Origin of the sequence: Streptococcus sp. TATVAM-FAB8 (assembly GCF_046592795.1) — a bacterium.
In the GTDB taxonomy this organism is placed as follows: domain Bacteria; phylum Bacillota; class Bacilli; order Lactobacillales; family Streptococcaceae; genus Streptococcus; species Streptococcus ruminicola.
Genome location: NZ_JAWVPQ010000001.1, coordinates 171911 through 287253, shown reverse-complemented (window position 1 = coordinate 287253; position 115343 = coordinate 171911). Strand labels below are relative to the sequence as shown.

The window sequence follows — 115343 nt, the reverse complement described above, 5'->3', positions numbered from 1 at the left end:
CCTATAACGCTTATGTGGGGTATATGAGGTCTGATAAATGAAAACTGCTTTGCTAGTCGTTGATATTCAAAATGATTTGATAGAAGCTAGACCGTATGCAGTTGATAACTGCTTGTCTGTCTGGCAAAAAGCAATCGCCACTTGTCGTGAGAAAAACATTGAGGTGATTTACGTCCGTCACAATGACGACGAACTACTAACAGGAAGTCATGGCTGGGAAATCTACGACGGTGTTGCTTCGAAAGCGGGAGAAAAAATCTTTGATAAGCAATATAATAGTGCTTTTAAAGAAACCTCACTACAAGAATATCTGGCTAGCCAAGCGTTTAGTCATTTAGTGATTATCGGAATGGCAACTGATTACTGTATTGATACGACTGTTAAGGTGGCATTTGAACTAGGGTATCAAGTGACTATTCCAAAGAATGGAACGACTACTTTTGATAGTGATTTCCTGACAGCAAAGCAACTACAAAAACATTACGAAGCTATTTGGCATAATCGATTTGCCAAGGTAAAGACGATAGAAGAAATATTGAAAGAGGATTTATATTGACTAAAGAAGAACTTTTAGCTGTTGTTGTGAAAGCAGCTGATGAGAAACGTGCAGAAGATATGGTCGTTTTGGACCTTTACGGATTGACTAGTGTGACTGACTATTTTGTGGTCGTTAGCGCTATGAACACTCGTCAATTGGACGCTATTGCAGAAAACATCCGTGAAAAGGTTAAAGAAGCAGGTGGCGACGCTAGCCATGCTGAAGGTGATAGCCGTACTGGTTGGGTACTACTTGACCTTAACGACGTTGTTGTTCATATCTTCTCAGAAGACGAACGCGAACACTACAACATCGAAAAATTGTGGCACGAAGCACCTATGGTCGATGTGTCAGAATATCTTGCTTAAGGATAATCTTACCTTGCCTTGCCATTTGGCAAGGTTTTTGAAACTTGAAGAGAAACGAAAATGAACAAAAACTACGAAAAATTTGCAGCGGTTTATGATGCCATCATGGACGACAGCCTTTATGATAAATGGACAGACTTTTCGCTCCGCCATTTTCCAAAAGATAAGAAAAAACTCTTGGAATTAGCTTGTGGAACTGGGATTCAGTCAGTACGCTTTTCTAAAGCTGGCTTTGACGTGACAGGGCTTGATTTGAGCGAGGATATGCTTGAAATCGCAAGAAAACGTGCAACAGCTGCTGGTGAAGCTATCGAATTCAAACAAGGTAACATGCTTGATTTGTCGCAAGCTGGCAAATACGACTTGGTGACATGTTACTCAGATTCTATCTGTTATATGGCTGATGAAGTTGAAGTCGGTGATGTCTTCAAACAAGTCTACGACAGCTTAAATGACGGCGGTGTCTTCATCTTTGATGTGCACTCAACTTACAAAACTGATACTGTCTTTCCTGGTTATTCTTACCACGAAAATGCGGAAGAGTTTGCCATGGTCTGGGACACGTACGCTGATGACGCACCGCACTCAGTTGTCCACGAATTGACATTCTTCTTGCAAGACGAAGACGGACGCTTTACACGCTACGACGAAGTCCACGAAGAACGCACTTACGAAGTCTTGACTTACGATATCCTCTTGGAACAAGCAGGCTTCAAATCATTCAAACTCTACGCTGATTTCGAAGACAAAAAACCACGCAAAAAATCAGAACGCTGGTTCTTTGTGTGCCAGAAGTAGGGGAGAGTTTTCTCTAAGGAGCACAACATGACTATCACTGGTATCGTTGCTGAGTTTAATCCTTTTCATAATGGGCATGAGTATTTGTTGTCACAGGCTGAAGGGGTAAAGGTTGTTGCCATGTCTGGGAATTTTGTGCAGCGTGGTGAGCCTGCGATTGTGGATAAGTGGACGCGCGCGGAAATGGCTCTGAAATGCGGTGCAGATTTGGTGGTTGAATTGCCATTTTTGGTGGCTGTTCAGTCAGCAGACTACTTTGCTCAAGGTGCGGTGGACATTTTAGAGCGCCTTGGTGTGGATAACTTGGCATTTGGAACGGAAGAAAATCTGGATTATCAACACTTTTCACAGATTTATGCGGATAATCAACAGAAAATGGAGGATTACTTGCAAAATTTGCCAGATAATTTGTCTTATCCACAGAAAACGCAGAAAATGTGGGAGACATTTGCTGGTGTCAACTTCACAGGCAACACGCCAAATCATATTTTGGGGCTTTCTTATGCTAAAGCTTGCGCAGGAAAATCAATCAAGCTTAGCCCAATCATGCGTCAGGGAGCAGGTTATCACTCGCTTGATACTGATGTGGCTTTTGCCTCTGCGACAAATCTGCGTATCCACAGGCAAGACAAAGATTTTGTGGACAAATTCATGCCGCAAGCTGACCTTTTCCTAGGCGCTCCTCAGGTGACTTGGGATGATTACTTCCAATTTCTTAAGTATCAAATCGTGACAAACCCTGATTTGACAAGGATTTTCCAGGTTAATGAAGAGTTAGCTAGCCGTATCCGCTCAGCTATTAGGAGCGTAGCGACTGTGGACGAATTGGTGGATAAAGTCGCCACGAAACGTTACACGAAGGCTCGAATCCGTCGCATTTTGGCTTACATCTTGGTCGGAGCTGTGGAAAAGCCATTGCCAGAAGCGGTACATGTGCTTGGATTTACCGAAAAAGGGCAAAAACACCTTAAAACGGTGAAAAAGTCTGTGGATATCGTCGCTCGCATCGGTGCAAAACCGTGGGATGCGGTGACGCAACAAGCTGACCAAGTCTATCAACTTGGAAATTCACAGATTCAAGAACAAACTTGGGGAAAAGTTCCAGTGAGAATTGATAAGTAAACGTTTACAAACAAAAAACTTCATTTTTTCTCTTGACCCTAACGTAACGTTATAGTCTATACTTATCATCGAGAGGAGTTAGTACATGAAAACAGTAAAAGAGATGAGTCAGATATCAGGCATTAGCGTGCGTACCTTGCATTATTATGACCAGATTGGTCTTTTAAAACCATCCTTTATCGGAGAAAATGGCTACCGCTTTTATGATAAGCAAGCCTTTGAACGCTTGCAAGAAATCCTTTTGTTTCGTGAGCTAGAATTTCCTCTTAAAAAAATAAAGGAAATCCTGTCGGACCCAAGCTATAACAAAGAAGAAGCTTTATCTGAGCAGATAAAATGGCTCGAGTTGAAAAAAGAGCATTTGGAAAAGGTTATTTCTCATGCTAAGTCCTTACAGGAAAATGGAGAAAACATGATGACATTCACAGCTTATGACAAGTCGGATTTGGAAGCTTTCCAAAAAGAAGCTAAAGAACATTGGGGAACAACGGAAGCTTATCAAGCATTTGAAAAAAATCCACAGACTAATTTTTCGGTCATTACGGAAGAAATGGCAGCGATAATGAGAGACTTTGCAAAGCTAAAAGAGCATTCTCTTTCTGATAGCAAGGTTCAAAAACAAGTTGAAACTTTACAAAGCTATATTAGTGAGCATTTTTACCCATGTGATATGGAGATTTTATCAGGTCTGGGGCAAATGTATATTGAGGATAATCGTTTCACAACTTTTATCGACAAAGCGGCAGGTCAAGGAACAGCTAGTTTTGTTAGCTCTGCTATTGCAGAATATGTCAAAAATAGATAATTTTAAAACCAAACTTTGAGAAAATCAGCCGATTAGAATCACAAAATAAGCGCTTACAAAAATGGACTAAAAACTGGGCTTTTGTTGAGCTCAGTTTTCGCTTTTAATTTTTAGGAACATTTTACACAGCCTTGTCAAAGTGCTATAATAAAAAGGATTACGAATTTAGCTTTGCTAATTCAGTAGTTCAATGATTTGGCTATTTTATTGGTCAAATCACTTAATCATGCTAAAATAAATAATAATCTTTACAAAGGAGACTACCCATGGGACGTAAGTGGGCCAATATTGTTGCCAAAAAAACTGCCAAAGATGGTGCTAACTCAAAAGTTTACGCTAAATTTGGTGTTGAAATCTATGTAGCTGCTAAAAAAGGTGAACCAGATCCAGAATCAAACTCAGCTCTTAAATTTGTACTTGAACGTGCAAAACAAGCACAAGTTCCAAAACACGTTATCGACCGCGCAATCGATAAAGCAAAAGGTAATACAGACGAAACTTTCGTTGAAGGTCGTTACGAAGGATTTGGACCAAACGGTTCAATGATCATCGTTGATACTTTGACAAGTAACGTTAACCGTACTGCTGCTAACTTGCGTACTGCATTTGGTAAAAACGGTGGTAACATGGGAGCATCTGGTTCTGTATCTTACATGTTCGATAAAAAAGGTGTTATTGTCTTTGACGGTGACGATGCAGATAGCATTTTTGAACAATTGCTAGAAGCTGACGTTGATGTTGAAGACGTTGAAGCAGAAGACGGTGTTGTTACTGTCTACACAGCTCCAACTGACCTTCACAAAGGTATCGAAGCTTTGCGTGCTAACGGCATCGAAGAATTCAAAGTTACTGAACTTGAAATGATTCCTCAATCAGAAGTAACTCTTGAAGGTGAAGACCTTGAAACATTTGAAAAACTTGTTGACGCTCTTGAAGATGATGAAGACGTTCAAAAAGTTTACCACAACGTATCTGATTTCTAATCTGATAGTATAAAAAAGAGGACATCCAGTCGAAAGACTGGGTGTCTTTTTTGGTTATAGCTAGAGCCTATCTCCCTGATAAAAAATAACTATTGGTAATCTTTGGGGATTTGGTTTACAATATTTCTAACTTAGAAAGTGGCTTCTTATAATTGATAGAAAGTGGGGTGCTTGTATGGAGAAAGTTATTGTTGGCATTTCGGGAAATATCAAAGAACTTCCAGCACGGTCTGGTTTGCCATATGATATGGTGTCAAGACGTTTATCTGACGGGGTCAAGGAAGCTGGGGGGCTTCCGATTGTCATTCCTGTTGCTAGTCCAGACTTGGCTAAAGATTACATCGACATGATTGATAAACTAATCCTATCAGGTGGTCAAAACGTAACTCCTGAGTTTTATGGTGAAAGAAAATCAATTGACAGTGATGATTATAGCTTGGAACGTGATGAATTTGAGCTGGCTTTGATTAGAGAAGCTTTGAAGCAAAAGAAACCGATTTTTGCAGTTTGCCGCGGTATGCAATTGCTTAATGTTGCTTTGGGTGGAACCTTGAACCAAAAGGTTGAACACCACTGGCAAAAAGAGTTTTCAGGGACATCACAAGAAGTGGAGATTCTACCAAATAGCCGTGTTAGTAAGTTAGTTGCTAATGGTGCTTGGGTTAATTCTTTTCACCAACAAAGTGTGAAAGAGTTGGCGCCGAGCTTGGTGGCGACAGCACGTGACCCACGTGACGGCACGATTGAAGCTTATGAAAGTAAGGATGGAGCCCCCATTTTAGGCTTCCAATGGCATCCAGAATTACTGTTAGAAAAAGCAGAAAGCCGGAAGATTTTTGACTATTTAGTACGGCAACTGTAGTTTTAGTGGAGTTTGAGGTATGAAAATGAAAAAAAGTTTATTAGGATTAACTATTTTATTAAGTGCAGGACTGACAGTTCATGTTGAGGCAGCTGATCAGAAAGCTGTCGTTGCCACAGCAGGGGATATCAAACCTTTTTCTTATCAAAATACTAAAGGTCAACTGACTGGCTATGATATTCAAGTGATTAAATCAGCTAGTAAATACATTGACGGTTATGAGTTTACTTTTAAAAAGACAGCTTGGGATTCTATTTTTGTTGGGTTAGATAGCGATATTTATCAAGTGGCTGCTAATAATCTATCTTACACGAAAGAACGTGCAAGCAAATATCTTTATTCTGTGCCAATTGCCAAAAATCCGCTGGTGCTAGTCACTAAGGATGGTTCTGACATTAAGTCACTTGATGATATTGCTGGTAAGGTCACCCAAGATGATACGGGAACATCAACAGCAAAATTTGTCGATGATTGGAATAAGAAGCACAGTGACTCGCCATCAACAATTGAGTACTCGGGTGAGGATGTAACAAAACGTTTGTTAGATTTAGATAGCGGAGAATTTGATTATTTAATCTTTGATAAAATTTCCGTTGAGACGATTATCAAGCAAAAGAAACTCGACTTGACTGTTACTGATTTAAAAACAGATGACAATCCAAATAATTATATTATTTTCTCAAGTGACAGCAAGAAGTTGAAGTTAAAATTTGATAAAGCAGTGAAAAAACTTTATGATAAGGGTGTCTTAGAGACGTTAAGTCAAAAATATTTAGGTGGTAGTTACTTACCAGATAAGCAAGCAATAGAGGAGTCAAAATGACATCAGATTTTTATGCTAAATTAGCCGCAGTTCGTCGTAGAATTCATGCACATCCAGAAATCTCGGAGAATGAATTTGAGACGACTGCTTTTTTGAAAGACTATATTTCAAAACTTGGTATTCGAATTCTTGAGACAGATTTGCCGACAGGTTTTATCGCAGAGATTGGTCAAGGAGAGCCTGTTATTGCTCTTCGTGCAGATATTGATGCTCTTCCTATCAAAGAGAAGAATACCTTTGATTATGCCAGCCAGAACGGCGCTATGCACGCTTGTGGGCATGATTTTCACCAGACTAGTCTTTTAGGCGCTGCTGAGATTTTAAAAGCAAAAGAAGAGCAGCTAAAAGGAACTGTGCGCTTGATTTTTCAGCCAGCTGAAGAAGTGTCAGTTGGTGCGTATCAAGTGATTGAAAATGGCGGTCTTAAGGATGTTTCAGCTATTATTGGTTATCATAATTATCCTCATTTGAAACCTGGAGAAATCGGGCTTCGCTCAAAAGCTATCATGGCAGCGGTCGATAAGTTTAAAGTCACTGTTAGTGGTGTGAGCGGGCATGCTGCGCGTCCAGATTTTGGGACAGATACGGTCTTGGCCATTACAACTATTGTCAATAATCTTCAGGCGATTGTCAGCCGTACGGTATCGCCTTTTGAGCCTGCAGTCTTGTCAGTGACACACATTGATGTGGGCAGCGCGTGGAATGTCATGCCAGAATCAGGTTATTTTGAAGGGACAATGCGCTCATTTTCTGCGGAGACACGTCAGCATTTGCGTGAGTCATTTACTAAAATTATCGAAAATACAGCTGACCAATTTGCGGCTCAAGTATCGATTGAATGGGGCAAAACGCCGACATTAACTTTTAATGATGAAGAGTTAACCCCCTTAATTGCTAAAAATTCTGAGCGATTTGCCAAGGTTTTAGAAGTTGAACCTCTGACCATTGGTGAGGACTTTGCGGCTTATCAAGAGAAGATTCCAGGTGTTTTTGCTTTGATTGGAAGTAATGGCGATGAAAATGCGGCAGGGCTTCACCAAGATACTTTTACGGTCAAAGACGAAGCACTCAAAACAGCCGTGCAGTATTTTGTTGAGAATGCTCTTTATTTGCTAGATTATTTTGCAAAGGGAAAAGACTAGCTGGGTGATAAGATTTCTTTATCGCGGTGATAGAATTTAAGTATTTGTTAAGAAGTCGCTTGGATGTTAAGATGTAAGCAACTCTTAAAGAAGGTAGGAAACGATATGACGATTATGAAAAAAATGCTAGGAATAACAGGACTAGCTCTCGTCTCAGCAACGCTTCTTGCAGCTTGCTCATCAAAGTCATCATCATCAGATGCATCATCTGATAAGAAAGAGCTGACTTTTGCGACAGTTGGAACGACAGCACCTTTCTCTTACGAAGAATCAGGTAAACTAACTGGTTATGATATCGAGGTGGCAAAAGCTGTCTTCAAAGAATCTGATAAGTACAAAGTGACTTTCAAGAAGACAGAGTGGTCATCTATTTTCACAGGACTTGATTCTGGGAAATATCAGCTTGGCGGCAACAATATCAGTTATACCAAAGAACGTTCAGCAAAATACCTTTATTCTTATCCAATCGGGTCAACACCATCAGTTTTGGTAGTGCCAAAAGACTCAGATATTGCTTCATACGATGATATTGCAGGACATTCAACACAAGTGGTTCAAGGAACAACAACAGCAGCACAGCTTGAAAAATTTAACACTGAGAATAATAGCAAACCTGTTAACCTCAACTACACTAACGAAAACATTACTCAAGTTTTGACAAATCTGAATGATGGTAAGTTTGATTTCAAGATTTTTGATGCTCCTACGGTAAATACCATTATTAAAAATCAAAAATTGAATAATTTGAAAACTATCGAGTTGAAATCTGATGAACAACCATTCATTTATTTCATTTTTGGGCAAGATCAAAAAGATTTGCAAAGCTTTGTTAATAAACGTTTGAAGACCTTGCAAAAGGATGGGACTTTGTCAGACTTGGCACAGAAATATCTTGGCGGAGATTATGTCCCAAACGCGAAAGACTTGACGGTTCCATCAGAAAAATAATTTAGTTATAGTTTAAAACTATAACTAAACCTTGATTTTAACAATTTGAAACCTATAACTAATTAGGTTAGAATGAAATCACGAGTTAAAGGAGAGAGGAAATAGATATGAAATTAAAAAAATTACTTGGATTGGCTAGCGTAGCTCTTGCCTCAACACTTTTATTGGCAGCATGTGGTGGTTCAAAATCAGCTTCAAATGATTCAAAACTTAAAGTTGGTATCATGACTTTGGATGATGCAACTGAACCACTTTGGGATAAAGTCAAAGAATTGGCTAAAGACAAAGGCGTGGAAATCGAATTGGTTGAGTTCACTGATTACAACCAACCAAACGAAGCTCTTCAAAATGGTGAAGTTGACGTCAATGCCTTCCAACACAAATATTTTTTGAACAACTGGAACTCTGAAAACAAAGGAACTTTGGTAGAAGCCGCTGACACACTTCTTAGCCCAATCCGTATCTTCTCAGGTACAGAAAATGGCAAAGCTAAATACACTGATGTCAAAGACATTCCTAACAAAGCAACTATCTCAGTTCCAAATGATGCTTCAAACGAAAGCCGTGCTCTTTACCTTCTTCAATCAGCAGGTTTGATTAAATTGGACGTTAATGGTGACGAACTGGCAACAATCAAAAACATTTCATCAAATCCTAAAGATTTAGATATCAAAGAAGTTGATGCTGCACAAACGGCTTCAACATTGTCATCAGTCGATGCAGCTATCGTTAACAACTCTTACGCTCAAGCAGCAAAAGTTGATTACAAAACAACACTTTACAAAGAAGCAGTTGATAAAAACTCAGATCAATGGGTCAACGTCATTGCAGCTCAAAAAGATTGGAAGAAATCTGATAAAGCTAAAGCTATCAAGACTTTGATTTCAGTTTACCAAACTGACGAAGTTGGTAAAGTCATCCAAGATGCTTCAAATAACGTTGATATCCCAGCATGGAAGGGTGCAAAAGTTTCTTCTAAAGACTAAAGGATTTTATTGAAGATTTAGAGCTGGCGTGTGTGAAACACGCCATTCTCTATTTTTAAAAACAACAGAATATGGTAGAATATGATGTTGGAAAGTTTTGAAAATTGTTTTAAAATGATAGAATTGATAAAACAATAAGTGAGTAAATCTTGAGGAGTTGAGTAAGAGTTATGACAAAACCGATTATTAATTTAGAGCATATCGATATTACTTTTCGCCAGAAAAAACGTGTGATTGAAGCGGTAAAAGATGTTTCAATTGCGATTAATAAAGGCGATATTTATGGAATTGTTGGGTATTCTGGTGCCGGAAAATCAACTTTGGTACGTACGATTAATTTGTTACAAGCCCCAACAGCAGGAAAAATCACAATTGGTGATGATGTGACATTTGCGGATGGAAAAGTTCAATTAAAAGGAGCTGCCCTTCGTCAAAAACGTCAAAAAATTGGGATGATTTTCCAACACTTTAATTTGATGGCACAAAAAACAGCGCGCCAAAATGTAGCATTTGCTCTTCGTCATTCAAAATTAAGCAAAGAAGAAAAAGATCAAAAAGTTGCTGAATTGTTGGAATTGGTAGGTCTAGCCGATCGAGCTGAAAACTATCCATCACAATTATCAGGTGGTCAAAAACAACGTGTGGCGATTGCGCGTGCGCTTGCTAATGACCCAGAAATTTTGATTTCTGATGAATCAACATCAGCTCTTGACCCAAAAACAACCAAACAAATTTTGGCACTATTGCAAGAATTGAACCAAAAACTTGGTTTGACAGTGGTTATGATTACTCACGAAATGCAAATTGTGAAAGACATCTGCCACCGTGTCGCTGTCATGCAAAATGGTCGCTTGATTGAAGAAGGATCAGTTCTAGACATCTTCTCAAATCCTAAAGAACCATTAACACAAGAATTTATTAAAACAGCAACTGGTATTGAAGATGCCTTGGTTAAAATTGAAAAACAAGCTATTGTACAAAATCTGCCAAAAGATGATTTGCTTGTTCAATTGAAGTACGCTGGAACATCAACTGATGAACCAATTCTTAACCAAATCTACAAACAATTCGAAGTTACAGCTAATATTCTTTACGGAAATATTGAAATCTTAGATGATACACCAGTTGGTGAGATGATTGTTGTCTTGTCTGGTGAAGCCTTTGCACTGGCGGGTGCGCAAGAAGCTATTGTTGCTGCTGGAATCGAATTAACAGTATTGAAAAGAGGTGCCTAAATGATTGAATGGATTTCTACAAATATGCCTGATGTTTACCGCATTGGCTGGGAAGGGACAAATTCTTGGTCAGATGCCTTTTCAGCGACTATTTACATGACAGGTTGGTCTTTTGTCATTGGTGGTCTTTTAGGACTTGTTATGGGCTTGTTTTTGGTTCTAACAGGACCAAATGGCGTTTTGAGCAATCGTTTTGGTTTTAAAGTTTTGGATATTTTCACGTCAATTGTGCGTGCCATTCCATTTATTATCTTGCTTGCGATTTTAAAAGGTTTCACTTATGCTCTTGTTGGAACTAACCTTGGTAAAACAGCGGCTTTGATTCCTTTGTCAGCAGCGACATTTGCCTTTTATGCTCGTCAAGTCCAAGTAGTCTTTTCTGAAATGGACAAGGGAGTTATCGAAGCGGCACAAGCTTCTGGTGCGACACTTTGGGATATCGTCAAGATTTACCTTAGCGAAGGTTTGCCAGAATTGATTCGTGTGTCAACTGTGACTCTTATCTCACTCATCGGTGAAACAGCAATGGCTGGTGCCATCGGTGCTGGTGGTCTTGGTTATATTGCTATTTACTACGGATACAACCGTTCAGCAACGGATGTCACAATTATCGCGACACTATGTATCTTAGTTCTTGTCTTTATCATTCAATTTGTCGGTGATTTCTTAACCAAAAAACTTAGTCATAAATAAACTAAAGCACTTCTGCGAACAACAGAAGTGCTTGTTTATTTATTTCTGATTACTGGCAATCTTTTTATCCATATCCTCAATCAGGCTTGCTAGGTTAACGGCTTTTAGAGAGGCATTGAAACTTTCTTGAATCTTGTCAATGCGCGGTTGAAGAACTGAATTAACCACACGACCAACAGGACAATTTGGATTGGTATCATCACTAGCTTTGAAAATCGGTTTATTCTTATCTTCAACAGCTTGGAAGATATCCCAAAGTGTTAGTTCTTCAGGTTTCTTTGTTAAATGAGCTCCGCCAACACCAGCTTCGACTTTGACTAAGTCAGCTTTTTGCAATTTTCCTAGTAAGTTACGCACAATAACAGGGTTAGTCTGGATACTTTTAGCTAGAAAAGTAGAAGTCACTTTTGCTTCATTTTCAAAATGATAAATGGCTAACAGAATATGAACGGAAGTTGCTAGTCGAGTTGAATAGGGCATTTTTTCTCCTTATGGGAATTTAGTTAAGCTCATTATAGCATATTTGAGCTGTCATTAAAAAAGTTACAACTTTTTGTTGTAACTCTTGACATTACAACTAAATGAAGCTATACTGTAAATGTGGTTGTAACAAAATTAGTTACAACTCAAAAATTATTTATTTTTCGGAGGAATCATTATGAAAATTGCAGTAGTTGCCGCAAATGGTAAAGCAGGTCGATTAATTGTTGAAGAAGCGCTTAATCGCGGACATGATGTCACAGCAGTTGTTCGTAGTTCTAATAAATCAAAAGCTCAGAAAGTTATTGAAAAAGACTTATTTGACTTAACAAAAGAAGATTTGGCAGGGTTTGATGTTGTGGTTGATGCTGTTGGATATTGGAAAGAAGACCAGCTTCATCTTCACAGCGATTCGCAAAAACATTTGGCTGATTTGCTTTCAGGTACTGACACACGTTTGATGATTGTCGGTGGTGCAGGAAGTCTTTATGTCAATCCTGAACATACCGTGCAATTGGTTGACACACCAGAATTTCCTGCTGTTTTCAAACCATTGGCTAATGCGCAACGTCAATCATTGGCAGAAATTCGTGAACGCAATGATATCAAATGGACATTTGTTAGTCCAGCAGCAGATTTCCAAGCTGACGGTAACCGTACAGGGCAATATATTATTGCTGGTGAAGAATTGACATTCAACGACAAGGGTGAAAGTGCTATTAGCTATGCGGATTATGCTCTTGGATTTGTTGATGAGATTGAAAATGCCAAACACATTCAAGAACGTATTAGTTTACTTGGAAAATAAACAACAAAAAAGCCAACCCTCGTTATGAAGGTTGGTTTTGCTATTATTAAGCTTTTTTAGTCTTGTGTAGGATAAATCCAACAATGAATCCAACGATGGCAAAGCTAATCCATTCAAGGGAGAATTGTCCAAGTGGAACGAATCCATTGAAGAAATTAACAAGGCTTGCTGGTAGGCTGAAAAGTCCAGTCATTTTAGCAAGTGTTGAGAGGGCATCGTAAAGAGCAGGAATGGCTGCAAAGCCAATGGTAATTTGGTAAACGATGCGATCTTTTTTGAAGAATTTTGATAGCAAGGCTAAGAAGATAATAACGACTGTTAATGGATAGAGCAAGTAAAGTACTGGAAGTGACCATTTGATCAATTCAGAAAGACCACCGAAGTAGAAGAATAGTGCAATCAAAGTGAAGAGAGTTGCCCAAGAAACGTGAGAAACTTTTGGTTGCAATTTGTGGAAGTACTCTGCACAGGCAGTAATCAAACCAGTTGCTGTTGTTAAGCAAGCAAGGAAAATAGCTGCAGCAAGGATGATTTGTCCGATACTTCCAAGATAGAAGTGAGCTGCTTGTCCAAGGATGTTACCACCATCGATTGCTTCACCTTTAAACATAAAGTGTCCGTTAGAAAAATCAAAGAGATTTTGTGATGAAGCTCCGATACGAGCTACAAAGATATAAATAAGAGCAAGTAGTACAGTAGCAATTAATCCTGATTTGAAAGTAAGTGTAGCAACTTCAGCTTTTCCTTTTGCTCCGTGTGATTTGCTAGCGTCGATAACGATAATGGCAAAGGCTAGTGAAGCAAGGGCATCCATTGTTCCATAACCTTGAATGAGTCCCGCAACAAATGGAACATCTTTAAAGGCATTACTGATATCATTGGCAGCGTTGTAAGCTGTTCCGATATCACCAGCTGGTTTTACAAATGAAGCTACGACTAAAATTGCGATGATAATCAAAAGTGCAGGTGTTAGGTATTTCCCGATACGGTCTGCGATTTTATTTGGTTTAATCGCTAAGAAGTAAGAAATACCAAAGAAAACCAAACCGTAGACTACTTTAGCAATCAGATTGTCACCAAAGATAGGTTCAATACCGATTGAAAATGAAGTAGCACCCGTTCTTGGAATGGCAAAGAATGGCCCGATTGATAAGTAAAGTGCGATTGAAAATAGCAAAGCATAGTGACGAGAAACTGGACGTGCAAAATCTTCAATATCACTCGCACCTGAATAGGCTACTGCGACTACCCCTAAAAGCGGAAGGGTCACACCAGTTAAACAGAAACCAAGAATGGCTAATGCAAGGTTACTACCAGAATATATCCCTAAAAAGGCGGGATAAATCAGATTACCTGCCCCAAAGAATAAAGCAAATAACATGAAACCGATGATAATATAGATATTTTTGACAGGTTTCATTAATGTCCTCCTAATAAACAAACAAGATGATATTTTGCTTAGTTAAACTCTCTCATTAAGCAAAATAATGTGCAGCTTATTATATCGAACTCCATTTCTAACGTCAATAGAAGAAAATCGCTGTTTTTTTGCTAAAAAGCTGACATTTGTTGTCATATCAAGGATAAGCCATGTTAGAAATAATCACAAAATTTTCAAAAAATTGAAAAAATCCATCTTTAAAGCGCTGTCATGGCATAAAAACTCCCATTATTCGTTTGACGAAGCGCTTGTTTTATATTATGATTAAAACCGTTAATATTTTTTTGAGGAGCTACCATGAAACGATTTATTAATGTTTGGAATAGAACTAGTCTCATCAAACGAATCATCATTGGTGTTATTCTTGGATTTATTTTAGGAATGACTCTTCCTAAGGTTTCAGCTATTGGTATCCTAGGTGATTTGTTCGTTGGTGGGCTTAAAGCGGTAGCGCCATTACTTGTCTTTGTTTTGGTTGCTAGTGCATTGTCACAAAATGAAAAGGGACAAAAGACCAATATGTCAACGATTATTGGACTTTATCTTGTTGGGACCTTAGCAGCTGCCCTAGTAGCAGTTGTGGTGAATTACCTTTTCCCAATCACTCTGACCTTGGATACTGCCACGCAACCAAAATTGTCATCTCCGGAAGGAGTTGGGCAAGTTTTCCACAGTCTTCTACTAAAAATGGTTGATAACCCAATTAATGCATTGGGAACAGCTAACTATATCGGTGTATTGACTTGGGCTGTTATCTTTGGTCTTGCTTTTAGAAATTCAAATAAAGAAACGAAAGAGCTTTTACAAACCATCGCTGATGTTACGTCACAAGTGGTTCGTTGGATTATTAATTTAGCACCATTTGGTATTTTAGGCCTTGTCTTTAAAACAATTTCAGATAACGGGGTTAAGATCTTAGCAAACTATGGTTTCTTGATTTTAGCTCTTGTGGGGACAATGCTTTTTGTAGCTTTAGTAATTAATCCGTTTATTGCTTTTCTCTTCATGCGCAAAAATCCATATCCATTGGTTTTCCGTTGCTTGAAAGATTCTGGATTGACAGCTTTCTTCACACGTAGTTCTGCAGCTAACATTCCCGTTAATATGAAACTTTGTGAAGAGTTAGGCTTGAACAAAGATACTTACAAGGTATCTATCCCACTTGGTGCTACAATCAATATGGGTGGTGCTGCCATCACAATTAATGTTTTGACACTTGCTGCGGTTAATACGCTAGGCATTCACGTCGATTTTCCAACAGCTTTCTTGCTAAGTGTTTTATCAGCTGTGTCTGCTTGTGGAGCATCAGGAGTTACTGGAGGCTCACTTCTTCTAGTACCAGTTGCATGTAGCTTGTTTGGTATTTCAAACGACCTTGCAATGCAAGTAGTTGGTGTCGGATTTATTGTTGGGGTTGTTCAAGACTCATGTGAAACAGCCCTAAACTCTTCAACAGATGTTCTCTTTACAGCAGTTGCTGAAAAATCTGTTTGGGGTAAAAAGAAAAAAGTTAATTAATACTAGATAGCTGGGCGAAAGCTCGGCTATTTTTTATATAAAGCCCTTTTATGACTAGTTCAAATAAATAAGCGTCTTTAAAATGTCCTTTATTTGTGGTAAAATAAAACGGCGTTAAAATAAGGTTTCTAAAGCATTATACTTAGAAAAATAGATAAGTTTATTATAAAGGAGAATAAGTCATGAAAAATAATTCAATCAAGACTGTTGTGGCTACAGGGATTGGTGCTGCACTGTTTATTATCATCGGAACATTGGTTAATATTCCAACACCAATTCCAAATACAAATCTTCAATTGCAATACGCAGTGGTTGCTCTATTTGCCGTTGTTTATGGTCCAACTGTTGGATTCTTTTCTGGCTTTATCGGACATGCTTTGAAAGATGCTCTTCAATATGGTTCACCATGGTGGACATGGGTCCTTGTGAGTGGTTTGATTGGTCTAGCTATCGGGCTTGTGGCTAAAAAAATCAAGATTGAAAAAGGTCAATTAACTGAAAAAGATTTGGTATGGTTTAACAGTGCACAAATCCTAGCTAATGTTATTGGTTGGGGCATCATTGCACCGTATGGTGACATTTTGATTTATAGTGAACCAGCAAGTAAAGTCTTTACTCAAGGTATTCTATCAGCTGCTATTAATAGCTTGACAATTGCTATTGGTGGGTCATTGCTTTTAGCTGTCTACTCAAAAACACGTACACAATCAGGTAGTCTAACAAAAGATTAATTTTTTTGAAAAGCAGGGCTAGGAGTTCTGTTTTGGCTATCACATAGCATTCTAGTATTATGCAGGCTCACATGCGAGCCGTTTTTAACGGGGTAGGATGACAAGGTTATCCTACTCTTAATCATTTTTTAGGAGAAAATTCATGGAGCCCCTTATTCAGTTTAAGGATTTCACTTTTAAATATGATGCTCAAGCAGAGCCGACCTTAAAATCCCTTAATCTATCTATTGAGAAAGGGCAGAAGGTCTTGATTGTTGGACCGTCGGGATCAGGAAAATCAACCATTGGACAGTGTTTAAATGGGATTATTCCAAACATTAATCATGGTGAAAAAAGAGGTCAATTGACCATTGCAGGCAAGGATGCTTTTGATTTGTCGATTTATGACAAATCGCATCTTGTGTCTACGGTCTTGCAAGACCCAGATGGCCAGTTTATTGGCCTAACAGTGGCAGAGGATTTAGCATTTGCGCTTGAAAATGATTGTCTTCCGTTGGATCAAATGACTGACAAGATCAATTATTGGGCTAATAAGCTCGATTTGACGGCATTCCTAGATAGCCGTCCACAGGATTTATCGGGTGGTCAGAAGCAGCGCGTGAGCTTAGCAGGTGTTTTGATTGACGAGAGTCCGATTTTGCTTTTTGATGAGCCGCTGGCAAATCTAGACCCTAAATCTGGGCAAGAAACGATTGAACTGATTGATCGTATTCACCAAGAAGGGCAAACGACAACGATTATTATTGAACACCGTCTTGAGGATGTGCTTTATCGTCAGGTGGATAAAGTTATTTTGATTAATGATGGTCAGATATTATTTGATGGGCATCCAGATGATTTGTTAAAGAGTAACTTACTGGTTGAAAATGGAATTCGTGAGCCTCTTTATGTGACAGCTTTGAAAGATTTAAATGTCGATGTGACCAAAGCAGAGCATTTGTCAGATTTAAGTCAGTTAGATTTATCGGATATTACCGTGGCTGGTTTAAGTCAATCAGCAAATATAGTGCCAAAAGACCCTATTTTAGAAGTGAAGCAGCTAAAGTTTAGTTATCAGGAAAATCAACCGATTTTAAAAGATGTTAGCTTTGCTATTCATAAAGGTGAACGTATTGCCATCGTTGGGAAAAATGGTGCAGGAAAATCAACCTTAGCCAAAGCTCTTTGCCAATTCATCAAACCAACAGCAGGTGATATTTGCTACCAAGGACAACCAATTATGGAAGATTCTATCAAAGAACGCGCTGAGAAAATCGGCTACGTCCTTCAAAATCCAAATCAGATGATTAGTCAAACTATGATTTTTGATGAGGTTGCATTAGGTCTTCGCTTGCGTGGGGTGAATGAGCAAGAAGTTGAAAAACGTGTTCTTGAGACCTTAAAAGTTTGTGGTTTGTATGAATTTAGAAAATGGCCGATTTCAGCTTTATCATTTGGACAGAAGAAACGTGTGACCATTGCTTCTGTTTTGGTTATGAATCCAGAGATTATTTTATTGGATGAGCCAACAGCTGGGCAAGATAAACGCCATTACACTGAAATCATGACCTTCCTCAATCAGCTAAACAAAGCTGGACACACTATTATCATGATTACGCATGATATGCAGCTGATGTTAGAGTATTCAGACCGTAGTATTGTGGTGAGCGATGGGAAAATCATTGCAGATTGTTCCCCAGTTGCCCTTTTTAGTCAAGCCGAAGTATTGGAAAAAGCTAATCTGAAAAAAACAAGTCTTTTTGACTTGGCTGAAAAAATCGGTATTAACCCGATTGATTTGACGCATTATTATATTAAACAGCAAGGAGGATGCAATGGCTAATCATTTTATTGGTTATCAAAGTGGTCAAGGCTTCCTATACCACTTATCTGGAGCTAGTAAATTAATCTTCTTCATCTTGGTATCAGTAGCTTGCATGACAACTTATGACACACGCTTGATTGCACTTGTTGCTGTGACTTCGCTTTTGTTATTTAAATTGGCAAATATCCGCTGGAAACAAGTATCATTTGTGATTAAGTTCATTGGCTTCTTTGCGCTTTTGAATGTGATAATGGTCTATTTATTTGAACCAAGTTATGGTGAGAGTATATATGGTGCTAAAACGGTCTTATGGCAAGGTTACGGTCGTTTCTATCTAACTAGTCAGGAATTATTTTATCTCTTTAATTTGGCCTTAAAATACTTCTGTACAGTGCCTTTAGCAGTTCTATTTTTGATGACAACGCACCCCAGTCAATTTGCTTCAAGCCTTAATCAAATTGGTGTTCCTTATAAGGTGGCTTATGCCGTTAGTTTAACACTACGCTACATTCCAGATGTTCAGGAAGAATTTTACATGATTCGAATGTCTCAAGAAGCGCGAGGACTTGAATTATCTTCAAAAGAGAAATTGATGAAACGTATTAAAGGAAATTTACAAATTGTGATTCCTTTGATTTTCAGTTCTCTTGAACGTATTGACACGGTTTCAACAGCGATGGAGTTGCGCCGTTTCGGGAAAAATAAAAAGCGTACTTGGTACACTTATACAAATTTCACTTCAGCAGATATTATGACAATTGTTTTAGCTGTTTTGATTGTGGCAGTGACATTGTTACTTTTTAAATGGAATCATGGAAGATTTTACAATCCATGGCAATAAAATAGAAAAGCGTAATGCTCTTTAGAGCATTACGCTTTTTGTTTATTTTAAATAACCAAGGTAATCGAATTTTTCAAAGGTATCATCGCTGGCGATTGCAATGACTTCTGTATCAGCTTCAAATGCTTTGTTGGGATCGATGTGAGTATCGATAGCTGATGATGTTGTTTGACGAGTGCCGATGATATTGATTTCGTATTTGTTTCGAACATCTAGTTGAATTAGATTTTTACCAACCCAAGAATCTGGAACAGAAAATTCTACCATGGCTAATTTTTCTTCCAAGTGAACAATGTTTTCGATGTGATGGCGAAGCATATTGGCTGCAACACGTTTACCTGAGTCGCGTTCTGGCATGATGACTTTGCTAGCCCCGATACCGTAAAGAACTTCTTCATACGTTTTGGTTTTAGCTTTAGCGATGATATTTTTCACACCAAGTTTCTTACAGTGCATTACCGCTAGAACTGATGATTCGAGGTTATTACCAGTAGCAACCACGACAGTGTCACATTGATTAATCCCAAGAGCCTTCAAAAAGTCAATGTCAGTAATGTCTCCCACGGCAGCTTTTTTGACCACCTCAGAAACATTTTGAACAAGGCTTGGGTTGGCGTCAATAGCGATAACGTCTTGTTCAAATTTACTAAGTTCTTTGGCAACGTTTCGTCCGAAAATTCCAAGGCCAAGAACACCAAATATTTTTTTTCTCATAAATTTCCCTCTCTAACCGACGGTAATATTTGTCTGTGCGTATTGAATATCTTTTTCTTTCTTTTGAAGTAGGCTAAGAAGAACGGTAAGCGGACCGACACGTCCGATAAACATCATAGCCATGATAATGATTCTTCCACCAGTTGATAATTGCGGTGTTAAATCCATGGAAACCCCGACCGTAGCAATGGCAGAGACAGCTTCAAATAGCAGTGCTAAGGGGTCGTGATGTGGTTCTAGTTGAAGAAGAAGCACATAGCCAACAATTAAGACTGAGAAGAAGAAAATCAGAACTGTCAACGTTTGTTTGATGACACGATTTGGAATAATGCGGTGTCGGAAAGTTACTTCTGTTTGACCAGCTAATTCTGATTTAAAGAGTAAGAAAGTAATGGCTACCGTTGTCACTTTCACCCCACCAGCAGTACCACCTGGAGCACCACCGATAATCATCTGAATCATGTAGAGGATGTTAGTGGCGGGATGAGTGTCCAGATAAGAAATGGTTGCAAAGCCAGCGGTCCTCATTGTGACCGTTTGAAATAAGCTAACCATAAATTGCTGGAATGGATTGTATTGCCCAATGGTTTTAGGGTTATTAGCCTCGATAAGCCAAGTTAGTACCGTTCCTAGAAGTAAGAGGACAGCTGTAGTAGCAAGTACCAATCGTGTTTGATTGCTTAGCTGACGTGTAAAGGTTTTAAGGCGATAAGGTCTATCTGCGAAGAAGTGCTTGATAGCTCGTTTGATATCAACCCAAACAGCAAAACCAATCCCCCCAGAAATAATCAAAGCCATAAAGAGTAGATTAAGCAGTGGATTGAGAACAAAAGGTTTTAAACTATCTCCACCAAGGTTATCAAAACCAGCATTACAAAAAGCAGAAACTGCAAGGAAGATAGCATTGAAAATTCCGTGTCCCAGTCCGAATCTCGGAATAAAATCGATGAGAAATAGCGCTGCAATCAAGCTTTCAATAATAAAGGTAATCTTATAAACGTTGAACAAATAACGTTTAAGGTGACCACTATTGTCATAACTAAGGGCGGATTGTAAGATATGTTGTTCAGATAAGTTCATCCTTTTTCTAAGGATATAGGTACTAACGGCAAGCAAGGTTACCAATCCAAGACCACCAATTTGCATCAAAATGACAGCAATGACTTGCCCAAGACCGTTGTAAACATCAGCCACAGGAAAGACCGATAAACCAGTCACACAAACCATCGAAACCACTGTAAACAAGTGGTCAAGATATCCTGTTGCTGGGGCGTTTTGATAGTGGGTAATAGGAAGTGATAACAAGATGCTTCCTATCAAGATGACAATCAAAAAACTAAAGGTTAACCGTTGAGTGCCAGATAGCCGTTTTAAAAATCTAGTCAATTGAAATATCCCTTTCCATAAAGATAGCAATTAAGTGGCTATTATAGCAAGCCACTTAGTTTTTGTATTGTCCCATTAAAGAGGTTTTTTATTTGGCATACCTGCTTTGCGTGGGTATTTGTTTGGTGTTTCTTTTTTCTTTTCAAGAATAGTGATTTGACGACTATCACCATTTGGTAATTCATAATGATAGTTTTCAATAAGTTTTGAAAAGAGAACTGACATAGCATTTTTAGCATCAGCTAATTCTTCTTCGGCAGCAGAAGCTTTAAGTGCAATCAACTGACCACCGACTTTCAAGAAAGGAATAGTTAATTCTGTTAGAACTTGAAGACGTGCAACAGCGCGTGCTGTTACGATATCATAGCTAGCACGAAAAGCCTTATCTTGTCCATAATCTTCAGCGCGTCCATGGTAGAAGTGAACACCGTCTAACCCAAGTTCATCAGCCAAAAGATTAAGGAAATTGATGCGTTTGTTTAGTGAATCGATGATTGTCACATCAATAGCTGGGCACAAGATTTTGATAGGAATACTTGGAAAACCAGCTCCAGCTCCAATATCCAAGAGGCGAACATCTTGGTTAGTGATTTTGCCTTGCAAAACAGGTGCAATAGAATCGTAAAAGTGTTTAAGATAAACGCCTTCTTTGTCAGTGATGGCTGTCAAATTGATTTTTTGATTCCATTCAACCAAAAGCTCGAAGTAGCGTTCAAATTGTTTCTTTTGAGTATCAGTCAAGTCAAAGCCTTGCTGACGAAGTTTGTCATAAAATTCTTCAGGTGTCATATTGTTTGTTTAAAGAAAGTGATTTAAACTCCTTTTCTTTAAGTGTCCTTTCCATTTCAATCTATATCACCTTATTTTACCATAAAAAGTTTTGGAGTGATATCTATGACCTGTTTTGGATACGGTCAATTTTAACAGACTTTAGCTAATTTCTTTTAGATTGTGATGAAAATTGATATAATGGTTTTGAAAAGATTTAAATCGTTTTCGTGGGAAGCTTTTTACCTAGAGCCTTGGGGTTAGAAAGCTTAATTCAGTTAGAATGGGTGTCATACCCGAGGAGGAATTTATGATTTTTATTATTATTGCTATCATTGCCGTCCTAGTACTCTGGGGAGTTACTGCTTATAATGGACTTGTGAAAAGCCGCATGCAAACCAAAGAATCTTGGAGTCAAATCGATGTTCAATTGAAACGTCGTAATGACCTGATTCCAAACTTAATTGAAACAGTTAAAGGTTATGCTGCTTACGAAGAAAAAACATTTGCTAAAATTACAGAATTGCGTAGCCAAGTAGCACAAGCACAAAGCCCTGCAGAAGCAATGCATGCTTCAAACGCTCTTACAAAACAATTGTCAGGCTTGATTGCTGTTGCTGAAAATTATCCTGAACTTAAAGCAAATAATAGCTTTATTAAATTGCAAGACGAATTGACAAATACTGAAAATAAAATTTCTTATTCACGTCAATTGTTCAACACAACTACAGCAAACTACAACGTGAAGTTGGAAACATTCCCAACTAATATTATTGCAGGTCTTTTCGGATTTAAACCAAGTCAATTTTTGGAAACACCTGAAGATGAAAAAGAAACACCAAAAGTATCATTTGATTTTTAATCAATTCAAAAAATAACTTTTAAGACAAGTTATCTTAAACGAAAGGAATATAAAGAGTCTCTTTAGGTGGTTCAATGAGCTTAGAGAGACTCTTTCATTATAAGAGAAAATTATGTTATATGATCAAATTGCCAGCAATAAGCGCAAGACAGTTGTTTTGCTCTTTGTCTTCTTCTTGATTTTGGCAGCTATCGGTGCAGCAGTTGGATACCTTTGGTTAGATAGTTTAAGTTTTGGTGTTGTCATTGCTCTGATTATCGGTGGTATTTATGCAGTGAGCATGATTCTTCAATCCACTAATGTCGTCATGGCAATGAATAATGCGCGTGAAGTGACTGAAGAAGAGGCACCACAACTTTATCATATCGTTGAAGATATGGCTATGGTTGCACAAATTCCAATGCCATGTGTCTTTATTGTTGAGGATGAGTCGCTTAATGCTTTTGCCACAGGGTCAAGTCCTGAAAATGCTGCCGTGGCAGCAACAACAGGTTTGTTAGCTTTGATGAATCGTGAAGAACTTGAAGGAGTTATCGGACACGAAGTTAGCCACATTCGAAATTATGATATTCGTATATCGACAATTGCTGTTGCTCTTGCTAGTGCTGTGACAATGATTGCAAGCTTTGGAAGTCGTATGATGTGGTTCGGTGGAAGTAATCGCCGCCGCTCTAATGATCGTGACGAAGGAGCTATGGGGATTATTGTGCTCATCTTGTCTTTGATTTCGCTTTTCTTGGCACCACTTGCTGCTACCTTAGTTCAGCTTGCCATCTCACGTCAACGTGAATTTCTTGCCGATGCTAGTTCTGTGGAATTAACACGAAATCCAGAAGGCATGATTAAGGCTCTTCAAAAACTTGAAGACTCATCACCAATGCATCATCCAGTAGACCAAGCTAGTGCTGCTTTGTATATTAATGACCCATTTAAAAAAGGTGAACGATTTAGTTCACTCTTTAACACCCATCCATCTATTGCCGATCGAATCGATCGTCTTCGTCATATGTAAATGGTAAAAGCTCACAAGTTATTGTGAGCTTTTATCCATTATTCATAAGAATTCTAATATAATGAATTTGACATCAATATCATAAAGACAAGAGCTAAAAAAGCTGGTATAATGGTAAGGAAATTTAAAAGAGGTAGAATAATGATGATAGCTATTTCAGAAATAAAGAAAAATGCTGAGGGGGTTGCTTTTAATGAATCTTTGAATATTAAAGAAAAATTAATGCAACGCTCAAGCGAAGTTTTAGACGTCAAAGCAGTTTCTGTAAACGGAATTGTTTCATACGATGATGGATTGTACCTATTGAATTATCGATTGGATTATACAATTACTTTACCATCAAGTCGTTCAATGCAACCTGTTGATGTTCACCAAGTTGAAGACGTTTCAGAGGTATTTGTTGAGTCAGCTGACCTTCACGCCAAAGAAGACTTGGTCAAAGAAAATCTTGCTTTAGTATTAGAAGAGGATGTTATTGATTTGGAAGAAAGTGCGATTGATAATATTCTTTTAACAATTCCTATACAAGTCTTGAGTGATGAAGAACGTCAATCAGATGACATGCCATCAGGACAAAATTGGTCTGTCATGACAGAAGAACAATACGAAGCATTACAAGATGAAAAGAAAAAAGAAAACAACCCATTTTCTGCTTTAAATGGCTTGTTTGAGGATTAATATAATTTTCATTAAAAAGATAAAATTTTCTTGAATTATCGTTTATACTTTGATATACTTTTAGGGCAATATAGTATACTTGGCTGAGTAGGTCATTTTTGAGAATTGTATTAAAAAGGGATAGAGTGATGGATGGATTCTTTCTCATAAATTGAGCGAAAATTAAAACGGTAACGATAGCTGTGTACTAGGCAATTATTAGATTTTATAATCTTTACATTAAATAAAAGGTTGGTGACAATGAGTAAAAAGATTTTAATTATTGAGGATGAAAAAAATCTTGCACGCTTTGTGTCTTTAGAATTACAACATGAGGGGTATTCAGTAGTTGTTGAGACAAATGGACGTTTAGGGCTTCAAACTGCATTGGATGATGATTTTGATTTGATCCTATTAGATTTGATGTTACCTGATATGGACGGATTCGAAATTACACGTCGTCTTCGTTTGGAAAAAGACACATCAATTATCATGATGACTGCTCGTGATTCTATTATGGATATTGTTGCTGGTCTTGACCGTGGAGCAGATGATTATATTGTAAAACCATTTGCTATTGAAGAATTACTCGCTCGTGTTCGTGCAGTATTCCGTCGTCAAGATGCTAATTCTAAACAAGACAAAGAAGGTCAAGCAAAAGAAGGTCTCTTAGGTCTTCGTTTGAACCCACAAAATCGTTCTGCAGTTCGTGGTGATGATGAAATTTCATTAACAAAACGTGAATACGATTTGTTGAGCGTGCTTCTTTCAAATGTTAATCGCGTAATGACACGTGAAGAACTTTTGGCAAGTGTTTGGCGTTATGATACAGACATCGAAACAAATGTCGTGGATGTTTACATCCGTTACCTACGTGGTAAAATTGATATTCCTGGTAAAGAATCATATATCCAAACTGTTCGTGGAATGGGTTATATTATTCGAGAAAAATAATGATAAAGTGCTTTAAAAAGTCATTATCTAAAAAAATTTCAGTAAAAACTTTTCTGTGGGTTTTGTTGATTTTATCAGCTTTTAACTTAGTTATTTATTTTGGTGTGACACGAATTTTTCTTTCAAAAGATTGTTATAACACCGAGCAATCCACAGAAGTTGTTCGTGAATTTTTATCTAAAGAAACTTCTCTTTCGCAAGAGAAGTTATTAGATTTGTTGAATCAATATGGTGCTTCAGGCTCGCTTGTCGAAAATGACGATAAGAAGTATATTCTTGATAGGCAAGGCGGCATTGACGAATTGATTTTTGATAATCAAGAAGTTTCTGTCTTTAATAAAGATAAACAATTAGTTTTGACAACCGATAAAGTACTATCGACAATGAAAATTGGAAAAGTTGGTGAAACGGTGATGTACCGTTCGCCAGCTTTTACTGGTTTTTACCAGAGTGAAAAAATTTATTCCAAAGATAGTCGAAAAGTTATTGGTTACGTAACCGTCTACCAAAGTATTGCTTCGTATTTTATGGCGCGTCATACTTTTGTAGTGATTGCTTTGCTATGTGAACTTGTCGAAGCTTGTGTGATTTTTTATTTAGTTCTTGCGGTATCGCATAGGACGTTGAGGCCACTTCGTGACTTTCAAACATTTGTTGATAAACTCGCTGAAAGTCCAAGTGAATTAGCTTTACGTTCGGATATTCAATCTGGTGATGAAATTGAAGATTTGTCACAAACTTTTGATAGTGTTTTAGAGCAAATTGAGAGATTTGCTAAGCGGCAAACACGCTTTGTTAGTGATGTTAGCCATGAATTGCGCACACCGATTGCTGTCATCAAGGGGCATTTAGGCTTGTTGCAGCGCTGGGGAAAAGATGACCCAGAAGTTTTATGCGAGAGTCTTGATGCCGCTTATCATGAGGCGGATCGCATGTCAATTATGGTAAATGACATGCTAGATATGATTCGTGTTCAAGGAAGTTTTGATCTTCATAAGGGAGAGGTTACAGATTTAAAACAATCCATTGACGTTGTTTTAGGAAATTTCCGCATTCTGTATCCTGATTTCCGTTTTTCACTCGTTTCAACGGTTGAAGATTGTATTTATGCAGAGATTTACAAGCATCATTTTGAACAAGCTATTTTAATCTTGATTGATAATGGCGTAAAATATTCTTCAGGTAGTAGAAATATTCATGTGACTTTGGATGTTTTAGGAGAGAATGCGATTGTAAAAGTTCGAGATGAGGGTGAAGGAATCTCGCAGGAAGATTTGAATCACATCTTTGAGCGTTTCTATCGCACAGATAAGTCACGTAATCGTGTTTCGACACAAGGTGGGCTTGGAATTGGCTTAGCCATTCTTAAGCAAATCGTAGATGCTTATAACCTCAAAGTTAGCGTTAGCAGTGTGGTTGACGAGGGAACTGAGTTTACTTTAGTTATCCCTAGGGTTATGGCAAAATAACATTAAAAGACAGACTGAGCTCTCTTCTCGGTCTGTTCGTTTTTCTAATGAAGTATGTCATGATATTTTGTTAGAAAAGGGAAAGCGACAACTGAACCGGCTTGGACTGGTATTACTTTCATAATGAGTGAATTTATGTTAAAATTAAGTATTAGAATAATTGGTAGAATGGGGTGTTTGTATGCGTTGTCCAAAATGTAATTATAATAAATCGAGTGTCATCGATAGCCGTCAAGCAGAAGATGGTAATACGATTCGACGACGCCGAGAATGTGAAAATTGTCATGCGCGTTTTACAACCTTTGAACGCGTTGAAGAACTACCCTTGTTAGTCATTAAAAAAGATGGAACGCGTGAACAATTTTCTCGTGAAAAAATCCTAAATGGAATTTTTCAAAGCGCACAAAAACGTCCAGTATCAAGCGATGATATTGAACAGGTGGTGTCTCGTATTGAACAAAAAATTCGTAGCGAATACGAAAGTGAAGTTCCGAGTACTGTGATTGGTAATCTGGTCATGGATGAGCTGGCAGAACTTGATGAAATTACTTATGTTCGTTTTGCCTCAGTTTATAAATCATTTAAAGATGTTGATGAGATTGAGGAACTTTTGCAGCAAATTACGAATCGTGTGCGTAGCAAGAAGAAAAGAAGTAAGCTAAATGAGACCGATTGATGAATTTTCTTATGTCAAAAACAATAAGGTTTTGTTGGATTCTGATAGTCTAAGTCAGCTATATCATCCTGTTATCGGGAACCATGCGGTGCTTTTGTATGAGTATCTGCTTGCTTTCTTTGATGATGGTATCAAACGTCATAAGTTTAGTGAGATTTTGAATCACTTACAGTTGAGCATGCAAGAAGTCGAGGAAGCTCTGGCTATCTTAACCGCAGTAGACTTACTGGTTTTATACCAAACACGAGATGCTTATGTTTTGAAATTACAACCTGCCTTAAATCGCGAAACGTTCTTAGCCAATGCAATTTACCGTCGTTTATTAGAACAAAGGATTGGTGATGTTGCGGTGGCTGAGTTGGATGTGGTTCTGCCTGATGGTGCGCGTGATGTTTCTAAGAAGTTCTCTGATATTTTTTCAGTAGATGAAAATCCAAAAGTGCCTAAGACAGTGTCAAAAAACCATTTCGATTTGGACAGTTTTGAGCGTTTAATGTTACGTGATGGTTTGCAATTCAAAGATGAAAAAACTGATGTAGTTAAGATTTATAGTCTAGCTGATAAATACAGCATGAATTGGTTTGACATTTATCAATTGGCAAAAAGTACGGCTATTAATGGTAAAATTTCGCCACAACGAATGACGGTACAGCTTGAGCAGAAAAAAACAGCTAATAACCAAACCAAAGAGCAATTTGATGCTAAAGAACAAGTGATCATCAGAGAAGCTAAACAAGCTTCTGCCAAGGAATTTCTTGAAAAAATCAAAGCACCCCGTCGTGCTGTGGTTACTGAAAGTGAGCGCAAAGTTTTAGAAGAACTGGCTAATATGGATTTCCTAGATGAAGTCATTAATGTGATGGTTCTTTACACTTTGAATAAAACGCAGTCAGCCAATATCAACAAACCTTATATCATGAAGGTGGCAAATGATTTTGCTTACCAAAAAATTACGACAGCAGAAGCGGCTGTTCTTAAGATGCGTAGTTTCACGCAACGAAATAAAGAACGCAAAGCTAAAGCAAAAGTGACTAAAACTAATGTTCCAGAATGGACAGCAAAAGAATACAAACATGTTGCGACAGCTGAAGAAAAGGCAAAACTTGAAGAGCTTAGACGTAGCATGTTAGAAGATTAAGGAGTGAGTGATGGAAAAAATCGGACAAACCTTGGCTAAACAGCTTCGCCAAAGTCGAACTGATCTTAATGAATTGACTCAAGCTATTTTAGCGGATAAGGAAATTGCTGATTTTATCACGTCAAATGGCTTGACTCAAGAGCAGATTAATCGTAGCCTCCCTAAGTTTAACCAATTTATGGTTGAACGCGAGAAGTTTCAAAATCAAGATGCTTCATATGTGGCAAAAGGTTATAAGCCAGCTCTTAGCATGAATGAAGGATATGCTGATGTCATTTATTTAGAGACTCGCGAGTTGGTAGAAGCTAAAAAACGTCAAGATATTAAAAACCGTGTGACCTTGATTGGTTTGCCAACAAGTCTTAAGCATATTTCAACTGATGATATTGACCTTGGGGATCCTAATCGTATTGAGATTTATAATTATTTGAATGATTATATTAAAAATCTTGAGGACAAACCACAAAAAGGACTCTATGTCTTTGGAACTTTTGGTGTCGGGAAATCTTACTTGATGGCTTACTTAGCAAATCGCCTGTCAGCTAAGTATGGTAAGTCAACAACTCTCTTGCATTTTCCAACTTTCTGTGTTGACATTAAGAATGCCATTAATACTGGTACTGTGAAAGAGCAGATTGACCAAATTAAGCAATCTGAGATTTTGGTACTAGATGATATTGGTGCTGAACAACAAAGTTCTTGGATTCGTGATGATGTGCTCCAAGTGATTCTTCAGTATCGTATGCAAGAAAATCTGCTAACGTTCTTCACTTCTAACCTTGATTTTAAGGGACTTGAAGAACACTTTTCAATCTCACGTTCTGGTGATGAAACTTGGCAAGCCAAACGTGTCATGGAACGTATCCGTTATTTAGCTCGAGAAATTCATCTCCAAGGTGAAAATCGACGTTAGACGTTAATTGTATAAATCATTAAAAGTGATAAATAGATAAAAGAATGTGAAAGGAATTTCGGCGAAGACATCCAAGATGTTTTCGTGTGGCAAGTAGTCACTTAAAGTAGCGCTGAGCTGTTTTAACGAACAGGTATTAAGAATTATGGCTTTACCTACAGTTGCTATTGTCGGACGTCCAAATGTCGGCAAATCGACTTTGTTTAACCGTATCGCAGGTGAGCGTATTTCAATTGTTGAAGATGTCGAGGGTGTTACTCGTGACCGTATCTATACAACAGGTGAATGGCTTAACCGCAAGTTTTCATTGATTGATACTGGTGGTATCGATGATGTTGATGCACCATTTATGGAACAAATCAAACACCAAGCTGATATCGCAATGACAGAAGCAGATGTTATTGTTTTTGTTGTATCAGGAAAAGAAGGCGTTACAGATGCTGATGAGTACGTTTCAAAAATCTTGTACCGTACCAATAAACCAGTTATCTTAGTTGTCAATAAAGTAGATAATCCAGAAATGCGTAATGATATTTACGACTTCTACTCACTTGGTCTTGGTGATCCATACCCAGTTTCATCTGTTCACGGGATTGGTACAGGGGACGTTTTGGATGCTATTGTTGAAAGCCTTCCTGTGGAAGAAGAAGACGAAAATCCAGATATCATTAAATTCAGTTTGATTGGTCGTCCAAACGTTGGTAAATCAAGCTTGATTAATGCAATTCTTGGTGAAGAACGTGTTATCGCAAGTCCAATTGCTGGTACAACACGTGATGCTATTGATACAAACTTTACTGACAGCGAAGGTCAAGAATACACAATGATTGACACCGCTGGTATGCGTAAATCTGGTAAAGTTTATGAAAACACTGAAAAATACTCAGTGATGCGTTCAATGCGTGCTATTGACCGTTCAGATATTGTTCTTATGGTTATTAACGCTGAAGAAGGTATTCGTGAGTATGATAAACGTATCGCTGGTTTTGCACATGAAGCTGGTAAAGGGATTATCATCGTTGTTAACAAATGGGATACCATCGAAAAAAATAACCACACTGTAGCAAAATGGGAAGAAGACATTCGTGATCAATTCCAATTCTTGTCATATGCTCCAATCATCTTCGTATCAGCAGCAACAAAACAACGTTTGAACAAATTGCCTGAAATGATTAAGAAAATCAGCGAAAGCCAAAACAAACGTATTCCATCAGCTGTTCTTAACGACGTTATCATGGATGCGATTGCTATTAACCCAACACCAACAGATAAAGGTAAACGTTTGAAAATCTTCTACGGCACACAAGTTTCCGTTAAACCACCAACGTTTGTTATCTTTGTTAACGAAGAAGAGCTTATGCACTTCTCATACATGCGTTTCTTGGAAAATCAAATCCGTGCAGCTTTCGGTTTCGAAGGTACACCAATCAACTTGATTGCCCGCAAACGTAAATAAGATTAAAAAGCACTTTAAAGGGTGCTTTTTTTGATATACCTTATAGAAAATAATAAAAAATAAAACTGATTAATCATTTTTTCAAGCTAAACAGGGTTGAATTTGATATAATTAAAGGATAAGGAAAAAGGTGGTGGCTTAGATTGGGTAGAATGATTCCAGGTCGAATTCGCAATCAAGGGATAGAACTTTACGAACAAGGTTTGGTTGATATTATCAGTAAGCGAGAAGATTTAATTCAGGCAAAGGTGGGCACACACCATCTTCAATATTCGCTAGAAGATGAACAAGTAAGGTGTGACTGTGACTTTTTTGCCAAGAAAAAATATTGTGAGCATTTAGCAGCCGTAGAATACTATCTCAAGAATAATACGGAAGGAAAAGAGTTATCAGATGAATTGAGCTCACACCAAGAAACACAGCAAGAAACTAAGAAAAATACCTCTTTTGGTAGTGTTTTTTTGGATGGCTTGGTGATTAATGATGACGATACCACAAAATATCGTTTGGCAGCTCATGGTAATCAAAGCCCCTATTCATCAGATTATTGGTGGACCTTAAAAATCAATCGATTGCCAGATGACCGCGCTTATGTTGTCCGAGACATTAAAGCCTTTTTGAACGCTGTTAAAAATGAGGGATATTACCAGATTGGGAAAAATTATTTTGAACCCTTGTCATTGATTCAATTTGATGAAGCCAGTCAGGAATTGATTCAATTTTTATGGCGAGTGATTCCAGATGGTGATCATCTTGATGTTGACTACATCTTACCAAATCATGGTCGAAATCTTTCATTGACAAGTGGAACTTTTGAAGAAGGTATCAACCTCTTTAATGACCTTTATGATTTTTCATTTGAACACAATCATCAAACTTATGGGCAGCTGATTTTTAGACCACTAAGTGGTTCAGAAGATTTAATTCAATTTAAAGTGGTGGTTCATCGTCAATCAATTGAATTAATCATTAGTGAAAAAGAATATCAACCGCTCTTTAATAATGCCTTTTTGTTCACAAATGGGTTTATTTTCAGTTTGAATTTGAAGCAACAAAAGATTTTAACGGCTATTCGTAGTTTGCCAATTGAGGCTGATTTGGCAAAACATTTGTTCTTTGATTTAGACGACCAAGCAAAATTAGCTGCTAGTCTTTTAGATTTTAAAGAACTGGGTAAGGTTGAAGCGCCGAAGAGTTTTGATATTCGTGATTTCAAAGTAACTTTTTACTTAGAACTCAATGAATACCGAGAAGTTGCATTGCACGTCTCTTTTGATTATGGCAATGTCACTGTTCATAGTAAACGTGAGCTTGAAGAATTACCGTTTGCCAGTCATTTTAAACATGAAGAAAAAGTCTTTAGGACCTTGGAAGCTAATGGTTTCTCAGCTTCATTCTTGTCTTACCATGCGCCGCTAGCTGATAAGGATTTGTACGATTTCTTCACACGAACTTTGGGACAATTAGCACGGCTAGGTCAGGTTACTTTGTCTGATGAGCTTGAAGAGATGCGTCAATTTGAAGAACCACAGGTTTCTGTTCATACTAAAGGTGGTCTGCTAGATATCTCATTTGATTTTTCAACGGTTTTTGAAAATGATATTGATGATGCCTTAGAAGCACTCTTTAAAAATCAACCTTATTTTGTCAATGGAGCTGGTAAGTTAGTTGTCTTTGATGAAGAAACTCAGCGTGTTAGTAGCACTCTTCAAAACTTACGTGCCAAACAACTGGATAATGGGCATTTGCAGTTAGATGCTATTTCAGCTTTCCAAATTTCAGATTTGTTCCAAGGGAATGATCGTATTTCCTTCTCAAAAGAATTTGAACAATTAGCACATGATTTAACACATCCAGAAGAATTTGAAGTCACTTTACCACCTCTACAAACACAATTGCGTGATTACCAAATGACTGGTGTTCGTTGGATGTCCATGCTTGACCACTACGGCTTTGGTGGTATTCTAGCCGATGACATGGGGCTGGGTAAAACCCTTCAAACCATTGCTTTTCTAGCTTCGCACTTAAAAGAAGAAACGCGTATTTTAATCTTATCACCGTCAAGTTTGATTTATAACTGGAAAGACGAATTCACTCGCTTTGCGCCTGAGATTGACGTGGCTGTTTCTTATGGTTTAAAAGCTGTACGTGATGAGATTATCGCTGAAGATCATCAGGTGGTGATTACAAGCTATTCTTCTTTCCGCCAAGATTTTGCAGAATACAATCAGTTGAATTTTGATTATTTGATTTTGGATGAAGCCCAGGTGATGAAAAACACCCAAACGAAGATTGCGCATTACTTGCGTCAATTTGAAGTTAAAAATTGCTTCGCCCTTTCAGGAACACCAATCGAAAATAAACTCCTTGAAATTTGGTCAATTTTCCAAATCGTATTGCCAGGTTTATTACCAGATAAAAAACGCTTTTTGAAAATGGAAGCCAAACAAGTCGCACGATTTATCAAGCCATTTATTATGCGTCGTCGCAAAGAAGAAGTTCTGCCAGAGTTGCCAGATTTGATTGAAATCAATTATCCAAATGAGCTTGACCGCAAGCAAAAAGCCATTTATCTTGCACAGCTCCGTCAAATGCAAGAAACCATTGCTGGAGCTTCAGATGCGGATATTAATCGTCGTAAAATCGAGATTTTATCAGGAATCACACGCCTGCGTCAAATCTGTGATACCCCAGCGCTCTTTATGGATTATCAAGGAGAAAGTGGAAAACTTGATAGCCTTCGTGATTTGTTAACGCAAATCAAAGAAAATGGTCACCGAGCACTTATCTTCTCACAATTCCGTGGCATGCTAGACATTGCTGAAAAAGAGATTGAAGAACTAGGTTTAACTTCTTATAAGATTACTGGTTCGACCCCAGCTAATGTTCGTCAAGAAATGACTCGTGCCTTTAACAATGGTTCAAAAGATACCTTCTTGATTTCTTTGAAAGCAGGAGGAGTTGGCTTGAATCTAACAGGAGCTGATACAGTTATTTTGATTGACCTTTGGTGGAACCCAGCGGTGGAAATGCAAGCCATCAGCCGTGCTCACCGTATTGGTCAAAAAGAAAATGTTGAAGTCTATCGTTTGATTACGCGCGGGACTATTGAAGAAAAAATCCTTGAGATGCAAGAAAGCAAGAAAAATCTTGTCACGACAGTTCTTGATGGTAATGAAACAAGAGCAAGCATGACCATCGAAGAAATCAAGGAAATCCTTGGATTAGAGCATTAAGATTTAAGTCAGTCTAACCTTTAAGGGAGACTGACTTTCTTTTTATGAAAACTTTGAAAAATGGAATGAATTAGTTTATAATAAAAATGCTACAAAGTTGGAGCTACGTTTAAAAAGTTAGGGGCTTAGGCCTAGTTTTTAAGCGCTAGCATTTAGTTGCTAGGACGAGGGGTTGTCAAGGATAAGTTCCCCATATTTCTTAGTGAGTGATGATAATTAATAAACATAATACGTTAAGAGAGGATGTGACGCTGTGATTAGAAATCAAAGACGCTTTCCGCTTGTTGCAGACGGGGAGCCAGTAAGCAATCCACCCAAAGTAATGGCTTTATATGAAAATGAAGATTTGATTACCAATATTCACGGAGCTTATCAAGATAAAAACTATGATGATGTTACTAGAGACTATAATTTTGTTGGCAAAGATGAACAAGATGCCAGCCGCATAGAATCGGTGACTCAAGGTAAATCTTATGCTGAGTTAGCGCGTGAAGAAGCAAGACGTGATATTCGAAGAAAACGTCAAGCTTATCTTTCAAAAGAAGTTAAAGCGCCTTCTAAGGCAGCTTTACAGCAACAGCTTAAGGCAACATTGCCTAAGAAAACAGCAAAGCCTACAAGCAGTCTGAGTCATTTAACCGAAAGGTTGCATCAAGATGATTATATCTTGGCAGAAATTCCCGTAACTTATAAAAAGCCAGATAATTCATCAACAACTAAACCTAAGAAAAATAATTATGACTTCTTAAAAGAAAGTCAAATTTATAATAAGGAAGTCTTGCAAAGTCAAAGAGAACACAAAGTGGCTCAAGAATTGAATTTAACACGCTTTGACGATGCAAAATAAACTGCACTGCAGTTGTATATAGAGGAGAAAACATGTCTAAAACCTATCATTTTATCGGAATTAAAGGATCTGGTATGAGTGCTCTTGCTTTGATGTTGCACCAAATGGGACACAAAGTTCAAGGAAGTGACGTTAGTAAATACTATTTCACACAACGTGGTTTAGAACAAGCAGGAATTGAAATTCTTCCATTTTCTGAAGACAACATCACATCAGATGTTGAATTAATTGCCGGTAATGCTTTCCGTGAAGATAACAATGTCGAAATTGCCTATGCTGTCAAAAATGGTTTCAAATTCAAACGTTACCATGAATTCCTCGGTGATTTCATGCGCCAATTCACAAGCTTTGGTGTAGCAGGTGCACACGGAAAAACATCAACAACAGGTTTGATGGCACATGTTCTTAAAAATATTACAGATACATCATACTTAATCGGTGATGGTACTGGACGTGGTTCAGCTAACAGTAACTACTTTGTATTTGAATCTGACGAATACCAACGTCACTTCATGCCTTACCACCCAGAATACTCAATCATCACAAACATCGACTTTGACCACCCTGATTATTTCAAGAGCATTGATGATGTTTTCGACGCTTTCAATGATTACGCAAAACAAGTTCAAAAAGCTTTGTTCTTGTTCGGTGATGATCCATATCTTCGTAAAATCGCATCTGATGCAGATATTTACTACTATGGATTTAAAGATAGCGATGATTTCATGGCTTATGATGTTGTTCGTACAACAAATGGATCTGCTTTCAAAGTAAAACATGGTGAAGAAGAACTTGGTTCATTCCACCTTCCAGCATTTGGTCGTCACAATATCTTGAATGCCACTGCTGTTATCGCTAACCTTTACGTAGCTGGCATTGATATGGAATTGGTAGCAGAACACATGAAGACATTTGCTGGTGTTAAACGTCGTTTCACTGAAAAAGTGATTAACAACACAACTATCATTGATGACTTTGCACACCATCCAACTGAAATCATTGCAACACTTGATGCGGCACGTCAAAAATACCCAAGTAAAGAAATCGTGGCTGTTTTCCAACCACACACATTCACACGTACAATTGCACTTTTAGATGAATTTGCAAATGCTTTGAATCAAGCTGATTCAGTTTACTTGGCACCAATTTATGGTTCAGCTCGTGAAGTTGACCACGGTGATGTTAAAGTTGAAGACTTGGCTGTTAAAATTAATAAATCAGCTAAAGTTATCAGCCTTGATAATGTCTCACCATTACTTGACCATGATAATGCTGTTTACGTCTTCATGGGTGCTGGTGATATCCAAATGTATGAACGTTCATTTGAAGAATTGTTGGCAAGCTTGGCTAACAACACACAATAATAACCAATTATCTTGAAAAGGAGCGAAAGCTCTTTTTCTTTTGTGGGGGATTTTATGATTATCAGAAATGTACGCCTTGAGGATTTAGAGGCTATCGTAGCTATTGAACGTGAGAATTTTTCTGCGCAAGAAGCAGCAAGTCAAGAAGATATGAAAGAGCGCATTTTGACCATCCCAGATACTTTCTTGGTAGCTGAGCTTGATGGGGAGATTTGTGGTTACATTGAAGGACCGGTGATCGGACAACGTTACTTAACAGATGATTTATTCCATCACGTTGTTAAAAATCCTGACCACGGAGGTTTTATTGCTATTACGAGTCTTTCGATTGCTCCTGATTTTCAGAATCAAGGTATCGGGATGGCTTTGCTTGCTACGATGAAAGATTTAGCTGTTGCTAGAAAGTGCATAGGTCTCACCTTGACCTGTCATGAGCAGCTTATCCCTTACTATGAGAGAAATGGTTTTATCGATGAAGGAGAGGCAGACTCAGCACACGGTGGAACCACTTGGTTTAATATGGTTTGGGAGTCTCCAGCGGTAGCGTAAGAAGTGACAAAGTGATTGTTAAGAATAGATAACAAAGACTGCTGCGAGTTGATTTTCACTATATTTTAGGATATAATGGCGATTGATTAAGAGTAGGAGGATAAGCTTTGACCGAATTTAACGACGATAAGCCAAAAACTCAAAAAGAAAAAAGTTTTAAGGAGCAAATTTTAGCTGAACTTGAAGAAGCGAATCGCTTACGCAAGCAACATGATTTAGAACTTCGCCAAAAGGAAAAAGAAGCAGAAGAATTTGCGCGTCGAACGGCTGAACTAATGGCTGAATACGAAGCAGAAGATCGAAGAGAGCGTCAAGAGGCTAAGATTCGAGAAGAAAAACGTCGCCTTGAAGAGAAAGCGAAAACTGCTTTAGCTGAGAATCAGATTGAAACTAAAATAGATAATCAAAAAATTAAAGACGTACTGAGAAATATCGATCAGACCTTTAACCCTGATGGAGCAGAGTCAGCTAAGGCTGATGATGAACAAGAAAGTTATCTTGTGAGAGCAACAGATGGTGTAGGTTATGATGGTAATCCAGATATTTCTGATATCCCTTCAGGTGAGTCTGAATCAGAAGATAATCTTCAATTTGAGCAAGATTCTGACCAATCAGATGAAACAGAGACAGACTTGGAGAATAAAGTGGGAACAAAACGCAGAAGAAAACGTCAAAAGACAAATAGCCTAGCGGGAAAAATTGCCTTAGTTTTAATTTCAGCAATTATCATTGCCTTAATCGCAACAGGTTTCTTTGTATACCGCTATGTTGATAGTTCTATTAAGCCACTTGATAGTTCATCAAAGAAATACATTACGGTTGATATTCCAGAAGGATCTGGGAACAAATACATCGGGCAAATCCTTGAAAAATCTGGTGTGATTAAGAGTGCAACTGTCTTTAATTACTACACAAAATTTAAAAATTACAGCAATTTCCAAAGTGGATACTATAATTTGCAACCAAGCATGGATTTGGATGAGATTTGTAAACAACTTAAAGAAGGTGGAACACCTCAACCAGAAAAACCATCACTTGGTAAAATCTTGGTAACTGAAGGTTATACGATCAAGCAAATTTCTGAAGCTGTGACTAAAAATTCAGCTAAGAAACACGCTTCAACGCCATATACGGCTGATGATTTCTTGAAAGTCGTTCAAGATGATGCCTTTATTTCAAAAATGGCAGCTAAGTATCCAAAACTTTTAGGTAGTCTTCCTGAGGCTGATAAAGTAACTTATCGACTAGAAGGGTACCTTTTCCCAGCAACGTACAGCTACTATGAAAAGACAAGTATGGAAGATATTGTTGAGGATATGATTTCAACAATGGATTCTTACATGTCTCAGTACTACGATACTATTGCTGCAAGTGGAAAATCAGTTAATGATGTTTTAACACTTGCATCATTAGTTGAAAAAGAAGGTTCAACTGATGATGATCGCAGAAATATTGCTAGTGTCTTCTATAATCGCATGAATAATAACATGCCACTCCAAAGTAATATTGCTATTTTGTATGCAATGGGTAAACTTGGTGAAGAGACAAGTCTAGCGGCTGATGCAAGTATTGACACATCGATTGATTCACCGTATAATGTTTATACCAACACTGGTTTGATGCCTGGTCCGGTAGACGCTCCTAGCCTATCAGCTATCGAAGCAACCGTTAACCCTGCTTCAACGAATTACTATTACTTCGTTGCAGATGTTAAGACAGGTAAGGTCTACTACTCAGAAAACTTTGATGACCACAAAGCTAATGTTGAAAAATATGTTAATAGTCAAATAAATGAATAATTGATGACAAACATGGTGTGACTAACATCATGTTTGTATTTGTAGATTATCCAAAAAATAAATTTTTAGAAAAGAGATAGAAAATGGCAGAAAAAACTTATCCAATGACCCTTGCTGAAAAAGAACAACTTGAACAAGAATTAGAAGAACTAAAATTAGTTCGTCGCCCAGAAGTTGTTGAACGTATTAAAATCGCTCGTTCATACGGTGACCTTTCAGAAAACTCTGAGTATGATGCAGCAAAAGACGAACAAGCATTCGTTGAAGGTCAAATCCAAATCATTGAAACTAAAATCCGTTATGCTGAAATCATTGATAGCGATGCTGTAGCAAAAGATGAAGTTGCTATCGGTAAAACAGTTACTGTTCAAGAAGTTGGAACAACTGATAAAGATGTTTACCACATCGTTGGTGCTGCTGGTGCTGATATCTTCTCAGGTCGTATCTCTAACGAAAGCCCAATCGCTCAAGCTTTGATTGGTAAAAAAACAGGTGACATCGTGACAATCGAATCACCTGCTGGAAACTACGATGTTGAAATCATTAGCGTTGAAAAAACTGCTTAATCATAAAAAAGGCTGTTAAGCCTTTTTTGTTTGTTCTGTTATTAAAAGGAAACTAAAACACCAGAAATAATTTTCTGGTGTTTTAGTTTATGAATTATTTGCGGTGACGTTGTTTACCAGCGTTACGGTTACTTTTCTTAGGTTTGTTAAGTTGAGTAGTAGCTGTTGGTGTAACGTCTTTGCGTTTAGTTGATTTGTAAGTTTTTGGAGGGTTCTTTTCAAATTCTTCAGCGATTTGTTTACGAAGTTTTGGTTTAATGATAAACATTGTAATCAATTGTTGAATGATTGAGAAGAAACCACCGACCAACCAGTAAAGGAGAACACTTGCTGGCATGCTCATACCAAAGAAGACCATCATGAGCGGCATAACATACATTGTTCCTTTCATGGCTGCACGTTGTTCTTCAGCGACAGCTTGCATTGATAACCATGATTGGAAGAAGTAGAGGATAGCGATAACAGCTGTTAGTGGCATACTACGGCTTCCAAGGTCAATGCCTAGGAAAGTACTTTCAGAAACACCTTGTGTGTATTGAGCTGCGAAATACATAGCTGAGAAGAATGGCATTTGAACAAGAAGTGGAAGACATCCCATACCACCAAGCATGTTGATGCCGTTTTCTTTTTGTGCAGCCATTAATTCTGTTTGTGCAGCCAATTTTTCTTCTTGAGTAGTTGCATTACGCATGCGTTCGTTGATTGGTGCAAAGATTGGTTTTAAATAAGCCATCTTTTCTGATTGGTAGCTTGCTTTCCATGATTGGTAAAGTCCAAGCGGAAGAATGATACAACGAACAATGATTGTTACTAAGATAATGGCTAAGCCAAATCCAAGGTCCATGTTGTTGGCAAAGTATTGGATAAGTTTTGCCATTGGTTCACCGAGCAAGTGCCAAATAGTCCCTGTTGGGTTACCATGTGAATCTCGGCTGACACAACCACTTAGTAAGAACAATAACGATAAGCTTAGTCCTGAGAAGAGGACGCGATTTAGTTTCTTTTTCAATTGATTGTTTCCTTTTATTATAATACCCTATTATTTTACTGTTTTTTCTGCATTTTCTCAATACGTCTGTAGTCTTATTTATAGAATTAGTTGGCAATTTGGAAATCAGTGTAATCTTTAAAATTTGCCATTTTGACATCAACGTAGGTTACTTTTGCCCACTTGGATGGTCCTTTTCGAATTTCTTGGATAAATTTTGCCATTTTAGCGGAATCGTCGGACTGGGCGAGGATTTCAACGGTACCATCATCATTATTCCAGACGCGACCGTAAATATCACCTAGGCTTTGAGCAAGGGCGAAAGTCGAATAACGAAAACCCACTCCTTGAACTCGGCCTGAGACAATTAGACGAACTTTTTTCATCTCAAATTCCTCCTATTATATGCTATAATCTTCTTATGACTATTATAACTTCTAAATCAAATAATCTCATTAAAAAGACTAAAAAATTATTGAAAAAAAAATACCGCGAACATTCTTACTTGATTGAAGGGTGGCACTTGTTTGAGGAAGCGCAAAAAGCTGATGCAGAATTTTTGAACATTTTTGTCCTTGAAGAGTTTTCAGGCCGTGTTGAAGGCTTATCTCATGTGACTTATGTGACGCCAGAGGTATTAAAAGAATTAACAGACTCTAAGACACCACAAGGCATTATTGCAGAGGTGGTGATGCCAAGCTTACCGCTAGCTGACTTGAAAGCTGGTCGTTACTTGGTATTAGAAGATGTTCAAGACCCTGGGAATGTCGGAACCATGATTCGTACGGCTGATGCTGCTGGTTTGGATGGGGTATTGATTTCTGAGAAAACGGCAGATATTTACAATCAAAAAACTCTTCGTTCAATGCAAGGTAGTCATTTTCATTTGCCAGTTTGGCGTACCAATGTTTATGAAGCTTGCCAAAAATTGCAAAGTCTTGGTGTGCCATTAGTTGCTACGACGCTTTCAAAAGATTCTGTTGACTACAAGACTGTTGAGCATAAGGGTGAGTTTGCTCTTGTCATGGGAAATGAAGGAAATGGCATTTCAGAGCAAATGACAAAACAAGCTGACATTTTGGCCCACATCATTATGCCTGGACAAGCAGAAAGTTTGAACGTTGCTGTGGCAACAGGGATTGTTCTCTTTAGTTTAATTTAATCTTAAACGTTTTCATACTTTGAATTTTTTAGTCATCGTTTCAGTCTATTTTAAGCTGATATGCTATAATTAGGGTGAAAGAAGGTGATTCTAATGGGTGCATATAAAAAAGATAAAGAGTTCATGGAACTCGTTGGTCATCTCATCAAACACCCCCGTTTTCAGAAGCTAGATAAAATTCCGCAGCATCATTATTCAACCCGTATGGAACATTCAATTAATGTGGCTTATACGAGTTATAAGATTGCTAAAAAACTAGGTTGGGATGAAAAAGCCACTGCGCGTGGAGGTCTTTTGCATGATTTCTTTTATTATGATTGGCGAGAAACCAAGTTTAATAAGGGGCATGCGTGGGTACATCCAAGAATTGCCGTTCGAAACGCTAGAAAATTAACGACTTTAAATAAGCGTGAAGAAGATATCATTTTAAAACACATGTGGGGGGCAACGATTGCTCCGCCGCGTTATAAAGAAGGTTACATTGTGACGATGGTCGATAAGTATTGGGCTGTCAAAGAAGCCATTACACCATTTCGCAATCGTTTTGGTAAGAAAAGACGCTACAGCCGTAAGATTTTACCAAGTAACCATCGTTAATGGATAGAATTTATCAGGAAGGGAGATTCTTTTGAATCAGAACGATATTATTTACACACAGACCGATAGTGGTTTGAATCGTTTTTTTGCTAAAATTTATGGATTAGTTGGTATGGGAATCGGCTTGTCAGCCTTTGTCTCATTCTTGATGCTTTATGTCTTTACTGACAATATGATTAACATCATGACTAATCACCCATTTATTTATTATGGTGCAGTTTTCTTAGAGTTGGCTTTGGTTTTCTTAGCTAGTGGTGCTGCTCGTAAAAATACACCATCTGCTTTGCCTTTGTTTTTATTTTATTCAGCTCTGAATGGCTTTACCTTAAGTTTCATCATTGTTGCTTACACACAAACAACGGTTTTACAAGCCTTTGTCTCATCTGCCTTAGTCTTTGGTGTGATGTCAGTCCTTGGTTTTGTCATTAAAAAAGATTTGTCTGGCTTTGCAAAAGCAGCCTTGGCAGCTTTGATTGGTATTATCATTGCAAGCTTTGTCAATATTTTTATTGGCTCAGGGATGATGAGCTTTGTTATCAGTATTATTTCAGTATTGATTTTCTCAGGGCTTATCGCTTATGACAATCAAATGATTAAGCGTGTTTATGAAGCGACAGGTGGTCAAGTTGGTGATGGCTGGGCTATTTCAATGGCACTTAGTCTTTACCTTGACTTTATCAACTTATTCTTGAATTTGCTTCGCTTGTTCGGAAGCGATGATTAATGAATTAACTAGTGCAACTTTGTTTGCGCTAGTTTTTTTCGTTTTTCAGGCAAAGGTCATTGGTCATTTCTTGTCTTTGTGTTATAATAGTCCTAATATTTTGAAAATTCGAGGAATTAATTATGAAAACACCATTTATTTCAGCCAAAGAGCTTCAAAACATTACAAATGAATTTCCAACGCCATTTCACCTTTACGATGAAAAAGGGATTCGTGAAAAGGCTCGCGCTTTGAATAAGGCCTTTGCTTGGAATAAAGGTTTTAAGGAATATTTTGCCGTAAAAGCTACCCCAACACCAGCTATCTTGAAGATTCTACAAGAGGAAAATTGCGGGGTGGATTGTGCGACAGAAGTGGAACTTTTGATGAGCCACAAGTTAGGCTTTACTGATATCATGTTCTCATCAAATGATACGCCAGCGCGTGAATTCAAGTACGCTAGAGAAATCGGTGCAACCATCAACCTTGATGCTTACGAACATATCGACTTTTTAAAAGAGGTGGCAGGCTTACCAGATACTGTGTCACTTCGATACAATCCAGGTGGTGTTTTCTCGCTTGGAACAGATATTATGGACAATCCAGAAGAATCAAAATTTGGGATGACCAAAGACCAGCTGATTCAAGGTTTTAAAGATTTGAAAGCAGAAGGCGTCAAAAACTTTGGTATTCATTCATTTCTTGCTTCAAACACAGTGACCAATGATTATTACCCAGAATTAGCCCGTCAATTATTTGAATTAGCTGTTGAAGTGAAAGAAAAAACTGGCGTCGTGATTAACTTTATCAATTTATCTGGTGGTGTTGGAGTTAACTACCGTCCAGAACAAAAAGCTAATGATATTGCGGCGATTGGTGAAGGGGTCCACCGTGTCTTTGATGAGGTGTTGGTTCCTGCTGGACTTGGTGATGTGAAAATCTTTACTGAACTTGGTCGTTTCATGTTAGCGCCACATGGTTTGCTTGTAACCAAAGTTCGTCACCGCAAACAAACTTATCGCACATACATTGGTGTTGATGCCTCAGCCGTTAACTTGATGCGCCCAGCCATGTATGATGCTTACCATCACATCACAAACATGACTAATCCAAATGGAAAACTTGAGGTGGTCGATGTGGTGGGTTCTCTTTGTGAAAATAACGATAAATTTGCTAAACAGCGTGAATTACCTGAAGCGCGTGTCGGTGATACCTTGGTCATTCATGATACAGGAGCACACGGTTTTTCAATGGGTTATCAATACAATGGTCGCTTACGTTCAGCTGAGATTCTTTATCAAGAAGATGGCAGTGCACGTTTAATCCGCCGTGCCGAAACACCAGAAGATTATTTTGCAACCATTAAAGGATTTGATTTTGAATAAGTTATAAGAGCAGTTAGCTAAGGACTACAGATGGCCTTTAGTTAGCTGTTTTTTTATTAAGAAAAAGCTTTCAAGAATTTGTAAACTCTTTCCATTTTTGCTATAATAAATTATGTAAAAAACTTAGGAGAAAATATTCATGACAACATTTCTTTGGATTTTGTTAGTTTTGGTTGCTTTGTTTGGTGGCCTTGTTGGTGGCGTTTTTATCGCTCGTAAACAGTTTGAAAAGGAAATCGGTGAACACCCACGCTTGACGCCTGATGCGATCCGTGAAATGATGAGCCAAATGGGTCAAAAACCTAGTGAAGCTAAAATTCAACAAACGTACCGTAACATTATCAAACAATCTAAAGCAGCTGCAGCAAAAGCTAAAAAATAATCTTTACGCTTTGGTTTGAAAAATGCTAAAGGCGGATGACTTATTGTTTGATAGTTTTTGACCTTACATACAAGTCAGTCTTTAACAAACGTTTTCGAGCACAGAGCTCAGAAATGAATGACTCAGTTGGCTCACCAACTGGGTTTTTTCTAAGTCTAATTCCCTTATTAGAAAGAAGATTCTATGGATAATAGACCAATTGGTTTTTTAGATTCTGGAGTTGGTGGTTTAACCGTTGTGCGTGAATTAATGCGTCAACTACCACATGAAGAAATTGTATATATTGGAGACTCAGCAAGAGCTCCTTACGGTCCTAGACCTGCTGAACAAATTAGAGAATACACTTGGGAATTGGTTAATTTCTTGTTAACTAAAAATGTTAAGATGATTGTCTTTGCTTGTAATACAGCGACAGCAGTTGCTTGGAAAGAAGTTAAAGAAAAACTTGATATTCCTGTTCTTGGTGTTATTTTACCAGGTTCTAGTGCCGCGATTAAATCGACACGTAACGGTAAAATTGGGATTATCGGAACTCCGATGACCATTAATTCAGAAGTTTATCCTGAAAAGATAAAATCATTATCCCCAAAAATGGAAGTTAGCGGTTTAGCTTGTCCCAAGTTTGTTCCAATCGTTGAGTCAAATGAAATGGGGTCAAGTGTTGCTAAAAAAGTTGTTTACGAAAGTTTAGCACCGCTTGTTGGTAAAGTTGACACATTGGTTCTTGGATGTACACACTATCCACTGCTTCGTCCAATCATTCAAAATGTGATGGGACCTAATGTTAAATTAATCGATAGTGGTGCTGAATGTATTCGAGATGTGTCAGTGTTATTAAATTACTTTGAAATTAATCATAGTCGCACGGAAAATGCTGTTGATCACCATTTCTACACAACAGCAAGTAGTCAGCGTTTTAAAGAAATTGCGGTGAACTGGCTAGGAACTGACATTGATGTGCAACATGTTGATTTGGAAAAGTTGAACAAATAGAAATGAGATGGTAATAAATGGCTGATAAAATTTATGAGTATAAAGATAAAGAAAATTGGTTCCTTGGCGAGTGGGGTGGCTTCAATGCTATTTCAGGTCTTGGAAATGTCTGTGGTGACGATCTTTATGAATTGAGCCAACAAGTCGCAAAACTTGTTGCAAGCAAATGCTGTGGCAAATGTCACGGACACGGTGAAGGTGGCTGTCATAAAGACGAATTTAATGGCTACAACGTCACTGTTGTTAAAAAATCATCTGATTTTCAATTGATTCGCTTTGTTGTTGGCATGATTAACGAAGAAACTAATCGTCATTTAGAAGTGCAACAACGTGCGGGTGCGGTTGTGGTTACTGAGGATGACCAATTGTTATTTGTGCATCTACCAGAAGATGGTGTTGCTGCGTCAGCCTTTTTTGGAAAATCATCTGAAAATGCATTTGGTGATACAATCTTGATTGCCACACGCAATGAAGGTAAAACCAAAGAATTTCGTAAAATGTTTGATCAACTAGGCATCAAAGTTGAAAACCTAAACAACCACCCAGAATTGCCTGAAGTGGAAGAAACTGGAATGACCTTTGAAGAAAATGCACGCTTGAAAGCAGAAACGATTTCAAAATTAACTGGGAAAATGGTTCTTGCTGATGATTCTGGTTTGAAAGTGGATGTTCTCGGTGGTCTTCCAGGTGTATGGTCAGCTCGTTTCTCTGGCCCAGACGCTACAGATGAATCAAACAATGCTAAATTACTTCATGAATTAGCAATGGTATTTGATATGAAAGACCGTTCAGCGCAATTCCACACAACACTTGTGGTTGCTGCACCAGATAAGGAAAGTTTGGTTGTTGAAGCAGATTGGCCTGGCTACATTGCTATGGAAGCAAAAGGCGACAACGGCTTTGGTTATGATCCACTATTCTTAGTTGGTGAAACTGGACGTCACGCTGCTGAATTGACAGCAGATGAAAAAAATGAAATCTCACATCGCGGGTTGGCTGTTAAGAAATTAATGGAGGCATTCCCAGTATGGAAAGCAGAACAATAATTGTAATGAGTGATTCTCACGGTGACCGTGAGATTATTAGCAATATTAAACAACGTTATCAAGGCGAAGTTGATGCCATTTTCCATAATGGAGATTCTGAGCTACCAAGTTCAGATCCCATTTGGGATGGTATCAAAGTGGTTCGTGGTAATTGTGATTACGATAATGGTTATCCTGAAAGATTGACAACTTATCTTGACGATATTGTCATAGCACAGACTCACGGACACCTTTATAACATTAATTTTACATGGGATAGATTGGATTTATTTGCTCAAGAAGAAGATGCAGATATCTGCCTTTATGGGCACTTGCACCGAGCAGCAGCTTGGCGTAATGGTAAAACTGTTTTTATCAATCCAGGTAGTGTTCTTCAACCTCGTGGTGATGTCAAAGAAAAGCTTTATGCTAAAGTAATTATCACTAAAGATAAAATTAAGGTTGATTTTTACACACGTGACCACAAACTCTATCCGGCACTTTCAAAGGAATTTGACAGATGATAGCAAAAGAATTTGAAGAATTTCTTCTTAGCCATTTGGATCATTACTTGATTCCGGCAGAAGATTTGGCGATTTTTATTGATACGCATAATTCAGACCACGCTATGTTGCTTTTAGCTAATAATGGTTATTCACGTGTTCCTGTTATCACCAAAGATAAAGAATACGTTGGAACTATCAGCATTGCTGACATTATGTCTTATCAAGCTAAAAATCAATTGACCGATTGGGAATTGGCTCAGACTGATATTGGTAAGATGGTTAATACCAAATTACAAACCATTAGTGATACTTCAAGCTTAACGGATATTATGCATTTGTTAGTGGACTATCCTTTCTTGCCAGTCTTAGATAAAAATAACCACTTCCTAGGCATTATTACACGTAAATCGATTCTAAAGGCTGTTAATAGTCTCTTACACGATTTCACTGATTATTATACGATTACCCCGAAAGATGATTGATTTTATCCAAGAATTTATTGACAGTAAGTCTCTCTCAGAGAATTCTAGAAATGCTTATTTTTATGATTTGCAGCAGTTTGTTGAGGCTGTTGATGGCAAAGTCAGCAAAGAAAAGCTGGCGCTTTATGAGCATTCATTGGCACCTTTAAAAACCTCAGCCAAAAAGCGTAAGATTTCAGCGGTAAATCAGTTTTTGTATTTTTTGTATGATACTGAGCGCTTAGATCGTTTTTATAAATTAAGCAATAAAGAAAAATTGGCCACGAAACCGGTTAGTAAGGAGTTGCTGGATTATTCGGCTTTTTATCAAGAAAGTTCTTATCAAGCTGGTCAGTTGATTGCGCTTTTGATGATTGAACTGGGCCTGTCGTCTAGTGACCTTCAAGGCTTAAAAGTTGCTGATTTGGATAGGACTTTTGCTGTTTTGCGCGTGCAAAAAGCTGGCTTGGTCAGAGTGCTAGAAGTTCCTGCAAAATTGCTTGATTACATGACTGCCAATTTGTCTGAAGAACAGATTTATCTTTTTGATAATCAAGGTAAATCTTATTCAAGACAATGGTTCTTCAATCAATTAAAAGCATTTTTGGCTTCTTTGGGTTTGGAAGACTTATCAGCGCAGGATATGCGTCGTCAATATGTTTTACATCAAAAAGCAGCAGGAAAATCTTTATTAGAAGTTAGTCGCAATTTAGGGCTTAAGAGTCCAGTGACTTTAGAGAAATTTTATAACTAATGGATATTAAATTAAAAGATTTTGAAGGGCCTCTGGATTTGCTTTTGCACTTGGTCTCTAAATATCAGATGGATATTTACGATGTTCCAATCGTGGAAGTTATCGAGCAGTATTTGACTTATATCTCAACCTTACAAGCCATGAAATTAGAAGTGGCAGGTGAATATATGGTTATGGCCAGTCAGCTCATGCTGATTAAAAGCCGTAAGCTACTTCCAAAAATTGTTGAAGCAGAGCCAGAAGAAGATGACCCTGAACAAGAATTGTTGACACAAATCGAAGAATATCGTCGCTTCAAGGCGATTAGTGAGGAAATGTCAGCCCAGCACGATGAACGTGCTAAATTTTACTCAAAACCAAAACAAGAATTAATTTTTGAAGATGCGGTTTTAGCTCATGACAAGACGATTATGGATCTTTTCTTGTCATTTTCACATGTTATGGCTGAAAAGCAAAGAGAATTGAAAAATAGTCATACGGTTGTTGAGCGTGATGATTATCGTATTGAAGACATGATGACGGTTATTTCAGAACGTCTTAGTCAGTCTAAAAAACTTGTTTTGAACAAGGTTTTCAAAGAATGTCAATCTATTCCAGAGATGATTACCTTATTTTTGGCGACTTTAGAATTGATAAAAGTTCATGAAGTTGAAGTGGAACAAGAAGAAAACTTTGGAGATATTGTTTTACGAAGTGTTAGTTGAGTGAAAAAACGATAACCCTTGGTAAACAAACTTAAGAAAGGAAGTTATATGAACTATTTAGCTCAGATTGAAGCCCTTCTTTTTGTAGCAGGTGAAGAAGGCTTGAGCTTACGTCATTTGGCTAGTATGGTTAATTTAACACCAACGGCGCTCCAACAACAACTGGAAAAATTAGCGCAGAAATATAAAGCTGACGACTCATCAAGTCTTTGTTTGATTGAGACAGCAGGTTGTTATAAAATTGTGACTAAAGAGATTTTTGCTGATTTGCTTCGTGATTTTGCAAAAGCTCCAGTCAATCAAAGTTTATCACGTGCCAGTTTGGAAGTTTTATCCATTATTGCTTACAAACAACCGATAACACGTATTGAAGTTGATGATATTCGTGGTGTTAATTCTAGCAGTGCTATCAGTAAATTAATGGCTCTAGGTTTAATTTGCGAAGCTGGTAAAAAAGAAGTAATTGGTCGACCAAATATTTATGCGACAACGGATTATTTCCTAGATTTTATGGGAATCAATGACCTAAGTGAACTGATTGACGTGTCAAATATCGAAGTGGTTGATGAAGAAATGACCCTTTTTGAAGAGCCAGAATTAGTCCAAGAAGAAACAGAACTCGCTAAAACTGACGAAATGATGTAAAATAGCTAAAAAGCAGTTAAAGGAAAGAATATGAGAATTAATAAATACATTGCCCATGCGGGAATTGCCAGCCGTCGTAAAGCTGAAGATTTGATTAAAAGAGGTTTGGTAACCATCAACGGTAAAGTTGTCACAGAACTAGCTACAACGGTTAAAGCTGGTGATGTTGTTGAAGTTGAAGGGACACCAATCTATAACGAAGAAAAAGTTTATTACCTTCTTAATAAACCTCGTGGTGTGATTTCAAGTGTATCAGATGACAAAGGCCGTAAAACGGTTGTTGACTTGCTACCAAACGTTACAGAACGTATTTACCCTGTTGGACGTTTGGACTGGGATACTACTGGACTTTTGATTTTGACAAATGATGGTGATTTCACAGATGAAATGATTCACCCACGTAACGAAATCGACAAAGTCTACTTAGCTCGTGTTAAAGGACTTGCGACAAAAGAAAATCTTCGTCCCTTGACACGTGGTGTTGTTATCGATGGTAAAAAGACAAAACCAGCTCGTTACAATATCATCAAAGTAGATCCTGAAAAAAATCGTTCAGTGGTTGAATTGACTATCCATGAGGGACGTAACCACCAAGTTAAGAAAATGTTCGAATCAGTTGGACTTTTGGTAGATAAATTGTCTCGTACGAACTTTGGGACTTTGGATCTATCAGGTCTTCGCCCAGGTGAATCACGTCGTTTGAGCAAAAAAGAAATCAGCCAGTTACATAATTTAGCTGTTAACAAACAAAAATGATAAAAAAACTGCTTATTGCGCTTGTTAAATGGTATCAAAAACGGATTTCCCCCATGACCCCTCCATCATGTCGCTATCGACCAAGCTGTTCGAATTACATGATTGTGGCGATTGAAAAGCATGGGATAAAAGGTGTTCTTATGGGAATTGCACGTATTTTACGTTGCCATCCATTTGTAGAGGGTGGGGATGATCCAGTGCCTGATTATTTTACGCTTCGACGCAATAAAGATTATCGTAAAAAGAAAGAGGAAAGCTAAGTTTTCCTCTTTTTGTGTATTAATATTTTGACCATGTTTTTGGAATGAAGAGGAGTAGCATTGGGTAAATTTCCAAGCGTCCTGCAATCATGGCAAATGACATGAGTAATTTTGAAAATGGACTAAAGATGGCAAAGGTTTGGCTTGTGCCGAGCATTGGTCCGATGTTGTTAAAGGTTGATGTTGCTGCGCTGACCACAACCATAAAATTATTATTATCTAGTGATAGCATTAAGGTTAGTCCTAAAAGTAAGAAAACATATAATGTCAAATACTTAAGGACACCGTGTTGAATTACCTTATCAAGTGGTTGCTCGTTGATATGAATAGTCATGATACGATTTGGGTAAAGGGTTGAGAGCACTTGATTCCTTGCAATTTTTGTCAAGATAAGTGTACGCATGACCTTAATACCACCTGCAGTTGATCCAGCAGATCCTCCGACAAACATGAGAAAGAGTAGAATAACCTGAGCAAACAAAGGCCAAACGGTCAAATCAGTTACTCCAAATCCTGTTGTTGTCATGATGTTAGCCACTTCAAATAATGAATTTTCCAAAGCCTTACCAGCGCTTGGGTAAAGGCCACTGACATTCAACCAGATTAGAGCTGTTGCAATCACAACAATCCCAATATAAGTTCTTAGTTCTTCGTCTTTAAAGAATGCTTTAAACTTACGAAGTAATAAGAAGTAGTACAAGTTAAAGTTAATCCCAAAAAGGAGTACAGCAATTGAGATAATATTTGTGATTAGTGAACTGTTGTAATGAGCAATAGAATCATTATAGACTCCAAAACCACCAGTACCAGCACAACCCATTGCAGTGATAATACTGTCAAAGGCAGGCATGCCAGCTACCATCAAAATAACCATTAAAATGGCAAACATACTGAGGTAAATGACATAAAGAATTTGCGCTGTTTCTTTCAGTTTAGAAACCACTTTACCAAAGACAGGACCAGGCACTTCAGCACGCATGACTTCCAAGTGGCTATTTTTACTATTTTCCATAATGGCTAGCGCAAACACCAGCACTCCCATACCACCGATAAGGTGGGCGAAACTTCGCCAGAAGAGTAGCGAGTGTGATAGCACCGCAACATCAGGTAAAATAGTAGCACCAGTCGTGGTAAATCCAGAAACCATTTCAAAGAAAGCGTCAATGATACTTGGAATTTGTCCTGAAAGTACAAATGGCAGCGCTCCAAAGAATGACCAGAGTATCCAACATAGAGCAACGATTAAGAGTCCCTCTTTGGTGTAAACATGGTAATTCTTTGGCTTGAAAGCAACCCCAAGAAGTCCAATGATGACAAGCATTCCAATCGTGATGACCAGGCTGTTAATCACGCGCATATCTTCATGATAAATGAAAGCCACAATCACAGGCACTAACATCAAAGAAGCTTCAATCAATAGGAGTTTTGCTAGGAGGTAACGAACCATACTTTTATTCATAACTTACCTCGCTAACAAATCATAGATGCGCGTGATGTTTTTCAAGAAGGTTACGACAACAATCTTATCACCAACTTCAAAGACATCCTCACCGGTTGGATAAATGGTTTTACCTTTGCGGATAATCGCGGCGATAAGAATATTTTCCTTGAATTTTAGTGATGACAGACTCTTACCTGCCATTTTATTGTTTTCACGAATTTCAAATTGCAAGGTCTCGATACGACCATTAGCGACGTGGTGCATGGCATCAAGGTTTGAGTCTTGGGCGTTCACACGACCACGAATGAAGTGCATCATGCTATCAACCGCAATACTTTTTGGTGTGACAATACTTGAAAATTGGCTAGTATCGATAATCTCAAGCAAGCTAGTACGGTTAACTTTGGTGATATTTTTTCGTACACCAAGTGTTTCAAGGAACATAGAAGTGATGATGTTTTCTTCATCCACCCCTGTTAGTGTTGCGACTGCATCAAAGTTTTCCACACATTCTTCCAAAAGCACACTTTTAGCCGTACCGTCACCTTGGACGACATGGACGTTTGGAAATTCTTGGCTGAACATCTGAGCTTGCTCAGGATTATTTTCAATGACCTTAAGATTCATCTTAGTGTTCTTAAGAATGTTGAGCAAGTAGTAGGCAATTCGTCCAGCACCAATAATCATCATGTTCTTGATAGATTTGGTTTTTACAGAATTGTGGAAAAGAATCATGTCAATACGATTTCCTGTAACGAAAATCTTATCAGCTGTTTGGAGTGTGGCATCACCGTCTGGAATAATCAATTTTCCACGACGTTCGATAGCACAGATAACTAAGTTACCAAATTTTTTACGGAATTGGCTCAAGCTCATGTGGCAAAGTTTGCTGCCATCAGAAATCACAAATTCCATTAACATGACACGTCCATTGACAAAGTGCTCAACAGAAAGGGCATTTGGAAAGTCAACAGTATTAGCAATATAACGTGCAGTTAACAATTCTGGATTGACCACCAAAGAAAAGCCAAGGAAATTTTTATCTTTGAAATAAGCGTTTGAGTATTCTGGATTACGAACACGGACAACCGTTTCTTTGGCACCCATTTGTTTGGCAAGAACGGCTGAAATCATATTAACTTCGTCTTTATCAGTCAGAGCAATGAAGATATCGCAGTTAGCAACATCAGCTTGCTCAAGAATTTTAAAGTTAGCACCATTACCAACGATTCCCATGATATCGTGACGTTTGGTAATATTTTTTAAAACAGCTTCTTTTTCTTCAATTAAGACGACATTGTGTTTTTCTTCAACAAGAGAGCGACAAAGTGCGGTACCAACCTTACCTCCGCCGACAACAATTATTTTCATTTTAACCTCCGAAATGTATCGTATCTATATTACTCTATTTTTCCTAAAAATACTAGCCATTCCAACTGCTAACAAGGGATTAAGCTTGATTTATCAAAGCTAACAATGATTGTTAAAATTAGGTTACAAATCATCAAAACGCTTGCGAAATGTCAGTGAGAGAACTATAATGAATCGTTATCTAATTTTAGGGAGAAATTTCAATGCTTGAAAAGTTACGAAATGTTTTTATTGGTAATCCCCTGGAATCAGCTGGCGAGACTGACGAGGATCATCTGCTATCCAAATCACAAGCCTTGGCCATGTTGTCCAGCGATGCCCTTTCATCTATTGCTTATGGTCCAGAACAAGTTATCTTAGTTTTGACAACTATTTCTGCGGCGGCAATTTGGTGGTCTTTACCAATTGGACTTTTGGTTTTGGTATTGTTAGCAAGCCTAACGATTTCTTACCAACAAGTTATCCATGCTTACCCTAAAGGTGGTGGTGCCTACATGGTATCTACGGAAAATTTATCACCAAGTATGGGATTAATTGCAGGTGGTAGTTTGTTGGTTGACTATATGTTGACAGTAGCTGTTTCGGTGTCATCTGGTGCCGATGCGATTACATCAGCTTTTCCAGCCATTAAGGAATTTAATTTAGAAATTTCGATTGTTCTGGTTTTGGCTTTGATGTTTATGAATTTGCGTGGTTTGCGCGAATCGGCAAAATCTTTGATGATTCCAGTTTATTTGTTCATTGTAAGTATCTTATTCTTGATTGCATATGGTGCTTTTCAAATTCTGACTGGGCATTTGGCTTATACGGCAACAGCACACATTGGTAAAGTGGTTCCAGGAGTGTCTATCATTCTTTTGCTGAGAGCTTTTACCAGCGGTTCAGCTTCACTTACTGGTGTTGAAGCTATTTCAAATGCGGTGCCATTTTTCAAGAAACCAAAAGAAAAAAACGCAGCTGGCACCCTTGCCATCATGTCACTAATTCTTGGGATTATGTTTGCAGGGATTACTTTCCTAAACTATTGGCTGGGAATTACACCATCAGCTCATGTAACCATTTTGGCTCAAATTGCGCAACGTATCTTTGGTGATTCAACAATCGGAAATGCTTTGTTCTACATTTTCCAATTATCAACAGCCTTAATCTTGGCGGTTGCTGCAAATACTGGCTTTTCTGCCTTTCCAATGTTATCTTTCAACATGGCTAAGAACAAATACATGCCTCACCTCTTTATGGAAAAAGGGGCACGTCTTGGCTATTCAAATGGTATCATCACCCTAGCAGTTGGAGCAATTGCGCTTCTTTGTATCTTTAATGGGTCGACTGAACGCCTTATTCCGCTTTATACCATTGGGGTATTTATCCCATTTGCCCTTTCACAAACGGGGATGGTCATTCACTGGAAACGCAAATTTGGTCAAGGCTATTTGAAACATTCTGTGGCTAATATCTTGGGAGCAATTATTTGTTACCTCATCATTTTGATTTTATTGATTTTTAGAATTGGTGAAATCTGGCCATTCTTCCCAATCATCTTTGTCTTGATGTTCTTGTTCCATTCTATTAAGAATCACTACAAGAATGTTGCCATGCAACTTCGTTTGACAGATGATGTTAAGAATATCCATTATGATGGTAATACGGTTTTGATTTTGGTCGGTAATATGACACAAGCAAGTATTCGTGCTATCAACTATGCTAAAAGCATTGGACAAACGGTTGTTGCCATGCACGTATCAACCTTGGAAACACGTGAAAAAGACTTAGAAGTTGAAGAAGAATTCAAACACTATTTCCCAGATGTTACCTTTGTCAATATTGAATCAAACTACCGTGATATTGTGAAACCAACCATGATGTTTGTTCAAAAAATGAATCATGAAGCTAAGAAAAATAATCACACGATGACGGTTATTATTCCAAAATTCATTCCAAAACACAGTTGGCAAAACATGCTTCACAACCAAATGAGCCTACGTATCCGTGCGCGTTTACGTTGGTATGAAGACATTATCATTGCAACTTATTCATATCATTTGAAGAAATAATAAATCTTTAAGAAGCCTTTCATATCAAGGCTTCTTTTAATTTTTTAAAAGAAAAGGCTTACATCGAAAAAACATTGAAAAAAGCTGTAAAAACGTGACATTTTCGCGTTAAATACGTTGACTTTGCATGTTAAAGTGTTATAATAATTTACAAGAATTCGTTAGTTTAAATCAAACCTGTTATGATTTAAGTTAATGAATCGCCGCCAACCACGCTGTTTGCTGAGCTTGACTCCGGGCAGTGTGGTTTATTTTTATGTCAAAAAACGGAGAGGAATAGTTATGAATATCGAAGAACTTGATTACCAAGAAGAAGCTACTAAGGCTGTCAATCATGTCGTTCTTTTTCAACCACAAATTCCACAAAATACAGGAAATATTGCTAGAACATGTGCTGCAACCAATACACCACTACACATCATTCGTCCGATGGGATTCCCAATTGACGACCGCAAAATGAAACGTGCAGGGCTTGATTACTGGGACAAACTTGATGTGACATTCTATGATAGCATTGAAGAATTTATGGAAAAATGTGATGGGAAAGTTCACTTGATTAGTAAATTCGCTGAAAAAGTTTATTCTGACGAAAACTACAATGATGGCAACCATCATTATTTCCTTTTCGGTCGTGAAGATAAAGGACTTCCTGAAGACTTCATGCGAGAAAATCCAGAGAAAGCTCTTCGTATTCCGATGAATGATGAACACGTGCGCAGCTTGAATTTGTCAAATACCGTCTGCATGATTGTCTATGAAGCTCTTCGCCAACAAGCATTTCCAAATTTGGAACTCAGCCACACTTACGAGCATGATAAACTAAAATAAAAGAAAAGTAGTCCTTTAGGACTGCTTTTTGACGTATAAAAGTCCAAAAAGTGAGGAGAATCGGCATAAAATCAAGCTTTTTCAGCCAAAAACATTGCAGAGCTTGATTTTTTTTGATATTCTAAGGGTGTCTTCAGGGCAGGGTGCAATTCCCGACCGGCGGTGTTGCCTCTCGTTGTTTGCTAAGAGAACGAGAGCAATGTAAAAGTCCGCGAGCTGCTTGGCAGTTGATCTGGTGAGATTCCAGAACCGACAGTAAAGTCTGGATGGGAGAAGACCAAGAGTTTGCTTAGGCTTTTTGGCTACAGCAATATACTCGAACGCCTTCTTTCAATTTGAGAAAATTGGAGGAACTTTTTTATGCCTGAAACTATGACTAACACACGTAAATTGGCGCATATTGCCATTTTATCGACGCTTTCGTTCTTGTTGATGTATTTGCAATTTCCGCTGATTCCATCAGCTAGCTTCTTGCAATTTGATTTTTCAATCTTACCAGTCTTAGTTGGTCTTGTGATGATTGACTTGCAAAGCGCGCTTGGAATTTTGATTTTGCGAACACTTCTAAAACTCATGTTAAATAATGGTGGTGTTACCACCTTGATTGGTATGCCAATGAATGTGGTCGCTTTAGGAGTTTTCTTGTTAGCGATGGCTTTCATTTGGAATCGAAAACCAAGTTTGAAAACTTTTGTTTTGGCTTCAGTTGTGGGAACGATTGGTTTGACCGTGGCTATGTTGGTATTAAATTATATCTATGCGGTGCCACTTTATGCTCAATTTGCAAACTTTGATATTTCAGCTATTCTAGGTTTAGGAAATTACCTTTTTGCAATGGTTGTCCCATTTAACTTGATTGAAGGAGTGATTTTCTCTATTTCCTTCTTTATCTTATGGACATGCCTAAAACCGATTTTAACAAAATAAATACATGACAGGTCTGGGACATAGTCCTAGGCTTTTTAGTTAATCTTCTAATGAACTTAACATTTGTTTAAACTGCCACAGTTTTGCCACAGAATTTAGAGGCTTTGGCTAGGCTTAAAAAATGAACTGCGTTATAATAATACTGTTGCACTAAATTCTTGTGAAAGGTATTAACATGAAACATAAACAAACCTATTTTACACTTGGCTCAACCTTTCTCGTGATTTTTATGATGTTGGGCTATGTTGTAAAATTTTATCCTGAAGCTGTAACAGGACTTGATTCAAGTATTCAATTAAGCGTTCGTGGAGATTTACCAGCTCATCTGACTGCTTTCTTTAAAGTCATCACAAATTTTGGTCATGAAGCGCTTGTCTTTGTCTATACATTTGCCATTGCAGCCTTTTTCTATTTCCGAAAAAATTGGAAAACGGAAGGCCTCCTTTTAGCTGGCAATTTGGTTTTAATGGGGGCTTTTTCAACAGTCTTTAAGTATCTTTATAATCGTCCAAGACCAAGTTTGGAATTCTTGGTTAAACGACCAATGGGGCCATCGTTCCCAAGTTGGCATGCGGCATCCAGTATGATTGTGGCTATTAGTTTGATGATTATTATCGAGCAACATTTGACAAAAACAGTGGCTAAGCGTCTGCTACAAGTATTGGTTGTTGTACTTGCTCTTTTAACAGCTGTTTCTCGTATCTACTTAGGTGTCCATTACCCAACAGATATTTTGGGTGGCTGGTTGCTAGCTCTTGCTATCTCTCTAGCTGTATACCCAATTTATGATAAGAAGCGTTTTGAATGGCGTTTCCAAGGAAAACAAGATTAAGTATTAAAGAGGCGACCGATAGGTCGTCTTTTTAAGGTGACTTGAGTTTGTCTCGTGCTTAGAAAGTGTTATAATAAAAGCTATGAAAAAACGTTACAATACTCTAAATGATTACTATCGCGAGATTTTTGGAGAAAAAATATTTAAAGTTCCTATTGATGCAGGATTTGACTGCCCAAACCGTGATGGAACGGTAGCGCATGGTGGCTGTACTTTCTGTACGGTATCAGGTTCTGGTGATGCTATCGTGGCTCCAGACGCTCCAATTCGTGACCAATTTTATAAAGAAATAGATTTCATGCACCGTAAATGGCCAGAAGTTAAGAAATACTTGGTTTATTTCCAAAACTTCACCAATACGCATGACACGGTTGATGTGATTCGTGAACGCTATGAACAAGCTATTAACGAACCTGGTGTTGTTGGGATTAATATCGGGACACGTCCCGACTGTCTGCCAGATGAAACCATTGCCTACATTGCTGAATTATCTGAGCGTATGCATGTGACTGTTGAGCTTGGGTTGCAGACCACTTATGATGAAACTTCTAAAATCATTAACCGAGCTCACACTTATGACCTTTACGTCAAAACTGTGAAACGTCTTCGTGAATTGGCTCCTAAGGTTGAGATTGTTTCTCACTTGATTAATGGCCTTCCAGGGGAAACACATGAGATGATGGTTGAGAACGTTAGACGTTGTGTGAGCGATAACGAGATTGACGGAATCAAACTTCATTTGCTTCACTTGATGACAAGTACCAAAATGCAACGTGATTACCATGAAGGGCGTTTGAAATTGCTCAGTATGGACGAATACGTCAATATTATCTGCGACCAGTTGGAAATTATCCCTAAAAATATTGTTATTCACCGCATCACTGGAGATGCTCCACGTGATATGTTGATTGGACCAATGTGGAGCCTCAAGAAATGGGAAGTTTTAAACGCCATTGACAAAGAAATGGAACGTCGAGGTTCTTATCAAGGATGTAAATTAGAGGAGGTTGAATCGTGATAAAACGTCCCTTACACTTATCACATGATTTTTTGGCTGAGGTGCTAGATGATGGTGCAGTAGCTGTTGATGCAACCATGGGAAATGGCAATGACACAGCTTTTCTCGCTCAGCATGCTAAAAAAGTTTACGCTTTTGATGTGCAAGAACAAGCACTAAAAAGCACACAAGAACGCCTAGAAAAACAGGCAATTTCAAATGCGCAGTTGATTTTAGATGGGCATCAAAATCTTGATAAATACGTCAGTGAGCCAATTCGCACAGCTATTTTCAACCTTGGCTATTTACCAAGTGCCGATAAGACAGTCATTACAAAACCCGATACCACTTTAGTGGCTATTGAAAAAATCTTAGAACGTCTTGAAATCGGTGGTCGTCTAGCTATCATGATTTATTATGGTCACGAAGGTGGAGACATGGAAAAAGATGCAGTGCTTGATTACGTGTCAGCTCTTGACCAAAAAGAGTTTGCAACAATGCTATATAAACCTTTGAACCAAATTCACCAACCACCTTTCTTGGTTATGATTGAAAAATTACGTTAATAATAAAACCTCTATGATTAAGGTCATAGAGGTTTTTCGTTATTTAAATTCAGGTTTGATGTAAATGCGGTCATCTCCAAGAGGGACAATTGATACGGTTTGATCATAAAAGTTAGATAAAATATCTTCTGTTAAGACTTGGTCTTTTGGACCTTGAGCAATGATTTGCCCTTTTTTGAGGAGAAGAACGTGGGTAAAAGAACGTGTGATTTCTTCAGCATGGTGAGTAACATAGATAATAGTTGGCGCATTTGGCAAGCTAGTGATTTGCTCAATTTGCGTCAGCAATTTTTCACGTGCAAAAAGGTCAAGTCCACTAGTTGCTTCATCGAGAATTAAGATTTCTGGACTTTCCATTAAGCTCCTTGCGATAAGAAGAAGTTGCTTTTCACCTTGTGAAAGACTGGCATAAATACGACCAAGAAGATGTTCACCGCCAATTGAGATGAGCATTTGTCTAGCTTCTTCAAGTTCTTTTTCGCCGTATTCAGTATAAAGGATACTTGATTTGTATTTTCCGGTTAGGACGATTTTTTCAGCTAGCATGTGTGGGGATAATCGTTCGGCGATGAAAGAGCCAACGATACCAATTTTGGTACGCATATTGCTGATATCAGTCCCACCAAATTTATTTCCCAGCACCTCAACACTGCCTTGACTTGTCCAATATTCAGCGGTGATGAGTTTTAGAAGGGATGTTTTGCCAGAACCGTTAAGCCCAAGAATTGCCCAGTGTTCGCCCTTGTTGACCTGCCAAGTGACATTATTTAAGAGTTTTTTATTCTGTCGTTCTAGACTAACATTGGTTAAAGAAAGTTGAATCATAGGAGAACCTCCGTCAAGTATTTGATAGTTATTATATCATTTTTCAGAAAATTTAGATATTTATTTCTGAAATAGTTTGATAAATAAAACTAAAAATTAGTAAAACTTTACTAAAACTTATTGACTTTGTTTAGGAAAGCGTTTACTATAATCATGTAATCAAAAAACAAAGTTGTTAGAAGAAGGAGAGTTCTATGAATCAAACGACTCATGCAAGCAAAGATTTGAAAAAATCTGCAGCTACTTCACGCATTTCATATGCTTTTGGGGCATTTGGTCACGATATTTTTTATGCGACCTTGTCAACATACTTCATCACTTTTATTACCTCACACTTATTTAATACTGGTGATGCAGCACAAAATAATCGCATGGTTTTGTATATCACTCAGATTATCGCAGGTTTGCGTATTGTTGAATTGATTATTGACCCTTTTATTGGAAATATGATTGACAATACAAAGACACGCTGGGGAAAATTCAAACCATGGGTAGTAGCTGGTGGTACAATCAGCTCACTTGCTTTATTGATTTTATTTACTGATATGGGTGGACTTAACAAGACAAATCCAGTGCTTTACTTGATTATCTTTGCTTTCATCTATATCATGATGGATATTTTTTATTCTTTTAAAGATATTGGTTTTTGGTCAATGGTTCCAGCACTATCATTTAGCTCTGAAGAACGTGAAAAAACAGCAACTTTTGCTCGTATTGGTTCAACTATTGGTGGTAATATTGTTAGTGTTGTGATTATGCCAATCGTTCTTTTCTTCTCACTTCATCGTAATGGCGGTGCTGGTGATAATCGTGGTTGGTTCTGGTTTGCCTTTATTGTGGCTTTGTTGGGTGTGTTAACTGTTTTGGCTGTAGCCTTTGGTACACATGAAATTGAGTCCGACCTTCGTAGAAATACTGAAAAAACAGGCTTCAAAGATGTTCTTAAAGTCTTAACTAAAAACGACCAATTAATGGCGATTGCTTTGTCATATGTCTTGTATACAACTGGGATTAGTATTTTAAATGCTTCTGAATTGTATTACTTCACTTACATCATGGGACACGCAGCTCAATTTTCAATCTTAGGTACGATTAATACAGTTGTCGGTTTGCTTTCAGTTTCTCTTTTCCCACAATTAGCTGGAAAATTGAATCGTCGTAATTTGTTCTTTGCTTGTATCGCTGTAATGCTTTGCGGTATTGGTCTCTTTTCAGTAGCTGGAACATCACTAGCTCTTGTTTTACTTGCTGCTGAATTATTCTTTATTCCTCAACCTCTTGTTTTCCTTGTGGTCTTGATGATTATCACAGACTGTGTGGAATATGGTCAATGGAAACTTGGTCACCGTGATGAAGCTTTGACCTTGTCAGTTCGTCCTTTGTTGGATAAATTTGGTGGTGCTATTTCAAATCTTGTCATTGGTGCAGCAGCGGTTGCTGCTGGGATGACAACAGGTGCGACAGCTGATTCCATTACAAAAGCAGGAATCATTTCTTTCAAACTTCATGTCTTTGCTTTACCATTTGCTTTGATTATTTTAAGTAGTTTGGTTTTCTTCTTCCGTGTTAAATTAACTGAAGAAAAACACGCTGAAATTGTTGAAGAACTTGAACGTACTTGGGGACACGAATACATCGAAGATGAGGTTGAAACAGATGGTGGTCTGAACATCTCAGCTCCAATTTCAGGTCAACTGATTGCCTTGTCAGATGTAGATGACCCAATCTTTGCAAAAGAAGGACTTGGTAAAGGATTCGCCATTAAACCAAGCGATGGTTGTGTTTATGCGCCGTTTGATGCAATGGTTCGTCAAGTCTTTACCACTCGCCACGCTGTTGGTTTGGTTTCTGAAGATGGTATTGTCTTATTGATTCACATTGGTATTGGAACCGTGAAACTAAAAGGAACAGGATTTGTTTCTTATGTGGTTGAAGGAGAGCATGTTAAAAAAGGTGATAAATTGATTGAATTCTGGGATCCAGCAATTAAAAAAGCTGGACTTGATGATACGGTTATTGTCACTGTCACAAATTCACATGTCTTTAATGACTTTGTGATGAAAGCTCCTGCTGGTACAAACGTACAAGCTGGTGATGATGTGTTGACCTTGAACTAAGGAAATATGAAAAGGACTCAGTTTATGTAACTGGGTCTTTTATATAGAAGAAAGATAGTCGATGCTTGCAGTATTTGTTTGGCACTTTAATTCGAAAATATGCTATAATGTAGTCACTGTATTAAGAATAGAATATAGGTGATTAAAACCTATTTGAGATAGAAGAGGAGTAAGATTTATATGGAAGACCCGAGTCAGAATTTAGTATTGCAATTTATTTTATTGTTAATTTTGACCTTATTAAACGCCTTTTTCTCAGCTTCTGAGATGGCTTTAGTGTCTTTAAATCGTTCACGTGTTGAACAAAAAGCAGAAGAAGGAAATAAAAAATATATCCGTCTTTTGTCTGTCCTAGAAAAACCAAATAACTTTTTATCAACGATTCAAGTTGGGATTACTTTTATCGGACTTTTACAAGGGGCTAGTTTGTCTGCTTCACTTGGTGGTGTGATTGCCTCTTGGTTTGGAAATTATGTCTGGGCAAAAACAGCTGGTAGCGTGATTTCACTTGTCTTTTTGACTTATATTTCAATCGTTCTTGGAGAACTTTATCCAAAACGTATTGCCATGAACCTTAAGGAAAACTTGGCGGTTATTTCAGCTCCAGTCATTATCCTTATTGGGAAATTGGTTAGCCCATTTGTCTGGTTATTATCAGCTTCAACTAATCTTTTGTCACGCATCACACCAATGACATTTGACGATGCCGATGAAAAAATGACACGTGATGAAATTGAATACATGCTGACAAATAGCGAAGAGACTTTGGATGCAGAGGAGATTGAAATGCTTCAAGGTGTCTTCTCACTTGATGAATTGATGGCGCGTGAAGTCATGGTACCACGTACAGATGCTTTCATGATTGACATCAATGATGACACGCAAGAAAACATTCAAGAAATTCTGAAAAGACACTTTTCACGTATTCCCGTCTATGATGATGACAAGGATAAGATTATTGGTGTCCTTCACACTAAACGTTTGTTAGCTGCTGGTTTCAGCGAAGGTTTTGATAATATTGTTTTGCGTAAAATCTTGCAAGAACCTTTGTTTGTTCCTGAAACGATTTTTGTTGATGATTTGTTGCGTCAATTGCGAAACACTCAAAATCAAATGGCAATCTTGCTTGATGAATACGGTGGTGTTGCAGGAATTGTAACCCTTGAAGATTTGCTTGAAGAAATTGTCGGTGAAATTGATGACGAAACCGATAAAGCAGAACAATGTGTTCGTGAAATTGGTGAAGATACTTATATTGTCCTTGGTACAATGACCTTGAATGATTTCAATGATTACTTTGACCTTGATTTAGATAGTGATGATGTCGATACTATTGCTGGATTCTATTTGACAGGGGTTGGTAACATTCCAAGTCAGGATAGTCGTGAAAGCTTTGAAGTTGATTCAAAAGAAAAACACCTTGTTTTAACAAATGATAAAGTAAAAGATGGTCGTGTGACGAAATTGAAAGTTGTCATTTCTGATATAGAACAGACCCCTGAGGAAGATTAAGCTAAAAGCTTAGTCTTTTTTAGTGGGTTGACGTGATGGCTAAAAGCCTTGATTGACTTAAAAACTGATATATAAGAGCTGTTTTACTGGCTTTTTTATCACCATCTTTTCTCTGGAAAATGGTATAATGAAAATTAGAAAAACGGTTACAAAGGATGTTAGAAAATGACTGAAATAGATTACGGAAAAGTGACAGGAATGATTCATTCAACAGAAAGTTTTGGTTCTGTGGATGGTCCTGGTGTTCGCTTTGTCATTTTTATGCAAGGCTGCAAGATGCGTTGCCAATATTGTCACAATCCAGATACTTGGGCATTAGAAACAAATAATTCTCGTGAACGCACTGTTGATGATGTTTTAGCAGAAGCCTTGCGTTATCGACATTTCTGGGGTGAAAATGGTGGGATTACCGTTTCAGGTGGTGAAGCCATGTTGCAAATTGAGTTTGTAACAGCCCTTTTTACCAAGGCTAAAGAATTAGGAATTCATTGCACGCTTGATACGTGTGGTTTTACGTTCCGAGATACGCCTGAATATCACGAAATTGTGGATAAGTTACTAGCTGTGACGGATTTAGTTCTTTTAGATTTAAAAGAAATCAATCCTAAACAACACATTGTTGTAACACGTCAACCCAATACTAATATTCTAGCTTTTGCTCGTTATTTGTCTGATAAGGGTGTTCCAGTCTGGATTCGTCATGTCTTGGTTCCAGGATTGACCGATTTTGATGAAGACTTAATTGAGCTAGGGAAATTTGTTGAAACGTTAAAAAACGTGGATAAATTTGAAATTTTGCCTTATCATACCTTGGGTGAATTCAAGTGGCGTGAATTGGGAATTCCTTATACCCTTGAAGGGGTTAAACCACCGACTAGAGAACGTGTCCAAAATGCTAAAAAGCTTATGCATACAGAGTCTTACACAGACTACATGAAACGCATTCATCACTAGACAGGTTGACTATTGACATTGAGATGAATCTTTGATAAGCTCTATCACAAGGTGGACACTATGAACAGTTACAAAGTTTTAAAATTTGACGATCACTTCGTTTATTTGACGCAAGATGGCAAGATTAAAAAATTAGCGCGTGACTTATTTGATTTTGATATCGCACTAGGGGATAGAGTTGATTATATCCAAGATGGTGATATTGTCTTAGTGATGCCGAGCCAAGGAGAAATGGACATAAGCAGTGATAAATCTGTTAAGTCTGGGCTTTTACAAGGCATTCTTAATCTTTTCTTGGAAACTTTATCCATTCATAACAACGACTTAGGAAATCTAAAGAAGATTTTTTCACAACTTTTGGTCACACTTTTTATGGCATGGAGTTTGCTTGGTGTGGTTGTGATTGAATTATTACTTTTACTAGAATCCTTGATTTCCGTTATCTGGCGCTTACTAGTTAAAGGCATTAAGAATTTGCACATTGTGGATAATAGCCGAAAATATATGGCTTACCGCAAACGCCAAGAAGCTATTCGCAATCAAGAAAATCGTGAGGAAGAAGAACGTCTTTTACGTCTTGCTTTAGAACAGGAAAAGTTAGATAAAAAAGACCATGTTTCTGAAAAAACATCAGAAACTCTTACGACAGATTCAGAAAATACTCAGGAAGATTCTGTAAAAGAAACGAAAGAAATAGACTAAAAAAGAAAGCACTTTTATCATTAAGTACTAGAGCTTGTTGATAAAGGTGCTTTTTTGTTGGAATAATGGCTTAAAAGAGCCTGCTAGCTTTGCTATCTCCTTTAAATTTTGCTAAAATAAGAATAAATAATTATTATGAGGTAAAGAACATGTCTAAAATTTTAGTTTTTGGTCACCAAAATCCAGACTCTGATGCGCTTGGTTCATCAATCGCATACGCATACTTGAAACGTGAACTTGGTGTAGATGCTGAAGCTGTTGCTCTTGGAACTCCAAACGAAGAAACAACTTTTGCATTGAACTACTTTGGTGTAGAAGCACCACGCGTTGTTGAATCAGCAAAAGCTGAAGGTGCTGACCAAGTTATTTTGACAGACCACAACGAATTCCAACAATCAATCTCAGATATCCGTGACGTTGAAGTTGTTGAAGTGATTGACCACCACCGTGTCTCTAACTTTGAAACTGCTAACCCACTTTACATGCGTTTAGAACCAGTTGGTTCAGCTTCATCAATCGTTTACCGTCTATACAAAGAAAACGGTGTTGCTATTCCTAAAGAAATGGCTGGTTTGCTTTTGTCTGGTTTGATTTCAGATACACTTCTTCTTAAATCACCAACAACTCACGCAACTGACCCAGCTGTTGCTGCTGACTTGGCAGAAATCGCAGGTGTTAACCTTGAAGAATATGGTTTAGCATTGCTTAAAGCTGGTACAAACTTGGCAACAAAATCTGCTGAAGAATTGATTGATATCGATGCAAAATCATTTGAACTTAACGGAAACCAAGTTCGTGTTGCACAAGTTAACACAGTTGACATCAACGAAGTTCTTGAACGTCAAGCAGAAATCGAAGCTGCAATGACTGCTGCTATCTCTGCTAACGGATACTCTGACTTTGTTCTTATGATTACAGATATCCTTAACTCAAACTCAGAAATCTTGGCACTTGGTGCTAACATGGATAAAGTTGAAGCTGCCTTCAACTTCAAACTTGAAAACAACCACGCATTCCTTGCTGGTGCTGTTTCACGTAAAAAACAAGTTGTTCCACAATTGACAGAAAGCTTCAACGCTTAATTAATGTCGATAATGATAACACAAAAGGCGATGCAAGTCGCCTTTTTGTATGCTTTGTATATTGAGGAGATAAAAAATTAAAGATATTAATATGAAAAAAGTCATCTTTTTATTTTGTTGCTTTATTTTAATTGGGTGTCATCAACAATCAAATGATAGTAAAGGAAAAACAAGCCATGGCACAAGAGAAGTTGTCGATTCTAAGAATGTAACAAAAGAGAAAAAAGATTATTCTGATTGGTTTTTAAATTATCGTTATTATTATGTTGCATCAAATACTTCAACCTTGATGACATGTGGGATAAGCTTAAATAATGATGGTACTGCAACTTTATGTAGAGCTGGCGCAGAATTGATGGCATTCAATGCTGGGAATCCTTTAAAAGGACAGTACACAATTGAAGATTATGAGGATTCTAATACTGTACAAACTTATGTTACATCAGGTAATATGACTGTAAATGGAGAAGAACCTAGTCGAGTAGAACTTGTTCCAAGTGTTAAAATCACGATAGATATTCCTGTTCAAGAACTTCAACGTGTTAATGGCAACGTTAATTCTGTAAAAGATGAAACCAAGGTAGTGCTTTATGGTTATACTAATGATGATGGTAATAAAGTATTAACAACAGATGAAGAGGTAAAATCAGCATTACAAGTTTATTTTCATGCTAAACCTGAAAAAGCTAACTACGTTGTTAGTGTAGATGTATTGAACTTACGTTTAAAACCAAGCTTATCAGCTGATGTTGTTACTAAAAAACAAAAGGGTGATATTCTTCAAGTATTAGATTATGTTAGTGGAGAATCAGTTGATAATAACTCAACTTGGTGGGAAGTTAATATTGATGGCCAGAAATGTTATGCTTGGTCTGGTGCTCTTAAAACACAATTAGCTTATGATGCTGAACTAGAATCAGCCAATGATATTAATTTGGAAGAGATAAAGGATGAAAACTACGAATCGCTTGCCGGAACATGGCGTAACGGAAAAGGTGATACTCTTGTTATCCAAAGTGATGGCTCAATCGTTAGCACAGTAGATGGAAGGTCAGGTAAAGAAAGTTTGGGTGGTGCTTTTAGGTACGAAAGTGATGGTGTTCCTTATATTGGAGTCAGTAATGGGTATACTGGAGGTTTATTAGCATTGCTTAAGGTTGGTTTTAAGACAACAGGAGATAATTCGGATACTTCTAAACCACGAATTGTACCAACACAGAATGGTGTTTATCATTTATCTAATGATTACTATTATTATCGTCAATAATATAGAAAGTAAATAAAAATGAAAAAGAGAATTTTATTAATTATTCTTGCTCTGCTAGTTTTAAGCGCATGTTCTCATAAGAATAAAAATCAGAAAGTACCAGGAAATTGGTACACTGGCTCATCTTCATCCACTTCGGCATCTGATAAAAAAGAAACTAGTGATAATAGTATTTATGATGTTGTGTTAGAAAAACTTAGAACTGATACAAGTGATACCCCAGCAACACATTATGCTTATTATGATATTGATGGAAATGGACAGGATGAACTATTTTCTGGACGGTATTGGGAGTCTACGGGAACAATTGAATTCGCTGCTCTTTATTATGATAATAACGGTGTTGCTGATTATTTGGCACAAAGTTATGTTGCGTCAGCTGGTGGTTATAGAGAAGCTGCAAATATTTATACAGATGGAACGGTTATTACAGCTAAGTGGATGTCAACAGGAACTCAAATGGAAGACACTCAATATCAACTGAGAGCAGACAATAGCGGTGTTGATGTAATAAAAAATGCTAATGTACCTATTGGGAGAGATGTAGAGTTGTCGGATTACTTTGACATCAAGGGGAAAAAAGAGTTTGATTTTAGTATTTTGGATTGGCAGGAACTATCACCAAATAAAACTCAATCTGCGGATGATATTGATATCGAACAAATCCTCAATGGAAATTATGAATCAATTGCGGGGATATGGGTTAATGGTAGAGGACAGATTTTGAATATAAGTTCTGACGGTATGCTTGGTGATGATGCTAAGATATTTTCAATGTCAAGAAATAATCAAGGACTAGTATTTTTGGCTGCGGGTTCTATAGATGGAACACCGGGAGGAATTGCTATTGGATTATTTCCGATTGGTGTAGAAAATCCATTAGGAGATTATTCAGACATTTCTAAACCAAGATTAGTAGCAGGTCAGCAATTTGTCGATTTTCCTGCAGAAGCATATTATTATAGAAAATAGCAAAACAAAAAGCAAACAAGTTCTCTTGTTTGCTTTTTATTCTTCTTCTCGGATAAAGGTGAGTGTTTTGTCGTCTGAATGGTCTTTGGCAAATGAGAAACCGTCGAAAGTTAAGTTTTTGATATCTTCGATGGTTTCAATTTGCTTTTCAGCCATGAGTGAAACCAAACGTCCTCTTCCTTTTTTAGAAATGGTTGAGTGGATTTTGAGTTTGCCAGATCGATTTTCCATAAAGATGACTTTTATCATGCGTTTACGAATATTTGGTGAAAAGACTTGCTCAAATTCTGATGATAGAAGTGAGATGATAAGGTCATCATCTTGAACGTCTTTGTCATAATCTTCTCGCCAGAATTGTTTTAATGAGGTATTGTTGATTTTGAGATTGCCTTGAAAATCTAGCCGATGTGGGGCAATTAAGTCTGTTGGTTTGACAAGGCCATAAAATGCTGTTGCAATGCGAAGGTGCTTATCGAGATAATCTTTCTCAGTCTGGCTGACATTTTGACGCTTTAAGTAACGGTACATGAGGCCGTCGTAAAGCATCCAAGCTGGGTAATATCTGGCATCTTTGTTAGCCATTCGTTGCCAGCGCAGCCATTCCTGGTCAGCCTTGACTGGATTGATTTTGTAAAAATTAGCCAAATCTTCTACAGAGTAATCTAGCATGGTCTCAAGAATATCTTTGCTTTTAGTTCCTAAGGCTTGGTTGGCAAAAGCGTCTTGATTAGTATTTAATTCTTTAGCGTTAGGGATAAGTAATTTCATACTGGCATTATAGCACAGACTTAAAAATTTCTTTAAAGATAAGTCCTCATAAATGTCGTAGCAAATCTTCTTATAGCAGGACACTTTGTTTTTTGTTACAATTAACATATGAAACTACAAGACTTGCAAGCTGGTGACTTGCTTTTTATGCGCGATAATCAAGCCATGTCCCAGGCAATCCAGCAGGCGACAGGACAGTACAGCCATGTTGCGATTTATTTTAATCAAATGATTTACCACGCGACAAGAGATAAAGGTGTTGTCAGAGAAAATCTTAGAGAGTTTTTGCTTACACATGAACAGCTTGTCTCGGTTTATCGCTATCCCAAAATCAATCCAGACCAAGTTCTGGTGGCAGCAAAGGCCTTACTTGGAAAACCTTATAATGATAGTTTTTATCCAGGTAATGGCACTTATTATTGTTCGCAATATATTGCAGAAATTCTGCCAATTTTTAAGACCGTTCCCATGCAATTTGGCGATGATCAGCACGTGATTTTAGACTTTTGGCAGACCTATTACGATAAATTGGGACTTGCTGTGCCTTTAAATCAAGCAGGAACCAATCCCAGCCAGCTATCGCAATCAGAGGATTTACAATATTTAGGAGAATTACATGATTATCATTTTTAATCCAGATAAATTAACACGACAAACTTTTTTTAAGGATTTAATTAACTTTTTGTATCAGACAGATGATGTAACCTTGCGTCAAATCAAAGCTAAATTTCAAGAAGTGCCAAAAATTGATCGTTTGATTGAGGAATATGTCCAAGCAGGTTATATTATCCGTGATAACAAACGCTACACGCTTGGTTTTGAATTACTTAACTCTCTTGAAAATATCAGTTTAGACAGTCAGATTTTTGTGGATGATGAGAGCCAAATTTACACTGACTTGATGAAACTTTCTTTTGAAACACGTCTAGATAATGAGACGAATGATTTGGTTCTTGTTGAAAAAACAAGCATTGCTCGAGATGAATTGACGCTTTCTAACTACTTTTTCAAACTAGCTGAGAATTTGCCAATGTCTAAAGAACAAGAAGTTCTGTTTGATTTGCTTGGAGATGTTAATCCGCAATACGCTTTGAAATACATGACAACTTTTCTATTGAAATTTGCAAGAAAAGACGAAGTCGCTCAAAAACGACCAGATATTTTTGTGGAAGCTTTGGAAAAATTGGATTACATTCGCAAAAATGACCAAGGCAAATACCAATTGAACATGACATTTGATAAAGAGACGTTGATTTTTACAAGTAAATAAAGCAAAAAAATCTGGGGAGTGCCCAGATTTTTATGTTGCTGTTTTTATCATGAGATAAAGGAAATAAGGGGCTCCGATAACTGAAATAATCAGTCCTGTTGGAATACCTGTCCCGACAAGTAGGCTTCGTCCGATGGTATCTGCAATCAGCATTAAAATCATACCAATCAGCATGCTAGCAGGTAGGACGATTCGGTGGTCATTTCCAAATAAGCGGCGCGTGATGTGACCAGAAAGTAAGCCGACAAAAGTAATGTTCCCCACCAGCACAACGCTAAATGCGGCTAAAGATGTTGAGAGCGTAAGAGCCCAAAGTCGTTCTTTTTTTAGGTCAAGACCGAGAGTGATGCTCGTTTCTTGGCTAAACATCATCATGTTTAGACGGTAGCTGCGCCATAAAGTCACTCCCCAAATAATCCCTAGAAGAGGTGACATGATAGCCAGTAATTGCCAGTTTCCGCCGCTTACCTTGCCACTTAACCATGAGACGACATAATCGGTTTTCCCGACATCAAGATTGGCAACGACAGACACCATAACACCTGAAAGCAAACTTGATATCCCTACACCTGAGATGATTAAGCGTGTTGGTTGAATTGGCTGATTTTTACGGTGAGAAACTGCGTAGACAATGCTGATTGTTAAGAAACCACCAAGCATGGCTAAGAAAGGCATGAGTGTTAGGTTAGTAAGATTTGTGATATCTAGCATGCCAACCATCATAGCAATGACTAAGCCAGCTCCCGCATTAATTCCCAAGATACCAGAATCGGCTAGAGGATTTTTAGTTAGGGTTTGCAACAAGACTCCTGACATGGCAAGAGAAGCCCCACCAAGCATACAAGCTAAGATACGAGGAAGCCTGATTTTGAAAACAATCAAAGACATTGTGGTATCAGCTTGCCCCAAAAAGACTTGAAGGACTTTGAAAAAGGATGTGTTAGCGTAACCAATGGATAAAGAAAGCAGGAAAACAATTAGCAAGCAAAGAAGAAGAAGAAGGAATTGGCTTGTTCGTTTTTGCTTAGACGTCATAGATTTTCCCCCTTTCTGACCAACCAAAGAAAGCAAGGAAGCCCAACAATGCTGATAATGGCGCTAAGAGGTGTTTCGGCTGGAGGATTGATGACTCGACTAAGCAAATCAACCCAAACCATGAAAGTCGCGCCAGCAAATGCCGTAAGTGGAAGAATAATACGATAATCTTTAGCGACAAAGAGTTTTATAAAATGAGGAATAATCAAACCAAGAAATGCAAGACTTCCCACCAAAGCAACAGCAGCTGCTGATAGAATAAGAACAATGCTGAGCAGACTAATGGTAGTAGCTAGCGTTTTTTGTCCTAAAGCTTTAGCGACGGTTTCATCAAGGCAGAGAATGGTCAATTGATGAGCCATTAGCTGCGCTAAGACCAGACCAATTAGGATAAAAGGGGCAATGATGGCAAGCATTTTCCAATTGGTCTGAGCGAGTCCACCAGCTTGCCAGCCAATCACAGCTTTTGACAAATCAAAATACAAGCTGAAAGCTTGACCTAAAGATGAAAAGAGAGTCGAAATCATAGCTCCCGCTAAAATGAGTCGGGTTTGCTGGTAGCCTTTTTTAGGATGGTAGCTAATCCCAAAAATCAAGCAAGCAGAAAGACTAGCACCAATCAGACAAAGCAAAAGCGTCATGCTGTAGTGCATGCTGCCAAAAATGGCATAACCAGCAATCAAGGCTAGCCCTGCTCCTGCATTAATTCCAAGAAGTCCAGGGTCAGCAATGGGATTTCTTGTCACCCCTTGGATGATGCTACCAGATTGAGCCATAGCCGCCCCAACTAAAATAGCAGCAAGGATTCTTGGCAACCGCAAATCAAAAATCACGTCCTGTAGGTTTGAATCAGTTAACGGTGCTCTTAAAACACTAAAGACTTGCTGATTAGTGTAAGCAACCGCCCCAAAACGCAGGCTTAAATAACAGCCCAGAATAAAAAGTATTGCAATGCTGAAAAAAACAAGCCAAGGTCGACTTGGCTTATTTTTCTGAATAAGAAAGTTAGTTTCTTTCATGAGATTTCCTTTTTCAGAGAAGGGAGTCATAATCATCAGCTGTTGGCTTTTTTAATGGCTGCTGTGAAAGTTTCTAATTGTTTATCAAGTGACATTGGGTCAGAGAAGTAGAAGAGATTTTCATCAACTTCAAGTACTTTTTGATTTTTAACCGCTGGAATATTTTTCCAAACATCACTTTCTTTTAGAGAAGCAGCAGCGTCTTTGGTGTCTTTGCTGACATTGAGCACAAGGTAGTCGCCGACATAATCAGCAAGTACTTCTTGTGAAATGCCAAACCAACCAGCTGAGAAGACATCTTTTTTAACAGTTTCTGGAGCAGAAAAGCCAAGTGAATCGTAAATTAATTCACCTCCGCGCCCCCAGTTATTACCATAGAGGTAGATAGCTTTGTCATAAAAATCCATAACAGTGAAGCTTGTTGAGGCATCAAGGTATGGTGAAAGCTCTTCTTTAGCTTTAGCCGTTTTCGTTTTCCAACTATCAAGCCATTTCTGAGCTTTGTCTTCTTTGCCAAAGACTTTTCCAAGATTAGTCATCATTTCAAGATAATCGCTCTTACCATATTCAATAACTAAGACGGGAGCAATATCTTTTAACTCTTTGAGGTGTTCATCAGTTGAAAAAGCAATGATAAGGTCTGGCTCTTGCGCAGCGATTGCTTCGGTATCATCTGAGGTTAATTTCACCGCGTCAGCTAATTCATTTCCAAAAGCAGGACTATTTTTTTCTAAATCTAGTGAGTAACTAGACACATTGACACCCAGTTCAAGAAGGTAGCCAGTGTAAGAGTAAGCAAAGTTAACGACTTTTTTAGGATTTTTAGGAATATCGCCTTGGTAAGAAAATCCTGTTATTTTAGGCATGCTTGATAGCTCAGTGTTATCTGAAGTTGATGCGTTGTTTTGACAAGCAACCAACATAAGCGTTGCTAGAAATGTTGTTAAAGTGACAAAAAACTTTTTCATGTCTAAGATCTCCTGAAATTTATGTGAGCTGATAAGTCAGCAAAATAGGACAGTTATGAATCGGATCTTGAACGATCTGTGCCTCGATGCTAAAAATATCTCTTAAAATGTCAGTTGTCATAACCTCTTCAACCTGACCGTGATAGCAAATAGCACCGTTTTTCATGGCAATTAAGTTATCAGAAAAACGCGCTGATAAATTCAAATCGTGCAAAACCATGATGATGGTTTTATGGGCTTCTTGGTTAAGTTTTTTCAGCAATTCCAAAATTTCCAATTGATGATTCATATCTAGGTAAGTTGTCGGTTCATCAAGGAAAATCGTATCGGTGTCTTGCGCTAGCGCCATGGCAATCCAAACGCGTTGGCGTTGTCCACCGGATAAGGCATCAACTTTTTCATTAGCAAGGCTAGTGATTCTTGTCATTTCCATTGCCCACTTGATTTTAGCTTTATCGTCATCGGTTAGTTGTCCAAAATAACTTTGATGAGGAAAACGTCCGTAAGACACGAGCTCATAAACGGTAATGCCTTCAGTAGCTTCAAGTACTTGTGGGAGCAAAGCTATTTTTTTAGCAATTTCCTTGGTCGGTAAATCAGCAATAGCTTTACCATCAATCAAAATTTGCCCAGCTTTAACTGCTTGAATCCGTGTCAGGGCTTTTAGCAAAGTGGATTTGCCACAGCCATTAGCACCGATGATTGTGGTGATTTTTCCGTCAGCTATCTTGGTTGATAAATTTTGAATAACCGTTTTATCATCATAAGCGATAGTGATATGTTTAGCACGAATTTCTGACATAGTGGCCTCCTTTCTCGTAAAAAATGAATATGGTTACAAGTCTCAAAAAAATTGAGAATTGTTTTTTCATTGTAACAAGAAAAAAGACCTCTGAAAAGCCTTTTTCGAAATATTTTTACAAAAATCACATATAACCTTAATTAATTAGAATTATTTTAATTAGTAATTGTAATCGTTTTAGTTAAGGTATTTTTTAGCGATGTTCATATCACCAGCATAAGCTGTGCGTTCACCGTTAACGATTTGGTAAGCGTCAGCTCCTTTACCAGCAATGATAACGGCATCATCAGCGGTTTGAGTGAGTGACATAGCTTTTACGATAGCTTTTTCACGGTCGACTTCGATTTCAAGTGGTCGATTGACTTGGCTGGCAATTTCCTCTGCAATAGCTTTAGGGTCTTCGTAGTTAGGGTCGTCAGCAGTTAGGATGACTTGAAGATTTGGATGAGCGTTAATCACACGAGCAAAGTCAGCGCGGCGACTTTCACCTTTATTACCAGTAGCACCAAGAATGAGGTGAAGGTTTCCAGTTTGATGTTCTTCAACAACAGATAATAATTTTTCAAGGCTATCACCGTTGTGAGCATAGTCAACGAAAACTTTAGCGCCATTTGCCTGAGTAATGACTTCCATACGACCTGGTACGCTTGTCTCAGCGATTCCTTTTTTGATGTCTTCAGGGCTTGTTCCTAAACGAAGACAAGCAAGACCTGCAGCTAGTGCATTTTCTTGGTTAAAGGAACCAATGAGTTGGATGTCATAGTGTCCAGCCAGTTTTCCTGTCACGTCAAAGTCAAAAGCTCTGCCATTTTCGATAGTATTATCAGAATCCTTACCGTAAAAATCATGTGGAAGGTCAGCCACTTGCTCAGCAACGACTTTAAAATGATCCATACCAGCATTGACAACAACAGCTTTGCTATTTGCCATCAATAGACGTTTGTGATAGAAGTAATCTTCAAATGTTGGGTGTTCAATCGGTCCAATGTGGTCTGGGCTGATATTGAGAAATGCTCCTACATCAAAAGTTAAGCCGTAAACACGATCAACAAGATAAGCTTGGCTAGATACTTCCATGATGAGGTGAGTCATGCCATTATCAACAGCAGTTGCCATCATCTTGAAGAGGTCAAGACTTTCAGGTGTGGTTAATTTTGATTTGAAGAATGTCTTACCATCAAGTGTTGTGTTCATTGTTGAAAACATGGCTGGTTTGTGGCTTTGTTTCAAAATGTTGTAAGTAAAGTAAGCCGCAGTTGTTTTCCCTTTAGTTCCAGTAAAGGCAATGATTTTTAGTTTTTCTTCAGGGTGACCGTAGAATTCCATAGCAATCAAGCTCATGGCTTTTTTGATATCTGTTACGATAATCGCAGGAATATCAAGTTCGTAATCAACTTGGCTGACATAAAAAGGTAAGCCTTTTTGGATAGCTTGTTCAAGGTATTCTTTTTTAAAAGTTGCCCCTTTAGCAAAGAAAAGGGTTGAACTGTCGACATCACGACTGTCAAAACTGATTTTTGAAAAACTAGGATTTTCTTTCCAAGTCAGGCTGTATTGATTGTGGAAGATGATTTCGCGGAAATTATGGTCTTTTTTCAGAATTTCGAAGGTTTTTTCAAGTGTAATCATACACTCTATTTTAGACTTAATGTCTATGTTTTACAAGTCACAAGCAAAAGTTTATAATAAAATGTAACGCTTATTTTTAAAATTAGGAAGAATACTATGTCTGAAAACAAAACAAACGTGACACAGCAACAGCAGATGGTGCGTGGAGCTGCTTGGTTAACAGCTTCAAACTTCATCAGCCGTCTTTTGGGTGCCTTCTACATTATTCCTTGGTATGCTTGGATGGGGACTCATGCTGAACAAGCCAATGCGCTTTTTGGAATGGGCTACAATATTTATGCGGTATTCCTACTTATTTCAACAGCAGGGATTCCCGTGGCAATAGCTAAGCAAGTGTCTAAGTATAATACGCTTGGTCAGGAAGAGACAAGCTATTATCTCTTACGTAAAATTTTAAAATTAACCTTGGTACTCGGCTTTATTTTTGCGGCTATTATGTATCTTGGAGCACCAATTCAAGCAGCTTGGAGTGGTGGTGGCGACGATTTGATTCGCGTCATGAAGAGTCTGTCTTGGGCAGTTTTACTTTTTCCATCAATGAGTGTGCTTCGTGGTTTCTTCCAAGGGTTTAATAATTTAAAACCGTATGCCATGAGCCAAATCGCTGAACAAGTCATCCGAGTGATTTGGATGTTATTGACAGCCTTCATGATTATGAAAATTGGTTCTGGAGATTACGTTTCAGCGGTTGTTCAATCAACATTTGCAGCTTTCATTGGAATGATTGCCAGCGTCATGGTTTTGATTTTCTTCCTTTGGAAGGAAGGAAAACTTCAAGCTATTTTAGCGAAGGAAACTGAGGAAATTGACATTGATGCTAATGCCATTATCATTGAAACCGTAAAAGAAGCTATCCCATTTATCATTACGGGTGCAGCCATCCAATTATTCCAATTGGTTGACCAATGGTCTTTCATTAACTCAATGAAACTTTTCACTTCACATAGTTTGAAAGAATTGCAAATCTTGTATGCTTACTTATCAAGTAACCCAAACAAGGTAACAATGATTTTAATCTCGCTTGCGACTGCGATTGGTGGTGCAGGGATTCCGCTTTTGACAGAGAATTTTGTTAATAAAGATAAAAAAGCTGCTGCTCATTTGGTGATTAATAGTTTGCAGATGTTGTGCATGGTGCTTTTGCCGGCAATGATGGGAGCTATTATTTTGGCACAGCCACTTTACACTCTTTTCTATGGTGCACCAAATAATGATGCCCTATGGCTATTTGTTGTAGCTTTGATTCAAGTTATTTTCTTAGCTCTTTATAGTTTGTTAGCACCAATGTTACAAGCTCTTTTTGAAAATCGCAAAGCCATCAATTATTTTGCTTATGGTTTGGTAGTTAAGATTGTTTTACAAGTGCCATTTATCTTTTTATTCAAAGCATATGGACCACTTTTATCAACAGCAATTGGATTGATGATTCCAATTATTTTGATGTTCAATCAAATTCATGCCGTAACACAGTTTAATCGTAAAGCCTTGTGGCGTGGCATTCTATTAGTTTGCATTTTGACGGCTATCATGGGAATTGTTGTTGCACTAGGAACATTTGGACTTCACTTTATCATCAGTCCAACTACTCGTCTTGGTAGTGTGATTTACCTTGTTCTTATGGGAGCACTTGGGGTTGCTGTCTATGGATTTCTAGCCTTAGCAACACACCTTCTTGATAAATTAATTGGCAGTAAAGCAAAAACACTACGTAAAAAATTCCATTTAGAATAAAAAAACAGCCCAGTGGGCTGTTTTTTCATGAGCCTGAAAATAGAAAAGTGAATCAAGCCCATTGGGCTGTTTTTTCATGAGCTTGAAAATAGAAAAGCGAATCAAGCCCATTGGGCTGTTTTTAATTTAATAAGATATAGTTTTTTCTTATAGCTAACTATTAGGAATTAGAATAGCAAAAAGGCATGCATTTTTGTGAATAAATGTTAGAATAAGGTCTATAAATTTTTGAAAGAAAACTATGTTTTGAGATGAGAAGGGGGATTATTATGACAAGTGACTGTCGATTGGCTACGATTTTAGCCCATGCTGGTATTAAGTCGGATGAAGCAACGGGAGCTCTTGCAGCACCGATTCATTTTTCAACAACCTATCAGCATCCAGAGTTTGGAAAATCAACGGGCTTTGATTACACGAGAACTAAAAATCCGACACGCGCAACCCTTGAAAAGACTCTTGCAGCAATTGAAAAAGCTGATTATGCCTTAGCAACTTCATCAGGCATGAGTGCTATTGTTTTAGCGCTTGAAATTTTTCCTGTTGGAGCAAAGGTGGTTGCTGCGCGTGATTTGTATGGCGGTTCCTTCCGTTGGTTTAATGACAAAGAAAAAGAAGGACGCTTTGTTTTTACATATGCCAACACACAAGAGAAGCTTCTAGCTGCAATTACTGAAGAGACTGACATTGTCTACCTTGAAACACCAACTAATCCCTTGATGATTGAATTTGACATTGCAAAAGTAGCAGAAGTTGCACATAAAAATGGGGCTAAGTTAGTGGTTGATAACACCTTTTATAGTCCGATTTATCAAAATCCGATTGAGCTTGGTGCGGATATTGTGGTGCATTCTGCGACAAAATATTTAGCAGGGCATAACGACGTATTGGCTGGTGTGGTGATTACCAGCGACCAAGTCATTTATGATAAGCTCTTTTATAACCTTAATACGACAGGCCCAACCCTATCTCCTTTTGACTCTTACATGCTGATGCGAGGACTTAAGACGCTCAAACTTCGCATGGAAAAAGCTACTGAGAATGCTCATGCTATTGTGAAGTATTTGAAAAACTCACCAGCTGTTAAAGAGGTGCTTTATACTGGAAAAGGTGGTATGATTTCTTTTAAAGTAGTTGATGAAGAAAAAATTCCTTATATCATTAATAGCCTTCAAATCATCACTTTTGCAGAAAGTCTTGGTGGTGTGGAAAGTTTGATTACCTACCCAAGAACACAAACCCATGCTGATATTCCAGAAGATGTTCGCTTATCTTATGGCTTGACGAATGATTTGCTGCGCTTGTCAATCGGTATCGAAGATGTTGAGGATTTGATTGACGACTTAAAAAATGCCTTGGAGGGATAGTATGGAAAAATATGATTTTACAACTAGACCAAATCGTTTGAAACAATTTACTTACAAATGGCAGAGCTCAGAAAACAATCCTGATTTGCTTCAGTTATGGGTAGCAGATATGGATTTCTTGCCAGTTCCAGAAATCAAACAAGCTATTATCGATTACGGTCAAGAACACATTTTTGGCTATAATTATTTTAAAGATTCTCTTTACCAAGCTGTCATTGATTGGGAAAAAGAAGAGCACGGCTATGGGATTAAAAAGGAAGAGATTTCTTTTATTGATGGTGTAGTACCTGCCATTTCGGTAGCCATTCAGGCATTTACTGAAAAAAGTGATGCAGTGTTGATTAACTCACCTGTCTATTATCCTTTTGCTAGAACTATCCGTCTTAACGATCGTAAATTAGTTGAAAATTCTTTGCAGATTAAAAATGGGCATTTTGAGATTGATTTTGACCAATTGGAAAAAGATATCGTGGACAATCAAGTTAAACTTTATGTTTTTTGTAGTCCACATAATCCTGGCGGACGCGTTTGGTCAAGTGATGAGTTGCAAAAACTTGGAGACCTCTGTCGCAAACACGGTGTGATTTTAATTTCGGATGAGATTCATCAAGATTTGACACTGTTTGGTCACAAGCATCATTCCTTCAATACTGTTGATGACGTCTTTAAAGATTTTGCGATTATTTTGGCCTCAGCTACAAAAACTTTTAATATTGCTGGTACCAAAAACAGCTTTGCCATTATCCAAAATCCAGACCTTCGTCGAAAATTTCAACGTGTGCAGTTGGCTAATAACCAACATGAAGTTCCAACCATTGGTATGATTACCACAGAAACTGCTTTTAGCTATGGCAAACCTTGGTTAGAAGAACTGAAAAAAGTGATTGAAAAAAATGTGGACTATTTAACAGATTACCTAGAAGAACACACTAAAATCAAGGTTATGAAGCCAGAAGGGACCTATCTGGTCTGGTTAGATTTCTCCGCTTATGATATCGAGCAACCTGAACTTGGGGAAAAATTGCAAAAAGAAGCCAAAGTGGTCTTAAATGATGGGGCGCATTTTGGTAAAGAAGGCAAGACTTTTGCACGCTTAAATGTAGCAACGCCTTTTGAAACCATTAAGGAAGCTAGCGAGCGCATTGCTAAGGCTTTTGGAAAATAAGAAAAAGCGGGCTGACGCCTGCTTTTTTGTGATGCTTTTGGCAATTTTTGCTAAAAAATGTGACATTCGTCATAAAATTTTAGCAAATTTCCTTATTTTCTGCTATAATTGGTAAGGTTAAACTAAATTCAGTATAAAGGAGTACAATCATGGGAAAATTCCAAGTTATCTCACATCCGCTAATCCAACACAAATTGTCAATTTTACGTCGTACAACAACTTCAACTAAAGATTTCCGCGAATTGGTTAACGAAATCGCAATGCTTATGGGTTATGAAGTTTCTCGCGACCTTCCTTTGGAAGATGTTGAAATTGAAACACCTATCACAAAAACAACTCAAAAACAATTGACTGGTAAAAAATTAGCGATTGTTCCTATCCTACGTGCTGGTATCGGTATGGTTGATGGTTTCTTGAGCCTTATTCCAGCGGCTAAAGTTGGTCACATTGGTATGTACCGTGACGAAGAAACTTTGCAACCAGTTGAGTATCTTGTGAAATTACCAGAAGATATCGATCAACGTCAAATCTTTGTTGTAGACCCAATGCTTGCAACTGGTGGTTCTGCAATCTTGGCAGTTGACTCTCTTAAAAAACGCGGTGCAGCTAACATCAAATTTATCTGTTTAGTAGCTGCTCCAGAAGGTGTTAAAGCTCTTCAAGAAGCTCACCCAGATATCGATATCTACACAGCTGCTCTTGATGAAAAACTTAACGAAAATGGTTACATCGTACCAGGTCTTGGTGACGCTGGTGACCGTTTGTTTGGTACAAAATAATAAGTTGAAGGCTTAATAAAAAAGGTTTGCGTTCTATTTAAGGAACACAAGCCTTTTCTTTTTTAATAAGTTAATCGTTCATTTTACTTGAAATGGTTTTAGCGAATTCCTGAGCTGCCAAAGGAAGAGTTTGTCGGTTCTTCCATGCTAGTACGATAGTTCTAAATGGTTTTTCGGTAATATGACGAATGGTTAAATCTTGAAGTGTTAAACCGTCAAGGAAATTTTCATAAAGAAGACTAACTCCTAAATCTTGTCGAATCATCTCCAAAATAGTGTAGTCGTCATAAATTTCGTAAGCGAATGTTGGGGTTATTTTGGCTTTTTCAAAGGCCGCACGTGTCAAACTGTTTTCCCCTTCATCAAGAAGAATTAGTTCAGTTTTAGCTAAGTCAGCAAGAGAAACTTCATTTTGTTTTGCCAATGGGTGCTTACTAGGTAAAACGGCGTAAAGGCAATCCTGGTAAAGGATATGCGACTGAAGTTGTCCAACATAGTCAATATGCGTGAATCCTAAATCAACTTGTCCAGTATCTAGCCACTGGTGAATACTGGTATAATCCCCTTGCTTAAGAACGAAATTGACTGCAGGGTGTTTGGCTTTGAAGTCTTTGATAAAGGGTAAAATAAAATTTCGACTAGCAGAGGTGAAGATGCCAATACGGATTTCAGCTTTATTGAGCCCTTGTAATTCCTCGATTTTTTTGGTTAGTTGCTTTTCCCCCTGAACAATTTGCTGGAAGTAGGGATAGAGAGCTTGGCCGTCTTTGGTTAATTTGACCCCCTCATGACCACGTGTTAATAAGCAAGTCCCAATTTCTTTTTCAAGATTTTTGATGGTCTGGCTGACAGCACTTTGTGAGTAGTTTAGTTGCTCTGCGGTTTTGGTAAATGACCCTAATTCAATAACTGAGCAGAAAATAGCGTATTTTGAAATCATATTAATGCCTTTCGATAAGTAAAACTTATGTTTCTATTATATACTTTAATTTTACTTATATCCAATATCACCTTATAATAAAACAAGATATTAGGAAGTGAGAGGTGAAATTCATGGTTCAAAAACATGCTAAACTTTTTTCAGTGACCGTTCCTCTTGCGTGGGGGATGTCTTATCTATTTATGGCGCTTGGGGCTTCTGAAATTCCAGCCATTGAATTAGTAGCTCTGCGTTGTGGGTTAGCTTTTTTGGCTTTAGTATTAATTTTTTATCGCCATTTGAAAGAAACATTTTCTTGGAAATTGATGGCTTATAGTGCTTTTGCAGGAATATTATTATTTGCTGTTTTTTATTTTTTGATTATTGGAGTTGTTGCTACCTCAGCATCAACTGCTGGATTTTTAGCTTCGACAACAGTAGTCATTGTCCCTACTTTACGAGCTATTGTGACACGAAAAATGCCTGATGCAAAAACGATAATAGCGATTTTGATTGTTTTATCAGGGCTTTATCTTTTAACAGGTGCTGACTTGTCACAATTCAATCTTGGTGCTGTGATGTGCTTGGTATCTGCGACTTTATATGCTGTTTACATTATTCTTTCTAAACACTTTGTCGAGAAGGTAGATCCGATGAGCCTAGGAATTTGGCAATTAGGTTTTTCTAGTTTGTATGCTTTAATAGGAACATTTGCTTTTGAGGCACCTGTTTTGCCACATTCAAATATTGTTTGGTTTTCAGTAATAGGCTTGGCTCTTATTTGTTCAGCATATGGTTGGGTGATGCAGACAATCGTTCAATCGTATGTCAGCGCTGAGTTTACTAGTATCATGTTTACACTGGAACCTATTTTCACAGCTATTTTTGCTTTTATTTTCTTTGGAGAATGGCTGAGTGGTTTAGCTTTTTTGGGAACGATTTTGATTTTTGTCGGTGTCCTTTTGACCATTTATCAACCGAAAAAAAGCCGTTCTATTGTTTTACTTCAGGAAAAAGTCGAATATTAAAATTTTTCATTTGACCTTTTTTGACCATTTGACTATAATAGTCTCAGGTTAATATTTAAAACAAGGGCAAGAAAAAGTAGCACCGAGATGTTATGTCTATGTTTTCTAGCCTAGTAAAGGAGAAACGATATGATTCCTGTAGTTATTGAACAAACAAGCCGCGGTGAACGCTCATATGATATTTACTCACGTCTTTTGAAAGATCGTATCATCATGTTGACTGGACCAGTTGAGGACAATATGGCAAACTCTATCATTGCTCAACTTCTATTCCTTGATGCACAAGATAATACAAAAGATATTTACCTTTATGTTAATACACCTGGTGGATCAGTTTCAGCTGGTCTTGCTATTGTAGATACAATGAACTTCATTAAATCAGATGTTCAAACTATCGTTATGGGTATGGCAGCATCAATGGGAACAATCATTGCTTCATCAGGTACAAAAGGTAAACGATTCATGTTACCAAACGCTGAATATATGATTCACCAACCAATGGGTGGTACTGGTGGCGGTACTCAACAAAGCGATATGGCTATTGCTGCTGAACACCTTTTGAAAACACGTCAAAACTTGGAACAAATTTTGGCTGACAATTCAGGTCAAAGTTTGGAAAAAGTTCACGCTGATGCTGAACGTGATAACTGGATGAGCGCTCAAGAAACTCTTGAATATGGCTTCATCGATGAAATCATGGTTAACAACGAATTGAACTAATTTGTTTATAGACAAAGTATAGGCTGAGATAAAAAATCTTGGCCTTTTTTTGTGCAAGCAGAGCAGGGATACATTTGCGGCTAATTGTGGTATAATCGATTTATGTTGGCAATTGATGAACACTTATTTGAAATTGATGAGGCAATCGATGAGGTTGCGAAAGCTTTTTTAGCTTTAGACGCTGTTCAGGCATATCTAGAGATTAAAAAGATTTTTTTAGCTAATACGGCTTTACAAGAAAGTATTTCGGAATTTCAGGACTTAAAGCAGTCTTATGAGGAAGTGAAAGATTACGCAGCCTTTCGTCCAGAAGTAAAAGAGATACGTCGTCAGCTATTGCAGAAAAAAAGAGAACTTGATCTGAATCGTACGGTTAGCTTATTAAGACAAAATGAAGTTGCTGTTCAAACGATTCTAGCAGAGTTGACTCAAGAAATTTCATCAGTGATTTCACCAACGATTTTTGTCGATACTGGCTTGCCTTTGGCACCACATAAATCACACCATCAGAATTGTAGTAAGGGAGGAAAGAGAGATGTTTGAAAAGCAGGAACGTCAGGGAATTATCGTTTATTTGTACTATAACCGTGATGCTAGAAAATTAAACAAATACGGCGATGTTCTTTACCATTCACGAAAATTACATTATCAAGTTTTATATGTTAACAAAGAAGAAGCAGCGGATATTGTTGAAGAAATTTCAGCCTTAAAATTTGTGAAAGCCGTTTCTTTATCAGAAATTGATAATATTGATCAAGATTTTGTGGGCAACTTGGCTCATTTCTGATATAATACTATCTTGAATAACTTAGAAGTGGTCAAAGAATAGTTTAAATTTTCAGAAAAATCAGTATTCTTTGAATAAACTTTTTATTATAAAATAAGGAGATAACGTCTTATGCATAAAAAGATTGCGCTAACAGCGCTAACTTTTTTAGCCTCAATCGCTTTAGCGGCTTGCAGTAAGTCTCCAGATGTGACTGCAAATGCTACTGGTACAACAATTGGTGATACGATTAAAGTCGGTGTTAATCTTGAATTGACTGGTACAGTTGCTGCTTATGGTAATGCAGAAAACAACGGGGTTAAACTTGCTGTTCAAGAGATTAATAAAGCTGGCGGAGTTGATGGGAAAAAAATTGAACTTGTGACAAAAGACAACAAGTCAGAAAATGCAGAAGCTTCAACAGCTGCAACTAACTTAGCTATCCAGAGTCAAGTAAATGCCATGATTGGCCCAGCGACTTCAGGTGCGGTTGCTGCAGCAAGTTTGAATGCCCAAAAAACAGGAGTTCCTTTGTTGACACCAAGTGGAACTCAAGATGACCTAACGCTTGATACGGTTGATGGTGTTAAAAAATATGTTTTCCGTACAACTTTCCAAGATAGTTTCCAAGGTCAGGTTTTAGCTCAGTATGCTTATAGTAATTTGAATGCTAAAAAAGTTGTCCTTTATTATGACAATTCAAGTGATTATGCTAAAGGGATTGCAGAAGAGTTTAAGAAAAAATATCAAGGTGATATTGTCACAACAGCTACGTTTGCTTCAGGAGATAAAGATTTCCAATCTGCTTTAACAAAAATCAAAAACTTGGATTATGATGCTATTGTAATGCCTGGTTATTACACTGAAACTGGTATTATCACAAAACAAGCGCGTGATATGGGCATCAGTGTTCCAATTCTTGGACCTGATGGTTTCAATGATGATAGTTTTGGTGATTTGGCTGGTAAAGCAAACACAAACGGTGTCTACTACGTATCTGGTTATTCAACCAAAACAGCACTTTCAGCTAAGGCGACAGATTTTATTAAAGCTTATAAAGCTAAATACGGTTCAGAACCAAATATGTTTGCGGCGCTTTCTTATGATTCTGTTTACATGATTGCAAAAGCAGCAGAAGGTGCTAAAACATCAATTGACATTGCTGATAACCTTGCTAGCTTGAAAGATTTTGATGGTGTGACTGGTACAATGACCATTGATAAAAAACACAATCCAATCAAAACCGCTTTGATGGTTGCCATGAAAGATGGAGCTGAGGCTTCAGCAGACGCCGTTGAAATTAAAAAATAAAACTCGTTTGATTTGTTATTTGTTTTTATATCACATGACTAGAAAGTTTGGTATTTTATGTTTTTAGAACAACTTCCCCAACAACTGGTTAATGGTATTATTCTAGGAAGTATTTATGCTTTGCTTGCCTTGGGTTATACCATGGTTTATGGGATTATTAAATTAATTAACTTTGCACATGGCGATATTTACATGTTGGGTGCTTTTATTGGATACTATGCGATTAGCACACTTCATATGAATTTTTGGCTTGCGCTGATTGTGACAATGATTGTGACAGCCTTTATCGGAATGGTTATTGAATTCTTGGCTTATCGTCCTTTGCGTCACTCAACTCGTATTGCTGCCTTGATTACAGCTATCGGTGTTTCTTTCTTGCTTGAATACGGTATGGTTTTCTTTGTGGGAGCCAATACACGTTCATTCCCGCAAGCTATTGATATTGTTAGCTATAAGCTTGGTCCTGTGACGGTGACTAACATTCAATTGTTGATTTTGCTTGTCTCACTTGTTTTGATGGTTGCTTTGCAATTGATTGTTCAAAAGACAAAAATGGGTAAAGCCATGCGTGCGGTATCAGTCGATAGTGATGCAGCTGAGTTGATGGGGATTAATGTTAATTCGACAATTAGTTTTACCTTTGCCCTTGGTTCAGCACTTGCTGGAGCTGCTGGTGTTTTGATTGGACTTTACTATAATTCAATCGAGCCGCTTATGGGGATGACGCCTGGTATTAAAGCCTTTGTCGCTGCCGTTCTTGGTGGTATTGGAATCATTCCAGGTGCTGCTCTTGGTGGATTTGTGATTGGTATTTTAGAGACTTTATCAATTTCGGTTAACCTCTCAAGCTACCGTGATGCTATTGTTTACGCTGTCTTAATCATTATTCTTTTGGTAAGACCTGCTGGTATCCTCGGTAAAAATGTGAAAGAGAAGGTGTAGAAAATGAAAAAGAATCTAAAACTTAACCTTTCTTGGCTTGCGATTATTGTGGTTCTTTTTGGAATCATTGAATTATTAACCAAAACCAATATTTTAAACCTTTACTATATCCAAATCTTAATGGGAATTGGTATTAGTATTTTGATGGGACTTGGGACTAACTTGGTGCTTGGTTTCTCAGGTCAGTTTACTCTTGGACAAGCTGGTTTCATGGCAATCGGTGCTTATGCGACAGCCATTATCACGCAGCAAAATCCAACATACGGTGGCTTTTACTTCTCAATGCTTGTTGGGGTAGTGGTTGCGGTTCTTGTAGCTCTTGTCTTTGGTGTGCCAACACTTCGTTTGAAAGGTGACTATCTTGCCATCGCAACACTTGGTATGGCTGAAATCATCCGTATTGTTATCGTTAATGGTGGTGATTTAACAAATGGTGCGGCTGGTTTAACTGGAATTTTGCCATACACATCATGGCCAGTTATCTTTATCTTTGTAGCAGGAGTTACCGTTTTGATTTTGAATTTCTTGCGATCATCTACTGGGCGTCAAGTCATTGCTGTGCGCGAAGATGAAATTGCAGCAGAGTCAATGGGAGTTAACGTAACGAAAATGAAAGTCATGATTTTCGTTATGGGGGCAATTATTTCTGCTATTGCAGGGTCTCTTTACGTTGGTTACATCGGAACAGTCGTTCCAAAAGATTTTACGATTATGAAATCAATTGATTATTTGATCATTGCTGTTCTTGGTGGCCTTGGATCAATTACAGGTACTATCCTTGCGGCTATTGTCTTAGGTATTTTGAACATGTTCTTGCAAAATGTTTCAAACCTCCGTATGATTATCTACTCACTTGCTTTGATTTTAGTCATGATTTTCCGTCCAGGTGGACTTTTAGGGACAAAAGAATTTACCTTGTCTCGATTCTTTAATAAAGGCAAAGGAGGTAATCACTAATGGCATTGCTTGATGTTAAAAATCTAACTAAAAATTTCGGTGGTTTGACAGCTGTTGGTGATGTGACAATGCACCTTGATAAAGGTGAGTTAGTTGGGCTTATCGGACCAAACGGTGCTGGTAAAACAACGCTTTTCAATCTTTTGACAGGTGTTTATGAGCCAAGTGAAGGGTCAGTTTCTCTTGACGGTACATTATTAAATGGTAAGAAACCTTATAAAATTGCATCGCTTGGGCTTTCACGTACTTTTCAAAATATTCGTCTCTTTAAGGATATGACAGTTTTGGAAAATGTACTTGTTGGTATGGCTAATCAAAATAATCCACATCTTTTGGCAAGTTTCCTTCGTTTGCCTAAGTTCTATCATAGTGAAGCAAAACTTCGTCAAAAAGCAATGGAACTTCTTGCTATTTTTGACCTTGATGGGGATGCAGAAACTTTGGCTAAAAACCTTCCTTATGGACAACAACGTCGTTTGGAAATTGTTCGTGCCCTTGCGACAGAACCTAAAATTCTTTTCTTGGATGAACCCGCAGCAGGGATGAACCCACAAGAAACAGCGGAATTAACACAATTGATTCGTCGTATTAAAGAAGAATTTGATATTACAATCATGCTTATCGAACATGATATGAGTCTTGTTATGGAAGTTACAGAGCGCATTTATGTTCTTGAATATGGACGTTTAATCGCTCATGGAACACCAGATGAAATTAAAACAAATCAACGTGTCATTGAAGCATATCTTGGAGGTGAAGGGTAATGGCAATGTTAAAAGTTGATAATTTATCAGTACATTACGGCGTTATCCAGGCTGTAAAAGATGTTTCTTTTGAAGTTAATGAAGGTGAAGTGGTTACCCTTATCGGTGCTAATGGTGCAGGGAAAACATCTATTCTTCGTACAATTTCAGGCTTGGTTCGTCCAAGTGCGGGAAAAATTGAATTTCTTGGTCAGGAAATTCAAAAAGAGCCAGCTCGTAAGATTGTTGCTAGTGGCTTATCACAAGTTCCTGAAGGACGCCATGTTTTTCCTGGCTTGACTGTTCTTGAAAACCTTGAATTGGGAGCTTTCTTGCGCAATGATCGTGAAGAAAATCAAAAGAATTTGAAGAAAGTTTTTGACCGCTTCCCACGCCTTGAAGAACGTAAAATGCAAGATGCAGCCACACTTTCAGGTGGTGAACAACAAATGCTTGCTATGGGACGTGCTTTGATGAGCCAACCTAAATTGTTGCTTCTTGATGAACCTTCAATGGGGCTTGCGCCAATCTTTATTCAAGAAATTTTTGATATCATTCAAGATATTCAAAAACAAGGAACAACTGTTTTGCTGATTGAACAAAATGCCAATAAAGCTCTAGCGATTGCTGACCGTGGCTATGTGTTAGAAACAGGTAAAGTTGTTCTTTCTGGAACAGGTAAAGAACTATTGGAATCTGAAGAAGTCCGTAAAGCTTATCTTGGTGGATAAGAATAGACTTTTAACGGTTCTTGATGACAGGGTGGACAAAGGTCTGCCCTTTCTTGTTTCAGCCTTTTTCACCTTTTTAGGAATCGTTTGCAGTTTGTGATATAATAAATATAAGAAAAATAAGCGGAGATTAATTATGGCAGTTAAAGATTTTATGACGAGAAAAGTTGTCTACGTATCACCAGATACAACGGTCGCTCATACAGCGGATATGATGCGAGAACAAGGATTGCGCCGCTTGCCAGTTATTGAAAATGATAGACTTGTTGGTGTTGTTACTGAAAGAACAATGGCTGAAGCAAGTCCTTCAAAAGCGACAACACTTTCTATTTATGAAATGAATTATTTGTTAAATAAAACAAAAATTCGTGACATTATGATTCGTGATGTTGTCACAGTTTCACCTTATGCTAGCCTTGAAGATGCTGTCTATGCCATGATGAAGAATCAAGTTGGAATTCTCCCAGTTGTTGAGGCAGGTCAAGTTTTCGGTGTGATTACTGAGAAAGACGTTTTTAAAGCATTCTTGGAAGTATCAGGATATGGTGAAGAAGGGGTTCGTGTTATCATAACGGCAGATGATACTGTTGGGACTCTAGCTAAAATTGTTGACACGATTTCTGCTGATAACCTTAATATCAAGCGTACAGTAGTTGCGACACGTAGATCAGGCAAGGTAGCTATTGAGATTCAAATCGATGGCAAAGCAGATGTAACAGATTTGCGTGAAAAATTGATTAAGCAGGGGATTCAAGTTGATGCGATTGAATTGACATCAGCTAAAGTTATTGACTAAGGAATATATAGAAGCATTGCTAAGATTTGCAGTGCTTTTTTGTATGATTTTTGATAAAATAGAAGTAAAGAAAATAGTATTAAGGAATTTTCATGAAAAACGGTATAATCATTACATTTGAAGGTCCAGACGGTGCTGGAAAAACAACAGTTCTTGAAAAAGTGCTTCCAGTTTTGCAAGAGAAGGGCTATGATATTGTAACCACGCGTGAGCCTGGTGGTGTTGAAATTGCAGAACGCATTCGTGATGTTATTTTAGATGTTAAGCATGTTGCGATGGATAGTAAAACAGAGCTGCTTCTTTATATGGCAGCTAGACGTCAACACTATGTTGAAAAGGTTTTGCCGGCTTTAGAAGCTGGTAAGGTGGTCTTGATTGACCGTTTTATTGATAGCTCAGTAGCTTATCAAGGCGCAGGACGTGGACTTGATAAGGATATTATCGCTAAGTTAAATGAATTCTCAACTGACGGTAGAGAACCTGATTTGACGCTTTATTTTGACGTTGAATCGGAAATCGGATTGGCTCGCATTGCTAAAAATGCTGATCGTGAAGTCAATCGTCTTGATTTGGAAAAATTAGACATGCACAAGCGTGTTAGACAAGGATATCTAGCTTTGGCTCAGACAGAAGAACGTATTGTAACCATTGATGCGTCTCGTGATCTTGATCAAGTTGTTGCAGAAGCAACACAAGTGATTCTTGAGTATTTAAGCTAAAAAAAGTAAAGGAATTAAAATGGATTTAGAGTGCTTGCAACCCCAACTTTTTAAAGACTTTAATCAGATTTTAAAATCAGATAGGATGAACCACGCCTATCTTTTTTCAGGGGATTTTGCCAGCTTTGATTTTGCACTCTATCTTGCCAAAAGTCGTTTCTGTGAGAATTTGCATGACGGTAGACCTTGTGGGAAATGCCGTGAATGTCAATTGATAGATGACAATGATTTCTCAGACGTTAAGGTGGTTAAACCGACTGGACAGATTATCAAGACAGAGACGATTCGTGAAATGATGCGTGACTTTTCACGTTCAGGATTTGAAGGAAAATCACAGGTTTTCATTATTCAAGACTGTGAAAAGATGCACGTCAACGCTGCTAACAGTCTTTTGAAATTCATTGAAGAACCTCAAAGTTCTTCTTACATGATTCTATTGACTAGTGATGAAAGCAAGGTGCTTCCGACGATTAAGAGTCGTACACAAGTCTTTCGTTTTCCAAAAAACAAAAAGCTTTTGGTCGAACAAGCTGAGAAAGCTGGCATTCTGAAAACTCAGGCAGATATCTTAGGTGAATTGGCTAAAACCCCAGCTCATTTAGATGATTTGATGGCTGACAAAAAGATTTTAGACTTGCTTCAGACGATTGAACGCTTTATCTCAATTCTCTTTAAAGATAAAGCAACAGCGTATTTGGAAACAGGACGCTTGGTTCAGGCGGCACCTGAAAAGTCTGAGCAAGAACTAGTTTTTCAACTGCTCCCTTTGTTCTTAGCAAAGCAGTTTAATCAAAAAGAGAGTCTAACTTATTTAGAGAAAAGTTATAAGGCACAGCAAATGTGGAGAAGTAATGTTAGCTTCCAAAATGTGCTAGAATATATGGTGATTTCATGACAGAAGTATTGAGTGTAAAATACGAAGAAACAGGCAAAGTTGTCTATGTTTTGCCAAACCAAAACTATCAAGTTGGTGATTATTTAGTCATCAAGAATAAAAAAGGTTGTCGCTTAGCTCAAGTTGTGACAGCTAATGAAGATATGGACGAGGTTAAATTACCTGCTGAAATGGATAGCGTCCTTCGTCAAGCAAATGATAAAGATTTTCAAGCTTATCAAGAGAATATAACTTTGGCGATGAATTCATTTGACAAAGTAAATGAGTTGATTGAGGCTAATCAGCTTAAAATGAAAGTCATCGACATTGTCTTTCCTTTGGAAAGAAGTTATGTCTTGATTACATTTTGTGCGGAAGACCGTGTGGATTTCCGTCAGCTTTTGCGTGATTTAGCGGCCCACTTCAAAACACGTATTGAACTTCGCCAAATCAATAGTCGTGAAGAAGCACAAGTTTATGGTGGTGTTGGCCCTTGTGGCCGTGCCCTTTGTTGCGCTAGTTTCTTAGGAGAATTTCCACCGGTATCAATCAAAATGGTAAAAAATCAAGGCATGTCACTTAGCACTGGAAAAACGGCTGGTATCTGTGGTCGTTTGATGTGCTGCTTGAGCTTTGAAGATGAGTTTTATAAAACCTCTAAGGAGAAATTCCCTGATTTGGGGACAGAAATTGAAACAGTTGATGGATTAGGAGTTATTGCAGGAATCGATGTCTTTTCTGATACTGTTAAGGTGAGATTACCTGAACGACATACTCTTTTAACTTATGCTTTAGAGGAGGTCAAAGTACGTGGATAAAAAAGAATTATTTGATGCCTTTGATGGCTTTTCACAAAATTTAATGATTACCTTGGCTGAAATTGAAGCCATGAAAAAACAAGTACAATCTTTGTTAGAAGAAAATACGGCTCTTCGACTTGAGAATGACAAATTACGCACTCGTCTTTCTCAATTAGAACAAGAAGCTCCTGTAAAATCTTCTAAACAAGGTAAGAAATATATTGAAAGTATTTACCATGATGGTTTCCATATTTGTAATGACTATTACGGACAACGTCGTGAAAATGACGAAGAATGCATGTTCTGTATGGAAGTCTTAGATAGGGAGTAGTTATCTGATATGAAAGTACAAAAAAGTTTCAAAGGTCAGAGCGACTACGGGACACTGTATCTTGTTCCAACACCTATTGGTAACTTACAAGATATGACTTTTCGTGCTGTGGAGACCCTTAAAACAGCTGATTTTATTTGCGCAGAAGATACTCGTAATACAGGTCTCTTGTTGAAGCACTTTGATATTGCTGTTAAGCAAATTAGTTTTCATGAGCATAATGCTTATGAAAAAATCCCAGAGTTAATCGAGCTTTTGAAAGCTGGAAAAAACTTGGCACAAGTATCAGATGCTGGTATGCCATCAATTTCAGATCCAGGTCATGATTTGGTGAAAGCGGCGATTGCTGAAGACATTACAGTAGTTGCTCTTCCTGGTGCTTCAGCGGGGATTACAGCTTTGATTGCAAGTGGTCTAGCACCGCAGCCTCACATCTTTTATGGTTTCTTGCCACGAAAATCAGGACAGCAAAAAGACTTTTTTGAAAGCAAAAAAGCTTATCCTGAGACTCAAATCTTCTATGAATCACCTTATCGTGTGTCAGATACGTTGGAGAACATGTTAGCTGTCTATGGTGACAGACAAGTTGTTTTAGTCCGTGAATTGACAAAACTCTATGAAGAATACCAACGCGGCGCAATTTCAGAACTTTTGGATTACATTGCTGAAAATCCATTAAAAGGTGAATGTTTGTTAATCGTGTCTGGTCAAGATGAAGAGGCACAGGCTGAAAAAGCAGCTGAAGACTTAAATCCAGCAGAACTTGTAGCTAGTTTAGTCGAAGCTGGAGACAAACCTAACCAAGCCATTAAAAAAGTTGCCAAAACTTATGGTTTAAATCGCCAAGAAGTTTATAACGCTTATCACGGTATTTCATAAAAAACATTAAAAATCGGGATTTTTCCCCGATTTTTTAGTTTGTTTACAATCATATGTCAGAAAACATAACATATATGGTTATAAAGAAAACGAACTAAAAACTAACATCTTGTGTATTTTTGAAATATTGCTAAAAGCTTTTAAAATAAGGCTGAATGAACATTTTTTACTGAAATTCAGCTCTGACATCACTTGTTATAAAATTAGAAAATTTAGAAAATTTATCCAAAAACCCTTTACTTGTCCAAAAAATAGTGTTATATTATCTAACATAAAAATCTAACACATAGTTAGAGATTTGAAATTTGGTTTTAAAAACTAAAACCTTAGAAAATAAAAGGAGTTTTTGATATGGATGCAGGAAGTATTGCTTTTATGATTATCTGTGCTGGCCTAGTCTTCTTAATGACACCTGGCTTAGCCTTCTTCTACGGTGGTTTAGGAAGACGTAAAAATGTCATCAACACTATGATGATGTGTGCGATTCCTATTGCAGTTGCCTCAGTAATGTGGATGGTTTGTGGTTACTCCCTTTCATTTGGCGGGAACGGAAGTCTTATTGGTAACTTCTCTCATCTATTCTTCAAAGGTGTTAGTGAATCAGCTAGTACGCGTGGCTTAGCTATTCCAGATGCTTTGTTCGCAGCTTTCCAAATGATGTTTCCAATCATTACTGTTGCCATTTTAACAGGAGCGGCAGCAGGGCGCATGCGATTCACACCATTAGTTATCTTTGTTATTTTCTGGTTGTTGTTGGTTTACTTCCCATTTGCTCATATGGTTTGGGACGAAGGGCTTTTGGCTCAATGGGGTACGATTGACTTTGCCGGTGGTGATGTAGTTCATATTACTTCAGGGGTTTCTGGTTTGGTATTAGCCATTCTTCTTGGTAAACGTCGTGATTATGATCGTTTAGAATACCGTCCTCACAATGTTCCATTTGTTTTCTTAGGTGCTGGTCTACTATGGTTCGGTTGGTTTGGATTTAACGCAGGTTCAGCTTTAGCAGCTGATGGACTTGCTGTTCATGCCTTTGTAACAACTCATATTTCAGCAGCGGCAGCAATGCTTTCTTGGTTGCTTATTGAAAAAACATTGACTGGTAAATTCTCACTTGTAGGTGCTTCAACTGGTTTGGTTGCAGGACTTGTCGCTATCACACCTGGTGCAGGTTTTGTTTCAACTTGGAGTTCACTTCTAATTGGTCTTTGTGTAAGCCCAATTTGTTATTTCGCTATTTCAGTTCTTAAAAGCAAATTTGGTTACGACGACGCACTTGATGCTTTTGGTTGTCACGGTATCGGTGGTATCTTTGGTGGATTGGTAACAGGACTTTTCACAACACCAGAACTTGCTCTTGATAAACACAATATTGGTTTGATTTACGGAAATGCACATCTTTTCCTAGTAACAATCGCAGCTATTATTTTCACAATCGTTTGGTCAGCAGTTGCTACATTCATCATTGTTAAGATTATCTCAATCTTTACAAGTATTCGAGTTGAAGACCGTGCCGAAGCTATTGGTCTTGATGACAGCGAACATGAAGAAACAGCTTACCCAACTTTCATGGGATTGGATTCATAAGCAGCAACGTTTGGCTTGTCGAAAATAAAAAACTGAGTTAAACTAAGTTGCAATAGAGACGTTTAGAAAGGGTGTACATTATGAAAAAAATCGAGGCTATTATTCGTCCAGATCGCTTGGAAGATCTGAAAGATGCCTTATCAAAGGCTGGTTTTACAAAAGGGATGACCGTCAGCCAAGTTTTAGGGTATGGTAACCAACGAGGTTTTGCAGAATATGTTCGTGGTCAAAAAATTGTTCCAACATTGCTTGCAAAAGTCAAAGTTGAAATCGTTACTCATGATGCAGCGGTTGACGAAATTGTAGATATTATCTGCAAAGCTGTTCACACTGGAGAAGTCGGAGATGGGAAAATCTTCATTCTTCCCATTGAAGAAGTCATCCGAATTCGTACAGGTGAACGTGGAGGAGACGCCGTTTAGGTGACAAAAATATCTCCAAAATTAACATAAATGTGATGGAAAATCCGAGTTCAAATGAATTCGGATTTTTTGGTATAAAAAAAGCACCTTGTCATCACAAAGTGCTATAGGGTTATTAACGAATCTTAGTTCCGTGTGCAGCTTGGGCACCTGTTTTTTCAATCAATTCTTGGTAATTGTCAGCTGTGACACCACCGCCAATCATGATTTCAATACGTCCGTCGGCGTAATCAACCAGTTCTTTAAGATGGTCAACATTTTCAAAAATATCATTATTTTCTGAAGAACCATGAGTTAGGATACGTACAAAACCAAGGTCGACAAGTTGGTCAATAGCTTCTTTTTGATCAGCAAGAGGAATTTGGTCAAATGCCATATGAAAGACTAGTGGCAAGCCTTGAGTTGATGGAAGAAGTTGTTCAATCCCTTCAACATCGATGTGGTTATCTTCAGTTAAAAGCCCAAGAACTAGGTTGTCACTTTCTAATTCTGCTGCACGAAGAATATCATCTTCCATGATTCGAAGTTCGCTATCGTTATAAACAAAGTTACCACCACGTGGACGAATCATTGTAGCGAGTGAGATTTCTTTTTCGTGAAGATAGCGCGCAGCTTCTTTGATGACACCGTATGAAGGAGTTGTTCCACCAACGGCTAAATTGTCACAAAGTTCGACGCGTTTAACAGATGAGTCAAGTTGGCTGAGCAAAGTTGTGTTTTCAGCACAAAATTCTTTGATAATCATTTTTTCTCCTTAATGTTTGTTATTTACTATTATAACATGGTTATTCATAAATATTTTGGATAAAAATCCGTAAAAATCTTTACAAAATTCAGAAAATTGTGATATAATTTATACCATTATACGGAGGTATTTTTATGACAATTTACAATTTCTCTGCAGGTCCTGCAGTGTTACCAAAACCAGTGCTTGAACAAGCACAGCGTGAAATGCTTGACTACCAAGGTAGCGGCATGAGTGTTTTAGAAATGTCCCACCGTTCCAAAGAGTTTGATAATATCATTAAAGAAGCTGAAAAATTATTGCGTGAATTGATGGCAATTCCTGATAATTACAAAGTAATGTTCCTTCAAGGCGGAGCATCTACACAATTCACTATGCTTCCTTTAAACCTAGCTAAGGGACGTAAGGCATATTATCTAGTTGGTGGATCATGGGGTAAAAAAGCTTATGCTGAAGCTGTTAAATTGTCCAAATCCGTTCCTTTTGAACCCTTGCTCCTAGCCTCGTCAGAAGATACTGTATATGATCATATTCCTACATTTGATCCAAAAGATATTGACCCTGAAGCTGCGTACGTTCACATCACAACAAATAACACTATTGAAGGAACTTCTATTTATGACCTTCCAGACACTAATGGTGTACCAATTGTGGCAGATATGTCTTCTAATATTTTAGCGGTTCGCTATAATGTTGAAGATTTTGCATTGATTTATGCAGGCGCTCAAAAAAATATTGGTCCTGCTGGTGTGACTGTTGTTATTGTTCGTGAAGATTTCTTGAATGATGAGCCAACACTTTCTGCAATGCTTGATTATCGTATCCAAGCTGAAGCGGGTTCACTTTATAATACACCACCTGCATACAGCATCTACATTGCAAAACTTGTCTTTGAATGGGTGAAAGCTTTCGGTGGTGTTGACAAGATGGAGGCTGCTAACCGTGAAAAATCAGGTCTTTTGTATGACTTCATCGACCAATCAGACTTCTATACAAATCCTGTTAAGAACCCAGCAGAACGTTCAGTAGCGAATATTCCATTCGTGACACCAAGTAAAGAACTTGATGCTAAGTTTGTTGCAGAAGCAACACCACTTGGTTTCAAAAATATTAAAGGTCACCGTTCAGTTGGTGGTATGCGTGCAAGTCTTTACAACGCCTTCCCTCGTCAAGGTGTGCTTGATTTGATTGAATTCATGAAAAAATTTGAAGCAGAAAACAAATAAGGCTTTCTGTCAATGATTCTGATTAGGAATAAACAAGATTTTTCTTTTATAGCGATATAAGCCATTTGAGTCTGAGATTTTATCCCAGGCTCTTGGTGTAAAGGGGTAAATATGGTATACAGTGTTAAAACATTTAATAATATTAATCAAGTAGGTCTTAAAGAATTAGGAAATAAGTTTCAAGTTGATGGGGATTTAGCAGAAAATCCAGATGCTTTTATTCTTCGTAGTCAAAATCTTCACGGCATTGAATTTCCAGAAAATCTAAAAGCAATTGCCCGCGCTGGTGCGGGTACAAATAACATTCCGATTGCCGATGCAACAGCAGCAGGGATTGTAGTATTCAACACTCCGGGTGCCAATGCTAATGCGGTTAAAGAAGCGGTGCTTGCATCAATTTTGATGTCAGCACGTGATTACATCGCAGCTAACGCTTGGGTCAATACTCTTTCAGGTGATGACGTTCCAAAACAAGTCGAAGCTGGCAAAAAACAATTTGCTGGAAATGAAATTTCTGGTAAAACACTTGGCGTCATCGGACTTGGAGCAATCGGTGGTCGTATTGCCAACTACGCCCAACGTCTAGGGATGAATGTTTTGGGTTACGACCCATATGTTTCTATTGAAACAGCTTGGAATATTTCACACCATGTCAAACGTGTAGATGATGTCAAAGAGATTTTTGCTAACTGTGACTACATTACTGTTCACGTACCATTGACAGATGAAACTCGTAATACATTTGATAGTGAAGCTTTTGGATTGATGCAAAAAGGAACTGTTGTTATCAACTTTGCGCGTGGTGAGTTGGTTGATAATGCAGCGCTTTTGGAAGCTATCGAAGCAGGTGTTGTCAAACGTTACATTACAGACTTCGGAACTGAAGAATTGCTTAACAAAGATAAAATCACTGTCTTCCCTCACGTGGGTGGTTCAACAGCTGAAGCTGAACTTAATTGTGCTATCATGGCTGGTAAGACGATCCGTCAATTTATGGAAACCGGTGAAATTACAAACTCAGTTAACTTCCCTAATGTCCATCAAGCTTTGACAGCACCATATCGTATTACTCTTATTAATAAAAATGTTCCAAATATCGTGGCTAAAATTTCAACAGCGGTATCTGAACTTGGCATTAACATTGATAATATCATCAACCGTTCAAAAGGTGATTATGCTTATACCCTTCTTGATCTTGATGAAACAGATAAAGCCAAAGTTGATCACTTGGTAGCTAACTTTGAAGCGAGCGACAATATCGTACGTGTTCGTTTAATTGCTAAGAAATAATTAAGATGAGCTGAGATTAAATCTCGGCTCTTTTTGTCTTTATTTGATATAATGAGGAAAATGATTTAAAGGAGATTTATCATGGAGAAAAAAGAATTAAGAGACTATCAAAAGCAGTTGAAAGAACGATTTTTCAGTATTCAGTTTGATAATAAAAAACAAAATTTAACTTTGCTAGTTGACCGTGAAACTGGGGTTGAGTATCTTGAAGTTATTGGTGGACTTGGTGATCCTTCAGGGATAACACCTTTACTTAATTCTGATGGAACTCCTAGAATCAATGAGCGTTGGAAAGATAATAGCTTATAAGAGGTAGTTAAAATGTCAGGAAAAATTAAGCGAAAGTTTTTTTCGTCACCTATTGGAGATCTTTCGTTGCTAGCTGGTGATGATGGAATTTTAGGTGTTTATTTTGAGGGGCAAAAATACTTTGAGCGTGGCTATGAAACAGAACAAATAATTGAAGAAGGTAATATCTTTTTAGATGAAATAGAAATTTGGCTGGAAGATTATTTTGCAGGAAAAAATCCTGAGCTTAGCCGTTTAACTTTAGTGCCAGAAGGTACTGCTTTTCAAAAGAAAGTTTGGGCAATTTTAGCACAAATTCCCTATGGTCAAACAATGACTTACGGAGAAATTGCTAAACAAATTAACTGTAGTTCGGTGCAAGCCGTTGGCTGTGCTGTTGGTAAAAATCCATTATCTATCATTGTTCCTTGTCACCGTGTTTTAGGTAGTCAAGGGCAGTTAACTGGTTATGCTGGAGGCATCGAGCGAAAACGTTGGCTTTTAGAGCATGAAAATGCTATTTTTAGAAAAGAGGAAGAATAATGTTAACTTTTTACGAATATCCAAAATGTAGCACATGCCGTCGTGCTAAGGCAGAATTGAAAGAATTAGGGGCTGATTTTGAAGCGATTGATATCACACTTGATACGCCAAAGGCTGATCAAATTAAGTCATGGATTGAAAATTCTTCTTTTACAGTTAAAAACTTTTTCAACACTAGTGGTCAAGCTTATCGTGCACTTGGCTTGAAAGACAAGGTTGATGGCTTAACGGTTGATGAAGCTGCTGATTTGCTTGCTTCTGATGGTATGTTGATTAAGCGTCCTGTTTTAGTTAAAGATGGTAAAGTCTTGCAACTTGGTCACCGTAAGTCGTATGCTGAATTATTGAAAGACTAAGAATGATTTCCTGAGTTTGACTCAGGATTTTTTTAGCCTTACAGCCCTTAAAAAATCAGAATATTTAATATTACACCTTATTTTGATGCCTTTTTTGCTATAATAATCTCATATCACACGATTTGAGGATTTTTATGGAAAAGGAGATGAGAGATGCTTAGGATAAATAAGAAAGTTTGGCTGAGAATATCCTTGTTGTTATTTTTAGTGATTGGGGTGTATTATTTTGCTTTTACAAGCCATCACCATTATCTGGGAGTTGAAGCTGATTTTAAGAATGGTAATTGGCGAGTTACAGATATTCACAATGGCGGCTTAGCCAAGGAAACAGAACTTTCTGAAGGAGATCTTCTTTTAAAAATTGATCAGCAAGAGAGTAAAAAAAACGTTTTGCTGAATAAATGGCTAATTGTCGAACAGGCAAAATCTGTTCTTGTCGAGCGTAATCATCAGGAAAAACGGATTGTTTTTAAGGGAAATCAGTCATTTAAATCTTTGTTTCTTATTTTTGAAGCGATAGCCTTTGTGTTATTAGTTTGGGCGATTTTACCTTTAAAAAAAGACAAGACGAGTCGGTCAAGTAAGCGATATAGCCTGTTTCTAATTGCGACAGCATTCTTTCTTAGCTCCCTGATACCTTCGAGTATGGGAGATACTTTAGGGCGCTTATTTGTGGTTTTGTATATCACCTTACTTCCTTTTTTCATTGATGTTTTTTGGCGAGCAAGTATTCTTAAAGAAGCGGCAACAAAATTGTCTTTGTTTTCAAGGATTGTTATGGGGTATTCTTTGGTGACCGTTTTGATTTTCATTTTGGTCCAAGAGTTCTCATTTCCTTTGATTTTTGTGAAATATTTATCTGGCGGTATTTTTTATGTCAGCTTCTCGTTTTTGTTGATACTAGCTGCCCTTTCTTTGGTAAAGGATTATTCATCATTTCTTTTGCAGAAGGTTAATCTAATTTTATTGACGTTGCTCAGTTTGATTCCTTTATTTATTGGTTATGTTTTTCCCTTACCTTATGACCTTCCGTTTTCGTGTACCATTCCTCTATTATTTCTTCCGATTATAGGAGCTGTGAATCATTTAATTGTTAATCGTTTAACGATAACGAGAACGCACTTGCCCTTACCTGTGGTTTACATTTTGGAGGCAATCGTGTCAACTTTTGTCATGATTTCCTTTACAGTTATGATGAAATTTATGCCGATATGGTTTGTGGTGGTTTACTGTTTCTTGTTTATTTTGTGTTCTTTGCCGATGATCAAGGATTTTATGGATATGGCAAAGCAGCTAAATTATCGTCTGGATGGGCAAACAATTTTTTCTGCCGTTGAGATGGAGCGTGAGGACATTGCTATCACTATTCACGACACGATTATTCAAGAGGTGATTTACCATAAGAAACAAATTGAGTCTGCAGGAGACGTCGACAAAAGTGAGGTCTTGAATACTTTGGATGATGTTGTTTTTGAACTGCGTGAGCTGTGCTCTAACATTTATCCTTTGATGATTAAGGAACTTGGCTTGAAAAATGCTATTTTGGAACTCTTGAGTAAGTTTCAGAAAGAAGAACCAGTAACGATTGAACATGAGATGGCTTTTGACAGTTATCATTTTGAAAGTCGAGTGAGTAATTTTATTTTACGCTCGATAAAGGAATTGATTACCAATAGTATTTTGCACGGTAATGCTAAGCAGATTAAGTTAGCTATGTTTGAGTCTGACAATCAGCTTGTGGTTGAAGTTTCTGATGATGGTAAATTTGTTGAACGGCCAGATGACCACAAGAGCCATTTTGGACTTAATGTGATTGCTGAAAAATTGGCACTTCTAGGTGGTGAATTGCAAATTGAAAAGTCACCAACCAAAGTCAGAATGCTATTGCCGAAAGGAGATAAGAATGATAAAAATAGCAGTGATTGATGACCACGAGTTGGTTTTACAAGGCATTTGTACACAATTATCTCAAGAAGAAAAATTTGACATTGTCGGTGCATTTACAGAAGTTGAAGAGTTGAAACTCTGTTTGTTGTGTAAAAAAGTGGATGTTCTAATCATGGATTTGATGTTGAAGGATATTCATGGTTTTGAGTTGATTGAACAATTAAAGCAAATGCACATTGATTTTCCAAAGATTATTCTCATTTCAGGATTTTATGAGCCGATGTTGCACAAGCGTGCCAATGAACTTGGTGTCAAAGCTTTTTTGCCGAAAGAGACATCTTGTACGGAATTAACGAGTACTATTATCAATGTCGCTAATGGGAATTGTGTCATTCCAGATAGTCTTTTAGAAGGTCAGAAAAAGCAATTGTTGACAGAGGTTGAATTGAGCATTTTACGCTTGATTGCTGAAGAATATTCCAATGCTCAAATTGCTAAAGAATTATTTATCAGCAGACGAACAGTTGATACCCATGTGACAAATATTTGCACGAAATTAAACGTTACAGGGCGAGTAGGTGCTGTTCGAGAAGCCGTCAAATTAAAATTAGTCTAATCTTGAACCAAAAAGGTAAACAGATATTCGTAAATTACGGATGTCTGTTTTTTTGCGCTTTTGTATGATTGAAAGGTAAGGAAAAATGGAAAAGGAGAGTATGGATGATTTGATGCGATATAAGGTAATGAAAGGAATTTGACTTAAGTGTTTTTTATTATGTTTATCATGATATTAGTTTAATGGGAAAATGAAGAAATGTACAAAAGGGAAATCAGACTGGTTATTTCGGGAACCTATTCAACTGGGAAAACGACAACAGCAACGGCATTGTCAATTGCAACTGGGATACCTTTGATTAATGCGCTGTCTGCTCGTGAAATTTTAACTGAAATTTATCCAGGTAGGAGATTTCAAGACATGAATGCTACTGAGCTCATGACTTTGGGATTAAAGAGATTTGAAGAGAGAATAAGAGAAGAGGCAATTCTGTACAAAGAAAATTCTAGCTTTATTTCAGATGGTTCGGTGCTAAATGAATGGATTTATGGAACGGTTCGATTAAAAATAGGATTGAATCCTGGGTCAGGTTTCATCCATAGATTATCAAAAGCGATTTTAGGAATTCCTGGGAAAAGTTTCTATCGCAAATACATGGATGCTTATGGTCAAGTCGCGAAAATGCATTCGAAAATGTGGTACACCGATGTGGTGCATTTACCAGTAGAGTTTGCTATGGCCCCAGATGGTCATTGGCCAGTATCAGAAAAATACCGAACGTTATCTGATTTTGAGATTCAAGAAGGTTTTGCTGCAATTGGCAAACAACCTGAGCTAGTAACAGGCAGCCAAGAAGAACGCTTGGAAAAAATTATTAAACACTACGACCTGCCAATCGTAGTTCCGATTAAAGAAGCTGTTGCGAAAGCAGAGGAGATTATTGCAAGCAACAGAGAAGCGGTGTCAAAACGTATTATTGAACAATACAAAGAACCGTCATTAAAAGAAAAAGTTAAGTTTTTAACAGAATTTTAGGAGATAAGATGATTACATTTCAAAATATTAGCAAGATTTATCAGGTCGGAGATCAAGAAGTTAAGGCCTTGGATGATGTGTCATTTTCGATTGAAAAAGGTAAATTTACCATTATCTTAGGGCCTTCTGGTTCAGGGAAAAGTACCATGCTAAATCTACTTGGGGGTATGGATCAAGCAACGAGTGGTAAATTTTTATTTGAAGATACTGATGTGACAGGACTTAATGATAAAGATCTATCACGTTACCGTAAGGATGTTGTTGGCTTTGTTTTTCAATTTTACAATCTTGTTCCAAGTTTAACGGCTTTGGAAAATATTAGCATTGCAGCCCAGTTGACAAAGAATGCAAAGCAATCAGAACAGTATTTAGAAAAAGTTGGTCTTAGTCATCGTAAAAATAACTTTCCAAATCAGCTATCTGGTGGAGAAATGCAGCGTGTGTCAATCGCTAGAGCTTTAGCCAAGAAGCCAAAACTTTTGCTTTGTGATGAACCGACAGGAGCTTTGGATTCGAAAACTGGTCAGAAAATCATTGAACTCTTAAAGGAAACGTCTGCTGATAAAGATGTAGCAGTTGTGATGGTAACACACAATGCAGAATTTGAAAAATATGCAGATAAAGTCATCTATTTAAAAGATGGTAAAATTGATGCTATTGTTAACAAAGATGCTCAAAATGGATAGATTGGAAGAATGATGAAATATCTTAATTTAAAACTCAGACGGGATATCAGACGTCATTGGCAACAATTCTTTTCAGTGTTTTTGATGTCCTTGTTAAGTGTGCTGATTTTTGTTGGTTTGCAGGGGGCTTGGCATGGTTTGGAGAAAAGTTTAGATACTTTTATCTCAGATTCACACCTGCCTACGGTTTGGCTTCAAGCGGATGCTATTAGCAACAATCAAATGAAAGACATCAAAGCTTTACCTTCTGTGGAAAGGGTTGATGCCAAGACAAAGCTTCTAGCTAAGGTTGAACTTAAGAGTGATTCAGAAAAGTATCTAACCTTAGAATCGTTTGATGAATCGGCTAAAAAAGTGATTACTGTTGATAAAGGAAAAAACTTTGATAATGATTCTGAAGGCATTTGGTTAGATAGGAATTTTGCGGAAAAAAATCATTTGACGCTTGGTGATGATGTTAGTCTTGTTATTGCTAATCAAACCGTTCATTTTCCGATTAAAGGTTTGGTTGAGTCAGCAGATAAGATTTATTTTACGGGAAGTCTTGAGTATTTAGCACCAAATTCTAAGAATTATGCTTACGGCTATGTGTCAGAAAATGCCTTAGCCAAGGTAACGAGAGGTCGCACAACTTATAATGCTCTCGATATTTATGCCAAAAAGGATGACATCAGACACGATATTGAAGAGATTTTAGGGGAGCATTTGCTTTCTTATGATAACCAGAAAACGTTGACAGAAGTGTCAGAAGCGACTGGACGCGTTGGACAAATTCGAAATCTGTCTTATCTTTTCTCTTTCATCTTTATCCTTTTAGCAATCCTTGCTATGTTTACGACCATTCGACGCCTGATTGAAAGTCAAACCAAAGAAATTGCAGTCATTAAAGCTTTGGGCTATTCAAATGGTCAAATCACTTGGCATTATATTTCTTTTGGCTTATTAGTTGGAAGTTTTGGAGCTTTGGCTGGCGCGGCTGTCTCTCCTTTGATGTCGCTTTTTGTGTTTGAGACACAAAAGACGATGTTTACCTTGCCAGATTGGCAGATTGCTTATTCGTGGTCATCGTTGGTTGTCATTTTGCTTGTCATCTTTATTTGTACCTTGTCAGCTTATTTGGCATCTCGTCAGGTCATTAAAGGATTACCAGCTGTTTTCTTACGTGGAAAAACGAAGAAAGTTCACCATGTGTTTCTTGAAAAACTTCCTCTTTTTTGGAATCGTATTTCTGATGAGAGCAAATGGGCGATTCGTGATGCCTTTATTAACAGGGTGAGGGTGCTCATGGGAATCGTTGGTGTTGCAGGAAGTATGATGCTTTTGATTGCTGGTGTCGGAATGCCAATTTCAATGAATCATTTGGTGGATAAAGCGTACAATACTGATTTTTCATACGCTAAACGCTTGACGGTTGCTAATTACGATCAAGCAGCTAAAACTTATCAAGGTCAAGGGGTACAAATTAACCGAGCTCATTTTTCAAAAGATGATGGCTATAATCGCCTTTTGATTATTGTTAGTGATGGTGATTTTGTTAATGCAAGAACTGCTGACAACAAAGCAATTGAAGAAGGCGGCATTTATGTTACCAATCGTTTTGCGGAATTAGCTGGTATCAAAAAAGGAGAAACTCTGAAAGTAACTCCTTATCAAGACGGTAAATCTTACTCATTTGAAGTTAAAGGGATTGTCACAAGTGAGACTAACCAAGGAGCCTACATCAGGTCAGAAACATTTGAAGCAGCTGGTGGCAAATTCACTCCGAAAACATTGCTAGTAGATAAGACCGTTTCAAAAGATGATATTAAAAATGACCAAAATATCTTATCGGTCATTAATAAATCAGATCAAGAAAAGAATGCTTATGATTTTGTGAATAGTTTGATGAGTGTGTTTTTGATGATTATCGGTTTTGCTTTGCTACTTGTCATTGTTGTTCTCTATAACCTTGGTTCTCTGAATTTTGTCGAAAGGATGCGTGATTATGCAACGCTTCAAGTTCTCGGTTTTTCTAAGAAAAATTTACAATTGATTACCATGATTGAAAATCTCATGACAACATCAATTGGTTGGATTCTGGGAATTCCAATGGGAATCTGGTTCTTGAGATGCTACGTGGCAACTTTCTCAACCATTCGTATTGAATACACAGCCTACATCACTTGGCAAGTTCTTTTGATTGCCAGTGTCCTAGTCTGGTTGACATCAGCTGTTACAACACTTATTATCAGTCATAAAATTAAAACCATTAATATGGTTGAAGCTCTAAAAGGAGTTGAGTAAAAAAAACTGCCCAGTGGGCAGTTTTTTCACGAGCTAAGAAATTAAAAAGCGAGTCAAGTCCAGTGGGCAGCTGAAACTGTAAATGACACTACTTATAAATCAATTTCCAAGATAATTGGTGTATGGTCTTGGCGTGCGCCTGAGTCAATCATTTCTGATTTTGTTACTTTATCTGCAATGCGGTTTGAAGTGAGCCAGTAGTCAATGCGCCAACCAGTGTTATTAATCTTACTTGTCTTACTACGTTGTGCCCACCAGCTGTATACGTTTGGAATGTTACCATGAAGGTGACGGAAAGTATCTGTGAACCCTTTAGCCAGCAAGTTAGTAAAGCCAGCACGTTCTTCATCGGTAAATCCAGCAGAACGGCGGTTTGAATTTGGATTGGCAAGGTCGATTTCTTGGTGGGCAACGTTGTAGTCACCAGTAGCTAGAACAGGTTTCTTTTGGTCAAGTTCAGCTAGGTATTGGGCGTATTTTTCATCCCAAAGTTGACGTTCAGCTAAGCGTTTAAGCCCGTCGCCAGCATTTGGTGTGTAAACTTGAGTGACGTAAAAGTTATCGAATTCAAGCGTGATAATACGCCCTTCACTATCCATAGTATCGGGGGCACCGATTTCTGGAAAAGAGATTTCTGGTGTTAACCCTTTTTTATAAAGAAACATTGTCCCAGCGTAGCCTTTTCTAGCTGGTTCAACGGAAGAACGCCAAGAAATGTCATAATCTGGGAAGTAGTCACCCAAAATTTGCAGGTGTTTCTTTGTAGGTCCTTTTGCTGAGAGTTTTGTTTCTTGGATAGCGATAATGTCAGCGTCTTCAGTTACCAAAGTATCAATGACGGCGCGTGAAAGAACAGCTCTGGCTGAATCACTAGTTAAAGCAGCATTAATTGAGTCAATATTCCATGAAATGAGTTTCATATTCTTATCCCAAAGCCTTGGGTGAACAAAGCTTTTTTTCTTCTTTCTAAAGTTTAATCGTTAGTTTCTATTTTAGCAAAAAATGAACTGGCATGCGATTTTATTGCTTTTTTCTTGTGACTGTTTTTTTAAAGGATTATAATCTATTTAGATAAATTTCTAAATAGTTTTTTAGATAAGTAGAGGATTGTTATGGTATTTGCAGAGACATTCAAGGCACTTTCTCATCCTATTCGCCGAAAGATTTTGACCTTGTTAAAAGAAAATTCTTTGACAGCTGGTGAGATAGCTAGTCATTTCGATCTTGCTGGAGCAACTATTTCGCACCATCTGAGCATTTTGAAAAAAGCAGGTTTAGTGGTTGAAAGGCGTGAGAAGAATTTTATTTATTATGAGTTATGTACTTCTGTTTTGGAAGATATTATGACTTGGCTTGCGGATTTAAAGGAGAGATCAGGGGATGAAAATGAATAAAAAACAACTTATATTAACAAGTTTTGTGATTGTTTTGCCAGCTTTGATTGGGGCATTTTTCTGGAAAGCTTTGCCAGAGCAAATACCAACTCATTTTGGAATTGATGGGCAAGCTGATGGCTACAGTAGTAAAGTTTTCACCCTTGTTGCTTTCCCGATTTTATTTGTACTTTTTCAAATCATCGCTTTAGCCTCACTTGAAAGGGAGTCTGTGAAAGTAACGGTTCCAGCTAAAATGAGAAAGCTCTATGCTTGGATTGTTCCAGCTTTAAGTTTCATTGTTCAAGGGTCAATTTATGCGAATGCTCTTGGCTGGGTGAAGAGCAGTCCGACTCTTGTGACAGCTTTTTTGGGGATTATTTTTATAATCTTCGGAAATTATTTGCCAAAAACACATCGCAATCATACCATCGGTATTCGCATTCCTTGGACGTTGTCTGATGACAAAAATTGGCATAAGACACACCGCATGGCAGGTAAACTTTGGGTGCTTGGTGGTTTGCTTATCTTGCTTGAGAGTTTTGTTCAGGTGGCTATGCCTTATGTGATGGGAGTAGTCATTGCTATTATGATTATTGCGCCGATGATTTACTCTTTTCTTCTTAGTCGAAAAGCCTAAAAACTGACTTGCTTAGTTTTTTAGCTGTAAAATTGTTTAATTGTGTTATAATGATAGAACAAAATTAAAGGAGATATTGTGATGAAAAAGACGGTATCCTATTGGTTAATTGCTTTATGGTTTTTAGTAATGCTAATCAGCTATTGGATTTTTTTACCGCCCATTAATATTTTTAGCGTAGCATTTTGGCTTTTTGTTTTAGAGGGCTTATGTTTAGCCTTTGGAGTCATTGCCTTGTTGTCTCTTGGTGGAAAAGTCCAACAAATAACATTCCAAGTGCCAGGTAGTCGTGCTCGAAAAGTAGTTTCAGCACCGAAACCAGCTTTTGGAAAAGCTTTGTCTGCTATCAGCTTTGCTATTGCGGCGATTTTACTTATTCTTGGCGCGTCAACTTTCCTTAACTCTCGTTTGTTTAGAGCAAAAAGTTATGCTAATGTAATCAAGGTCAAAGATGCTGATTTTACTTCTGATTTCCCAGAGACTGATATTTCTCACTTGGCTTTGCTTGACCGTTCATCAGCTAAGAAAATTGGTGACACTTATCTTGGAACGATTGATAAAGTTTCACAATTTGGTATTTCAGATGATTATCGTCAAGTGACAATTGGTGAGCAACCTTACCGTGTATCGCCACTTGAATACAAATCTTTCTGGAAATGGTTTTCTAATCACAAAGACGGAATTGGTTACTATGTCAAAGTCAACCAAACAACTGGTAAAGCAGAGCTAGTTAAACTCGATAAAGGAATGAAATATTCAGATTCTGAGTACTTTTTCAATGATACGCTCCGCTATTTACGCCTAAAATATCCAACAGTGATTTTTGGGGACCCATCGTTTGAAGTTGATGATAAAGGCAATCCTTACTACGTCGCAACTACTTATAAACCTAAGTTCATGTTGACATCTAACGACCCAACGGGAGCTATTTTGCTTAATGCGGTTACGGGTGAGACAAAACGTTATGACCTTAAAGATGTTCCAAAATGGGTTGACCGCGTCTTTTCTGCTAATAATGTAATTAGCCGTGTTGATGATTATTACACTTATCAAAAAGGTTTCTGGAATACTGTCTTTAGCCAAACAGGTGTGAAAAAGACAACGGATAGTTACAACTATATCTCAATTGGTTCAGATATTTACCTCTACACAGGTATCACATCGGCTACTGCAGACTCTTCAAACCTTGGCTTTATTTTGGTTAATATGCGTACTCGTGAAGTGACAAATTACAAGTTAGCTTCAGCAACAGAAACAGCAGCTCAAGAATCAGCCGAAGGAGAAGTACAAGAAAAACATTATGAAGCAACAGCGCCAACCTTGGTGAAATTGGATGGCAAAGCTTATTATCTTGTTTCTCTTAAAGATGCTGCTGGTTTGGTTAAATCTTACGCTATCGTTGATGCAGAAGATTACCAACAAGTGACCGTTGATAATGACATCGAGACTTTGATTGCTAAGTTCACGGATTCAGATACTTCAGCTTTGTCAGGTGTCGTTGACAATTCTGGCGAATCCAAAAAAGTCAAAGTGATTACTGGAGTGGTGGATAAATTAGCCAGCCAAATGATTTCAGGCTCAACAGTTTACTACATCTCATCATCAGGAGAGATTTACAAAGTTAAAGCAACGACTGATACAACAGACAAACTTCCTTTCCTTGCTGTTGGAGATGAATTTAAAGGTGAACTTCAAGATGATAATTACTTGACTAAGTTTGAAGTAACTAATCAAAAATAAACAGTGAAGAGTTTGGAATAAAAATTCCAAGCTCTTTTGAATACGATTTTTTCGTATTGCCTGACCATTTAACCTATAATCAGCTATAAATTTATGTTATAATTAGGTGTTATCAATAAGGGAGTTTCATTAGCTCCTATTTGAAAGGAAAGAAAATGACTAGTAAACAACCATTTTACATTACAACACCAATTTACTACCCATCAGGTAAGCTTCACATTGGTTCAGCTTATACAACAATCGCTTGTGACGTTTTAGCACGTTACAAACGTATGATGAACTATGATGTCTTTTATTTGACAGGGCTTGACGAACACGGTCAAAAAATCCAACAAAAAGCTGAAGAAGCAGGTATCACACCACAAGCTTACGTTGATGGTATGGCTGCTGATGTTAAAAAACTTTGGAAAATGCTTGATATCTCATATGATAAATTCATCCGTACAACTGATGAATACCATGAAAAAGTTGTCGCTGAAGTTTTTGAAAAATTATTGGCACAAGATGACATTTATTTAGGTGAGTATTCTGGTTGGTACTCAGTTTCAGATGAAGAATTCTTTACAGAAAGCCAATTGGAAGAAGTTTTCCGTGATGAAAATGGTAAAGTCATCGGTGGTATTGCTCCTTCTGGACACGAAGTTGAATGGGTTTCTGAAGAGTCTTACTTCCTACGTCTTGGAAAATACGCTGATCGCTTGGTAGAATTCTTCCACGCACACCCAGACTTCATCCAACCTGATGGTCGTATGAACGAAATTATCAAAAACTTCATCGAACCAGGTCTTGAAGATTTGGCTGTCAGCCGTACATCATTTACATGGGGTGTTAAAGTCCCTTCAAATCCAAAACACGTTGTTTACGTATGGATTGATGCTCTTCTTAACTATGCAACAGCTCTTGGTTATGGTCAAGAAGACCACGCAAACTTTGATAAATTCTGGAATGGAACAGTCTTCCACATGGTTGGTAAAGATATCCTTCGTTTCCACTCAATTTACTGGCCAATTATGTTGATGATGCTTGACATGAAATTGCCTGAACGCTTGATTGCCCACGGTTGGTTTGTCATGAAAGACGGTAAAATGTCTAAATCTAAAGGTAATGTGGTTTACCCAGAAATGTTGGTTGAACGTTTCGGACTTGACCCACTTCGTTATTACCTCATGCGTTCACTTCCAGTTGGTTCAGATGGTACATTCACACCAGAAGATTACGTTGGACGTATTAACTATGAATTAGCTAACGATCTTGGTAACCTTCTTAACCGTACAGTTGCCATGATTAACAAATACTTCGGTGGTGAAGTGCCTGCTTACGTTGAAAACGTTACTGAATTTGACGCTGACTTAGCAGCATTAGTCGCTGAAAAAATCACTGAATACCACAAACAAATGAACGCTGTTGATTACCCACGCGCTCTTGATGCTGTTTGGAGTATCATCTCACGTACAAATAAATACATCGACGAAACAGCTCCTTGGGTACTTGCTAAAGATGAAGCTAAACGTGACGAATTAGCAGCAGTAATGGCTCACTTGGCAGCTAGCCTTCGTGTGGTTGCTCACCTTATCCAACCATTCATGATGACAACATCAAATGCTATCATGGAACAACTTGGTCTTGGTGCTAACTTTGACCTTGAAAACCTTGTACTTTCAGGTTTCCCAGAAGGTGTTAAAGTGGTTGCTAAAGGAACACCAATCTTCCCACGTCTTGACATGGAAGCTGAAATTGATTACATCAAAGCTAACATGGGCGCTGGTGCTGTTGTCGCAGAAGAAAAAGAATGGGATCCAACTCAAGTAGAACTTAAAAACGAAAAGAAAGCTATCAAATTTGATGACTTTGACAAAGTTGAAATTCGTGTTGCTGAAGTCAAAGAAGTTTCTAAAGTTGAAGGTTCAGAAAAACTTCTTAAATTCCGTCTTGATGCCGGTGATGGCGAAGACCGTCAAATCCTATCAGGAATTGCGAAATTCTATCCAAATGAACAAGAATTAGTTGGTAAAAAATTGCAAATCGTTGCAAACTTGAAACCACGTAAAATGATGGGACTTGTCAGCCAAGGTATGATTCTTTCAGCTGAACATGATGGAAACTTAACAGTTCTTACAGTTGATCCAAGCGTACCAAATGGAAGCCAAATTGGATAATTTTTATTAGCATAAATACTTAAAAATACTCAGTTCTCACAGTAGTTTTATACTGTAGGAACTGGGTATTTAGCTTGCTCTCAAATGAAAAGAAAATTGAAAAGATAAAGGAAATTCTGAAAAAAGATTGTTAATTTTCGATTAAGTTTCATTTGATAAATTTACTGACGCATTAAACAACGTTTTTAGAATCGAGAATAAGAAATGATATTAAAAATCTTATCACGAGAAGATTATGAAAAACTAGACACACGTTTTAAAGAACGCTCTTTCATGCAATCGGTGCAAATGGCTGATTTGCTTGAAAAACGTGGCTTTGACATCACATTTTTAGGTTTGGAAACTGATGGGGCTATTCAAGTAGCTGGTGTGCTTTACAGCATGCCGATGACTGGTGGACTTCACATGGAAATCAATTCTGGACCAGCTTCGACAAGCACAGCCTATCTTTCTGAATTCTATAAGGAATTAAAAGCTTATGCTAAGGAAAATGGTGCATTCGAACTGATTGTTAAGCCATATGACACCTACCAAAGTTTTGACAGTCATGGTAATCCAAACGGTGATGAAAAGCCTGAATTGATTAGCTGTTTGACTGATTTGGGATACAGTTATGACGGTCTTCAGACAGGCTATCCAGGAGGTGAGCCTGACTGGCATTACGTGAAGGATTTGTCAGGATTAACACCTGAAACGCTTCGTAAATCATTTAGTAAAAAAGGTCGCCCACTTGTTAACAAGACAAATTCATTTGGAATTAAAGTGCGCAAATTAAACCGCGATGAACTTTACATCTTTAAAGAAATCACAGCATCAACATCTGAACGCCGTGAATATACAGATAAACCGTTAGATTATTATGAAGCTTTTTACGATAGTTTTGGTGATAAATGTGAATTCATGATTGCAAGTATTAATTTTCAAGATTATCTCAAAAATGTGCAAGCTGGTCATGATAAGATTGCAGCAGAGTTAGCTGTTTTAAATCAAAAAATCGCTGATGGCGTTAACTCAGCCAAGGTTAATAAGCAAAAAGCTCAGTTAGACAAACAAATTGCGACATTTGATGTTCGTCTAAAAGAAGCCAAAGCCTTGATTGAAAAACACGGTTCAGAGGACGTGGTCTTAGCAGGAAGCCTCTTTGTTTACACACCACAAGAAGCTGTTTATCTTTTTAGTGGTTCATATACTGAATTTAACAAATTCTATGCCCCAGTTGCTCTGCAAGAACACGTGATGACAGAAGCACTGAAACGTGGCATTAATTTCTATACTTTCCTTGGTATTCAAGGAATTTTTGATGGCAGCGATGGTGTTCTTCGTTTCAAACAAAATTTTAATGGTTACATTGTCCGCAAAATGGGAACATTCCGTTATTACCCACGCCCACTACTTCATAAAGTTGTAGCCTTAGTCAAGAAAATCTTAAGACGATAACATATGATACTAACGACTCTAAATTAACTAGAATAATAATTCTTTGTAACTTATTTATAGTTAGAAGTAGATTTATCAACATTCGGAATCAACCTTTTATAGGTTGATTTTCTCTTTTTTTGCTATTTTGCTTTACATAGTAGTAGGGAAGAGTTACAATATTGTAGTATAATGTAGTATGTAATACAAAATAGTGAAGGAGAAAATATGAGAGAGACGCAACTGTTAAAGGGTGTATTAGATGGCTGTGTTCTACAGATTATTGCCAAAGAAGAAATTTACGGCTATGAACTGGTACAACGCTTAAAAACTGCTGGTTTTGTTAATATTGTGGGTGGTACTGTTTATCCACTTTTGCAAAAGCTAGAAAAAAAGGGGATGATCTCATCACAAATGAAACCTTCTCCAGATGGTCCTCCACGCAAATATTTTAAAATAACTGAAAAAGGAACAGTTTATTTAAGCGATTTTTGGGATGAGTGGCATGACCTAGTATTAAAGGTATCAGAATTAGAGGTGAACAATAATGGAAAAGACAATTAATTATTTTGAAGAAACCAAAAAAGTAGTGGAAAATTTTTCGCAGTTTGATAAAGAATATTTTAAAAAAGTTGAAGATTATATGCGTTATTCAACAATCTTACGTGATGAGGATGCTGTTCGTGAACTTATTTTTCAACTAGCACTTGACCTTAGAGATGCTGAAAAGGATGGATTGACTGCTAAAGAATTTTTTGGAGATAATCCCAAGAAAATGGTAGACGATCTTGTTAAAAATTCAAAGGTTTCTTCTAAATTGTCTATAGTAAAATTATTTACTTTTTTCATCACAGTTATTTGTTATGGACATTTTTTAGGCGACTATTCATCAAAAGGCATTGTTTCATTTAATGTAATTGATTACTTAAGTAGTATTGTTTTTGGTGGCATTGTTTTACTTGTACTTGTTCCCTTTTACAAGAAAAGTGTCTATGAATTCACTTTCCAAAA

General features: G+C 37.7%; 120 protein-coding genes and 1 riboswitch (2 of these 121 running past the window's edge). Of the genes, 101 read left to right on the top strand and 19 right to left on the bottom strand.

The genetic code is table 11. The annotated features are described in order from the left end of the window. From yqeK to SFC32_RS01350, 14 genes are all read left to right on the top strand, one after another. Positions 1-41 carry the 3' end of a bis(5'-nucleosyl)-tetraphosphatase (symmetrical) YqeK gene (gene yqeK / locus SFC32_RS01415; RefSeq protein ID WP_411049472.1) on the top strand. The gene continues 559 nt to the left of window position 1, outside the view, so only the last 41 of its 600 coding nucleotides appear in the window; the start codon falls outside the window, past its left edge; the stop codon is at positions 39-41. Further along, positions 38-556: a cysteine hydrolase family protein gene (locus SFC32_RS01410; RefSeq protein ID WP_411049473.1), complete on the top strand. Its 519-nt coding sequence runs from the start codon at positions 38-40 to the stop codon at positions 554-556. The genes yqeK and SFC32_RS01410 overlap by 4 nt, the downstream gene beginning before the upstream one ends. Next, positions 553-906 carry a ribosome silencing factor gene (gene rsfS / locus SFC32_RS01405; RefSeq protein WP_013852201.1) on the top strand — a complete coding sequence of 118 codons (354 nt, stop codon included), beginning with the start codon at positions 553-555 and terminating at the stop codon, positions 904-906. Before SFC32_RS01410 ends, rsfS begins: the two co-directional genes overlap by 4 nt. Before the next feature lie 60 nt (positions 907-966). Then, positions 967-1704, top strand: a complete 738-nt coding sequence (locus SFC32_RS01400) for a class I SAM-dependent DNA methyltransferase (protein WP_411049474.1) — start codon at positions 967-969, stop codon at positions 1702-1704. Positions 1705-1731: 27 nt separating this feature from the next. Further along, positions 1732-2826 carry a nucleotidyltransferase gene (locus SFC32_RS01395; protein WP_411049475.1) on the top strand — a complete coding sequence of 365 codons (1095 nt, stop codon included), beginning with the start codon at positions 1732-1734 and terminating at the stop codon, positions 2824-2826. An 85-nt stretch (positions 2827-2911) separates the two neighbouring features. Next, positions 2912-3631 (top strand): MerR family transcriptional regulator, encoded by a 720-nt coding sequence (locus SFC32_RS01390; RefSeq protein ID WP_411049476.1) that lies wholly within the window; start codon positions 2912-2914, stop codon positions 3629-3631. A gap of 266 nt (positions 3632-3897) precedes the next feature. Then, on the top strand, positions 3898-4614 hold the full coding sequence (locus SFC32_RS01385) for a YebC/PmpR family DNA-binding transcriptional regulator (protein WP_024343611.1): 717 nt from the start codon (positions 3898-3900) through the stop codon (positions 4612-4614). A 175-nt stretch (positions 4615-4789) separates the two neighbouring features. Next, complete coding sequence (locus SFC32_RS01380; RefSeq protein WP_411049477.1) at positions 4790-5476, top strand: gamma-glutamyl-gamma-aminobutyrate hydrolase family protein; 687 nt, start codon at positions 4790-4792, stop codon at positions 5474-5476. Between the two features lie 25 nt (positions 5477-5501). Next, positions 5502-6299 carry a transporter substrate-binding domain-containing protein gene (locus SFC32_RS01375; RefSeq protein WP_411049498.1) on the top strand — a complete coding sequence of 266 codons (798 nt, stop codon included), beginning with the start codon at positions 5502-5504 and terminating at the stop codon, positions 6297-6299. Beyond that, a complete protein-coding gene (locus SFC32_RS01370) occupies positions 6296-7441 on the top strand; it encodes an amidohydrolase (protein WP_411049478.1) in 1146 nt (381 codons plus the stop codon). Before SFC32_RS01375 ends, SFC32_RS01370 begins: the two co-directional genes overlap by 4 nt. Positions 7442-7546: 105 nt before the next feature. Continuing rightward, the gene (locus SFC32_RS01365; RefSeq protein ID WP_411049479.1) at positions 7547-8389 is read left to right on the top strand and encodes an amino acid ABC transporter substrate-binding protein; all 843 of its coding nucleotides are present in this window, start codon (positions 7547-7549) and stop codon (positions 8387-8389) included. A gap of 107 nt (positions 8390-8496) precedes the next feature. Beyond that, the gene (locus SFC32_RS01360; RefSeq protein ID WP_074564328.1) at positions 8497-9375 is read left to right on the top strand and encodes a MetQ/NlpA family ABC transporter substrate-binding protein; all 879 of its coding nucleotides are present in this window, start codon (positions 8497-8499) and stop codon (positions 9373-9375) included. A gap of 170 nt (positions 9376-9545) precedes the next feature. Then, positions 9546-10610, top strand: a complete 1065-nt coding sequence (locus SFC32_RS01355; protein WP_039696367.1) for a methionine ABC transporter ATP-binding protein — start codon at positions 9546-9548, stop codon at positions 10608-10610. Further along, positions 10611-11303: a methionine ABC transporter permease gene (locus SFC32_RS01350; RefSeq protein WP_039696368.1), complete on the top strand. Its 693-nt coding sequence runs from the start codon at positions 10611-10613 to the stop codon at positions 11301-11303. Between the two features lie 39 nt (positions 11304-11342). Here the strand turns inward: SFC32_RS01350 and SFC32_RS01345 are convergent, their stop codons facing one another. Further along, a complete protein-coding gene (locus SFC32_RS01345; protein ID WP_411049480.1) occupies positions 11343-11783 on the bottom strand; it encodes an Rrf2 family transcriptional regulator in 441 nt (146 codons plus the stop codon). 178 nt (positions 11784-11961) lie between these two features. Between SFC32_RS01345 and SFC32_RS01340 the strand changes: the two genes are divergently transcribed. After that, entirely contained in the window at positions 11962-12591 is a 630-nt protein-coding gene (locus SFC32_RS01340) for an NAD(P)-dependent oxidoreductase (RefSeq protein WP_411049481.1), read from the top strand. 46 nt (positions 12592-12637) lie between these two features. Here SFC32_RS01340 and brnQ read toward each other — a convergent pair whose 3' ends face one another. Further along, positions 12638-14011, bottom strand: coding sequence for a branched-chain amino acid transport system II carrier protein (gene brnQ / locus SFC32_RS01335; RefSeq protein WP_074868386.1), 1374 nt, complete (start codon positions 14009-14011; stop codon positions 12638-12640). Positions 14012-14329: 318 nt separating this feature from the next. Here brnQ and sstT point away from each other — a divergent pair, with 318 nt between their 5' ends. The 4 genes from sstT to SFC32_RS01315 all read left to right on the top strand — a co-directional run bounded on the left by sstT (position 14330) and on the right by SFC32_RS01315 (position 18926). Continuing rightward, positions 14330-15550 carry a serine/threonine transporter SstT gene (sstT, locus tag SFC32_RS01330; RefSeq protein WP_074626240.1) on the top strand — a complete coding sequence of 407 codons (1221 nt, stop codon included), beginning with the start codon at positions 14330-14332 and terminating at the stop codon, positions 15548-15550. A 182-nt stretch (positions 15551-15732) separates the two neighbouring features. Then, the gene (locus SFC32_RS01325; protein ID WP_006532926.1) at positions 15733-16281 is read left to right on the top strand and encodes an ECF-type riboflavin transporter substrate-binding protein; all 549 of its coding nucleotides are present in this window, start codon (positions 15733-15735) and stop codon (positions 16279-16281) included. A gap of 142 nt (positions 16282-16423) precedes the next feature. Next, complete coding sequence (locus tag SFC32_RS01320; RefSeq protein WP_411049482.1) at positions 16424-18103, top strand: ABC transporter ATP-binding protein; 1680 nt, start codon at positions 16424-16426, stop codon at positions 18101-18103. Next, positions 18096-18926 (top strand): energy-coupling factor transporter transmembrane component T family protein, encoded by an 831-nt coding sequence (locus SFC32_RS01315; RefSeq protein ID WP_074564318.1) that lies wholly within the window; start codon positions 18096-18098, stop codon positions 18924-18926. Before SFC32_RS01320 ends, SFC32_RS01315 begins: the two co-directional genes overlap by 8 nt. Before the next feature lie 42 nt (positions 18927-18968). Here the strand turns inward: SFC32_RS01315 and ktrA are convergent, their stop codons facing one another. The 3 genes from ktrA to rsmG all read right to left on the bottom strand — a co-directional run bounded on the left by ktrA (position 18969) and on the right by rsmG (position 21815). Continuing rightward, a complete protein-coding gene (ktrA, locus tag SFC32_RS01310; protein WP_074564317.1) occupies positions 18969-19640 on the bottom strand; it encodes a potassium uptake transporter gating subunit KtrA in 672 nt (223 codons plus the stop codon). A 12-nt stretch (positions 19641-19652) separates the two neighbouring features. Further along, positions 19653-21026, bottom strand: a complete 1374-nt coding sequence (locus SFC32_RS01305) for a TrkH family potassium uptake protein (protein ID WP_411049483.1) — start codon at positions 21024-21026, stop codon at positions 19653-19655. A 75-nt stretch (positions 21027-21101) separates the two neighbouring features. Next, a complete protein-coding gene (rsmG, locus tag SFC32_RS01300) occupies positions 21102-21815 on the bottom strand; it encodes a 16S rRNA (guanine(527)-N(7))-methyltransferase RsmG (protein WP_074564313.1) in 714 nt (237 codons plus the stop codon). A 289-nt stretch (positions 21816-22104) separates the two neighbouring features. On the opposite strand from rsmG, the gene SFC32_RS01295 reads away from it, so the two are divergent. The 15 genes from SFC32_RS01295 to greA all read left to right on the top strand — a co-directional run bounded on the left by SFC32_RS01295 (position 22105) and on the right by greA (position 39292). Then, positions 22105-22656 carry a LemA family protein gene (locus tag SFC32_RS01295; RefSeq protein ID WP_014335211.1) on the top strand — a complete coding sequence of 184 codons (552 nt, stop codon included), beginning with the start codon at positions 22105-22107 and terminating at the stop codon, positions 22654-22656. Between the two features lie 112 nt (positions 22657-22768). Next, a complete protein-coding gene (htpX, locus tag SFC32_RS01290) occupies positions 22769-23668 on the top strand; it encodes a zinc metalloprotease HtpX (protein WP_411049484.1) in 900 nt (299 codons plus the stop codon). A gap of 141 nt (positions 23669-23809) precedes the next feature. Continuing rightward, the gene (locus SFC32_RS01285) at positions 23810-24346 is read left to right on the top strand and encodes a YceD family protein (protein ID WP_411049485.1); all 537 of its coding nucleotides are present in this window, start codon (positions 23810-23812) and stop codon (positions 24344-24346) included. Between the two features lie 240 nt (positions 24347-24586). Continuing rightward, a complete protein-coding gene (locus tag SFC32_RS01280; RefSeq protein WP_006532917.1) occupies positions 24587-25279 on the top strand; it encodes a response regulator transcription factor in 693 nt (230 codons plus the stop codon). A gap of 104 nt (positions 25280-25383) precedes the next feature. Beyond that, complete coding sequence (locus SFC32_RS01275; RefSeq protein ID WP_411049486.1) at positions 25384-26748, top strand: ATP-binding protein; 1365 nt, start codon at positions 25384-25386, stop codon at positions 26746-26748. A 181-nt stretch (positions 26749-26929) separates the two neighbouring features. Further along, positions 26930-27424: a transcriptional regulator NrdR gene (gene nrdR, locus SFC32_RS01270; RefSeq protein WP_074560815.1), complete on the top strand. Its 495-nt coding sequence runs from the start codon at positions 26930-26932 to the stop codon at positions 27422-27424. Next, on the top strand, positions 27411-28562 hold the full coding sequence (locus SFC32_RS01265) for a DnaD domain protein (RefSeq protein ID WP_411049487.1): 1152 nt from the start codon (positions 27411-27413) through the stop codon (positions 28560-28562). Before nrdR ends, SFC32_RS01265 begins: the two co-directional genes overlap by 14 nt. A gap of 10 nt (positions 28563-28572) precedes the next feature. Further along, positions 28573-29475, top strand: coding sequence for a primosomal protein DnaI (gene dnaI, locus SFC32_RS01260; RefSeq protein WP_074560813.1), 903 nt, complete (start codon positions 28573-28575; stop codon positions 29473-29475). 145 nt (positions 29476-29620) lie between these two features. Continuing rightward, positions 29621-30931, top strand: coding sequence for a ribosome biogenesis GTPase Der (gene der, locus SFC32_RS01255; protein WP_411049488.1), 1311 nt, complete (start codon positions 29621-29623; stop codon positions 30929-30931). Positions 30932-31074: 143 nt separating this feature from the next. After that, on the top strand, positions 31075-34167 hold the full coding sequence (locus SFC32_RS01250; protein WP_411049489.1) for a DEAD/DEAH box helicase: 3093 nt from the start codon (positions 31075-31077) through the stop codon (positions 34165-34167). A gap of 253 nt (positions 34168-34420) precedes the next feature. Beyond that, positions 34421-35014 carry a hypothetical protein gene (locus SFC32_RS01245; RefSeq protein ID WP_074564304.1) on the top strand — a complete coding sequence of 198 codons (594 nt, stop codon included), beginning with the start codon at positions 34421-34423 and terminating at the stop codon, positions 35012-35014. A 32-nt stretch (positions 35015-35046) separates the two neighbouring features. Then, positions 35047-36378 (top strand): UDP-N-acetylmuramate--L-alanine ligase, encoded by a 1332-nt coding sequence (gene murC / locus SFC32_RS01240; protein ID WP_411049490.1) that lies wholly within the window; start codon positions 35047-35049, stop codon positions 36376-36378. A 54-nt stretch (positions 36379-36432) separates the two neighbouring features. Next, positions 36433-36927: a GNAT family N-acetyltransferase gene (locus SFC32_RS01235; protein WP_074965053.1), complete on the top strand. Its 495-nt coding sequence runs from the start codon at positions 36433-36435 to the stop codon at positions 36925-36927. Positions 36928-37034: 107 nt separating this feature from the next. After that, positions 37035-38726 carry an endolytic transglycosylase MltG gene (mltG, locus tag SFC32_RS01230; protein WP_411049491.1) on the top strand — a complete coding sequence of 564 codons (1692 nt, stop codon included), beginning with the start codon at positions 37035-37037 and terminating at the stop codon, positions 38724-38726. Positions 38727-38809: 83 nt separating this feature from the next. Beyond that, on the top strand, positions 38810-39292 hold the full coding sequence (gene greA / locus SFC32_RS01225) for a transcription elongation factor GreA (RefSeq protein ID WP_020917348.1): 483 nt from the start codon (positions 38810-38812) through the stop codon (positions 39290-39292). Between the two features lie 94 nt (positions 39293-39386). Here the strand turns inward: greA and yidC are convergent, their stop codons facing one another. Beyond that, complete coding sequence (yidC, locus tag SFC32_RS01220; protein WP_039696388.1) at positions 39387-40301, bottom strand: membrane protein insertase YidC; 915 nt, start codon at positions 40299-40301, stop codon at positions 39387-39389. 86 nt (positions 40302-40387) lie between these two features. Then, complete coding sequence (locus SFC32_RS01215; RefSeq protein WP_020917345.1) at positions 40388-40666, bottom strand: acylphosphatase; 279 nt, start codon at positions 40664-40666, stop codon at positions 40388-40390. Between the two features lie 35 nt (positions 40667-40701). Here SFC32_RS01215 and SFC32_RS01210 point away from each other — a divergent pair, with 35 nt between their 5' ends. From SFC32_RS01210 to yidD, 14 genes are all read left to right on the top strand, one after another. Next, positions 40702-41442 carry a TrmH family RNA methyltransferase gene (locus SFC32_RS01210; protein WP_411049492.1) on the top strand — a complete coding sequence of 247 codons (741 nt, stop codon included), beginning with the start codon at positions 40702-40704 and terminating at the stop codon, positions 41440-41442. 93 nt (positions 41443-41535) lie between these two features. Further along, entirely contained in the window at positions 41536-42039 is a 504-nt protein-coding gene (locus SFC32_RS01205) for an HDIG domain-containing metalloprotein (RefSeq protein WP_074564296.1), read from the top strand. A gap of 31 nt (positions 42040-42070) precedes the next feature. Continuing rightward, positions 42071-42763, top strand: a complete 693-nt coding sequence (locus SFC32_RS01200) for a Bax inhibitor-1/YccA family protein (RefSeq protein ID WP_006532901.1) — start codon at positions 42071-42073, stop codon at positions 42761-42763. Between the two features lie 122 nt (positions 42764-42885). After that, positions 42886-44127 (top strand): diaminopimelate decarboxylase, encoded by a 1242-nt coding sequence (locus tag SFC32_RS01195; protein ID WP_411049493.1) that lies wholly within the window; start codon positions 42886-42888, stop codon positions 44125-44127. Positions 44128-44266: 139 nt separating this feature from the next. After that, on the top strand, positions 44267-44509 hold the full coding sequence (locus SFC32_RS01190) for a YneF family protein (RefSeq protein ID WP_006532899.1): 243 nt from the start codon (positions 44267-44269) through the stop codon (positions 44507-44509). Between the two features lie 183 nt (positions 44510-44692). Next, positions 44693-45502 carry a glutamate racemase gene (gene racE / locus SFC32_RS01185; protein ID WP_014335198.1) on the top strand — a complete coding sequence of 270 codons (810 nt, stop codon included), beginning with the start codon at positions 44693-44695 and terminating at the stop codon, positions 45500-45502. A 17-nt stretch (positions 45503-45519) separates the two neighbouring features. Then, positions 45520-46548 (top strand): nucleoside-triphosphate diphosphatase, encoded by a 1029-nt coding sequence (locus tag SFC32_RS01180; protein WP_006532897.1) that lies wholly within the window; start codon positions 45520-45522, stop codon positions 46546-46548. After that, on the top strand, positions 46530-47051 hold the full coding sequence (locus SFC32_RS01175) for a metallophosphoesterase (protein ID WP_074482457.1): 522 nt from the start codon (positions 46530-46532) through the stop codon (positions 47049-47051). Before SFC32_RS01180 ends, SFC32_RS01175 begins: the two co-directional genes overlap by 19 nt. Beyond that, positions 47048-47515 carry a cyclic-di-AMP-binding protein CbpB gene (gene cbpB / locus SFC32_RS01170; protein ID WP_006532895.1) on the top strand — a complete coding sequence of 156 codons (468 nt, stop codon included), beginning with the start codon at positions 47048-47050 and terminating at the stop codon, positions 47513-47515. Before SFC32_RS01175 ends, cbpB begins: the two co-directional genes overlap by 4 nt. Further along, positions 47508-48248 (top strand): site-specific tyrosine recombinase XerD, encoded by a 741-nt coding sequence (gene xerD / locus SFC32_RS01165; protein WP_074482456.1) that lies wholly within the window; start codon positions 47508-47510, stop codon positions 48246-48248. The genes cbpB and xerD overlap by 8 nt, the downstream gene beginning before the upstream one ends. After that, on the top strand, positions 48248-48952 hold the full coding sequence (locus SFC32_RS01160) for a segregation/condensation protein A (protein ID WP_074602718.1): 705 nt from the start codon (positions 48248-48250) through the stop codon (positions 48950-48952). Before xerD ends, SFC32_RS01160 begins: the two co-directional genes overlap by 1 nt. A gap of 48 nt (positions 48953-49000) precedes the next feature. Then, a complete protein-coding gene (gene scpB / locus SFC32_RS01155) occupies positions 49001-49597 on the top strand; it encodes an SMC-Scp complex subunit ScpB (RefSeq protein WP_411049494.1) in 597 nt (198 codons plus the stop codon). Between the two features lie 30 nt (positions 49598-49627). Continuing rightward, positions 49628-50353 (top strand): pseudouridine synthase, encoded by a 726-nt coding sequence (locus tag SFC32_RS01150; RefSeq protein WP_003066095.1) that lies wholly within the window; start codon positions 49628-49630, stop codon positions 50351-50353. Beyond that, positions 50350-50613 (top strand): membrane protein insertion efficiency factor YidD, encoded by a 264-nt coding sequence (gene yidD / locus SFC32_RS01145; RefSeq protein ID WP_411049495.1) that lies wholly within the window; start codon positions 50350-50352, stop codon positions 50611-50613. Before SFC32_RS01150 ends, yidD begins: the two co-directional genes overlap by 4 nt. A gap of 19 nt (positions 50614-50632) precedes the next feature. Here the strand turns inward: yidD and SFC32_RS01140 are convergent, their stop codons facing one another. Together SFC32_RS01140 and trkA are read right to left on the bottom strand one after the other, a co-directional pair. Continuing rightward, the gene (locus SFC32_RS01140; RefSeq protein WP_411216625.1) at positions 50633-52072 is read right to left on the bottom strand and encodes a TrkH family potassium uptake protein; all 1440 of its coding nucleotides are present in this window, start codon (positions 52070-52072) and stop codon (positions 50633-50635) included. Between the two features lie 3 nt (positions 52073-52075). Then, the gene (gene trkA, locus SFC32_RS01135) at positions 52076-53425 is read right to left on the bottom strand and encodes a Trk system potassium transporter TrkA (RefSeq protein ID WP_074560797.1); all 1350 of its coding nucleotides are present in this window, start codon (positions 53423-53425) and stop codon (positions 52076-52078) included. A 203-nt stretch (positions 53426-53628) separates the two neighbouring features. Here trkA and SFC32_RS01130 point away from each other — a divergent pair, with 203 nt between their 5' ends. The 6 genes from SFC32_RS01130 to SFC32_RS01105 all read left to right on the top strand — a co-directional run bounded on the left by SFC32_RS01130 (position 53629) and on the right by SFC32_RS01105 (position 59626). Next, on the top strand, positions 53629-55476 hold the full coding sequence (locus SFC32_RS01130) for an APC family permease (RefSeq protein WP_039696399.1): 1848 nt from the start codon (positions 53629-53631) through the stop codon (positions 55474-55476). 282 nt (positions 55477-55758) lie between these two features. Next, the gene (locus SFC32_RS01125; protein WP_039696400.1) at positions 55759-56304 is read left to right on the top strand and encodes a tRNA (cytidine(34)-2'-O)-methyltransferase; all 546 of its coding nucleotides are present in this window, start codon (positions 55759-55761) and stop codon (positions 56302-56304) included. 125 nt (positions 56305-56429) lie between these two features. Further along, positions 56430-56586: riboswitch (FMN riboswitch) on the top strand. A gap of 78 nt (positions 56587-56664) precedes the next feature. Continuing rightward, the gene (locus SFC32_RS01120) at positions 56665-57231 is read left to right on the top strand and encodes an ECF transporter S component (protein ID WP_039696401.1); all 567 of its coding nucleotides are present in this window, start codon (positions 56665-56667) and stop codon (positions 57229-57231) included. A gap of 175 nt (positions 57232-57406) precedes the next feature. Beyond that, positions 57407-58063, top strand: coding sequence for a phosphatase PAP2 family protein (locus SFC32_RS01115; RefSeq protein WP_039696402.1), 657 nt, complete (start codon positions 57407-57409; stop codon positions 58061-58063). Between the two features lie 82 nt (positions 58064-58145). Next, positions 58146-59081, top strand: a complete 936-nt coding sequence (locus tag SFC32_RS01110; protein ID WP_074564285.1) for a TIGR01212 family radical SAM protein — start codon at positions 58146-58148, stop codon at positions 59079-59081. After that, the gene (locus tag SFC32_RS01105; protein ID WP_074629289.1) at positions 59078-59626 is read left to right on the top strand and encodes a tRNA (mnm(5)s(2)U34)-methyltransferase; all 549 of its coding nucleotides are present in this window, start codon (positions 59078-59080) and stop codon (positions 59624-59626) included. Before SFC32_RS01110 ends, SFC32_RS01105 begins: the two co-directional genes overlap by 4 nt. 39 nt (positions 59627-59665) lie before the next feature. On the opposite strand, the gene SFC32_RS01100 is transcribed toward SFC32_RS01105, so the two are convergent. Further along, on the bottom strand, positions 59666-60451 hold the full coding sequence (locus SFC32_RS01100) for an ABC transporter ATP-binding protein (RefSeq protein WP_411050215.1): 786 nt from the start codon (positions 60449-60451) through the stop codon (positions 59666-59668). A gap of 194 nt (positions 60452-60645) precedes the next feature. Between SFC32_RS01100 and SFC32_RS01095 the strand changes: the two genes are divergently transcribed. From SFC32_RS01095 to SFC32_RS01065, 7 genes are all read left to right on the top strand, one after another. Next, entirely contained in the window at positions 60646-62568 is a 1923-nt protein-coding gene (locus SFC32_RS01095) for a PTS sugar transporter subunit IIA (RefSeq protein WP_052071098.1), read from the top strand. Positions 62569-62748: 180 nt separating this feature from the next. Further along, positions 62749-64080: a hemolysin family protein gene (locus tag SFC32_RS01090; RefSeq protein WP_411049639.1), complete on the top strand. Its 1332-nt coding sequence runs from the start codon at positions 62749-62751 to the stop codon at positions 64078-64080. 165 nt (positions 64081-64245) lie between these two features. Then, entirely contained in the window at positions 64246-65034 is a 789-nt protein-coding gene (gene pflA, locus SFC32_RS01085; protein ID WP_039696405.1) for a pyruvate formate-lyase-activating protein, read from the top strand. Positions 65035-65094: 60 nt separating this feature from the next. Next, positions 65095-65736: a hypothetical protein gene (locus SFC32_RS01080; RefSeq protein WP_133017563.1), complete on the top strand. Its 642-nt coding sequence runs from the start codon at positions 65095-65097 to the stop codon at positions 65734-65736. A gap of 149 nt (positions 65737-65885) precedes the next feature. Then, positions 65886-66818 carry a manganese-dependent inorganic pyrophosphatase gene (locus tag SFC32_RS01075; RefSeq protein ID WP_074564277.1) on the top strand — a complete coding sequence of 311 codons (933 nt, stop codon included), beginning with the start codon at positions 65886-65888 and terminating at the stop codon, positions 66816-66818. Between the two features lie 289 nt (positions 66819-67107). After that, positions 67108-68085: a DUF6287 domain-containing protein gene (locus tag SFC32_RS01070; protein ID WP_411049638.1), complete on the top strand. Its 978-nt coding sequence runs from the start codon at positions 67108-67110 to the stop codon at positions 68083-68085. Positions 68086-68103: 18 nt separating this feature from the next. Then, on the top strand, positions 68104-69057 hold the full coding sequence (locus SFC32_RS01065; protein WP_411049637.1) for a DUF6287 domain-containing protein: 954 nt from the start codon (positions 68104-68106) through the stop codon (positions 69055-69057). Between the two features lie 36 nt (positions 69058-69093). On the opposite strand, the gene yaaA is transcribed toward SFC32_RS01065, so the two are convergent. Continuing rightward, positions 69094-69825: a peroxide stress protein YaaA gene (gene yaaA / locus SFC32_RS01060; protein WP_411049636.1), complete on the bottom strand. Its 732-nt coding sequence runs from the start codon at positions 69823-69825 to the stop codon at positions 69094-69096. A gap of 108 nt (positions 69826-69933) precedes the next feature. On the opposite strand from yaaA, the gene SFC32_RS01055 reads away from it, so the two are divergent. Both SFC32_RS01055 and SFC32_RS01050 read left to right on the top strand, forming a co-directional pair. Continuing rightward, complete coding sequence (locus SFC32_RS01055; protein WP_411049635.1) at positions 69934-70458, top strand: YiiX/YebB-like N1pC/P60 family cysteine hydrolase; 525 nt, start codon at positions 69934-69936, stop codon at positions 70456-70458. Next, complete coding sequence (locus tag SFC32_RS01050) at positions 70442-71095, top strand: DUF1803 domain-containing protein (protein WP_411049634.1); 654 nt, start codon at positions 70442-70444, stop codon at positions 71093-71095. Before SFC32_RS01055 ends, SFC32_RS01050 begins: the two co-directional genes overlap by 17 nt. Before the next feature lie 30 nt (positions 71096-71125). Here SFC32_RS01050 and SFC32_RS01045 read toward each other — a convergent pair whose 3' ends face one another. From SFC32_RS01045 to SFC32_RS01025, 5 genes are all read right to left on the bottom strand, one after another. Beyond that, positions 71126-72130: a FecCD family ABC transporter permease gene (locus SFC32_RS01045; RefSeq protein ID WP_411049633.1), complete on the bottom strand. Its 1005-nt coding sequence runs from the start codon at positions 72128-72130 to the stop codon at positions 71126-71128. Next, positions 72127-73149 (bottom strand): FecCD family ABC transporter permease, encoded by a 1023-nt coding sequence (locus SFC32_RS01040; RefSeq protein ID WP_411049632.1) that lies wholly within the window; start codon positions 73147-73149, stop codon positions 72127-72129. Before SFC32_RS01040 ends, SFC32_RS01045 begins: the two co-directional genes overlap by 4 nt. A 35-nt stretch (positions 73150-73184) precedes the next feature. After that, positions 73185-74117, bottom strand: coding sequence for an ABC transporter substrate-binding protein (locus SFC32_RS01035; RefSeq protein ID WP_411049631.1), 933 nt, complete (start codon positions 74115-74117; stop codon positions 73185-73187). A 19-nt stretch (positions 74118-74136) separates the two neighbouring features. Further along, a complete protein-coding gene (locus SFC32_RS01030; RefSeq protein WP_411049630.1) occupies positions 74137-74919 on the bottom strand; it encodes an ABC transporter ATP-binding protein in 783 nt (260 codons plus the stop codon). 177 nt (positions 74920-75096) lie between these two features. Then, positions 75097-76548, bottom strand: a complete 1452-nt coding sequence (locus tag SFC32_RS01025) for a UDP-N-acetylmuramoyl-L-alanyl-D-glutamate--L-lysine ligase (protein WP_411049629.1) — start codon at positions 76546-76548, stop codon at positions 75097-75099. 96 nt (positions 76549-76644) lie between these two features. On the opposite strand from SFC32_RS01025, the gene SFC32_RS01020 reads away from it, so the two are divergent. From SFC32_RS01020 to upp, 4 genes are all read left to right on the top strand, one after another. Beyond that, on the top strand, positions 76645-78279 hold the full coding sequence (locus tag SFC32_RS01020; protein WP_074965079.1) for a polysaccharide biosynthesis protein: 1635 nt from the start codon (positions 76645-76647) through the stop codon (positions 78277-78279). 269 nt (positions 78280-78548) lie between these two features. Then, positions 78549-79643: a cystathionine gamma-synthase gene (locus SFC32_RS01015; protein ID WP_074626282.1), complete on the top strand. Its 1095-nt coding sequence runs from the start codon at positions 78549-78551 to the stop codon at positions 79641-79643. A gap of 1 nt (position 79644) precedes the next feature. After that, on the top strand, positions 79645-80808 hold the full coding sequence (locus SFC32_RS01010) for a MalY/PatB family protein (protein ID WP_411049628.1): 1164 nt from the start codon (positions 79645-79647) through the stop codon (positions 80806-80808). 149 nt (positions 80809-80957) lie between these two features. Further along, positions 80958-81587 (top strand): uracil phosphoribosyltransferase, encoded by a 630-nt coding sequence (gene upp, locus SFC32_RS01005; protein WP_021142946.1) that lies wholly within the window; start codon positions 80958-80960, stop codon positions 81585-81587. A gap of 70 nt (positions 81588-81657) precedes the next feature. On the opposite strand, the gene SFC32_RS01000 is transcribed toward upp, so the two are convergent. Then, positions 81658-82527: a LysR family transcriptional regulator gene (locus SFC32_RS01000; protein ID WP_074626285.1), complete on the bottom strand. Its 870-nt coding sequence runs from the start codon at positions 82525-82527 to the stop codon at positions 81658-81660. 113 nt (positions 82528-82640) lie between these two features. Between SFC32_RS01000 and SFC32_RS00995 the strand changes: the two genes are divergently transcribed. The 17 genes from SFC32_RS00995 to SFC32_RS00915 all read left to right on the top strand — a co-directional run bounded on the left by SFC32_RS00995 (position 82641) and on the right by SFC32_RS00915 (position 96112). Then, positions 82641-83534 carry a DMT family transporter gene (locus SFC32_RS00995; protein WP_258250354.1) on the top strand — a complete coding sequence of 298 codons (894 nt, stop codon included), beginning with the start codon at positions 82641-82643 and terminating at the stop codon, positions 83532-83534. A gap of 129 nt (positions 83535-83663) precedes the next feature. Next, positions 83664-84254 carry an ATP-dependent Clp protease proteolytic subunit gene (locus SFC32_RS00990; protein ID WP_039696423.1) on the top strand — a complete coding sequence of 197 codons (591 nt, stop codon included), beginning with the start codon at positions 83664-83666 and terminating at the stop codon, positions 84252-84254. A 102-nt stretch (positions 84255-84356) separates the two neighbouring features. Next, entirely contained in the window at positions 84357-84797 is a 441-nt protein-coding gene (locus SFC32_RS00985) for a YlbF family regulator (protein WP_411049627.1), read from the top strand. Then, positions 84790-85041: a YlbG family protein gene (locus tag SFC32_RS00980; protein WP_020917301.1), complete on the top strand. Its 252-nt coding sequence runs from the start codon at positions 84790-84792 to the stop codon at positions 85039-85041. Before SFC32_RS00985 ends, SFC32_RS00980 begins: the two co-directional genes overlap by 8 nt. Before the next feature lie 111 nt (positions 85042-85152). Beyond that, entirely contained in the window at positions 85153-86331 is a 1179-nt protein-coding gene (locus SFC32_RS00975) for an ABC transporter substrate-binding protein (RefSeq protein WP_074564249.1), read from the top strand. A gap of 57 nt (positions 86332-86388) precedes the next feature. After that, positions 86389-87273: a branched-chain amino acid ABC transporter permease gene (locus tag SFC32_RS00970; protein WP_074564247.1), complete on the top strand. Its 885-nt coding sequence runs from the start codon at positions 86389-86391 to the stop codon at positions 87271-87273. Positions 87274-87276: 3 nt separating this feature from the next. Next, positions 87277-88230 (top strand): branched-chain amino acid ABC transporter permease, encoded by a 954-nt coding sequence (locus SFC32_RS00965; RefSeq protein WP_411049626.1) that lies wholly within the window; start codon positions 87277-87279, stop codon positions 88228-88230. Further along, positions 88230-88994, top strand: a complete 765-nt coding sequence (locus tag SFC32_RS00960) for an ABC transporter ATP-binding protein (RefSeq protein WP_039696427.1) — start codon at positions 88230-88232, stop codon at positions 88992-88994. The genes SFC32_RS00965 and SFC32_RS00960 overlap by 1 nt, the downstream gene beginning before the upstream one ends. Beyond that, positions 88994-89704 (top strand): ABC transporter ATP-binding protein, encoded by a 711-nt coding sequence (locus tag SFC32_RS00955; RefSeq protein ID WP_074564244.1) that lies wholly within the window; start codon positions 88994-88996, stop codon positions 89702-89704. Before SFC32_RS00960 ends, SFC32_RS00955 begins: the two co-directional genes overlap by 1 nt. Positions 89705-89840: 136 nt before the next feature. After that, positions 89841-90500 carry a CBS domain-containing protein gene (locus tag SFC32_RS00950; protein WP_411049625.1) on the top strand — a complete coding sequence of 220 codons (660 nt, stop codon included), beginning with the start codon at positions 89841-89843 and terminating at the stop codon, positions 90498-90500. 92 nt (positions 90501-90592) lie between these two features. Beyond that, a complete protein-coding gene (tmk, locus tag SFC32_RS00945; RefSeq protein WP_411049624.1) occupies positions 90593-91219 on the top strand; it encodes a dTMP kinase in 627 nt (208 codons plus the stop codon). A gap of 19 nt (positions 91220-91238) precedes the next feature. Further along, entirely contained in the window at positions 91239-92114 is an 876-nt protein-coding gene (locus SFC32_RS00940; protein WP_411049623.1) for a DNA polymerase III subunit delta', read from the top strand. Further along, positions 92111-92911 carry a stage 0 sporulation family protein gene (locus SFC32_RS00935; RefSeq protein ID WP_039696432.1) on the top strand — a complete coding sequence of 267 codons (801 nt, stop codon included), beginning with the start codon at positions 92111-92113 and terminating at the stop codon, positions 92909-92911. Before SFC32_RS00940 ends, SFC32_RS00935 begins: the two co-directional genes overlap by 4 nt. Then, entirely contained in the window at positions 92904-93224 is a 321-nt protein-coding gene (gene yabA / locus SFC32_RS00930; protein WP_039696433.1) for a DNA replication initiation control protein YabA, read from the top strand. Before SFC32_RS00935 ends, yabA begins: the two co-directional genes overlap by 8 nt. A 9-nt stretch (positions 93225-93233) precedes the next feature. Then, positions 93234-94103: a 16S rRNA (cytidine(1402)-2'-O)-methyltransferase gene (gene rsmI, locus SFC32_RS00925; protein ID WP_074868248.1), complete on the top strand. Its 870-nt coding sequence runs from the start codon at positions 93234-93236 to the stop codon at positions 94101-94103. Between the two features lie 351 nt (positions 94104-94454). Next, complete coding sequence (locus SFC32_RS00920; protein ID WP_411049622.1) at positions 94455-95690, top strand: ammonium transporter; 1236 nt, start codon at positions 94455-94457, stop codon at positions 95688-95690. A gap of 80 nt (positions 95691-95770) precedes the next feature. After that, positions 95771-96112 (top strand): P-II family nitrogen regulator, encoded by a 342-nt coding sequence (locus SFC32_RS00915; RefSeq protein ID WP_039696436.1) that lies wholly within the window; start codon positions 95771-95773, stop codon positions 96110-96112. 115 nt (positions 96113-96227) lie between these two features. Here SFC32_RS00915 and SFC32_RS00910 read toward each other — a convergent pair whose 3' ends face one another. Continuing rightward, positions 96228-96857, bottom strand: a complete 630-nt coding sequence (locus SFC32_RS00910; RefSeq protein ID WP_258250343.1) for a copper homeostasis protein CutC — start codon at positions 96855-96857, stop codon at positions 96228-96230. A 134-nt stretch (positions 96858-96991) separates the two neighbouring features. Between SFC32_RS00910 and serC the strand changes: the two genes are divergently transcribed. The 10 genes from serC to SFC32_RS00860 all read left to right on the top strand — a co-directional run bounded on the left by serC (position 96992) and on the right by SFC32_RS00860 (position 107007). Continuing rightward, complete coding sequence (gene serC, locus SFC32_RS00905) at positions 96992-98083, top strand: 3-phosphoserine/phosphohydroxythreonine transaminase (RefSeq protein WP_039696452.1); 1092 nt, start codon at positions 96992-96994, stop codon at positions 98081-98083. Positions 98084-98194: 111 nt separating this feature from the next. Continuing rightward, on the top strand, positions 98195-99373 hold the full coding sequence (locus SFC32_RS00900; protein ID WP_411049621.1) for a 3-phosphoglycerate dehydrogenase family protein: 1179 nt from the start codon (positions 98195-98197) through the stop codon (positions 99371-99373). Positions 99374-99454: 81 nt separating this feature from the next. Further along, the gene (locus tag SFC32_RS00895) at positions 99455-99682 is read left to right on the top strand and encodes a DUF6440 family protein (protein ID WP_411049620.1); all 228 of its coding nucleotides are present in this window, start codon (positions 99455-99457) and stop codon (positions 99680-99682) included. Positions 99683-99694: 12 nt separating this feature from the next. Beyond that, positions 99695-100204 (top strand): methylated-DNA--[protein]-cysteine S-methyltransferase, encoded by a 510-nt coding sequence (locus tag SFC32_RS00890; RefSeq protein ID WP_411049619.1) that lies wholly within the window; start codon positions 99695-99697, stop codon positions 100202-100204. Beyond that, positions 100204-100560: an arsenate reductase family protein gene (locus SFC32_RS00885; RefSeq protein ID WP_074564228.1), complete on the top strand. Its 357-nt coding sequence runs from the start codon at positions 100204-100206 to the stop codon at positions 100558-100560. Before SFC32_RS00890 ends, SFC32_RS00885 begins: the two co-directional genes overlap by 1 nt. Before the next feature lie 153 nt (positions 100561-100713). Continuing rightward, on the top strand, positions 100714-102486 hold the full coding sequence (locus SFC32_RS00880) for a sensor histidine kinase (RefSeq protein ID WP_411050216.1): 1773 nt from the start codon (positions 100714-100716) through the stop codon (positions 102484-102486). After that, entirely contained in the window at positions 102464-103063 is a 600-nt protein-coding gene (locus SFC32_RS00875) for a response regulator transcription factor (protein WP_039696457.1), read from the top strand. Before SFC32_RS00880 ends, SFC32_RS00875 begins: the two co-directional genes overlap by 23 nt. A gap of 198 nt (positions 103064-103261) precedes the next feature. Continuing rightward, entirely contained in the window at positions 103262-104038 is a 777-nt protein-coding gene (locus SFC32_RS00870; RefSeq protein WP_411049617.1) for an AAA family ATPase, read from the top strand. Positions 104039-104046: 8 nt separating this feature from the next. After that, complete coding sequence (locus SFC32_RS00865; protein WP_074564223.1) at positions 104047-104724, top strand: ABC transporter ATP-binding protein; 678 nt, start codon at positions 104047-104049, stop codon at positions 104722-104724. A gap of 12 nt (positions 104725-104736) precedes the next feature. After that, positions 104737-107007, top strand: a complete 2271-nt coding sequence (locus SFC32_RS00860; RefSeq protein WP_411049615.1) for an ABC transporter permease — start codon at positions 104737-104739, stop codon at positions 107005-107007. A gap of 92 nt (positions 107008-107099) precedes the next feature. On the opposite strand, the gene SFC32_RS00855 is transcribed toward SFC32_RS00860, so the two are convergent. Then, positions 107100-107927: an exodeoxyribonuclease III gene (locus SFC32_RS00855; RefSeq protein WP_411049614.1), complete on the bottom strand. Its 828-nt coding sequence runs from the start codon at positions 107925-107927 to the stop codon at positions 107100-107102. Between the two features lie 192 nt (positions 107928-108119). Here SFC32_RS00855 and SFC32_RS00850 point away from each other — a divergent pair, with 192 nt between their 5' ends. The 7 genes from SFC32_RS00850 to SFC32_RS00820 form a co-directional block, all read left to right on the top strand. After that, complete coding sequence (locus SFC32_RS00850) at positions 108120-108401, top strand: autorepressor SdpR family transcription factor (protein WP_411049613.1); 282 nt, start codon at positions 108120-108122, stop codon at positions 108399-108401. Further along, a complete protein-coding gene (locus SFC32_RS00845) occupies positions 108388-109020 on the top strand; it encodes an SdpI family protein (protein WP_411216624.1) in 633 nt (210 codons plus the stop codon). The genes SFC32_RS00850 and SFC32_RS00845 overlap by 14 nt, the downstream gene beginning before the upstream one ends. A gap of 81 nt (positions 109021-109101) precedes the next feature. Further along, positions 109102-110760, top strand: a complete 1659-nt coding sequence (locus tag SFC32_RS00840; RefSeq protein WP_411049611.1) for a hypothetical protein — start codon at positions 109102-109104, stop codon at positions 110758-110760. A gap of 155 nt (positions 110761-110915) precedes the next feature. Next, entirely contained in the window at positions 110916-112916 is a 2001-nt protein-coding gene (gene metG / locus SFC32_RS00835) for a methionine--tRNA ligase (RefSeq protein WP_411049610.1), read from the top strand. A 204-nt stretch (positions 112917-113120) separates the two neighbouring features. After that, a complete protein-coding gene (locus tag SFC32_RS00830; RefSeq protein WP_411049609.1) occupies positions 113121-114353 on the top strand; it encodes an aminoacyltransferase in 1233 nt (410 codons plus the stop codon). A 207-nt stretch (positions 114354-114560) separates the two neighbouring features. Next, on the top strand, positions 114561-114896 hold the full coding sequence (locus SFC32_RS00825; protein ID WP_270305948.1) for a PadR family transcriptional regulator: 336 nt from the start codon (positions 114561-114563) through the stop codon (positions 114894-114896). Then, positions 114880-115343, top strand: partial view of an ABC transporter permease gene (locus SFC32_RS00820; RefSeq protein ID WP_411050217.1) — the 5' portion only. 358 nt of this gene lie beyond the right edge of the window; the window shows 464 of its 822 coding nt (coding positions 1-464); it begins with the start codon at positions 114880-114882; its stop codon lies beyond the right edge, outside the window. Before SFC32_RS00825 ends, SFC32_RS00820 begins: the two co-directional genes overlap by 17 nt.

Excerpts from the sequence above, each read along its gene's own strand:
- SFC32_RS01410 (WP_411049473.1), top strand. The coding sequence starts at position 38 with ATGAAAACTGCTTTGCTAGTCGTTGATATTCAAAATGATTTGATAGAA.
- SFC32_RS01400 (WP_411049474.1), top strand. The coding sequence starts at position 967 with ATGAACAAAAACTACGAAAAATTTGCAGCGGTTTATGATGCCATCATG.
- SFC32_RS01395 (WP_411049475.1), top strand. The coding sequence starts at position 1,732 with ATGACTATCACTGGTATCGTTGCTGAGTTTAATCCTTTTCATAATGGG.
- SFC32_RS01390 (WP_411049476.1), top strand. The coding sequence starts at position 2,912 with ATGAAAACAGTAAAAGAGATGAGTCAGATATCAGGCATTAGCGTGCGT.
- SFC32_RS01385 (WP_024343611.1), top strand. The coding sequence starts at position 3,898 with ATGGGACGTAAGTGGGCCAATATTGTTGCCAAAAAAACTGCCAAAGAT.
- SFC32_RS01380 (WP_411049477.1), top strand. The coding sequence starts at position 4,790 with ATGGAGAAAGTTATTGTTGGCATTTCGGGAAATATCAAAGAACTTCCA.
- SFC32_RS01375 (WP_411049498.1), top strand. The coding sequence starts at position 5,502 with ATGAAAAAAAGTTTATTAGGATTAACTATTTTATTAAGTGCAGGACTG.
- SFC32_RS01370 (WP_411049478.1), top strand. The coding sequence starts at position 6,296 with ATGACATCAGATTTTTATGCTAAATTAGCCGCAGTTCGTCGTAGAATT.
- SFC32_RS01365 (WP_411049479.1), top strand. The coding sequence starts at position 7,547 with ATGACGATTATGAAAAAAATGCTAGGAATAACAGGACTAGCTCTCGTC.
- SFC32_RS01360 (WP_074564328.1), top strand. The coding sequence starts at position 8,497 with ATGAAATTAAAAAAATTACTTGGATTGGCTAGCGTAGCTCTTGCCTCA.
- SFC32_RS01355 (WP_039696367.1), top strand. The coding sequence starts at position 9,546 with ATGACAAAACCGATTATTAATTTAGAGCATATCGATATTACTTTTCGC.
- SFC32_RS01350 (WP_039696368.1), top strand. The coding sequence starts at position 10,611 with ATGATTGAATGGATTTCTACAAATATGCCTGATGTTTACCGCATTGGC.
- SFC32_RS01345 (WP_411049480.1), bottom strand. The coding sequence starts at position 11,783 with ATGCCCTATTCAACTCGACTAGCAACTTCCGTTCATATTCTGTTAGCC.
- SFC32_RS01340 (WP_411049481.1), top strand. The coding sequence starts at position 11,962 with ATGAAAATTGCAGTAGTTGCCGCAAATGGTAAAGCAGGTCGATTAATT.
- brnQ (WP_074868386.1), bottom strand. The coding sequence starts at position 14,011 with ATGAAACCTGTCAAAAATATCTATATTATCATCGGTTTCATGTTATTT.
- sstT (WP_074626240.1), top strand. The coding sequence starts at position 14,330 with ATGAAACGATTTATTAATGTTTGGAATAGAACTAGTCTCATCAAACGA.
- SFC32_RS01325 (WP_006532926.1), top strand. The coding sequence starts at position 15,733 with ATGAAAAATAATTCAATCAAGACTGTTGTGGCTACAGGGATTGGTGCT.
- SFC32_RS01320 (WP_411049482.1), top strand. The coding sequence starts at position 16,424 with ATGGAGCCCCTTATTCAGTTTAAGGATTTCACTTTTAAATATGATGCT.
- SFC32_RS01315 (WP_074564318.1), top strand. The coding sequence starts at position 18,096 with ATGGCTAATCATTTTATTGGTTATCAAAGTGGTCAAGGCTTCCTATAC.
- ktrA (WP_074564317.1), bottom strand. The coding sequence starts at position 19,640 with ATGAGAAAAAAAATATTTGGTGTTCTTGGCCTTGGAATTTTCGGACGA.
- rsmG (WP_074564313.1), bottom strand. The coding sequence starts at position 21,815 with ATGACACCTGAAGAATTTTATGACAAACTTCGTCAGCAAGGCTTTGAC.
- SFC32_RS01295 (WP_014335211.1), top strand. The coding sequence starts at position 22,105 with ATGATTTTTATTATTATTGCTATCATTGCCGTCCTAGTACTCTGGGGA.
- htpX (WP_411049484.1), top strand. The coding sequence starts at position 22,769 with ATGTTATATGATCAAATTGCCAGCAATAAGCGCAAGACAGTTGTTTTG.
- SFC32_RS01285 (WP_411049485.1), top strand. The coding sequence starts at position 23,810 with ATGATGATAGCTATTTCAGAAATAAAGAAAAATGCTGAGGGGGTTGCT.
- SFC32_RS01280 (WP_006532917.1), top strand. The coding sequence starts at position 24,587 with ATGAGTAAAAAGATTTTAATTATTGAGGATGAAAAAAATCTTGCACGC.
- nrdR (WP_074560815.1), top strand. The coding sequence starts at position 26,930 with ATGCGTTGTCCAAAATGTAATTATAATAAATCGAGTGTCATCGATAGC.
- SFC32_RS01265 (WP_411049487.1), top strand. The coding sequence starts at position 27,411 with ATGAGACCGATTGATGAATTTTCTTATGTCAAAAACAATAAGGTTTTG.
- dnaI (WP_074560813.1), top strand. The coding sequence starts at position 28,573 with ATGGAAAAAATCGGACAAACCTTGGCTAAACAGCTTCGCCAAAGTCGA.
- der (WP_411049488.1), top strand. The coding sequence starts at position 29,621 with ATGGCTTTACCTACAGTTGCTATTGTCGGACGTCCAAATGTCGGCAAA.
- murC (WP_411049490.1), top strand. The coding sequence starts at position 35,047 with ATGTCTAAAACCTATCATTTTATCGGAATTAAAGGATCTGGTATGAGT.
- SFC32_RS01235 (WP_074965053.1), top strand. The coding sequence starts at position 36,433 with ATGATTATCAGAAATGTACGCCTTGAGGATTTAGAGGCTATCGTAGCT.
- greA (WP_020917348.1), top strand. The coding sequence starts at position 38,810 with ATGGCAGAAAAAACTTATCCAATGACCCTTGCTGAAAAAGAACAACTT.
- SFC32_RS01215 (WP_020917345.1), bottom strand. The coding sequence starts at position 40,666 with ATGAAAAAAGTTCGTCTAATTGTCTCAGGCCGAGTTCAAGGAGTGGGT.
- SFC32_RS01210 (WP_411049492.1), top strand. The coding sequence starts at position 40,702 with ATGACTATTATAACTTCTAAATCAAATAATCTCATTAAAAAGACTAAA.
- SFC32_RS01205 (WP_074564296.1), top strand. The coding sequence starts at position 41,536 with ATGGGTGCATATAAAAAAGATAAAGAGTTCATGGAACTCGTTGGTCAT.
- SFC32_RS01195 (WP_411049493.1), top strand. The coding sequence starts at position 42,886 with ATGAAAACACCATTTATTTCAGCCAAAGAGCTTCAAAACATTACAAAT.
- SFC32_RS01190 (WP_006532899.1), top strand. The coding sequence starts at position 44,267 with ATGACAACATTTCTTTGGATTTTGTTAGTTTTGGTTGCTTTGTTTGGT.
- racE (WP_014335198.1), top strand. The coding sequence starts at position 44,693 with ATGGATAATAGACCAATTGGTTTTTTAGATTCTGGAGTTGGTGGTTTA.
- SFC32_RS01180 (WP_006532897.1), top strand. The coding sequence starts at position 45,520 with ATGGCTGATAAAATTTATGAGTATAAAGATAAAGAAAATTGGTTCCTT.
- SFC32_RS01175 (WP_074482457.1), top strand. The coding sequence starts at position 46,530 with ATGGAAAGCAGAACAATAATTGTAATGAGTGATTCTCACGGTGACCGT.
- cbpB (WP_006532895.1), top strand. The coding sequence starts at position 47,048 with ATGATAGCAAAAGAATTTGAAGAATTTCTTCTTAGCCATTTGGATCAT.
- xerD (WP_074482456.1), top strand. The coding sequence starts at position 47,508 with ATGATTGATTTTATCCAAGAATTTATTGACAGTAAGTCTCTCTCAGAG.
- SFC32_RS01160 (WP_074602718.1), top strand. The coding sequence starts at position 48,248 with ATGGATATTAAATTAAAAGATTTTGAAGGGCCTCTGGATTTGCTTTTG.
- scpB (WP_411049494.1), top strand. The coding sequence starts at position 49,001 with ATGAACTATTTAGCTCAGATTGAAGCCCTTCTTTTTGTAGCAGGTGAA.
- SFC32_RS01150 (WP_003066095.1), top strand. The coding sequence starts at position 49,628 with ATGAGAATTAATAAATACATTGCCCATGCGGGAATTGCCAGCCGTCGT.
- yidD (WP_411049495.1), top strand. The coding sequence starts at position 50,350 with ATGATAAAAAAACTGCTTATTGCGCTTGTTAAATGGTATCAAAAACGG.
- SFC32_RS01140 (WP_411216625.1), bottom strand. The coding sequence starts at position 52,072 with ATGAATAAAAGTATGGTTCGTTACCTCCTAGCAAAACTCCTATTGATT.
- trkA (WP_074560797.1), bottom strand. The coding sequence starts at position 53,425 with ATGAAAATAATTGTTGTCGGCGGAGGTAAGGTTGGTACCGCACTTTGT.
- SFC32_RS01130 (WP_039696399.1), top strand. The coding sequence starts at position 53,629 with ATGCTTGAAAAGTTACGAAATGTTTTTATTGGTAATCCCCTGGAATCA.
- SFC32_RS01125 (WP_039696400.1), top strand. The coding sequence starts at position 55,759 with ATGAATATCGAAGAACTTGATTACCAAGAAGAAGCTACTAAGGCTGTC.
- SFC32_RS01120 (WP_039696401.1), top strand. The coding sequence starts at position 56,665 with ATGCCTGAAACTATGACTAACACACGTAAATTGGCGCATATTGCCATT.
- SFC32_RS01115 (WP_039696402.1), top strand. The coding sequence starts at position 57,407 with ATGAAACATAAACAAACCTATTTTACACTTGGCTCAACCTTTCTCGTG.
- SFC32_RS01110 (WP_074564285.1), top strand. The coding sequence starts at position 58,146 with ATGAAAAAACGTTACAATACTCTAAATGATTACTATCGCGAGATTTTT.
- SFC32_RS01100 (WP_411050215.1), bottom strand. The coding sequence starts at position 60,451 with ATGATTCAACTTTCTTTAACCAATGTTAGTCTAGAACGACAGAATAAA.
- SFC32_RS01095 (WP_052071098.1), top strand. The coding sequence starts at position 60,646 with ATGAATCAAACGACTCATGCAAGCAAAGATTTGAAAAAATCTGCAGCT.
- SFC32_RS01090 (WP_411049639.1), top strand. The coding sequence starts at position 62,749 with ATGGAAGACCCGAGTCAGAATTTAGTATTGCAATTTATTTTATTGTTA.
- pflA (WP_039696405.1), top strand. The coding sequence starts at position 64,246 with ATGACTGAAATAGATTACGGAAAAGTGACAGGAATGATTCATTCAACA.
- SFC32_RS01080 (WP_133017563.1), top strand. The coding sequence starts at position 65,095 with ATGAACAGTTACAAAGTTTTAAAATTTGACGATCACTTCGTTTATTTG.
- SFC32_RS01075 (WP_074564277.1), top strand. The coding sequence starts at position 65,886 with ATGTCTAAAATTTTAGTTTTTGGTCACCAAAATCCAGACTCTGATGCG.
- SFC32_RS01070 (WP_411049638.1), top strand. The coding sequence starts at position 67,108 with ATGACATGTGGGATAAGCTTAAATAATGATGGTACTGCAACTTTATGT.
- SFC32_RS01065 (WP_411049637.1), top strand. The coding sequence starts at position 68,104 with ATGAAAAAGAGAATTTTATTAATTATTCTTGCTCTGCTAGTTTTAAGC.
- yaaA (WP_411049636.1), bottom strand. The coding sequence starts at position 69,825 with ATGAAATTACTTATCCCTAACGCTAAAGAATTAAATACTAATCAAGAC.
- SFC32_RS01055 (WP_411049635.1), top strand. The coding sequence starts at position 69,934 with ATGAAACTACAAGACTTGCAAGCTGGTGACTTGCTTTTTATGCGCGAT.
- SFC32_RS01050 (WP_411049634.1), top strand. The coding sequence starts at position 70,442 with ATGATTATCATTTTTAATCCAGATAAATTAACACGACAAACTTTTTTT.
- SFC32_RS01045 (WP_411049633.1), bottom strand. The coding sequence starts at position 72,130 with ATGACGTCTAAGCAAAAACGAACAAGCCAATTCCTTCTTCTTCTTCTT.
- SFC32_RS01040 (WP_411049632.1), bottom strand. The coding sequence starts at position 73,149 with ATGAAAGAAACTAACTTTCTTATTCAGAAAAATAAGCCAAGTCGACCT.
- SFC32_RS01035 (WP_411049631.1), bottom strand. The coding sequence starts at position 74,117 with ATGAAAAAGTTTTTTGTCACTTTAACAACATTTCTAGCAACGCTTATG.
- SFC32_RS01030 (WP_411049630.1), bottom strand. The coding sequence starts at position 74,919 with ATGTCAGAAATTCGTGCTAAACATATCACTATCGCTTATGATGATAAA.
- SFC32_RS01025 (WP_411049629.1), bottom strand. The coding sequence starts at position 76,548 with ATGATTACACTTGAAAAAACCTTCGAAATTCTGAAAAAAGACCATAAT.
- SFC32_RS01020 (WP_074965079.1), top strand. The coding sequence starts at position 76,645 with ATGTCTGAAAACAAAACAAACGTGACACAGCAACAGCAGATGGTGCGT.
- SFC32_RS01015 (WP_074626282.1), top strand. The coding sequence starts at position 78,549 with ATGACAAGTGACTGTCGATTGGCTACGATTTTAGCCCATGCTGGTATT.
- SFC32_RS01010 (WP_411049628.1), top strand. The coding sequence starts at position 79,645 with ATGGAAAAATATGATTTTACAACTAGACCAAATCGTTTGAAACAATTT.
- upp (WP_021142946.1), top strand. The coding sequence starts at position 80,958 with ATGGGAAAATTCCAAGTTATCTCACATCCGCTAATCCAACACAAATTG.
- SFC32_RS01000 (WP_074626285.1), bottom strand. The coding sequence starts at position 82,527 with ATGATTTCAAAATACGCTATTTTCTGCTCAGTTATTGAATTAGGGTCA.
- SFC32_RS00995 (WP_258250354.1), top strand. The coding sequence starts at position 82,641 with ATGGTTCAAAAACATGCTAAACTTTTTTCAGTGACCGTTCCTCTTGCG.
- SFC32_RS00990 (WP_039696423.1), top strand. The coding sequence starts at position 83,664 with ATGATTCCTGTAGTTATTGAACAAACAAGCCGCGGTGAACGCTCATAT.
- SFC32_RS00985 (WP_411049627.1), top strand. The coding sequence starts at position 84,357 with ATGTTGGCAATTGATGAACACTTATTTGAAATTGATGAGGCAATCGAT.
- SFC32_RS00980 (WP_020917301.1), top strand. The coding sequence starts at position 84,790 with ATGTTTGAAAAGCAGGAACGTCAGGGAATTATCGTTTATTTGTACTAT.
- SFC32_RS00975 (WP_074564249.1), top strand. The coding sequence starts at position 85,153 with ATGCATAAAAAGATTGCGCTAACAGCGCTAACTTTTTTAGCCTCAATC.
- SFC32_RS00970 (WP_074564247.1), top strand. The coding sequence starts at position 86,389 with ATGTTTTTAGAACAACTTCCCCAACAACTGGTTAATGGTATTATTCTA.
- SFC32_RS00965 (WP_411049626.1), top strand. The coding sequence starts at position 87,277 with ATGAAAAAGAATCTAAAACTTAACCTTTCTTGGCTTGCGATTATTGTG.
- SFC32_RS00960 (WP_039696427.1), top strand. The coding sequence starts at position 88,230 with ATGGCATTGCTTGATGTTAAAAATCTAACTAAAAATTTCGGTGGTTTG.
- SFC32_RS00955 (WP_074564244.1), top strand. The coding sequence starts at position 88,994 with ATGGCAATGTTAAAAGTTGATAATTTATCAGTACATTACGGCGTTATC.
- SFC32_RS00950 (WP_411049625.1), top strand. The coding sequence starts at position 89,841 with ATGGCAGTTAAAGATTTTATGACGAGAAAAGTTGTCTACGTATCACCA.
- tmk (WP_411049624.1), top strand. The coding sequence starts at position 90,593 with ATGAAAAACGGTATAATCATTACATTTGAAGGTCCAGACGGTGCTGGA.
- SFC32_RS00940 (WP_411049623.1), top strand. The coding sequence starts at position 91,239 with ATGGATTTAGAGTGCTTGCAACCCCAACTTTTTAAAGACTTTAATCAG.
- SFC32_RS00935 (WP_039696432.1), top strand. The coding sequence starts at position 92,111 with ATGACAGAAGTATTGAGTGTAAAATACGAAGAAACAGGCAAAGTTGTC.
- rsmI (WP_074868248.1), top strand. The coding sequence starts at position 93,234 with ATGAAAGTACAAAAAAGTTTCAAAGGTCAGAGCGACTACGGGACACTG.
- SFC32_RS00920 (WP_411049622.1), top strand. The coding sequence starts at position 94,455 with ATGGATGCAGGAAGTATTGCTTTTATGATTATCTGTGCTGGCCTAGTC.
- SFC32_RS00915 (WP_039696436.1), top strand. The coding sequence starts at position 95,771 with ATGAAAAAAATCGAGGCTATTATTCGTCCAGATCGCTTGGAAGATCTG.
- SFC32_RS00910 (WP_258250343.1), bottom strand. The coding sequence starts at position 96,857 with ATGATTATCAAAGAATTTTGTGCTGAAAACACAACTTTGCTCAGCCAA.
- serC (WP_039696452.1), top strand. The coding sequence starts at position 96,992 with ATGACAATTTACAATTTCTCTGCAGGTCCTGCAGTGTTACCAAAACCA.
- SFC32_RS00900 (WP_411049621.1), top strand. The coding sequence starts at position 98,195 with ATGGTATACAGTGTTAAAACATTTAATAATATTAATCAAGTAGGTCTT.
- SFC32_RS00895 (WP_411049620.1), top strand. The coding sequence starts at position 99,455 with ATGGAGAAAAAAGAATTAAGAGACTATCAAAAGCAGTTGAAAGAACGA.
- SFC32_RS00890 (WP_411049619.1), top strand. The coding sequence starts at position 99,695 with ATGTCAGGAAAAATTAAGCGAAAGTTTTTTTCGTCACCTATTGGAGAT.
- SFC32_RS00885 (WP_074564228.1), top strand. The coding sequence starts at position 100,204 with ATGTTAACTTTTTACGAATATCCAAAATGTAGCACATGCCGTCGTGCT.
- SFC32_RS00880 (WP_411050216.1), top strand. The coding sequence starts at position 100,714 with ATGCTTAGGATAAATAAGAAAGTTTGGCTGAGAATATCCTTGTTGTTA.
- SFC32_RS00875 (WP_039696457.1), top strand. The coding sequence starts at position 102,464 with ATGATAAAAATAGCAGTGATTGATGACCACGAGTTGGTTTTACAAGGC.
- SFC32_RS00870 (WP_411049617.1), top strand. The coding sequence starts at position 103,262 with ATGTACAAAAGGGAAATCAGACTGGTTATTTCGGGAACCTATTCAACT.
- SFC32_RS00865 (WP_074564223.1), top strand. The coding sequence starts at position 104,047 with ATGATTACATTTCAAAATATTAGCAAGATTTATCAGGTCGGAGATCAA.
- SFC32_RS00860 (WP_411049615.1), top strand. The coding sequence starts at position 104,737 with ATGAAATATCTTAATTTAAAACTCAGACGGGATATCAGACGTCATTGG.
- SFC32_RS00855 (WP_411049614.1), bottom strand. The coding sequence starts at position 107,927 with ATGAAACTCATTTCATGGAATATTGACTCAATTAATGCTGCTTTAACT.
- SFC32_RS00850 (WP_411049613.1), top strand. The coding sequence starts at position 108,120 with ATGGTATTTGCAGAGACATTCAAGGCACTTTCTCATCCTATTCGCCGA.
- SFC32_RS00845 (WP_411216624.1), top strand. The coding sequence starts at position 108,388 with ATGAAAATGAATAAAAAACAACTTATATTAACAAGTTTTGTGATTGTT.
- SFC32_RS00840 (WP_411049611.1), top strand. The coding sequence starts at position 109,102 with ATGAAAAAGACGGTATCCTATTGGTTAATTGCTTTATGGTTTTTAGTA.
- metG (WP_411049610.1), top strand. The coding sequence starts at position 110,916 with ATGACTAGTAAACAACCATTTTACATTACAACACCAATTTACTACCCA.
- SFC32_RS00830 (WP_411049609.1), top strand. The coding sequence starts at position 113,121 with ATGATATTAAAAATCTTATCACGAGAAGATTATGAAAAACTAGACACA.
- SFC32_RS00825 (WP_270305948.1), top strand. The coding sequence starts at position 114,561 with ATGAGAGAGACGCAACTGTTAAAGGGTGTATTAGATGGCTGTGTTCTA.